This is a genomic window from Brevibacterium pigmentatum (assembly GCF_011617465.1).
Taxonomy (GTDB): Bacteria; Actinomycetota; Actinomycetes; order Actinomycetales; family Brevibacteriaceae; genus Brevibacterium; species Brevibacterium pigmentatum.
Window position 1 is genome coordinate 516,654 of sequence record NZ_CP050153.1, and the last position, 115,343, is coordinate 631,996.

The 115,343-nt window shown below is 63.1% G+C and carries 101 protein-coding genes and 7 pseudogenes (2 of these 108 cut by a window edge); 65 read left to right on the forward strand and 43 right to left on the reverse strand.

Translation table 11 applies throughout. From position 1 onward, the window contains the following. From GUY30_RS02240 to GUY30_RS02270, 8 genes and pseudogenes are all read left to right on the forward strand, one after another. Positions 1-1,122, forward strand: partial view of a stealth family protein gene (locus GUY30_RS02240; RefSeq protein WP_167193749.1) — the 3' portion only. Its footprint begins 516 nt before the window's first position; the window shows 1,122 of its 1,638 coding nt (coding positions 517-1,638); its start codon lies beyond the left edge, outside the window; it ends in the stop codon at positions 1,120-1,122. Beyond that, a complete protein-coding gene (locus GUY30_RS02245) occupies positions 1,122-3,725 on the forward strand; it encodes a bifunctional glycosyltransferase/CDP-glycerol:glycerophosphate glycerophosphotransferase (RefSeq protein WP_167193751.1) in 2,604 nt (867 codons plus the stop codon). The genes GUY30_RS02240 and GUY30_RS02245 overlap by 1 nt, the downstream gene beginning before the upstream one ends. A gap of 306 nt (positions 3,726-4,031) precedes the next feature. Beyond that, positions 4,032-5,702 (forward strand): APC family permease, encoded by a 1,671-nt coding sequence (locus GUY30_RS02250; protein WP_208091468.1) that lies wholly within the window; start codon positions 4,032-4,034, stop codon positions 5,700-5,702. 556 nt (positions 5,703-6,258) lie between these two features. Beyond that, on the forward strand, positions 6,259-7,011 hold the full coding sequence (locus tag GUY30_RS02255) for an OBAP family protein (RefSeq protein ID WP_167193753.1): 753 nt from the start codon (positions 6,259-6,261) through the stop codon (positions 7,009-7,011). A 283-nt stretch (positions 7,012-7,294) separates the two neighbouring features. Next, positions 7,295-8,305: a glycosyltransferase gene (locus tag GUY30_RS02260; protein ID WP_228281624.1), complete on the forward strand. Its 1,011-nt coding sequence runs from the start codon at positions 7,295-7,297 to the stop codon at positions 8,303-8,305. Positions 8,306-9,030: 725 nt separating this feature from the next. Further along, positions 9,031-9,438 (forward strand): glycosyltransferase family protein, encoded by a 408-nt coding sequence (locus tag GUY30_RS02265; protein ID WP_167193757.1) that lies wholly within the window; start codon positions 9,031-9,033, stop codon positions 9,436-9,438. Positions 9,439-9,926: 488 nt separating this feature from the next. Further along, positions 9,927-10,082 (forward strand): annotated as a pseudogene (locus tag GUY30_RS18145) (glycosyltransferase family 2 protein); the annotation flags it as partial. 60 nt (positions 10,083-10,142) lie between these two features. Then, positions 10,143-11,363, forward strand: a complete 1,221-nt coding sequence (locus tag GUY30_RS02270; protein ID WP_228281626.1) for a glycosyltransferase — start codon at positions 10,143-10,145, stop codon at positions 11,361-11,363. A gap of 161 nt (positions 11,364-11,524) precedes the next feature. On the opposite strand, the gene GUY30_RS02275 is transcribed toward GUY30_RS02270, so the two are convergent. From GUY30_RS02275 to GUY30_RS02290, 4 genes are all read right to left on the reverse strand, one after another. Then, the gene (locus GUY30_RS02275; protein WP_167193759.1) at positions 11,525-12,709 is read right to left on the reverse strand and encodes a M20 metallopeptidase family protein; all 1,185 of its coding nucleotides are present in this window, start codon (positions 12,707-12,709) and stop codon (positions 11,525-11,527) included. A gap of 105 nt (positions 12,710-12,814) precedes the next feature. Continuing rightward, positions 12,815-13,054, reverse strand: a complete 240-nt coding sequence (locus GUY30_RS18020; RefSeq protein ID WP_167192997.1) for a hypothetical protein — start codon at positions 13,052-13,054, stop codon at positions 12,815-12,817. Then, a complete protein-coding gene (locus GUY30_RS02285; protein WP_167193761.1) occupies positions 12,987-14,252 on the reverse strand; it encodes a YfcC family protein in 1,266 nt (421 codons plus the stop codon). Before GUY30_RS02285 ends, GUY30_RS18020 begins: the two co-directional genes overlap by 68 nt. A 206-nt stretch (positions 14,253-14,458) precedes the next feature. Continuing rightward, complete coding sequence (locus tag GUY30_RS02290) at positions 14,459-14,848, reverse strand: AMP-binding enzyme (protein WP_228281628.1); 390 nt, start codon at positions 14,846-14,848, stop codon at positions 14,459-14,461. 756 nt (positions 14,849-15,604) lie between these two features. Here GUY30_RS02290 and GUY30_RS02295 point away from each other — a divergent pair. Continuing rightward, entirely contained in the window at positions 15,605-22,132 is a 6,528-nt protein-coding gene (locus GUY30_RS02295) for a CLIPPER-2 domain-containing protein (RefSeq protein WP_167193763.1), read from the forward strand. A 78-nt stretch (positions 22,133-22,210) separates the two neighbouring features. Here GUY30_RS02295 and GUY30_RS02300 read toward each other — a convergent pair whose 3' ends face one another. The 8 genes and pseudogenes from GUY30_RS02300 to GUY30_RS02335 form a co-directional block, all read right to left on the reverse strand. Further along, positions 22,211-24,331, reverse strand: a complete 2,121-nt coding sequence (locus GUY30_RS02300; protein ID WP_167193765.1) for an acetoacetate--CoA ligase — start codon at positions 24,329-24,331, stop codon at positions 22,211-22,213. A 269-nt stretch (positions 24,332-24,600) separates the two neighbouring features. After that, positions 24,601-25,071 carry a hypothetical protein gene (locus tag GUY30_RS02305; protein ID WP_167193767.1) on the reverse strand — a complete coding sequence of 157 codons (471 nt, stop codon included), beginning with the start codon at positions 25,069-25,071 and terminating at the stop codon, positions 24,601-24,603. Between the two features lie 84 nt (positions 25,072-25,155). Then, positions 25,156-26,457, reverse strand: coding sequence for an ISL3 family transposase (locus GUY30_RS02310; protein WP_167200637.1), 1,302 nt, complete (start codon positions 26,455-26,457; stop codon positions 25,156-25,158). 134 nt (positions 26,458-26,591) lie between these two features. Beyond that, positions 26,592-26,816: a hypothetical protein gene (locus tag GUY30_RS02315; protein WP_167193769.1), complete on the reverse strand. Its 225-nt coding sequence runs from the start codon at positions 26,814-26,816 to the stop codon at positions 26,592-26,594. A gap of 699 nt (positions 26,817-27,515) precedes the next feature. Then, the gene (locus GUY30_RS02320; RefSeq protein WP_167193771.1) at positions 27,516-28,100 is read right to left on the reverse strand and encodes a YceI family protein; all 585 of its coding nucleotides are present in this window, start codon (positions 28,098-28,100) and stop codon (positions 27,516-27,518) included. Positions 28,101-28,338: 238 nt separating this feature from the next. After that, entirely contained in the window at positions 28,339-29,097 is a 759-nt protein-coding gene (locus GUY30_RS02325; RefSeq protein ID WP_167193773.1) for a BPL-N domain-containing protein, read from the reverse strand. A 64-nt stretch (positions 29,098-29,161) separates the two neighbouring features. Beyond that, on the reverse strand, positions 29,162-30,457 hold the full coding sequence (locus tag GUY30_RS02330) for an NAD(P)/FAD-dependent oxidoreductase (protein WP_208091470.1): 1,296 nt from the start codon (positions 30,455-30,457) through the stop codon (positions 29,162-29,164). Between the two features lie 131 nt (positions 30,458-30,588). Then, positions 30,589-30,834, reverse strand: a pseudogene (locus tag GUY30_RS02335) (universal stress protein); the annotation flags it as partial. 1,271 nt (positions 30,835-32,105) lie between these two features. On the opposite strand from GUY30_RS02335, the gene GUY30_RS02340 reads away from it, so the two are divergent. The 6 genes from GUY30_RS02340 (at position 32,106) to GUY30_RS02365 (ending at position 35,844) form a co-directional block, all read left to right on the forward strand. Then, positions 32,106-32,525 carry a phage holin family protein gene (locus tag GUY30_RS02340; protein ID WP_167193779.1) on the forward strand — a complete coding sequence of 140 codons (420 nt, stop codon included), beginning with the start codon at positions 32,106-32,108 and terminating at the stop codon, positions 32,523-32,525. Continuing rightward, complete coding sequence (locus GUY30_RS02345) at positions 32,509-32,949, forward strand: DUF3618 domain-containing protein (protein ID WP_167193781.1); 441 nt, start codon at positions 32,509-32,511, stop codon at positions 32,947-32,949. Before GUY30_RS02340 ends, GUY30_RS02345 begins: the two co-directional genes overlap by 17 nt. Before the next feature lie 68 nt (positions 32,950-33,017). Beyond that, entirely contained in the window at positions 33,018-34,112 is a 1,095-nt protein-coding gene (locus tag GUY30_RS02350; protein ID WP_167193783.1) for a YihY/virulence factor BrkB family protein, read from the forward strand. 31 nt (positions 34,113-34,143) lie between these two features. Next, complete coding sequence (locus GUY30_RS02355; protein ID WP_167193785.1) at positions 34,144-34,446, forward strand: DUF4235 domain-containing protein; 303 nt, start codon at positions 34,144-34,146, stop codon at positions 34,444-34,446. A 449-nt stretch (positions 34,447-34,895) separates the two neighbouring features. After that, a complete protein-coding gene (locus tag GUY30_RS02360; RefSeq protein ID WP_167193787.1) occupies positions 34,896-35,423 on the forward strand; it encodes a Dps family protein in 528 nt (175 codons plus the stop codon). A gap of 205 nt (positions 35,424-35,628) precedes the next feature. Next, positions 35,629-35,844 (forward strand): hypothetical protein, encoded by a 216-nt coding sequence (locus GUY30_RS02365; RefSeq protein WP_167193789.1) that lies wholly within the window; start codon positions 35,629-35,631, stop codon positions 35,842-35,844. Positions 35,845-36,044: 200 nt separating this feature from the next. Here the strand turns inward: GUY30_RS02365 and GUY30_RS02370 are convergent, their stop codons facing one another. Further along, positions 36,045-36,356 carry a YflT domain-containing protein gene (locus tag GUY30_RS02370; protein WP_167193791.1) on the reverse strand — a complete coding sequence of 104 codons (312 nt, stop codon included), beginning with the start codon at positions 36,354-36,356 and terminating at the stop codon, positions 36,045-36,047. Positions 36,357-36,598: 242 nt separating this feature from the next. Here GUY30_RS02370 and GUY30_RS02375 point away from each other — a divergent pair, with 242 nt between their 5' ends. The 6 genes from GUY30_RS02375 to GUY30_RS02400 all read left to right on the forward strand — a co-directional run bounded on the left by GUY30_RS02375 (position 36,599) and on the right by GUY30_RS02400 (position 41,599). Next, positions 36,599-37,261, forward strand: coding sequence for a TetR/AcrR family transcriptional regulator (locus tag GUY30_RS02375; RefSeq protein WP_167193793.1), 663 nt, complete (start codon positions 36,599-36,601; stop codon positions 37,259-37,261). Between the two features lie 40 nt (positions 37,262-37,301). Then, complete coding sequence (locus tag GUY30_RS02380; RefSeq protein WP_167193795.1) at positions 37,302-38,390, forward strand: hypothetical protein; 1,089 nt, start codon at positions 37,302-37,304, stop codon at positions 38,388-38,390. A gap of 42 nt (positions 38,391-38,432) precedes the next feature. Beyond that, positions 38,433-39,488, forward strand: coding sequence for an acyl-CoA dehydrogenase middle domain-containing protein (locus tag GUY30_RS02385; RefSeq protein ID WP_167193797.1), 1,056 nt, complete (start codon positions 38,433-38,435; stop codon positions 39,486-39,488). Between the two features lie 30 nt (positions 39,489-39,518). Next, positions 39,519-39,746 carry a PIG-L deacetylase family protein gene (locus GUY30_RS18150; RefSeq protein ID WP_167193799.1) on the forward strand — a complete coding sequence of 76 codons (228 nt, stop codon included), beginning with the start codon at positions 39,519-39,521 and terminating at the stop codon, positions 39,744-39,746. A gap of 66 nt (positions 39,747-39,812) precedes the next feature. Beyond that, positions 39,813-40,886, forward strand: coding sequence for a class I SAM-dependent methyltransferase (locus tag GUY30_RS02395; RefSeq protein WP_167193801.1), 1,074 nt, complete (start codon positions 39,813-39,815; stop codon positions 40,884-40,886). Further along, positions 40,883-41,599, forward strand: a complete 717-nt coding sequence (locus GUY30_RS02400) for a glycosyltransferase family 2 protein (protein ID WP_139470076.1) — start codon at positions 40,883-40,885, stop codon at positions 41,597-41,599. Before GUY30_RS02395 ends, GUY30_RS02400 begins: the two co-directional genes overlap by 4 nt. 137 nt (positions 41,600-41,736) lie before the next feature. On the opposite strand, the gene GUY30_RS02405 is transcribed toward GUY30_RS02400, so the two are convergent. Beyond that, positions 41,737-41,880, reverse strand: coding sequence for a GPGG-motif small membrane protein (locus GUY30_RS02405; RefSeq protein WP_167193803.1), 144 nt, complete (start codon positions 41,878-41,880; stop codon positions 41,737-41,739). Positions 41,881-42,173: 293 nt separating this feature from the next. Beyond that, a complete protein-coding gene (locus GUY30_RS02410) occupies positions 42,174-43,382 on the reverse strand; it encodes a YbfB/YjiJ family MFS transporter (protein WP_167193805.1) in 1,209 nt (402 codons plus the stop codon). A gap of 162 nt (positions 43,383-43,544) precedes the next feature. On the opposite strand from GUY30_RS02410, the gene GUY30_RS02415 reads away from it, so the two are divergent. Next, on the forward strand, positions 43,545-45,173 hold the full coding sequence (locus tag GUY30_RS02415) for a hypothetical protein (RefSeq protein WP_228281630.1): 1,629 nt from the start codon (positions 43,545-43,547) through the stop codon (positions 45,171-45,173). 33 nt (positions 45,174-45,206) lie between these two features. On the opposite strand, the pseudogene GUY30_RS18155 reads toward GUY30_RS02415, so the two are convergent. Further along, positions 45,207-45,527, reverse strand: a pseudogene (locus tag GUY30_RS18155) (hypothetical protein); the annotation flags it as partial. Between the two features lie 8 nt (positions 45,528-45,535). After that, a complete protein-coding gene (locus tag GUY30_RS02420; RefSeq protein WP_167193808.1) occupies positions 45,536-47,083 on the reverse strand; it encodes an AMP-binding protein in 1,548 nt (515 codons plus the stop codon). 147 nt (positions 47,084-47,230) lie between these two features. Here GUY30_RS02420 and GUY30_RS02425 point away from each other — a divergent pair, with 147 nt between their 5' ends. Continuing rightward, entirely contained in the window at positions 47,231-48,037 is an 807-nt protein-coding gene (locus tag GUY30_RS02425; protein WP_167193809.1) for an SDR family oxidoreductase, read from the forward strand. Positions 48,038-48,060: 23 nt separating this feature from the next. Here GUY30_RS02425 and GUY30_RS17855 read toward each other — a convergent pair whose 3' ends face one another. From GUY30_RS17855 to GUY30_RS02435, 3 genes and pseudogenes are all read right to left on the reverse strand, one after another. Next, entirely contained in the window at positions 48,061-48,600 is a 540-nt protein-coding gene (locus GUY30_RS17855; RefSeq protein WP_266096038.1) for an MFS transporter, read from the reverse strand. A gap of 145 nt (positions 48,601-48,745) precedes the next feature. Beyond that, positions 48,746-49,447: pseudogene (locus GUY30_RS17860) on the reverse strand (MFS transporter); the annotation flags it as partial. A 53-nt stretch (positions 49,448-49,500) separates the two neighbouring features. Then, positions 49,501-50,460 (reverse strand): phosphotriesterase family protein, encoded by a 960-nt coding sequence (locus GUY30_RS02435; RefSeq protein ID WP_167193811.1) that lies wholly within the window; start codon positions 50,458-50,460, stop codon positions 49,501-49,503. 178 nt (positions 50,461-50,638) lie between these two features. Here GUY30_RS02435 and GUY30_RS02440 point away from each other — a divergent pair, with 178 nt between their 5' ends. The 9 genes from GUY30_RS02440 (at position 50,639) to GUY30_RS02480 (ending at position 58,452) form a co-directional block, all read left to right on the forward strand. Then, a complete protein-coding gene (locus tag GUY30_RS02440; RefSeq protein ID WP_062239237.1) occupies positions 50,639-51,118 on the forward strand; it encodes a MaoC family dehydratase in 480 nt (159 codons plus the stop codon). A gap of 14 nt (positions 51,119-51,132) precedes the next feature. Then, complete coding sequence (locus GUY30_RS02445) at positions 51,133-51,915, forward strand: SDR family oxidoreductase (protein ID WP_167193813.1); 783 nt, start codon at positions 51,133-51,135, stop codon at positions 51,913-51,915. Between the two features lie 131 nt (positions 51,916-52,046). Continuing rightward, positions 52,047-53,054, forward strand: coding sequence for an NADPH:quinone oxidoreductase family protein (locus GUY30_RS02450; protein WP_167193815.1), 1,008 nt, complete (start codon positions 52,047-52,049; stop codon positions 53,052-53,054). Positions 53,055-53,090: 36 nt separating this feature from the next. Continuing rightward, entirely contained in the window at positions 53,091-54,314 is a 1,224-nt protein-coding gene (locus GUY30_RS02455) for an acyl-CoA dehydrogenase family protein (protein WP_167193817.1), read from the forward strand. Next, complete coding sequence (locus GUY30_RS02460) at positions 54,311-55,339, forward strand: phosphotransferase family protein (protein ID WP_167193819.1); 1,029 nt, start codon at positions 54,311-54,313, stop codon at positions 55,337-55,339. The genes GUY30_RS02455 and GUY30_RS02460 overlap by 4 nt, the downstream gene beginning before the upstream one ends. A 55-nt stretch (positions 55,340-55,394) precedes the next feature. After that, positions 55,395-56,075 carry a TetR/AcrR family transcriptional regulator gene (locus GUY30_RS02465; RefSeq protein ID WP_167193821.1) on the forward strand — a complete coding sequence of 227 codons (681 nt, stop codon included), beginning with the start codon at positions 55,395-55,397 and terminating at the stop codon, positions 56,073-56,075. A gap of 92 nt (positions 56,076-56,167) precedes the next feature. Next, entirely contained in the window at positions 56,168-57,127 is a 960-nt protein-coding gene (locus GUY30_RS02470) for an alpha/beta fold hydrolase (RefSeq protein WP_167193823.1), read from the forward strand. A 153-nt stretch (positions 57,128-57,280) separates the two neighbouring features. Further along, on the forward strand, positions 57,281-57,805 hold the full coding sequence (locus GUY30_RS02475; protein WP_167193825.1) for a hypothetical protein: 525 nt from the start codon (positions 57,281-57,283) through the stop codon (positions 57,803-57,805). A gap of 14 nt (positions 57,806-57,819) precedes the next feature. Further along, entirely contained in the window at positions 57,820-58,452 is a 633-nt protein-coding gene (locus GUY30_RS02480) for an RES family NAD+ phosphorylase (RefSeq protein WP_167193828.1), read from the forward strand. Positions 58,453-58,628: 176 nt separating this feature from the next. Here the strand turns inward: GUY30_RS02480 and GUY30_RS02485 are convergent, their stop codons facing one another. The 4 genes from GUY30_RS02485 to GUY30_RS02500 all read right to left on the reverse strand — a co-directional run bounded on the left by GUY30_RS02485 (position 58,629) and on the right by GUY30_RS02500 (position 62,328). Next, positions 58,629-59,942, reverse strand: a complete 1,314-nt coding sequence (locus tag GUY30_RS02485) for a cation:dicarboxylate symporter family transporter (RefSeq protein ID WP_228281856.1) — start codon at positions 59,940-59,942, stop codon at positions 58,629-58,631. Between the two features lie 312 nt (positions 59,943-60,254). Further along, positions 60,255-60,560, reverse strand: coding sequence for a hypothetical protein (locus GUY30_RS02490; RefSeq protein WP_101546193.1), 306 nt, complete (start codon positions 60,558-60,560; stop codon positions 60,255-60,257). A 38-nt stretch (positions 60,561-60,598) separates the two neighbouring features. Further along, the gene (locus GUY30_RS02495; RefSeq protein WP_228281632.1) at positions 60,599-61,990 is read right to left on the reverse strand and encodes an alpha,alpha-trehalose-phosphate synthase (UDP-forming); all 1,392 of its coding nucleotides are present in this window, start codon (positions 61,988-61,990) and stop codon (positions 60,599-60,601) included. Positions 61,991-62,112: 122 nt separating this feature from the next. After that, positions 62,113-62,328 (reverse strand): CsbD family protein, encoded by a 216-nt coding sequence (locus GUY30_RS02500; RefSeq protein WP_139469860.1) that lies wholly within the window; start codon positions 62,326-62,328, stop codon positions 62,113-62,115. A gap of 273 nt (positions 62,329-62,601) precedes the next feature. Here GUY30_RS02500 and GUY30_RS02505 point away from each other — a divergent pair, with 273 nt between their 5' ends. The 4 genes from GUY30_RS02505 to GUY30_RS02520 all read left to right on the forward strand — a co-directional run bounded on the left by GUY30_RS02505 (position 62,602) and on the right by GUY30_RS02520 (position 66,266). Beyond that, a complete protein-coding gene (locus GUY30_RS02505) occupies positions 62,602-63,258 on the forward strand; it encodes a TetR/AcrR family transcriptional regulator (protein WP_167193831.1) in 657 nt (218 codons plus the stop codon). A 101-nt stretch (positions 63,259-63,359) separates the two neighbouring features. Beyond that, complete coding sequence (locus tag GUY30_RS02510) at positions 63,360-63,788, forward strand: hypothetical protein (RefSeq protein ID WP_101546189.1); 429 nt, start codon at positions 63,360-63,362, stop codon at positions 63,786-63,788. Next, positions 63,788-65,575, forward strand: coding sequence for a sensor histidine kinase (locus GUY30_RS02515; protein WP_167193833.1), 1,788 nt, complete (start codon positions 63,788-63,790; stop codon positions 65,573-65,575). The genes GUY30_RS02510 and GUY30_RS02515 overlap by 1 nt, the downstream gene beginning before the upstream one ends. Further along, positions 65,565-66,266, forward strand: coding sequence for a response regulator (locus GUY30_RS02520; RefSeq protein WP_167193835.1), 702 nt, complete (start codon positions 65,565-65,567; stop codon positions 66,264-66,266). The genes GUY30_RS02515 and GUY30_RS02520 overlap by 11 nt, the downstream gene beginning before the upstream one ends. Positions 66,267-66,413: 147 nt before the next feature. Here the strand turns inward: GUY30_RS02520 and GUY30_RS17865 are convergent, their stop codons facing one another. Continuing rightward, positions 66,414-67,358 carry an Ltp family lipoprotein gene (locus tag GUY30_RS17865; RefSeq protein WP_167193837.1) on the reverse strand — a complete coding sequence of 315 codons (945 nt, stop codon included), beginning with the start codon at positions 67,356-67,358 and terminating at the stop codon, positions 66,414-66,416. 380 nt (positions 67,359-67,738) lie between these two features. On the opposite strand from GUY30_RS17865, the gene GUY30_RS02530 reads away from it, so the two are divergent. Then, positions 67,739-69,949: a helix-turn-helix transcriptional regulator gene (locus GUY30_RS02530; RefSeq protein WP_167193839.1), complete on the forward strand. Its 2,211-nt coding sequence runs from the start codon at positions 67,739-67,741 to the stop codon at positions 69,947-69,949. Positions 69,950-70,059: 110 nt separating this feature from the next. On the opposite strand, the gene GUY30_RS02535 is transcribed toward GUY30_RS02530, so the two are convergent. After that, entirely contained in the window at positions 70,060-70,338 is a 279-nt protein-coding gene (locus tag GUY30_RS02535) for a helix-turn-helix transcriptional regulator (RefSeq protein WP_208091473.1), read from the reverse strand. A gap of 100 nt (positions 70,339-70,438) precedes the next feature. Here GUY30_RS02535 and GUY30_RS17870 point away from each other — a divergent pair, with 100 nt between their 5' ends. Continuing rightward, on the forward strand, positions 70,439-70,621 hold the full coding sequence (locus GUY30_RS17870) for a DUF2000 family protein (RefSeq protein WP_228281637.1): 183 nt from the start codon (positions 70,439-70,441) through the stop codon (positions 70,619-70,621). 54 nt (positions 70,622-70,675) lie between these two features. On the opposite strand, the gene GUY30_RS02545 is transcribed toward GUY30_RS17870, so the two are convergent. Next, the gene (locus tag GUY30_RS02545) at positions 70,676-71,026 is read right to left on the reverse strand and encodes an ArsR/SmtB family transcription factor (RefSeq protein ID WP_228281638.1); all 351 of its coding nucleotides are present in this window, start codon (positions 71,024-71,026) and stop codon (positions 70,676-70,678) included. Positions 71,027-71,146: 120 nt separating this feature from the next. Here GUY30_RS02545 and arsB point away from each other — a divergent pair, with 120 nt between their 5' ends. From arsB to GUY30_RS02560, 3 genes and pseudogenes are all read left to right on the forward strand, one after another. Next, entirely contained in the window at positions 71,147-72,244 is a 1,098-nt protein-coding gene (arsB, locus tag GUY30_RS02550) for an ACR3 family arsenite efflux transporter (RefSeq protein WP_167193844.1), read from the forward strand. Then, positions 72,241-72,648: pseudogene (locus GUY30_RS02555) on the forward strand (arsenate reductase ArsC); the annotation flags it as partial. The gene arsB and the pseudogene GUY30_RS02555, both read left to right, overlap by 4 nt. An 85-nt stretch (positions 72,649-72,733) precedes the next feature. Beyond that, positions 72,734-74,131, forward strand: coding sequence for an FAD-dependent oxidoreductase (locus GUY30_RS02560; RefSeq protein WP_167193848.1), 1,398 nt, complete (start codon positions 72,734-72,736; stop codon positions 74,129-74,131). 25 nt (positions 74,132-74,156) lie between these two features. On the opposite strand, the gene GUY30_RS02565 is transcribed toward GUY30_RS02560, so the two are convergent. The 3 genes and pseudogenes from GUY30_RS02565 to GUY30_RS18025 form a co-directional block, all read right to left on the reverse strand. Continuing rightward, entirely contained in the window at positions 74,157-74,810 is a 654-nt protein-coding gene (locus GUY30_RS02565; protein ID WP_167193850.1) for a histidine phosphatase family protein, read from the reverse strand. Between the two features lie 64 nt (positions 74,811-74,874). Continuing rightward, on the reverse strand, positions 74,875-75,498 hold the full coding sequence (locus GUY30_RS02570) for a LysR family substrate-binding domain-containing protein (RefSeq protein ID WP_266096062.1): 624 nt from the start codon (positions 75,496-75,498) through the stop codon (positions 74,875-74,877). A gap of 150 nt (positions 75,499-75,648) precedes the next feature. Further along, positions 75,649-75,774 (reverse strand): annotated as a pseudogene (locus GUY30_RS18025) (LysR family transcriptional regulator); the annotation flags it as partial. 163 nt (positions 75,775-75,937) lie between these two features. On the opposite strand from GUY30_RS18025, the gene GUY30_RS02575 reads away from it, so the two are divergent. The 3 genes from GUY30_RS02575 (at position 75,938) to GUY30_RS02585 (ending at position 79,172) form a co-directional block, all read left to right on the forward strand. Then, positions 75,938-76,852 carry a CoA transferase subunit A gene (locus GUY30_RS02575; protein ID WP_167193854.1) on the forward strand — a complete coding sequence of 305 codons (915 nt, stop codon included), beginning with the start codon at positions 75,938-75,940 and terminating at the stop codon, positions 76,850-76,852. Beyond that, the gene (locus GUY30_RS02580) at positions 76,849-77,682 is read left to right on the forward strand and encodes a CoA-transferase subunit beta (protein ID WP_208091474.1); all 834 of its coding nucleotides are present in this window, start codon (positions 76,849-76,851) and stop codon (positions 77,680-77,682) included. The genes GUY30_RS02575 and GUY30_RS02580 overlap by 4 nt, the downstream gene beginning before the upstream one ends. A 116-nt stretch (positions 77,683-77,798) precedes the next feature. Beyond that, entirely contained in the window at positions 77,799-79,172 is a 1,374-nt protein-coding gene (locus GUY30_RS02585) for an MFS transporter (RefSeq protein ID WP_228281639.1), read from the forward strand. Positions 79,173-79,242: 70 nt separating this feature from the next. Here the strand turns inward: GUY30_RS02585 and GUY30_RS02590 are convergent, their stop codons facing one another. After that, positions 79,243-81,717 (reverse strand): HNH endonuclease signature motif containing protein, encoded by a 2,475-nt coding sequence (locus tag GUY30_RS02590; RefSeq protein WP_167193856.1) that lies wholly within the window; start codon positions 81,715-81,717, stop codon positions 79,243-79,245. Positions 81,718-82,738: 1,021 nt separating this feature from the next. Between GUY30_RS02590 and GUY30_RS02595 the strand changes: the two genes are divergently transcribed. After that, positions 82,739-83,944 carry an NAD(P)-dependent malic enzyme gene (locus GUY30_RS02595; protein WP_167193858.1) on the forward strand — a complete coding sequence of 402 codons (1,206 nt, stop codon included), beginning with the start codon at positions 82,739-82,741 and terminating at the stop codon, positions 83,942-83,944. 252 nt (positions 83,945-84,196) lie between these two features. Here the strand turns inward: GUY30_RS02595 and GUY30_RS02600 are convergent, their stop codons facing one another. The 3 genes from GUY30_RS02600 to GUY30_RS02610 all read right to left on the reverse strand — a co-directional run bounded on the left by GUY30_RS02600 (position 84,197) and on the right by GUY30_RS02610 (position 86,784). Continuing rightward, positions 84,197-84,619 (reverse strand): organic hydroperoxide resistance protein, encoded by a 423-nt coding sequence (locus tag GUY30_RS02600; RefSeq protein WP_039209212.1) that lies wholly within the window; start codon positions 84,617-84,619, stop codon positions 84,197-84,199. A 117-nt stretch (positions 84,620-84,736) separates the two neighbouring features. Then, positions 84,737-85,216, reverse strand: a complete 480-nt coding sequence (locus GUY30_RS18090) for a MarR family winged helix-turn-helix transcriptional regulator (protein WP_039209214.1) — start codon at positions 85,214-85,216, stop codon at positions 84,737-84,739. Positions 85,217-85,542: 326 nt separating this feature from the next. Further along, a complete protein-coding gene (locus GUY30_RS02610; protein WP_228281640.1) occupies positions 85,543-86,784 on the reverse strand; it encodes an SPFH domain-containing protein in 1,242 nt (413 codons plus the stop codon). Positions 86,785-86,973: 189 nt separating this feature from the next. Between GUY30_RS02610 and GUY30_RS02615 the strand changes: the two genes are divergently transcribed. Together GUY30_RS02615 and nagB are read left to right on the forward strand one after the other, a co-directional pair. Further along, positions 86,974-87,672, forward strand: coding sequence for a FadR/GntR family transcriptional regulator (locus GUY30_RS02615; protein ID WP_167193860.1), 699 nt, complete (start codon positions 86,974-86,976; stop codon positions 87,670-87,672). A 25-nt stretch (positions 87,673-87,697) separates the two neighbouring features. Further along, complete coding sequence (gene nagB / locus GUY30_RS02620) at positions 87,698-88,480, forward strand: glucosamine-6-phosphate deaminase (RefSeq protein ID WP_167193862.1); 783 nt, start codon at positions 87,698-87,700, stop codon at positions 88,478-88,480. 221 nt (positions 88,481-88,701) lie between these two features. Here nagB and GUY30_RS02625 read toward each other — a convergent pair whose 3' ends face one another. Further along, the gene (locus GUY30_RS02625) at positions 88,702-89,340 is read right to left on the reverse strand and encodes a TetR/AcrR family transcriptional regulator (protein ID WP_228281643.1); all 639 of its coding nucleotides are present in this window, start codon (positions 89,338-89,340) and stop codon (positions 88,702-88,704) included. 190 nt (positions 89,341-89,530) lie between these two features. On the opposite strand from GUY30_RS02625, the gene GUY30_RS02630 reads away from it, so the two are divergent. The 6 genes from GUY30_RS02630 to GUY30_RS02655 all read left to right on the forward strand — a co-directional run bounded on the left by GUY30_RS02630 (position 89,531) and on the right by GUY30_RS02655 (position 95,872). Beyond that, entirely contained in the window at positions 89,531-90,403 is an 873-nt protein-coding gene (locus tag GUY30_RS02630) for a CoA transferase (protein WP_167193864.1), read from the forward strand. A gap of 156 nt (positions 90,404-90,559) precedes the next feature. Next, the gene (locus tag GUY30_RS02635; protein WP_167193866.1) at positions 90,560-91,714 is read left to right on the forward strand and encodes an acyl-CoA dehydrogenase family protein; all 1,155 of its coding nucleotides are present in this window, start codon (positions 90,560-90,562) and stop codon (positions 91,712-91,714) included. A gap of 117 nt (positions 91,715-91,831) precedes the next feature. Beyond that, a complete protein-coding gene (locus GUY30_RS02640; RefSeq protein WP_167193868.1) occupies positions 91,832-92,911 on the forward strand; it encodes a glycosyltransferase family 2 protein in 1,080 nt (359 codons plus the stop codon). After that, positions 92,908-93,825 carry a hypothetical protein gene (locus tag GUY30_RS02645; protein ID WP_228281644.1) on the forward strand — a complete coding sequence of 306 codons (918 nt, stop codon included), beginning with the start codon at positions 92,908-92,910 and terminating at the stop codon, positions 93,823-93,825. Before GUY30_RS02640 ends, GUY30_RS02645 begins: the two co-directional genes overlap by 4 nt. A 12-nt stretch (positions 93,826-93,837) precedes the next feature. Beyond that, positions 93,838-94,299, forward strand: a complete 462-nt coding sequence (locus GUY30_RS02650) for a DUF3151 domain-containing protein (protein WP_167193870.1) — start codon at positions 93,838-93,840, stop codon at positions 94,297-94,299. A gap of 103 nt (positions 94,300-94,402) precedes the next feature. Then, a complete protein-coding gene (locus tag GUY30_RS02655; RefSeq protein WP_167193872.1) occupies positions 94,403-95,872 on the forward strand; it encodes an MFS transporter in 1,470 nt (489 codons plus the stop codon). A 72-nt stretch (positions 95,873-95,944) separates the two neighbouring features. On the opposite strand, the gene GUY30_RS02660 is transcribed toward GUY30_RS02655, so the two are convergent. Further along, positions 95,945-96,289 (reverse strand): ArsR/SmtB family transcription factor, encoded by a 345-nt coding sequence (locus tag GUY30_RS02660; RefSeq protein ID WP_167193874.1) that lies wholly within the window; start codon positions 96,287-96,289, stop codon positions 95,945-95,947. 199 nt (positions 96,290-96,488) lie between these two features. Here GUY30_RS02660 and GUY30_RS02665 point away from each other — a divergent pair, with 199 nt between their 5' ends. Next, entirely contained in the window at positions 96,489-97,565 is a 1,077-nt protein-coding gene (locus tag GUY30_RS02665) for an NADH:flavin oxidoreductase/NADH oxidase (protein ID WP_167193876.1), read from the forward strand. Positions 97,566-97,754: 189 nt separating this feature from the next. Here GUY30_RS02665 and crcB read toward each other — a convergent pair whose 3' ends face one another. The 5 genes from crcB to GUY30_RS02690 all read right to left on the reverse strand — a co-directional run bounded on the left by crcB (position 97,755) and on the right by GUY30_RS02690 (position 100,542). Continuing rightward, positions 97,755-98,132, reverse strand: coding sequence for a fluoride efflux transporter CrcB (gene crcB, locus GUY30_RS02670; protein WP_167193877.1), 378 nt, complete (start codon positions 98,130-98,132; stop codon positions 97,755-97,757). Next, a complete protein-coding gene (locus GUY30_RS02675; protein WP_167193880.1) occupies positions 98,129-98,563 on the reverse strand; it encodes a fluoride efflux transporter FluC in 435 nt (144 codons plus the stop codon). Before GUY30_RS02675 ends, crcB begins: the two co-directional genes overlap by 4 nt. Then, complete coding sequence (locus GUY30_RS02680; protein ID WP_167193882.1) at positions 98,560-99,153, reverse strand: universal stress protein; 594 nt, start codon at positions 99,151-99,153, stop codon at positions 98,560-98,562. Before GUY30_RS02680 ends, GUY30_RS02675 begins: the two co-directional genes overlap by 4 nt. Positions 99,154-99,387: 234 nt before the next feature. Continuing rightward, positions 99,388-99,717: a nuclear transport factor 2 family protein gene (locus GUY30_RS02685; RefSeq protein WP_167193884.1), complete on the reverse strand. Its 330-nt coding sequence runs from the start codon at positions 99,715-99,717 to the stop codon at positions 99,388-99,390. Positions 99,718-99,786: 69 nt separating this feature from the next. Next, positions 99,787-100,542: an SDR family oxidoreductase gene (locus tag GUY30_RS02690; protein ID WP_167193886.1), complete on the reverse strand. Its 756-nt coding sequence runs from the start codon at positions 100,540-100,542 to the stop codon at positions 99,787-99,789. Between the two features lie 63 nt (positions 100,543-100,605). Between GUY30_RS02690 and GUY30_RS02695 the strand changes: the two genes are divergently transcribed. Next, the gene (locus GUY30_RS02695) at positions 100,606-101,292 is read left to right on the forward strand and encodes a TetR/AcrR family transcriptional regulator (RefSeq protein WP_167193888.1); all 687 of its coding nucleotides are present in this window, start codon (positions 100,606-100,608) and stop codon (positions 101,290-101,292) included. A 126-nt stretch (positions 101,293-101,418) separates the two neighbouring features. Here GUY30_RS02695 and GUY30_RS02700 read toward each other — a convergent pair whose 3' ends face one another. Further along, entirely contained in the window at positions 101,419-102,699 is a 1,281-nt protein-coding gene (locus tag GUY30_RS02700) for an aminotransferase-like domain-containing protein (RefSeq protein WP_228281647.1), read from the reverse strand. A 204-nt stretch (positions 102,700-102,903) separates the two neighbouring features. On the opposite strand from GUY30_RS02700, the gene GUY30_RS02705 reads away from it, so the two are divergent. The 9 genes and pseudogenes from GUY30_RS02705 to GUY30_RS02745 all read left to right on the forward strand — a co-directional run bounded on the left by GUY30_RS02705 (position 102,904) and on the right by GUY30_RS02745 (position 114,539). Beyond that, the gene (locus tag GUY30_RS02705) at positions 102,904-103,455 is read left to right on the forward strand and encodes a DinB family protein (RefSeq protein ID WP_167193890.1); all 552 of its coding nucleotides are present in this window, start codon (positions 102,904-102,906) and stop codon (positions 103,453-103,455) included. Between the two features lie 172 nt (positions 103,456-103,627). Beyond that, positions 103,628-105,244 carry a sensor histidine kinase gene (locus GUY30_RS02710; protein WP_167193892.1) on the forward strand — a complete coding sequence of 539 codons (1,617 nt, stop codon included), beginning with the start codon at positions 103,628-103,630 and terminating at the stop codon, positions 105,242-105,244. Then, positions 105,241-106,167 carry a response regulator transcription factor gene (locus tag GUY30_RS02715; protein ID WP_167193893.1) on the forward strand — a complete coding sequence of 309 codons (927 nt, stop codon included), beginning with the start codon at positions 105,241-105,243 and terminating at the stop codon, positions 106,165-106,167. Before GUY30_RS02710 ends, GUY30_RS02715 begins: the two co-directional genes overlap by 4 nt. A gap of 183 nt (positions 106,168-106,350) precedes the next feature. After that, positions 106,351-107,277, forward strand: coding sequence for an ABC transporter ATP-binding protein (locus tag GUY30_RS02720; protein WP_167193895.1), 927 nt, complete (start codon positions 106,351-106,353; stop codon positions 107,275-107,277). Further along, complete coding sequence (locus GUY30_RS02725) at positions 107,274-109,811, forward strand: ABC transporter permease (protein WP_167193898.1); 2,538 nt, start codon at positions 107,274-107,276, stop codon at positions 109,809-109,811. The genes GUY30_RS02720 and GUY30_RS02725 overlap by 4 nt, the downstream gene beginning before the upstream one ends. 161 nt (positions 109,812-109,972) lie before the next feature. Continuing rightward, positions 109,973-111,260 (forward strand): annotated as a pseudogene (locus tag GUY30_RS02730) (adenylosuccinate synthase). A gap of 182 nt (positions 111,261-111,442) precedes the next feature. Further along, entirely contained in the window at positions 111,443-112,480 is a 1,038-nt protein-coding gene (locus GUY30_RS02735; protein WP_167193900.1) for a Bug family tripartite tricarboxylate transporter substrate binding protein, read from the forward strand. Positions 112,481-112,557: 77 nt separating this feature from the next. Continuing rightward, positions 112,558-113,031: a tripartite tricarboxylate transporter TctB family protein gene (locus GUY30_RS02740; protein WP_167193902.1), complete on the forward strand. Its 474-nt coding sequence runs from the start codon at positions 112,558-112,560 to the stop codon at positions 113,029-113,031. Beyond that, complete coding sequence (locus GUY30_RS02745) at positions 113,028-114,539, forward strand: tripartite tricarboxylate transporter permease (protein WP_167193904.1); 1,512 nt, start codon at positions 113,028-113,030, stop codon at positions 114,537-114,539. The genes GUY30_RS02740 and GUY30_RS02745 overlap by 4 nt, the downstream gene beginning before the upstream one ends. Before the next feature lie 20 nt (positions 114,540-114,559). On the opposite strand, the gene GUY30_RS02750 is transcribed toward GUY30_RS02745, so the two are convergent. Beyond that, positions 114,560-114,838 (reverse strand): hypothetical protein, encoded by a 279-nt coding sequence (locus tag GUY30_RS02750; protein ID WP_167193906.1) that lies wholly within the window; start codon positions 114,836-114,838, stop codon positions 114,560-114,562. A 169-nt stretch (positions 114,839-115,007) separates the two neighbouring features. On the opposite strand from GUY30_RS02750, the gene GUY30_RS02755 reads away from it, so the two are divergent. Then, positions 115,008-115,343, forward strand: partial view of an urea carboxylase-associated family protein gene (locus tag GUY30_RS02755; protein WP_167193908.1) — the 5' end (the start) only. 504 nt of this gene lie beyond the right edge of the window; only the first 336 of its 840 coding nucleotides appear in the window; the start codon lies at positions 115,008-115,010; its stop codon lies beyond the right edge, outside the window.

Here is a 115,343-nt window from a genome sequence, read left to right on the forward strand (position 1 = left end):
GCAGGAGTCGAACGTGTCGATGGGGAAACACATACTGCCGGGACTCTGCACCGCCGCATCGCTCAGCGTGGTGCTCCCGTTGAGTACCTGACTCCCAGGATCTGGCGACAGACGATCGCTGCCGGTGGTCAGTTGAAACTGCCGCACCCGCATCTCTACGACGTCGTCGATCCTGTCGACATCGTCTACACCTGGGTTGATGGTGACGATCCAGACTGGCGTCAGCGCAAACATGCCGCCGAAACGGGGCTCGAGCAGGGCGCCGTCAATAAGACCGCAACGATTCCGTCGCGATTCACCAGCAGGGACGAGCTCAAATATTCATTGCGCTCGGTCGAGGCCTATGCCAGCTGGGTCAACCACATCTATCTCGTCACCGACGGGCAAGTCCCCAGTTGGTTGGATACTGATCATCCGAAGATCACCGTCGTCGACCACCGCGACATCTTTGCGGACGGTGACGCTCTCCCGGTGTTCAATTCGCATGCGATCGAGTCGCAGCTGCACCACATTCCAGGACTCAGTGAGAAGTATGTCTACCTCAATGACGACATCTTCTTCCTTCGACCGACCGATCCCTCGCTCTTCTTCACTGGCAATGGACTCTCACGATTCTTTCCGTCGAAAGCTCCGCTCGACATCGATCCTCCGTCTGCCCGAGATCTGCCGGTTCTGTCTGCGGCGAAGCGCAATCGTGCGTTCTTGCAGAACAACTTCGCGAGAACAGTGACGAATAAGTTCAAGCACACTCCGCACCCACAGCTACGCTCAGTGCTCACTGAGATGGAAAACGAACACTCCGACGAGTTCGCGGCAGTGGCTCGATCGACTTTCCGTCATCCAGATGATCTGTCGATCCCCTCAGCGCTTTACCACTTCTATGCCTACGCCATCGGTCGAGCTACCCCCGGCAGCATTCGGTACGCCTACATGGACATCGCCCGAGAAGACGCCGAGCTGTACTTCCTGCGTCTGGCGCGGCGTCGTGATTTGGACGTGCTGTGTCTCAACGACACGAACACTTCGGACGTCGATCAGGACAAGCTCGACCGCATGATGAAGGACTTCCTCGAAGACCAGCTGCCGATCCCCAGTACCTTTGAAAAGAGCGCCCACGACTGATGGCCGATAAGAAATATGCAGTGGTCTCCGCTGTCTACAACGTCTCGCGCTATCTCGATGACTTTCTTGCCTCTCTCGACCGGCAGACCATTGACCACTCCCTCGTGGAGATCATCCTCGTCGATGACGGTTCGACGGATGACTCACTTAATCGCCTGAACGAGTGGGCTGCCGCAACCGACTTCTCAGTGACTGTTCTGACGAAGGCCAACGGCGGGCAGTCATCGGCGCGAAACTTCGGGCTCGATGCCGTCACTGCCGAGTGGGTGACATTCACTGATCCTGATGACACCCTGGCCGACGACTACTTCGAAGCCGTCGAGTCTGCGTTGGAATCGCAACGTGGCGCTGAGATGGTGATCTGCCACTTGGTCGATCACTTCGAAGAGACCGGCGAGATCAAAGACTCACACCCGCTTCGCCATCGATTCCGCGGAGGAGATCAGCTGGTCGACATCGACCGGTTCCCCGAATACGTGCATCTGCATGCCTCCTCCGCATTCTTTCGAGTGGCAAAGATCAACAACCTCGAGCTTCGATACGACGAAAGAATCCGCCCGACGTTTGAAGACGGCCACTTCGTTCAGAGGTACCTCCTGGCTCTGCCAAAGCGACTCGTCTCTGTTGTCGACTCCGCCAAATATTTCTATCGCCGACGAGCAGATAGGTCTTCGACACTGCAAACCAGTGGGACCGATCCGAAGAAGTACACCACGGTCCTCGAACTCGGATGCCTTCAGCTTCTCGAACAGGCGGCCCCCGAAGTCCCACTGTGGCTGCAGTACGTCATCATTTATGAACTGACCTGGACTCTGCGGACTGAAGAGGCCACCTTTTCACAGGCTTCCGGTCTTGATACTGCCGCTGCGGCCCGGTTCCACGAAGTCGTGGCATTGATCCGTAAGCACCTATCAGCCGAAGCGATCGAGTCGTTTTCACTGATCAACCGATCGTCGACGCAGATCGAAGCACTTGCCCACGGGTATGAAGCCGAAGACTGGCGGTGGCAATCGGTTGTCATAGGTCGATTCGACGAAGTCCGTCGACTCGTCGAATTGAGGTACCGATTCAAAGGACGAGCACCGCACGAGGAGATTCGGTTCAGAGGAAAACGGATTCAACCGTTCGCAGCCAAGACCCGTGATTTTACGTACTTGCGACGGGCTTTGCTTCATGAGCGAATCATTTGGGTTCCGGTCGATGGCACTGTAACGATCAATCTTGACGGGGTTGCCACGCCGTTGACGTTTGAACATCCGAAGCGGAACCAGTACTCCATCCGACCTTCAAAAGTTCAGGAGCGACGAGGTGCGAAAAGGAAGCCGAACACGGAGACGAAGCTTCGGAAACGCCGTACTAGCCTGACAATGGAAGACCGCTTCGTGCTGTCACTTGCCCGATCAGCACCAGTCCAAAAACTCTTCGCTGGTGCCTGGGTGCTGATGGATCGCAATCTCAATGCTAACGATAACGCTGAGCACCTCTTTCGATATTTGCGTAGGCGGCGACGTGAGATCAACGCGTGGTTTGTTGTCGAGCGGAAGTCGCCTGATTGGGATCGTTTGCGTGCAGAAGGTTTCAAGAGGCTGATCCCTTATGGTTCTGTTTTGTGGAAGGCGCTCTGCCTCAACGCCAGCTTTATCGTCTCCTCTCATGCTGACGCTTATGTCTACTCACCTTTCGTCTTTCCTAATGGTGAGAAGCCGAATTGGAGATTTGTATTCCTCCAACACGGCGTAACCCAGAACAATCTCTCTGGCTGGTTGAACGGCAAGAACATCGCTGGAATCGTGGCGTCGACGGCAGAAGAGTACGCCTCGATAGTTGGAGATCATTCACCGTATAAGTTCAGTGCTAAAGAAGTTGCACTGACAGGAATGCCACGTCACGACATACTAGTTAAGAAATCGGCAGAGCGGAACCCTGAACATCGGCAAATCATTGCGATCATGCCGACTTGGCGAGAATTCTTAGCCGGTGCCAGAGCCGGCCGAGGACATCAACGCGACCTCAATCCGGAATTCTTCTCATCTGAGTTCCTGAATCGGTGGATGGGCATTCTCAACTCGGCCGAACTCAAGAAGATGTCGCAGGATCATGGTTGCACGATCCTATTCATGCCGCACCCGAATCTTGAAGGATACCTGCCGGAACTGACGCTTCCCTCTTACGTGGAAGTTGCTTCCTACTCGGATGTGAACGTTCAAGACGTCATCGCTCAATCGGCAGTCGTGGTCACCGACTATTCTTCAATTGCCTTCGATGCGGCCATTGTCCGTCGCCCCGTTGTGTACTACCAGTTCGACCGAGAGCTGGTCTTCGGTGGTGGGCATCCGACAAAGCCCGGATATTACTCGTATGACCAAGCCGGGTTTGGTCCTGTCGCACTTGAGCACGAACAAGTAATAGAAGCAATTGGTGCGACCCTGCAGATCGGTAAAGATCCGGGGCCCGAGTACCTACGTCGGATCGAGCGGACCTTCGTCACACCGGGCCGCGCGTGCAGCCGAGTTACAGAGATGATCGAGGAACTCGATCGCCCCGTAAACATCGGCGACCACCGGCCCACGCCGGAGGCACCGCAGATTCAGTACACCAACTAAATTGCTTGCCGAAACGACCAGCAAATGAGGCTCTGGCGGCCGCGAGGGACTGGAGCGGGACCATCTTCTTCGGCGAAGCGGCTCGACACGACCGGTGTCGGCCCGACCCTTCCAACCCGCACCACCCCAAACCTCACATAGTGACCCTCAACGTTCCGCCATTCGACCGCGGACACCCAAAAGGCGTGTTCGGGGTCCTTTGAGTCTGTGACCTCGCCGTATAACCCAGCTATGTAATTGACATCACGTTTCGACGGGAGAAAACTGGCGGCGGAAACTCAGCCGTCACTACCTAGGGAGGCCCTGGTGCCCTCACGCAATTCCCTGTCAGCGGGCTCGCATACGAGCGTGACTGTCGTCCATGACAAAGGACTCAAACGCGATATCGGCAAGACCGGCCTGCTCTTCACCGGAGTCGGGTCGATCATCGGCTCCGGTTGGCTTTTCGGCGCCTTCGATGCCGCGAGCATGGCCGGACCGGCCGCGATCCTGTCGTGGGCCCTGGGCGCGGTCCTCATCATCTTCGTGGCACTCAACTATTCCGAACTCGGTGTCATGTTTCCCGTCGCCGGCGGTGTCGTGCGCTACCCGCACTATGCCTTCGGTTCGTTCGCCAGCTACACCAGCGGGTGGATCACGTGGCTGTCGGCGGCGGGAACCGTGGGCATCGAGGTGCTCGCGGCCGTCCAGTACGCCTCGAGCTATATGCCGTGGCTGATGGAGTCGAAAGAGGGGGTGCTCGTCCTCACGGTGCCGGGCATCTTCGTGAGCATCGCAATGGTCGCGGTCTTCTGCGTCATCAACATGTTCGGCGTGAAGTTCTTCGCTCAGTTCAACAACGTGCTCGTGTGGTGGAAGCTGATCGTCATCGTCCTCGTGTTCATCGGACTGGCGCTGCTGGCGTTCAACCCCGGTCACTTCCACATGCCCGAGTTCGGCGGTTTCGCCCCCAACGGCATCGCCCCGATCTTCGCGGCCCTGCCCGCGGCGGGCATCGTGTTCTCCTACCTCGGATTCCGTCAGGGAGTGGAGTTCGCCGGTGAGACGAAGAACCCGCAGAGGAACGTACCCTTCGCCGTCATCGGTTCGATCGTGCTCACCGGCATCATCTACATCCTCCTGCAGGTCGCCTTCATCGGCGCCATCCCCACCGAACTGCTCAAGGACGGTTGGGGCGGACTATCGTTCTCGAACTCGGCGGGACCGTGGGCCGAGATCGCGATCATGCTCGGTGCGATGTGGCTGGCGATTATCCTTTACATCGATGCTGTCGTCTCCCCGGCCGACACCGGTCTGATCTTCACCGCGCTGACCCCGCGTCTGTCGTATTCGCAGGCCCGTGTGGGCAATGCGCCGAGTGCCATGACGAAACTGAGCAAGAAGGGCATCCCGTGGTTCGGTCTGCTCATCACGTTCATCGTCGCGTGCTTCCTGTTCTTCCCGTTCCCGTCGTGGGCGAAGATGGTCGGCTTCATCACCTCCGGCACCGTCATCTCCTTCGGCTCCGGTCCGATCGCGGTCGCGGCACTGCGTCGTCAGCTGCCCGACCAGGAGCGTCCATTCCGCCTGCCCGGTGGAGACGTGCTCCCGTTCCTCGGGTTCCTCGCCGCGAACCTCATCGTGTTCTGGACGGGGTGGGACACGAACTGGAAGCTGTTCCTGGCGATGGCGCTCGGCTACGTGGTCCTCGGCCTGCACTATGCGTTCAGCGACCGCAGCAAGATCCCGCCGCTGCAGTTCAAGTCCGGCTGGTGGATGATCCTGTGGCTCGGCGGTCTGGCCGTGCTCAGCCTGCTGAGCAACTACGGTGAGGGCGCCATGGGCGTGCTCACGTTCGGCTGGGGCGAGCTGGTGTGCACCATCTTCACCGTCATCGTCTTCTACGTCGGCATCAAAACCCGCCTGAGCTCGGCGGAGGTCGTCGCCAACGTCGAGAACACCAAGGAGACCGCGGCCGAACACATCGACGGGGAGTGACCGTCGTCCGAGCCACACGGGCCGCAGCGTCGGATCTCACTGACGCTGCGGCCAATGTCCCCTGGTTTCCCCGTGACGGCCCCGACACGTTTCGTGCCTGCGAACCCGGTCCGATACCGAGATTTCGGACAGCGGAGCATTGGTGGTGTTCTCTGCGCTGCCAAAGGTAGTGAAGCGCGTGGTGACGCGAAATCTGTCTGAGTCTTCTGGGGTGATTGACGGTGCTCGGCCGGGAGACCAAGATGAAATCAATTCGCCGCTCGGTGGCTTTTGCCAGTTGAGACCGGATTGGCTCTAATTCGGGGCATGATTCGAGGAGGTCGATGATGGGAAAGATAAAGAAGCAGTTCCGGACACCGTGGAGCATCCTGACGATCGGAACACGTGGGAAGACAAGGAAAAGACGGAAGCCGGGGAAGCTGTCACTGACCAGGCGGAGGACGAGCAGTTCGAAGAGTGTTCCACGACGGGGTCGTTTGACGAACTGGCTCCCGCGATAGTCCGCAGCTGTTCTGCAGGGGGTTCAATCGTGTCATCATCCGCTTTACGATGAATTATGGAACTGACACATCTGAAAATCTCCACTACCGGACTGACTCTCGGCATCGGCGGCGTCGCAGCGGCTCTTGCCGGGCGCAGAGCCGTCAGCAATCTCAAGACCATCAAGGGCCATCCTTGGAAGCACCGCGTGTTGGACCTGGGCTCCGCGTTCCTCCAGCGAAAATATCCGCTGGAGGCGATGAGCACTTACCTCGACGGCCTGCACATCTATGCCGACGACACCGGACGCCAAGTCCATGCCGCTCACTTCTGCATCCACTTGGAACACGACCTGCACCAGTGCGTCATCTTCGATCGAAACGCCTATGACGCCCGCCTGATCGGCATCGAGTACATCATCAGCGAAGACCGGTTCCGCTCCCTGCCCGAAGAGGAGAAGAAGCTCTGGCACAGCCATCATTATGAGATCAAGTCCGGAATCCTCACCGCGCCTGGCGTTCCGGAGATCGCCGAACACGCCTACTTCGAGGACCTGGTGAAGACCTACGGCAAGACGTTCCACACCTGGCAGTACGACGTTCACGACTTCCCCTACGGTGCGCCCCAGCTGATGATGGGCTTCACCGAGGATGGGCAAGTCCGCGAAGAGCTGGTCCGAGAGCGCGACCGCGAAGTCGGGGTCTCGACGCAGCGCAACCGCGAACGCCGCGAAGACATCCCGATGCCGGAGGTGGCCCCGGTCGCGAACTCGTGGGAGACCGGGACCACGGTACAGCCGACCCTGCAGGAAACACCCGTCAAACGGTAGAAAGCCAAACGGCAGAACCACCGAAAACATGTGAGTCATTCGGAGCCAGCCCAACCTGTTACAGTGATTACGATGTAAACACTTTGGTCGTGGAAGCCTGGAACCAACGCGCCGGGACTCGAACGCCGTCTATGTTCCATTGCGAAGAGGTCCATCAGGCATCGTCGTTTAAGCCGCCAATGATTGGTGAACGCTGATCCGGGTCGAGCGGAGGCACAGAGTTTTGCGAATCTGTCTGATAGCGTCCAGCCGTTTTCCCATCAACCAGCCCTTCGCGGGTGGTTTGGAGTCCTTTACGCACGCTGTAGTGAAGGAACTTGTCTCTCGCGGGCACTCGGTCACGCTGTTCGCCGCTCCCGGCAGCGATCCTGACCTCGATGTCGAGATGATCGTTCCCGAGGTCTTGCGTCTCTCCGAAGCGGCCCGGCTCGACGTGTCGGCGATGCCTACGGAATGGATGAGGCAGCATCACGCCTACTTGGACCTGATGCTCGGGCTGGCCGGGCAGACAGAGTTCGATGTCATCCATAACAATTCACTTCACCATCTGCCATTGGCCCTCTCGCCATTGGTGCGCACCCCGATCGTGACGACCCTGCACACGCCGCCCACGCCTTGGTTGGAATCGGCCGTGGTCTTCCGCGCGCCGACGACTTTCTTCGCTGCCGTGTCGAGCGCGACAGCCCGGGCTTGGTCGCACGCAGTGGAGAGTACTGTGATCTCGAATGGAGTCGATACGAATCTGTGGGATGCGGGTCCTGGTGGGCCGGCCTGCGTCTGGACTGGGCGCATGGTCCCGGAGAAGGCTCCCCATGTGGCAATCGACGCCGCCCGCGCTGCGGGATTCCAGATCGCTTTGGCAGGTCCGGTCATGGACGAGAAGTACTTCGCTGCTGAAGTGGCCCCGCGGCTGGGAGACGATGCCCGTTACTGCGGGCATTTGGATCAGCAGCGGCTGCGCAGCCTGGTGGGATCGTCGGCCGTGGCTGTCGTGAGCTCTCAATGGGAGGAGCCTTACGGTTTGGTGGCAGCAGAAGCCTTGGCCTGTGGGACACCTGTGGCGGCTTTTCCGAGGGGCGGGCTGGTTGAGGTCGTTCGTGGCGATGTCGGAGCCTTGGCGGACCAGCTCACCGTCGAGGCCTTGGCCCGAGCGATCTGCAGTGCTGCCGGACGGAGCCGTATGGCGGCCCGTAAGTATGCGGTCGAACACCATTCTCTGGACAGCACCGTCAGCGGATACGAAGCATTGTATCGTCATGCAGTCCGTGCTGCGGCAGGAAGCTTCGCGGAATGAACGTCGATCAGGGCCCCGTCCATCCGGTGATCGGTTGGTACATCCACCATCAAGGTTCGGGACACTTGCACCGCTCCATGTCGATGGCGCGTGCGCTGGCTCGTGCCGGATGGCACGTCACCGGACTCTCCTCCTTGTCTCGGCCCGCGCAGTGGCCGGGTGAATGGGTGAGATTGGAACGTGACGACAGCAGCTCTGAATTCTGCGAAGCGCCTACGTCGGCAGAAACGGCAGCCGAGGCCTCAGACGGATGCCGGCTGGATCGAGATGACGTCACGGCCGGTGGCAGCCTCCATTACGTCCCGGTTGGGCACTCCGGATTGAGACGGCGCTCGGCTCAGATCTCTGGATGGATCGATTCCGCTAAGCCCCGGCTGATGGTCGTGGATGTCTCGGTGGAAGTCGCGATTCTCGCTCGATTGCACGGGATACCTGTGCTGACGGCTGTTTTGCCGGGAAGCCGCGGCGATTACGCTCATCAGCTCGGCTTTCGCCTCAGTTCAGCGATTCTCGGATTCTGGCCGGAGTCTGCGGCAGGGATCGTCTCCGGGATCCCAGAAGACAGCGAGCACAAGTTCCATGCCCTCGGCGGATTGTCCCGATTCCCCACACTCGAGGTGTCGTCAGACGCGCGTGGGGATAAGCGGGGGCCAGCGGATGATGCCTTTTCCATCGTTGTGCTCAATGGTGCAGGTGGAGGTGCACTGAGTGATGACCTCCCACATGTGCTCACGCAAGAATTCCCTACAGCTGAAGTCACGGTCCTGGGCGGCTCGAACGGCATGTGGGTGGAGGACCCGTGGCCGATCGTGCGTGACGCCGCGGTCGTAGTCACAGCGGCAGGTCAGAACTCGATTGCGGAAGTCGCCGCCAGCCGTACCCCGGCAGTTGTCATCGCCCACCCCCGTCCCTATGACGAGCAGAACTGGATGCTCGAAGTCCTCGTCCGCGGTCCGTGGCCGGTCATTGCAGGTCCAGACGACAGCAACGCCGCGGACTGGGCTCAGGCGATCGCCGAGGCGCTGAGACTCGATGGGAGCCGTTGGTCTACCTGGTGCGACGGCAAGACTCTCGAACGCTTCAGCAACCTCGTGCTCAGATACGCCGCCGACGTCTGTAAGGGAGAACGATGAGCATTTCTGTGACCGGCCCCCCGGGCACCTTTGTCATCACTACAGTCCATGGTCGCCATGATCACCTGCGTCGACAGCGGGAATGCCTGGCCTTCAGCACCGTGCAACCGACAGACCATATCGTCGTTGCGATGAACGATGAAGACGTCAGGGGACGTGCCGGGTCCCCCACCGTTCCTGTGTCGATCGTTTCGATCCACAGGCCCGGACCTGGCCTACCTCTTGCCGCGGCTCGAAACCTCGGTGTGGCTCATACCGCTGGACACCCGGACGATCTTCTGATTTTTCTCGATGTGGATTGTCTTCCGACGCCCGATCTGATCGCGGCCTATCAGAGTGCCGCACTGGCCCACCCAGAGGACCTGCTCTGTGGACCCGTCAGCTATCTGCCTGATGTCGAACTCGATCCGATCTCGCCGGACTGTGTCGAACGTCTGGCACTTCTGAGCGAACCGCACCCCGCTCGGCCCGCCCCCGCTTCCGGGGAGATGATCACCGCGGGTGATCACGACCTGTTCTGGTCACTGTCGTTCGCCGTCCGCCGCGGGGTGTGGGACCAGATCGGAGGCTTCGACGAGAACTTCGAAGGCTATGGAGGGGAGGACACCGACTTTGCGTGGCAGGCCCGCAGCACCGGGACAGGGCTGACCTGGGTGGGCAGCGCTTCCGCTTTCCACCAGTACCATCCGGTGTCCTCACCCCCGGTGGAGCATCTTGACGACATCCTGAGCAATGGTCGACTGTTCGCGAAGAAGTGGGGCCAGTGGCCGATGCAAGGGTGGCTGGATCGCTTCGAGACGCTCGGCCTCGTGCGGCGGGGATCAGCGGGATACGAGCAGGTGCCCCTTACAGTGGCATCAGTCCCAGGATCGCACGTCTACGTCCGGCACCTTTCCTCTCCGGACGAGGACGCGCCTGCGATCATCCGTCTGCCCGACCCTCCGCCGACCCGCGCTGACGCCCCTACGGGTGCGCCGTGGTGGCCGCCGGCCATGCTCGATCCCGATTGGATCCGCAACTGCGAGGCGGATGTGTTCCACATCCACTTCGGCTTCGACGCCCACTCCCCGGCTCAGCTGCACGCCGTCATCGACGCGCTGGAGGCACGCGAGATCCCACTCGTATACACGGTCCACGACCTGCAGAACCCTCACCACGAGGACGCGGCGCTGCATTCTTCCCAGCTCGACGTGCTGATTCCCCGAGCAACTGAGGTCATCACGTTGACCCGAAAGGCGGCAGAGGAGATACGGCAGCGATGGAACATCGACGCGCATGTTATTGCACACCCACATGTGGCTGAGTTGGAGACGATCTCTGAACTCGGAAGCTCCTCCTTGCCGCGTCAGGAAGAGTTCCGTCTCGGAATCCACCTCAAGAGTTTGCGGGCGAATATGGTGGGAATACCACTTCTGCAGGCCGCTGCTGCCGCTGTCGCGAAGATTCCCGGCGGCATTTTGCAGGTCAATCTTCATCACGACGTGTTCGATGAAGACGGCCCACGTCACGACCCGGAACTCGTTCGCTACCTGCTCACCAGCGATGTCGAGCTGCACGTGCACGACTATTTCTCCGACCGTGAGCTCTTCGAATACCTCGCCGGACTTGACGTTTCCCTGCTTCCATACCGTTTCGGGACTCATTCGGGTTGGATGGAGGCCTGCCACGATTTCGGCACACGGGTCATTGCTCCGAACGTCGGCTGTTATGTCAGTCAAGGTGCTGATGCGAGCTATTCCTGGACCCGTGAAAACGGGGTGTGGACCCCGGATGCAGACTCGTTGCACTCTGCAGTGCTGAGCGTATCTTCTGGTCAGAGAGAGCAGGTCGAAGAACTCGTCAACCGCCGCCGAAGCGAACGGAAGGAGATCGCCGCGGCGCACGCAGCGATCTACCGCAGCGCCCTGGCGAAAACGCGGTCCTGACGGCGAGAGCGGAGCACTGGCTGCACCCGGTGCCCGCATGGGCCGAGTTCGGCAGGTGGGAGAGCCGACCGAGGCTCCGGACGAAGCCGTGACGAAGCGCAATCACCGGGGCGCTTCAGGCGCCGGCGGCCCGGATCGAGCAGCTGTGCGGCTGTTGTCGATCACCTCGCCAATCGAGCAAAAGCGAGGTGGGCGAGCGCTGCGGCGAAGTCTCCGAGCCATTTGTCATCGAATTTCACGCGTGGCGAATGGTTGTCCTCGGGCTCTGGGTCGACACCGTCGGGAGTCGTGGCGAGGTAGACGTACGCGCCGGGCACCTCATTGATGACGAAGGAGAAGTCCTCCGAACCCATCTCCGGATTCGGCATCTCCTCGTAGCGATCCGTGCCATAGACCGAAGTGAGCTGCTGCGCGGTCCAGGCGGCTTCCTCGGTGTCGTTGGTAGTGACAGGGAATCCGGGCTCGAAGGTGATCTCGGCACGACACCCATGGGCTGAGGCGATGCCGTCGGCGATCCTGGTGACCTCGGTCCGCAGCTGCTCGACCCGCTCCGGAGACAGGTAGCGGATGCAGGCTCCCAGGCTCGCGGTGTCGGGGATGACATTGTTGGCATCCGATCCACGCAGCTGTGTGACGGGCATGACGACTGGGTCGAAGACATCGAATCGACGTGACGTCATGGTGTTGAGAGCCACCGCCAGTTCGGTGAGGGGGGCTACCGGGTCGCGGGCGAACTGGGGCTGGGAGCTGTGTCCGCCTGCGCCGCGCATGGTGATCTCCAAACTGATGAATCCGGCCATGAGCGGGCCCGGGCGGGTGGTGAAGACCCCGCCCGTGCCGGGCTTGACGTGAATGGCATAGGCGGCGACGCGACGCTCTCCGGCCGCTTCGAGCATGCCTTCGTCAATCATGTTCTTCGCTCCGCCATCGCCTTCTTCGTTGGGCTGGAACATGAAGATCACAGAACCGGGCAGCTCATCGCGATGGGCTGCGAGGAGCCGGGCGGCACCGATGAGGCCACTGGTGTGCAGGTCGTGGCCGCAGGCATGCATGGCCCCGTTCGTCGACGCGAAGGGGTAATCGGTTTCCTCGTTGACCGGCAGGGCATCCATGTCGCCGCGCAGCAGCACCGTCGGCCCTAGCTTCCCTCCGCGCAGCACGGCCACGACCGAGCTCTGCGCCACGCCCTTGGTGATCTCCAGGTCGAGGCCGTCGATGGCGTCGAGGACGGCCTGCTGGGTCCGCGGAAGGTCGGTGCCCACCTCGGGATTGGCGTGGAGATCTCTGCGGATGGTCTGCAGTTCGGAGAGGATCTCGGCGGCGTCGGCAGGGAAGTCGGGAATCATCGGGCATACTCGCTTTCTTCGTGTGTTTGGCATCGTAGGTCGTCGAAGTTCAGGAGACGAAGGGTTTTCGGGTTCCTCCTGCTGCAGTGAGCATCCGCTGTTCGTTCAGGCTGTCCAGATGAACACATGAACGATGAAGACGTAGACCGCGCCCAGAACGTAGAAGATGATCATCAGCGGCCAGAGGAAGCGGACCCATTTGAACCAGGAGACACCGGCAATAGCAAGACCGGCCATCATCGCGCCGCTCGTCGGGGTGAAACCGTTGGAGATGCCGTCACCGAACTGATAGGCCAGCACCGCGGTCTGTCGACTCACATCGACGAGGTCGGCCAGCGGAGCCATGATCGGCATGGTCAGTGCGGCTTGGCCGCTGCCCGAGGTGACGATGTAGTTGATGGCGGGCGCTCTGTGCGCCCACCATGCCGACTGCCGCCCAGTTGCTCGAGAGCTGCCCGACCGCCGTGGACAGCCCATAGATGATCGTGTCGATGACGTGGGCATCTTCGAGCAGAATGATTCCGCTGTAGGCCAGGCCCACCGACAACGCAGCAACGAGCAGATCCTGGCAGCCGTTGGTGAAAGAATCGGCGATGTCGTTGTAGTTCATCTTCGCGATGGTGGCGACGACCAGTACCATGATGACGAACAGCGCCGACATCTCCGTGATGAACCAGTCAAAGGCGACGATCCCGATCGGGACGGCGACGATTGTGGCGACGAACACCCAGAGGACGGCGACGTCCCGCTTCCTCAGCGGATCGTCCGTCGAGGTGGACGAGCCATAAGCTTCGTCGTCGGGCCCGATGCCGATGAGGCTCCGACTGGGGTCCTTGAGGATCTTGGCTCCATACCGCATGAAGTAGATGGCTGCGGCGAGGTAGAGGATGACGAAGAGTCCGATGCGGACGGCCATCCCGGAGAAGATCGGCACACCTGCGATCTGTTGGGCGATTCCGATATTGAAAGGGTTGGTGAAGGAGCCGGCCCATCCGACCGCGGTTCCGACCAGAGGAAGGGCTGCGATGAGGATGCGGTCGAACCCGAGTTTCAACAGGATCGGCAGGATGATGAGGAGGTAGGGAATGGCCTCTTCGCTCATGCCGAACGTCGCTCCCGACAGGGAGAAGAAACCCAGCAGAATCGGGACGATCCAGAGTTCCTTGCCGGCGCACTTGGTGAGGACCCCCTGCAGCAGTCGATCGATTGCGCCGGTCGCGTTGAGTACACCGAGCGCTCCTCCGATGATGAGGAGGAAGAAGATGATGTCGGCGCCCTCGGTCATCCCCGACAGAATCGACGTGAACAGATCGAAGGGATTCGCCGGAGCTGAGTCCACTGCATGGTATGTGCCGCTGATGACCAGGTCTCGGCCCGAATCATCGACTCGGGTGTCGTACTGCCCTGAGGGGATGAAGTAGGTCGCGATTCCCAGAACAACGATGATTCCCAAGAGGATGACGAAGGTGTGTGGAACCCTTTTCGCAGCGGGTGTCTTCGCTGGCTTCGCTGGCTTCGCAGCGGGTTCGGCTTTCGAATTCACTTTGCGCCTAAGTCTCCTTCGGCGTCTGGATCGTAACGTCACAACTACATCGTCCGGGAGCGAATCACTGTGTGTACGTCTCTGCCGCGTTGGCCCAGACATCCCCGATGCTGTGGCGAGTGTGCGCCTCGTCACAATGCTGGCAGGCCAGCTGTCCATTCGCTACAGGACTGCGAAGATAGTGTCCGAAGTATCGGACACCCTCCTCATGCAGGCTTACGGGGGCCCTCCCCAAACCGAGCAAAGTACGCCAACGCCTCGAACGAATCCACAGCATCCGGATTCGCGACCTTGGCCAGATCGTGCCCCTGGATCAGCCTCTTCACCGGTACTTCGAGCTTCTTTCCAGTCTTGGTGTGCGGAATGGCCGGGACCGCGATGATGTCATCGGGCACATGCCTAGGCGAGGCCTTGGACCGCAGCTCCTCAGCAATTCGTGACCGCAACCCGGAATCCAACGAAACCCCCGACGCCAGAACGACGAACAGCGGCATCCAGTACCCGCCGTCGGGCTGCTCGGCACCGATGACCAAGGATTCGGCCACCTCGGGGATGCCGTCGACGATGTCGTAGATATCGGCGCTGCCGAGGCGCACTCTCTGCCGGTTGAGGGTGACCGATCAGTTCCACGGATCGTCATACGTAGCCAGGCTTTGGCTGGTGCGCTTGTTGGCGAAGTCGATGAAGTCAGCAATCTGCGGTCGCGGGGTCTAGTCGGGGTCGGGAAGCCAGATCGGTTCAGTGGTCAATTCTTCTCCTCAGCACGGCTGAGGGCGGTCCTCAACGAGGTGCCGGCAGGGGAGACGAAGAACATTCCTTCTGAAGTCAGGACAGCAGCCTCGACGCTCGGTTGAGGTGACGCCTTCGATCCAACCGCAGTTCAGCAAACCGCTGATAAGCTGCCCCGAAGTGATTCCGCAAAGCTTGGCAGAAGTTGAATGCGAACTGCTAGGAGCTATTGAGCAATATGTGTACTTTATGGCAAGATGTGCTTTGGATAGAAGCGTCTCGAGATGAGAAACACTTCGTCGCCGCCATAGACGGGGCCCTCAAAGACGGGGGCAGTGTCGATGGACGACTACCCCCTCGATCGGAACGCTTGAACTGCAGTGCAAAGGTCGTATATGTCATTCCCCTCATCCCTTGCTAGGAAGTTCCGCACCCCGTTCTCAGGGCACATGCTGGGTTCACTCAACCGTCTCGGTAGTCGGACACGTGCACTCATCGCGAGCGTTCTGACTCTTCTGCTCATCGCTGTGGTTCTCCCGGTCAACTCGGAACCCGCGCAGGCAGCTCCCGCTGAGGCTTCCCCGCAGGCCCTGCAGTGTGGGCCCATCTATACGATGCAGGGTTTGACGAATACGTCGCAGAATCTGTGGCAAATCGACCCCGCTTCGGGTGGACAGACGAGTCGCGGGACCTTCGGGGTTCCCAGCAATTTCGAGCAGATCAATGCGATGGGGATGAGTGCGGACGGCAGCTCGCTCTACGGCATCTACACACAGAGCGACAATCGAGAGATCTTCCGTTATGACACGAACACGAACTCCTCACAGAGATTGACCCGCGGCCCCGCAAACTCTCCTATCACCCACGGCGCCGTGGACCCCAGCAGCGGCATCTACTACTACGGAGGGTTCTCGAGCTCCACTTCGAGCGTCCTCAACGTCTACGGGTTCAACCCCTCGACAGGCCAGTCTCTTGGACTGGTCGCCCAAGGTACAGTGCCCGCCGATGGTGCAAACGGCGACTTCGCCTTCTCCAGCGCTGGTGAGCTCTACTACATCGGGGCAAATGGGAACTCCTCGTCGACACTCGGGGTCGTCAACCAGGAGCTGCCGACGACCGCCCAGAGCAAGCCGAAAGTCATCGGAGGTACGAAGCTTACGAGCATCGCGTCGAAGCAACCGATCAACGGCATCGCCTTCGGCGGTGACGGGCTGCTCTATATGAGCAGCGGAACCACGCTCTACAGTGCCGACCCGACCAGCGGCAAGGTCCTGGGTACGAACTCCTTCGGGCAGACCGGCACCACCGATATGGCCTCGTGCGCGACTCCCAGCACGCTCCAGGTGCAGAAAGACTTCAGCAACGGCCGTTTCGCCCCCGAGGATCAGGCGACGCTGGATATCTCCGGCAACGGACTCGAGCCCGGTGCTCCCGGTAACACCGGCGTGACACAGGGCAATTCGAGCGGAGTCCAGAATCAGCAGCCCTCAGAGTACGCCGGTTCGATCATCGGACGACCTGGGCAGACCTTCCAGTTCTCCGAATCCGGGGCCGGCGCCAGCCAGAAGAACTACAAATCGACCTACAAGTGTGTGAACCAGCGCAACAAGCAGGAGCTGACAGGCGGCAACGGCACGAAGGGCAGCGTCACGATTCCCCGCGCCGGAGCCGACATCGTCTGCACTTTCGCCAACGAAGCTCAGCGACCCGGTCTGTCCTTGCAGAAGAACGCCCAGCTCAACGATTCGAACGGCAACGGCGTGGCTGACGCCGGCGATACGATCGACTACACCTTTACGGTGACCAACACCGGGCAGACGATCCTGGACAATGTCGCAATCGACGATGGATTCGATTTTGATGGCAAGGGAATCAGCCCGAGCTCGGTCGATGGACTGAAACCGGAGGATTCCCGAAAGTTCACCGCCAATTACACGGTGACGCAGAAAGACGTCGACCGCGGCAAAGACATCACGAACACCGCCACCGCACGGGGCGAATCACCGACGGGGCAGACTACCACCTCAGCAGAATCGAAGACCAACACACCGGTCGCCACCCGGGCCCCCGGGCTCTCGCTTCAGAAGACCAGTGAACTCGACGATGCCAACGGCAACAATGTCGCCGATGTCGGGGAGACGATCCGTTACTCGTTCACAGTGCAGAACACCGGCAACACCACGCTCACCGATGTGGCCATCAACGATCCGCTTCTCGACAGCACTGACCCTGAGAAATCGTCAAGCCTGGCTCCGGGAGCGGAAACGACCTTCTCCGGCAGCCACAAAGTCACCCAAGGCGACATTGACGCCAACGGGACCAACGGTGACGGAGTGATCCGCAACACCGCGACTGCCAGCGGTCTTACACCCGGTCAGGATGATCCCGTCAAATCCGATCCGTCCTCGACAAACACTCCGTTGCCTGCTCAGAACAGCAGCATCGCGCTCAAGAAGACGAGCGAGCTGGACGATTCGAACAGCAACAATGTCGCCGATGTCGACGAAACGATCGCCTACAGATTCACAGTCACGAACACCGGCAACACCACTCTGAAAGATGTCGACATCGCCGACGACTTCGATTTCGACGGGGCTGGGATCGACCCGGCCTCGATCGACAGCCTCGCCCCCGGCAACGACGCAAGCTTCACCGCGAAGTACACAGTCGGACAGTCCGATGTCGACGCAGGCGGGGTCATCGACAACACAGCCACCGCATCGGCGACCAGCCCCGGAGGAGATGCAATCGAGTCGGGCCAGTCCAGCACCGAGACGCCGGTCGCGGAACCGACCTCAGCGATGTCACTGAAGAAGGACGGAAAGCTTAGCCGAGACAGCAATGACAACGGTCTGGCCGATGTCGGGGACACTTTCGAATACACGTTCACGGTCACCAACCACGGAAACACGACCCTGGCAGACATCACGATCGACGACGACAGGATCGACTCCACCGATCCTTCACAGATCAGCTCTCTAGCGCCCGGTAAGTCTGCTGAGTTCACGGCGAAGTACACCGTGACGCAGGCCGACATCGATACCGGAGGGGACATCGTCAACACGGCGACAGCCTCGGGGCGCGCACCGAATGGCAACGATGTTCGAACCGGTGAGTCGACGGACAACTTCCCGACAGCGGGACGGGAGAACTCGGTCTCGCTGCAGAAGGACGGAGTCCTCGACGACACCAACGACAACGGCACCGCCGACGCAGGTGAGACGATCGACTACACCTTCACGGTGAAGAACAACGGCAACACCACGCTGACCGATGTCACCGTCAACGATGACACGATAGATGCCAACACCCTGAGTCCGAAGTCGGCAGCGTCGCTTGCACCAGGAGAGGAAGCGACATTCACTGGCAGCCGACAGGTCACGCAGGCAGACGTCAATGCCGGCGAAGACATCGTCAACACGGCGACTGCTACAGCTGCTGCGCTGGGCACGAACACTCCGATCACGTCGACCGAAGCAGTCGACAAGGTGCCGACCACAGCGCAGACCAACGGTTTGGCCCTGCAGAAGACGAGCGCTCTCGACGACGACAAGAGTGCCGCTGAAGTCGGCGACGTCATCAACTTCACGTTCACCGTGACCAACACCGGGAACACCACCGTCGAGGATGTGAGCGTCGCCGATGAGTTCGATTTCGACTCCGGAATCGACCCCGGCTCGATCGAGAGTCTGGCGCCAGGCGAGCAGAAGACCCTCAACGCCGACTACACGGTGACCCAGTCGGACATCGACGCCGGTAAGGACATCAGTAACACTGCGTCGGCGAACGGCACCGCACCGAACGGTGCACCCGTCGAATCCAACGAATCCACCGCGAATACGCCGGTGAAGCCGCGAGCCAATGGTGTGGCGATCAGCAAGACTGCCGAACTCGAAGACACCAACGACAACGGCGTCGCAGATCAGGGCGAAACCATCGCGTACACATTCGTGGTCACCAACACCGGAAATACCACACTCACCGACGTCACCATCGACGATGATCTGATCGACGCTGACACACTCAAACCCAAGACAGCAGATTCGCTGGCACCAGGAGAACAAGCGACTTTCACCGCATCGTTCAAGGTGACTCAGAAGGCCATCGATAACGTACGCGACGATGGTGATCAGGGAATCGTCAACATCGCCGCCGCAGAAGCTGCGTCGCCCGGTGGGGACTCGATCACGAGCGCCGAGGATACGGCGAACGTGCCCCTGGCTCCGCAGGCCTCGGGGCTGCATCTGAAGAAGAGCGGCGAACTGCAGGGAGACGGAACAGCGGCGACGGTCGGTGACACCATCGACTACACCTTTGTCGTCACCAACACCGGAAACACCACACTGACCCACCTCGGCATTGATGACGATCGACTCGACGAAGTTGAGCTCAGCGATCCCGACTCTCTACCGAATGGTCTCGCCCCGGGCGAATCGGCGACGTTCAGCGGCAGCTACACAGTGACGCAGGCCGACATCGACGCCACCGAGTCGACCGACCTCATCAACACCGCCACCGCCCGCGGAACGACGCCCGGGGACAATGAGATCGCATCCGGTCCCTCCTCGGCGAACGTGCCCAAGGCACCTCGTTCCCCGCAATTGAAGCTGGAGAAGACCGGTGAGATACAGGGAGCGGACATCGCGGACGTCGGCGACGAGATCAAGTACACGTTCAAGGTGACCAACACCGGCAACACCTCTATCAGCGACGTGAGCATCGAAGATGCGAATGTCGATAAGGTCGAACCCGCCAACGTCGGCACAGTGGCACCAGGGGACTCGGCCACCTTCACTGCCACCTACACAGTGACGCAGGCCGACGTCGACGCAGGAGGCGTCGAGAACACGGCGACGGCGAAGGGGTCAACCCCTGATGACTCCGCAGTCGAAGCAGTGGACACCGACAGTCAGCCAGTTGTAGGGCCCGTACCTGCGATGACATTGGAGAAATCGGACGAGCTGCAGGACGAGAACGACAATAACGCCGCCGATGCCGGTGAAACGATCCAGTACACGTTCACGGTTGAGAACACAGGCAACGTGACGTTGCGCCGCGTCACCATCGACGATGTCAAGGTCGACGACGGCACATTGAGGCCGAAGTCAGTCAGCAAACTCGCTCCAGGCGATAAGGCGACCTTCACCGCCAGCTATACGGTCACTCAGGCAGATGTCGACGACGGCGGTCCGATCGTCAACACTGCGACGGCTCAGACACGGTCCGAAGGCGATCAGACTCCTGTCCGCTCCAACGAGGACAGCACGAAGACGCCTGTGGCAGAACATGATTCTGCCTTGTCTCTCAAGAAGTCCAATGAGCTGAAAGATGAGAACGACAACGGTGCCGCCGACGTCGGTGAGACCATCGAATACTCGTTCAAGGTGACGAATTCAGGAAACACCACTCTGAGCGACGTGACCGTCAATGATGAGCACATCGACGATGGGTCGCTGAGCCCGAAGTCCGTCGCCTCCCTGGCGCCGGACGAATCGGCGACCTTCACCGCCACTCACACGGTTACACAGGCCGACGTGGATGGTGGCAAGGCAGTGAGGAACACCGCCACCGCCGAAGGTACGGCTCCGGGCGACGACGACAAGGTTCGCTCCGCCGAAGCCAGCACTGAGACACCTGTCGCCGACACCGATGCTGCGTTGTCGATCGAAAAGACTGCGGATAAGGACACGCTTGTCGCCGGTGACTCCATTGAGTACTCGTTCAAAATCACGAACACGGGCAATGTGACTCTGTCCGATGTGGGCGTCGACGAGGGCGAATTCTCGGGTACGGGCGAACTTTCGCCAGTGAACTGCTCCGACGACTCAGCGAAGCTGGCCCCCGGCGATTCGGTGACCTGTACTGCCGCCTATGAGGTGACGCAGGCCGACGTTAATCGCGGTTCGCTCGACAACTCCGCAGCAGCGACGGGCAAGGCACCGAACGGTGACGATGTGGCCTCTGAGCCTTCGGACTGGAGCATCACGGGTGAGTCGGTTCCGGGTCTCTCGGTCGAGAAGACCGCCGACACGAACACGTTCGAGGACGGCGAATCGATCACGTACTCCTTCAAGGTGACGAACACAGGCAATGTGACTCTGTCGGATGTGGGCATCGACGAAGCCGAGTTCACCGGCTCCGGCGACCTGTCCGAGATCAGCTGTGCAAAGGAGGCAGCGTCATTGGCGCCGGGAGACTCGGTGAAGTGTACAGCTGCTTACAAGGCCACTCAGGCCGACGTCGACCGTGGTTCGATCGAGAACTCCGCGACGGCGAAGGCCACGACACCGAACGGTGATGATGTGGACTCTGACCCCTCCGAGGTGAGAATTCCAGCAGCCGAGGCCGGCCCGGCAGTGTCGATCGAAAAGACGGCGGATAAGGACTTTTACAAAGCTGGTGATTCGATCGAGTACTCGTTCAAAGTCACCAATAACGGGAATGTGTCCTTGTCCGATGTGGGCGTTGATGAAAGTGAGTTCACGGGTTCGGGCGAACTGTCCGACGTCAGTTGCCCCGACGATGCCGCAAAGCTGGCTCCCGGTGAGTCGATGACTTGCACGGCCACCTACGACGTGGTCCAGTCGGACGTGGACCGTGGTTCGCTCGAGAACTCGGCGACGGCCACAGGCCAGGCACCGAACGGTGACGACGTCGTCTCGGACCCGTCTGAGGTGAACCTATCTGCCTCGGATGAGGATTCGGACAGCTCTTCCGACGCGGATGTCAAGGGTGATTCCGACAGCTCGTCGGACGCGGACGCCAAGGATGATTCGGATAGTGCGACGGGTGCAGGTGCCGGAGATGATTCAGACAGTTCGTCGGAGTCGGATTCGTCTGCGGACAGTGACGGCGGCAAGGGGTCGGTTGCCAGTGCGGATGCGGAGGCGTCTGATAAGGCTGATGCTGGTCCCTCGGCTGACGCCGGTGGCTCTGACGACGCAACGAGTGGAAGTTCCTCGACAGAAGCGGACACTTCGTCGGAAGCGGCTTCGTCGACCGACGCGGATTCGTCCGGCAGCAGCGACGGCGGAGGAGACCTCCCCAGAACCGGTGCAGCGGGAATCTTCGGAATCAGCGCGATTGCTCTGCTCTTGTTGGCGATCGGAATGGTGATCGTGCCGTCGGTACGACGGAGAAAGTCGAGCTGATCTGGGGAGTCACGGCTCAGAGACAGAGTGCCTGCGCCTGTTGCGGCCGATTTCTCGGCCCGAAAGCACGGCTCTTGACTACAGCGGGTCGGCTCGTTTCGACTGCCGCGAGTCGCGCCTCAATGGACCTGCACTGTGGGCACTGGGCCTGTTGTCACCATGGACATGGGCACTGGCGATCATCGGCCTTGGCCGCTCAGCCAGCGACCTTTCACTGCGCCCCGTCGGCCCCCCCCCAAACCGAGCAAAGTACGCCAACGCCTCGAACGAATCCACAGCATCCGGATTCGCGACCTTGGCCAGATCGTGCCCCTGGAGCAGCCTCTTCACCGGCACCTCGAGCTTCTTGCCCGTTTTCGTGTGCGGGATCGCAGGCACCGCAATGACGTCATCGGGCACGTGCCGCGGTGACGCTTTGGACCGCAGCTCTCCAGCGATCCGCGACCGCAACCCAGAATCCAACGAAACCCCCTCAGCCAACACGACGAACAGCGGCATCCAGTACCCGCCGTCGGGCTGTTCAGCTCCGATGACGAGGGATTCGGCTACCTCGGGGATGCCGTCGACGACGTCGTAGATGTCGGCGCTGCCCAAGCGCACGCCCTGCCGGTTGAGGGTGGCGTCCGAGCGGCCGGAGATGATGACGCTGCCGTGGTCGGTGATGGTGATCCAGTCGCCGTGGCGCCAGACTCCGGGGAACATCGAGAAGTATGTGTCGCGGTAGCGCTCACCGTCCGGGTCGTTCCAGAACTTCACCGGCATCGACGGCATCGGTGCGGTGATGACCATCTCCCCGACCTCGTCGATCAACGGCCGACCGTTATCGTCCCAGGACTCCAACGCCACACCGAGGACCGGCCGTGAGAGTTCCCCGGCCCAGACTGGGCAGTTGGGTGCGGATCCGGCGAAGCCGCTGACGACGTCCGTGCCGCCGCTCGTCGAGGCCAGCTGCACGCGTTCGACGACGGCATCGCGCACCCAGGGGAAGCAGTGGGCGGGCACGGGGGCGCCGGTGGCGCCGATCGTGCGCAGTGCGGAGAGGTCGAAGTCCGTGCCGGGTTCAAGCCCGGCCTTCATCCCGGCCAGGAAGATCCCAGGACTGACCCCGAGCACATTCGCCTTCGTGTCCGCGGCGATCTCCCACAGCCGGCCCGGCCCCGGATAGAGGGGACTGCCGTCGAAGCACACCGTGGTCGCACCGCCCACCAGCGCCGAGGCGACGAGGTTCCACATCATCCAGTTCGTATTCGTGTACCAGAAGAACCGGTCGCCCGGCCGGATGTCGAGGTGGAGACCCAGTAGGCGCAGGTGATCGATGACGACCCCGCCGTGGCTGTGTACGATCCCCTTGGGTATCCCCGTCGTGCCCGAGGAGTACAACACCCACAGCGGGGTATCGAAATCGACGCGCGCAAACTCGGGTTCGGTATCTCCGGAAGCGATATCGTCCCAGGCGGTGAGGTTCATGACCCGACCGTGTTCGTCGAGGAATTCCTCGTCGAGGTTGCCCACCCCGACCACGGCGCGCAGGCTCGGCATCCGGTGGGCCAAATCCGCGACTTGGTCGCGGCGGTCGAAGGCCTGACCGTTCCACAGGTAGCCGTCGGCGGCGAAGAGCACTTTCGGTTCGAGCTGGCCGAGTTTCGTCGCCGCACCTTCGGCGGCGTAGTCCTGGGCGCAGGCGGACCAGATGGCGCCGACCGAGGCGGTGGCGAGGAAGGCGATGAGGGTGTGGTGGGTGTTCGGCAGGTAGCCGACGACGCGGTCGGCTTCGCCGACTCCTTGCTCGCGCAGCCAGGCGGCAACGGATCCGACTTGGCAGCGCAGCTCGCACCAAGTGGTTTCGGTGCGCTCGCCGGATTCTTTGATGGTGATGATGGCCGGTTCGTCGGCGAGATTGTCATTGAGGCCGGCCCGCAGGGCGTGTTCGGCGTAGTTGAGGCGGGTGCCGGGAAACCAGGTGGCACCTGGCATGGATCGGTCGGTGAGCACTTCGGTATAAGGCTCGTCGCCGATGACGTCGAAGAAGTCCCAGACCGCACCCCAGAATCCGTCGAGGTCGTCCACCGACCATTTCCACAGATCGTCATATGTAGCCAGGCTTAGGCCGGTGCGTTGGTTGGCGAAGTCGGTGAAGTCGGCGATCTGCGGTCGCGGGGTCTGGTCGGGGTCGGGAAGCCAGATCGGTTCAGTGGTCAATTCTTCTCCTCAGTACATCGGTGTACAGCAGTGGACGAGGTCTTCACTAGCCCGAATGAGGAGAACTCGTTCTGCAGTGGAGACTCTCAGCCCACCTTACGCCGCCACTACTGCAGCCCGGATCTGCCGCCCGAAATGCGACTGCGCCGCTGGGGACCCTCAGCGGCGCAAGGCAGGGCGGTTGAGTCACAAAACATTTGAATCTTGGTTGGTGTGGTCCCTAGCGCCCCCTTGGTTTTAGCAAGTTTACGGCGGCAATTTTCGGCCGGTTACCGTATATCGTGTCCTCTTGGTGATTGAATACCTACTGGTCCTGCAACAATTTCCGCTAAGTCCTTCATTGCTCGTTTTTGGCGGAATTTCGCAGCCTCTTCAGGATCAAACAGATCTGGAACCATGAACTCGATGACGACGATAACAGAAATTGAATCCCTTGAAACTCCGCTGGCATTATCCATGCGCTCTGCAGCAATAGACCTCGAGAACATAGTCATCCTTTTCGCTACTTCGCGGGGTATTTCGTAGGAGGCTTCCTGAATTCCTATCCACTCTTCGCGATCTACAGGCAGATCGACTGCGACACCGACCCCATTGTCGGATGCCCAGGAGCGACCGATGAGGCCTTGCTCTTTAGGGAAGGCCTTGCGTCCTAGAGCCCGATACGGTTCTGCTTCTGCGCAGCGGCAAATAAGTTCGAAACTGTCAGCCTCAGAGTTTCTGAGTCCACCTTTCGCCGCCACTACTGTAGCCCGGATCTGCCGCCCGAAACGCGACTGCGCCGCTGAGAAATCTCAGCGGCGCAGTCGAAATATGGCTCTTCGCAGTTAGGGGTGTAATCGGGGTCTGAATCCTCCGGCCTCGAGCAGGCTCCGGGCGATGTAGTGGGTCAGGTTCCGGAACCCCAGCGCTGAACCACGCAAGTGTTCCAACCGGCCGTTCAATGCCTCCGTCGGACCGTTCGACGTCCCCGGCCGATCGAAATAGGCCAACACATCCACGGCCCGCTTCTTCAACGTCCGCCCCAGCCGGCGCAGCTCAACAAGACCAGAAGGCACCCCGGACGAGATCGATTCGATGATCGACTGCAACGACTTCTTCCCCGCGGTTCGGTCCAGGTTGCGGTAGGCGGTGATGATGTCCTGGAACACGCTCCAGGTCACCTCGACATCAGCATGTTTGTCATCCGCGAAGAGCGCGACGATCCGTTGCTGCTGCCGCTCGGTGAGTAACTGACACCCGGTGTGCAGAGTCCGCCGGGCCTGATACAACGGGTCGCCCTTCTTCCCGCGGTGTCCGGTCGTTTCCTGCTGAACACGCCTGCGGAGCTCGTCCAGACTGTCACCGGCGGGCTTGACGACGTGGAACGGGTCCATCACTTCCACCGCGGCCGGCAGCTCTTCGACAGCAGCGGTCTTGAACCCGGTGAACCCATCCATCGCCACAACCTCGATACCGTCGCAGAAGTCCTTCGACTGCCTGGCCAGCCAGGATTTGAACACCGCCTTCGACCGTCCCTCGACCACGTCCAGCAATCTCGCCGGGCCTGTCTTATCGCGGATCGGGGCGAGGTCGATGATCACGGTGACGTACTTGTCGCCACCTCGGGTGTGCCGCCATACATGCTCATCGACGCCGATGACGCACACGTTGGCGAACCGGGAAGGATCGTCGATGAAGACCCGTTGCCCTTCGGCAAGGATCGCGTCGTTAGCGGTGTGCCAGGAAACGGCGAGCTTAGCCGCGATGACGGAGATCGTAGCGTGATCGACAACGAGTGCTTTCAACGCCCAGGCGAGCCCGGTTCGGGAGATCTTCGCCCTGGCTGGGGCGGCTTGATCGGTGTCATGGCGCCACACGCGCCCACAGATTTCGCATTTGTAGCGTCGAAGTCGGATGAGCAGGGTGGTGGGGCGGTGCCCGAAGGGTTCGTGAGCCAACTTCCGGGTCACGGTGTCCCGCGGCCTGCCGTATCCGCCGCATCGGTGGCACCAGTTATCGTCGGTCGTTGGGGTGCATAGGAGAACTGTTTCTGAATCGGTGACGTGTTGGCCCGTGCAGTGCAGGCCGAGTGTGTCGAGGTGGCAGAACGTGGTGAGGTCAGGGGTGGAGAACGTAAAGTGGGGCACGTCGAGGTCTTTCGGGTGGTTTGTGTAGGAACTTCCATCTTCGAAAGGCCTCGACCTATTCCTGTGTAGCGACGCGCACCGGTTCTGCAGCCTCAACTGCGAAGAGCCCCTTTATTCCGAAGAGCCACTTGGAGTCAGGTATCGCGCAGGTAACCGGTATCGGGGTCGATCTCGGTGAGGAAGTCGCGGACTGACTCTCGATGCTCCTCGTCGGCGCGATCGGCGGCCGGGTGGCTGGCGCTCGAGAAGCCGTACCCGGAGTTGGGTCCGCTGACCCACTCGTAGTTGTAGATGCCTCTGCCACGACGCGTGACGATGAACATCTCTCCGTCCACCATGATCTTCTGCTTCCCGCTCATTCCTCCATAGTTGCACGCGCATGGGCTCTGTCGAGTACCGGGTTCGGTACAGAGATGGTTCTCCTGCGCAGGGTCGTACCCCCAGGTCTGCTGCATGATCCGGTGACATCCGATCCTGCAGTCGCACTCCCGGCTACACCCTCAACTGCGAAGAGCCCGAAATATGGGTCAATGCAGACTCAGCCCCAGGCACCTCGGGTGTCGTGGACGATCTTCTGCGCGAGCAGCGAGGCATCCCGATGGCGGATACCACCTTCGTCAGCTTGGCCATGGCAGTCCCACTTTCTCTGTCCGGTCACACGGTGATGACCCCAGTAATAACCGCGGGTGGGATCGGCTCGTGCACCGATCCTACCCGCGGTGAGGACTGCTGTGTGTTGCTGGCTCGGCCTTCTGAGCTCAGCGGAGGCCGAAGAGCTTTCCGAGGCCGCTTCCGGACGACTGAGAGTCCGACTGTTTGACCTCAGGTGCCTTCTCAGTTGGAGTTTCGGCTGGCTTGACCGGCGGCGGGGGAGGGAACTCCGTGTTGGCTCGCTCTGCCTTCGGGGCGGGAGCGGGGGTGTCGTCGGCTTCCGGGGTCGGGGTCACCGATTCGGGAGCAGCGGTTGCGGGTGCGGCAGCCTGCGGGACTGCGGTGTCGGCCTTGGGAACCGGGTCCGCTTCGGTGGCGGGTTCCGGTGCCTCGGTGGAGGCCTCATTCTAACCTGTGGTCTCCGACGAATCGGCGGGGGCATCCTCGGCGACGTTCTTGATGAGGGAGAGCTCGAACTCGAGCGTGATCTTGTCGCTGACGAGCACGCCACCGGAATCGAGCTTCGTATTCCAGGTCACGCCCCAGTCCTTACGGTCGATGCGGCGCGAGCCCTCGAGGCCGGCGCGCAGGTTGCCGAAGGGATCGGACTCGACACCGATGAGCTCGAGCGGGATGGACACGGTCTTCGTCATGTCACGGATCGTCAGCTCACCGGTGACGATATAGGAGCCTTCGTCTACCTCGTCGATGGCGGAGGAGACGAAGCGGATCTCCGGGTAGGCGTCGACGTCAAAGAAGTCAGCCGAGCGCAGGTGCTCGTCGCGGCCTTCGCTGCGGGTGTCGACGCTCGCGGTCTCGATGATGACGGTGGCGGTCGAATCCGAGAGATCCTCGGCGATGTCGGCCGAACCGGAGACATCATTGAACGCTCCGCGCACACGCGAGACCATGGCGTGGCGTGTGGAGAACCCCAGTCGAGAATGTGAGGGATCGATGTCCCAATGACCTATGATCCCAGGATTTTCTGTCATGGGGGCAACTCCTTCGGTTCCTCCGCGCTCCTGTAGGGGAGGCTGTCGTAGTCGGTGTGCCAATTCGCAGATCGAGCGATCATTGAAAAAGCAATCGCCTACGTAGTCTTACACGGGCGGTCGGGTGCGTGCCACCTCGGTGCGGGCCGGTGAGGCGATGGCGGCGCTGACGTCGACCGCCGATCGTCCGATTCAGAGATCACCCGGCGCAGACTCGATTTTCGCCCTCGTGTCGAAGTCAATCCAACAGTGCTGCGACGAAGGGGACGGCGTAATTCCAGTCGTCTCCGTCCGGATCGGCAATTCCCGCCTCGTCAAGCCAGGTCTGGTCAGCCTCGGGGTGCGGGCCGACCAGACCTGCCATACCGTCACCGTGGTCGTAGCGTGCTGCGGCGATGTCGCCGTTGCTATAGCGCGCGAACACGTCGGCGCGATCCTCGGGTGGAGGAAGGACTGCGCCCTCTTGGAAGAATGTCTGGCGATGATCACCCCTCCAGGCGACGTCGACCACGGTCTCTCTGCTGTCGGTGACTGGGAATTCGGGACGGCCGACCTCACCGTCGAGGTCCGATTCGACGAGGCCGAAGGCGACCGGCCCCGCCAGGTAGGCGCCCATACACAGACCGAGGTAACGACCGCCGTCTGCAACATACTGTTCAAGGCCGCCGACGAATCGAGGGGGCAGCGCTTCGGCGGCAGCGTCGATGTCATCCCCGCCACCGGGTTGGACGTAGAGGTCCACGTCTGCAAGGGAATCGGCCTGCAGCGGCAGACGTTCACCGCGACCGATGAAGACCACCTCGGCGTCGGTGAACGAGGCTCTCAGCCGTTGTGCGACCGTCTCGGGGCATCCGTCGCACGCGGCCTCACCGCGGTACACGGCCACTAGCGGTGAACCCGGACTTGAAGTGTCTGCGGCGGCGCAGCCCACTGAGGCGGCCGCGGTGAAGAGACCGACCAAGAGAGCTGCAACGGCTCGTCGGATGGGGGCGGTCATGATGCTCGGCCCGGGGCATACCCGGACTCCTCGGACACAGATGGGGGAGTTCCGCAGGTTGCGATCATCGTTTCGCACTAGGTTCGTTGTCGGAACGGCGGGAGGCAGATGAGAGTATTCCGGCGATTCCCTGCCCGGCTCGATCACCGGAGACCAAAGCTCCTTGGATCGAGCCGGTGTCACGGTGGTCGCCGCAGACGAATATTCTCTCGGAGATCCGCTGCACCGATCGGTCGATCAGAGGGGGAGCCGAGGCCGGCAGTGCATGCGGAAGCCGATGATTGATCAGAACCTGCCACCGGCGCGTCGACGTGGCGTAGATGCGTTCGAGATGCTTCCGAATCTCCCGTTCGTCGGCCAGACCGTCGGGCCGATCGAGCAGCGTCGTTGCCTCGATGAGCGCCGATCCCGCAGGCGCGTAGCTCGGTGCTGCATTTGAGACCACTGCAGTGTGCCAAACGGGCCCATCTGGGCCTCCCTGGGGAGCCGAGGCATCCAGTACCAACAGCGGATCCTCGAGAGGAGGTTCCGGAGCTTGGAACCACCAGGTCGTCAGACCGCGTGTAGGAGGAGTCTTCTCGCCGGTCAGCTCCTCGAGATCCTCAGCACCGACTGCGGTGACAGCGACACGCGCCCGTATCCGTCCCCGGTCGGTGTCGACTTCCACACCATTGCCGGTCTCGCGAAGGTCTCGCACGGCGGTGTTCACGCGCACCGGCGATTCGAGAGAAGCCGCCATCTGCTCGGGCAGAGCCGCCATGCCTTTACTGGGCAGACCGGGGATCGCGCGCACGAACGATCTCATCAGCAGGCGGGCATAGTTCGCCGAGCTTGCGCCAGAACTGTCGGCCAGCACACCGGCCAGGAACGTGTCGATGACGTCTCGGCGCAATGCTCCCGTGACTCCCACAGCATCCAAAGAGTCTGCCAGAGTTGAGTCCCGCGTCGCCCGCGAGGCTGACGATGGCCGCAGCAGAGTCGGACCGAGCCACCTCAGAAGTCCGCGGATCTCCTTCGGTTTGATCAGTCCAGAGCTCAACACCGATGACTCGCCGCCAGGCCGACTCAAGGATGCGCGCAGCGTGGTCAGACGCTGTCCCTTGCGGACCATCACTCCTGCGCCGAAGGTCTGCAGGTCCAGTGAGGCGACGTCGATGAAGGCGCGCACTGCGGGGTACGCAGGATTGAGCAGCTGAAACCCGCGGTCACAGAGGAAGCCGTCGATTCGATCGGTGCGCACGCGACCGCCCACCCCATCACGCGATTCGCAGATCTGGACAGTCAAGCCGTTGCGCTGCAACCGTCTGGCACACTGCAGGCCTGCGAGACCTGCTCCCACGACTACAACGTCGGCGTCCACGATTCTCCTCTTTTCGGTTCGACACCAGCATACGCGTCGCGCCACCGTGGAACATTGAGTCATCGGAATGCTGTGGTCTTCGAGACCGAGAACGCCAGCTCAGGTCATAGCGGGCGTGCCGAAGTCGCTGCTCATTGTGCGCGGACGGTCAAGACTGGTGGATGAGCGTGAGCGATGCACTCGAGGCTGACGGAACCGAGGATGAGGCTGGCGAACTCGCCGTGGCCGCGGGTTCCCAGGACCAACAGTTGGGCGTTCTCGTTGGCTGTGATGAGCTCGGTGGCGGGACGGCCATGTGTTAACCGTCGGCGAGCCGGCACGGGACAGCCGTTGTCGAAGGCTTTCATGATCGCGTCTGCCTGCAGTTCTTTGGCCTTGTCCTCGAAGGCGGCCGCGTCGGAGCCTCAGTGCTGAGGGCTGCGGGCTCACCCCAAGCCGCGTCTGCCGTTTCGAGGTCCGATGGCGGCAGAGCTTCGTTTCAGTGTTTGCGAGGAATTCACAGCTGGGATACCCGGTCGAGTAGATGGGTCTATCGCGTTCTCATCATCGCTGACAGACTTGGTCCAAGAGTCCAACCATCATCCGCCGGTTGTGGGCGCGATCTGATCGCAGAAAGCGGGACGGCACCAGTTCAGCGACGGCTGCCTTCTCTTGACACCGCGCCGCCAAGGACGTCTCTGGGGAAATCTAGGTCGGCCACATACTCCGCTCTACGGCGTGTGCTGCGCGGGTGGCTGAGCTGAAAACTTGAAACACGGAGGCCGGAGCGATTCGCGTTCCAACGACCGCAGTGTCCGCTGCGCCTTGACACGATCAGATTTTTCTATGTCTGTGGCCACCTATACCTATGAGGCTCTGCCAGCAGCCGAGAAGAAGGTACTGCCTAAAGAGCAGATAAGGGCCGAGTACCGGACTACGCGTGGGCATTGGGAGGAAAGTGGCCCAGCCATGACGCGCACTGACGACATTGCCATCCGCGCCCCAAACGTGTTTATACTGTAATCTACACCACATTGAAATGGGTGATTACCCACGACGATGACTTCGCACAAAGGTGAGGGGATCGATTTTCATGAAGAAGAAGCTAATCCTAGCGACTGGCATCGGGGTCGGGTTCGTGCTCGGTTCTCGAGCGGGCCGAAAACAGTACAACGCCCTCGTTGCCAGGACCCGCGAGATGTGGAACAGTCCTCAGCTCCAGCGGTTCATCGGTGCTGTGACTGGCTCGGTCAAAGACCATGCACCTGACATCGCCGGACAGGCGGGCGCGAAAGCGAAGCAGTTCGGAGCCGGAGCCGCGGATGAGGCTCGTTCGCGTGGACAAGCCGGTTTAGCCGATACTCTCGACAAGGCCGGCGACTTCGCGCAAGGCGCAGCCAAGTCCGTGGGGGAGGCCGCGTCAAATGCTGCCGCTCGACATAGCAGCGATTCCAGTGGGAGCTCACCCACTGACACCAGCGCGGCGACCTCGCCTGAGGCTGCGCCGACACAGGCACCTCGCCACGAGTCGGACGCCTAGCAGACTTCGACAACGATCAGCCTCCGCAACTCTTCGTATTGAACGGCCTCTGGGTCAGCGTGTGTGTCGATTCTCTTATCTCAGAAACAGAGGGCCCAGTCCGCCCTCGCTTTCGAAAGCAGGTGCCTGATGTCTGACTATGTCCCTAGTTCAACGAGCGCCGTCTCGACTGGTGAGCTCGTCTCGCAATTGTCAGAGCAGGCTACACGCCTGGTCCGTGATGAAATTCAGCTCGCGCAGATCGAGATGAGCGCGAAAGCCAAACAGGCCGGCGTTGGTGCGGGCCTGCTCGGTGCGGGCGGCATTATCGCCCTATTTGGTCTCGGTGCGGGAATCGCGACCGGCATCATCGCCCTCGCTCTCGTCGTGCCGGCATGGTTAGCGGGTCTGATTGTCACCGTTTTTCTGCTCGCTGTCGCAGGGATTGCCGTACTGGTCGGGAAGACTAGAGTCACTGCGACTACGCCCGTGCCCGAGCGCGCAATCGAGGGTGCGAAGCGCTCTGTGGACACAGTGAAGAAGGGAGCCCGTGATGGCGGACACCATTGATGCGGGTCCCGCCTGGTCGTCGGATAGACCGGGTCCGGACGCCTCCCAAGCCGAGGTCGAGGCTGACATTGCCCGTACCCGTGAGCAGCTTGGCCAGACACTGGCCCAGCTCGTCGAGAAATTCGACGTCAGAGCCGGGGCCGAGCGCACGATCGAGGAGATCAAAGACAACGCGACCCATACTCTCGACGAGGCGGGTCACAAGGTGACTGAGAAGCTCTCAGCAGCCACCGGTGCAGTGAAGTCTGTGTTCTCCTACGACGATGAGACCACCTCCGCGGCTGCCGGAGCCGGACCGGACACAACGGCAGAGACCCATCTGGCATTGAGGTCTCGACCTGACTGGGCCAGTCTTGCGCCGTTGATGATCGCCTCGGGCCTGGCCCTGACTGCTGTCATTGTTGCGGTGGGGTGGCGGCGATGACCGGCAGAAGACGGTCAGCATCCGGGCCTCCGATACGCTCTGACCGGCAATCGAGCCGCGATGAGCGTGTGGATGCTGATGATACTGGTCCGGTATCCTATGACGAGGCGAAGGATTCGAGGCACGGTGTCGCAGCTGAGCATCCGACCAAACCTGATACTCCACAGAAGCTGACCGGACCGACGTGGAAGTACGTGGCGGGCAAGACACTGCGGGAATTCCTCGGCGATGACTGCCTGCAGTTAGCTGCTGGTCTGACCTACTATCTGGTTCTCGCATTGTTTCCGGCTCTTCTGGCGATTCTGTCGATCCTGGGTCTGGTGGGCCAAAGTCAGCAGACGGTTGAGACGGTCACCGGCATCATCACCGATCTTGGCGGAACATCCATCGCGGATACGCTGAGGCCGACTCTGATGCAGTTGGCACAGAACTCGTCGGCGGGATGGGCATTCGTCATTGGTCTTCTCGTGGCTCTGTGGTCGGCATCTGGATATGTAGTTGCCTTCGGCAAGGCGATGAATCGCATCTATGAGAAAGGTGAAGGTCGCCCGATCTGGAAGCTTCGCCCTCTCATGCTTCTTGTCACCCTCGTGGCTGTGATTCTGGTTGTCGTCGCAGCGTTGATCCTCGTGGTCTCGGGGCCGGTGGCACAGGCGGTTGGTGGTGCGATCGGGTTCGGCTCGGGTGCTCTGCTGGTGTGGCAGATCGCGAAATGGCCCGTTCTGCTCATCATCGTGATCGCTTTGGTCGCTTTGCTCTATCATGCGACACCGAATGTTCGACAGCCGAAGGTCAAGTGGATCAGTCTCGGATCGGTCTTCGCGATTGTCGTGTGGGTGCTGGCCTCGGCGGCTTTTGCGTTCTACATCGCGAACTTTTCGAATTACGCGAAGACGTATGGGGCCCTGGCAGGGGTCATCATCTTCTTGCTCTGGCTGTGGATCACGAACATTGCCTTGCTGCTGGGGGCTGAGCTCAATGCTGAAAGCGAACGCGGGCGTCAGCTTCAGGGCGGTATACGGGCCGAAGAGGATATTCAACTGCCTCCGCGTGAGACGACGATACTGGATAAGGCAGAGCGGAAGAACGCCAAAGATGCTCGGAGAGCACGGGCCCTGAGGAAAACCCGAGGCGAAAGCGCCCAGCCGACTCGCAACGACTAACAGGAAATGATGACTCGTAGGAGAGTGAGACATGGTCAAGACCGATGACACAACCGGCAATACCGCGGCTAAACTGTTGTATCGTCCGTTCGGGCTGATCGGAAGCGTCGCTGGTGGTGCCGTGGCGGGGGTGGTGTTCAAACAGATCTGGAAGCGTGCCACTCCTGGTGACAACGCCGATGCTCCCGGTGCCTTGGAGTCTGAGCACAGGCTACGTGAGATCTTGGTGGCAGCCGCTTTGCAGGGTGCGCTCTTCGCTCTGGTGAAAGCATTGGTCGATCGGGGCATGGCAAACGTGTTCACAAAGTTCATCGGCGAATGGCCGGGTGACTGAGTACTTCACACACGGTCCTGAAGTTTCTGACACGACCGCGTCCAATGTGGGTGCCAGTGTAAGAATGAACGACGCAGCCTTCGACGGCAATGGTGAAACCGTGGAAGTCATTGACGACGAGCCGGTTTCGAGCGATTCGACGCATTGGCTGAGTTGCGAGACCGTGGTTACGCAAAGGCGAATGAGTTCGAGAGCATTCTTGCCAGGATTCCCGATGTGTAGGCATGCGATGCCGTTCCAGCGACCTGGAATATCGGCCAGATGGCCCGCTTAGAATGTGAACGTCGATATGTTGTTCACCAGGGAGTCTGCGTTGTTGATCAGTGCGCCTGCCTCGATGATCGACGCGACGATTCTTTGTCGTTTCCAAGACGGGGTAATACGAACAGACTTCACGCCTCAGAAAAATGAGCCACGTGACTGACCGTGAGAATCAGGAAGGAACAGATATGACTGAGACAGTGAAAGTTCCGCAGCCGGCTGGGAGCGAGACGACACGGACTGAGAACGCGGAGCGCGGTTTCGCAGCGTCGCCGGCGTTGGCGAAGAACATGCAGACAGTTCTCGTTGACTTCATCGCCCTCCAGCTCGTCGGCAAACAGGCGCACTGGAATGTTGTGGGCCCGAACTTCCGGGACCTTCATCTCAACCTCGACGAGGTAGTCGATATCGCCCGAGAGGGTGCCGACACAATCGCCGAGCGTATGCGCGCACTCCACGCCACCGCTGATGGACGTCCCGCTGTGGTCGCTGAGCAGACTGCATTGCCGGAGTTCCCGGCAGGTGAAGTGCTGACCGGCGACGTGGTTGACCTCGCTGTCCGAGCGGTCGAGACTACCGTGGCCACGATGCGGCAAGTGCATGATGAAGTTGATGAGGCGGATGCGACCACCGCCGACATCTTCCATGACTTCATCGCGCGTCTCGAGCAGCAGGCCTGGTTCCTCAGCGCCGAGAATCGACGTCCCGAGAACTGACAGGTAGGGCCTGAGGTCCGCTCTTCAGGCTGACTATGCGCCGCTGGCGAGTCGATCGTCGACTCACCAGCGGCGCACTCACGTTCCTCCCCGAAAGACAATAACCAGATCCTGCCGTGACCGGCTGCTGAGCGGTCTCATACATTGCCTTTCTCCACGCGATCATTGACAGGCGCCGCCCGGCGCCGAGAAAGTTCTAAGGCAAATGAAGCCGACGCCTGTCTTCACCGCAGAACGCTCGGTGAGCTGGTTCAGCAGCAACGCGATGATCGCGCTGACGAGTACGGGCTTTGGTCGCCCGAGCATTCAAAGCTGTGCTGCGCTTCAGCTGGTCTCGGCTGAGGCGTGCCCCGGTTGGCGTATCTCGGTGAAGCTCGTCGTTGATGAGCCGGCATCCTCCGGGCGCTTGTCCATCGCATGATTGAGGTCACGCAGAAACCGAGTGACGACACCTCGCTCGTGGGGAGTCATCGCATCAGTGACGTCCAGCATTCGGGCGTGCATGTCTACGAGTCTCCGCCGTACATCACGACTCGCCAAGTCGGTGGGTTCCACGGCGATTGAGCGCCTGTCGTCAGGGTGAGGGAGATCCTGTCTGAGAAGTGTTCGGCTGCCTGTGCGTCAGCTGTTGATGAGCAGCAGGATCTTGCCGTGGTCGAGCTTCTCTTCGAGGTCGTCGGACTCGTTCGACGTGAAGCCGAACTCCTCGAAGATCGCGCGCAGCTCGTCGCCCTTCTTGTCATACCGCGTGCCTACGAGATTGCTGAGATCGTCGGGTTCGTTGACATTGACACTGCCTGCGACGCGGTCGGTGCGGTCATCGTCATGGGAGAGGACGAAGAGGTCGTCCTTGGCGATGCCCGCTGCCGCCTGGCGTTTCACTTCATCCATCAGTTCGGTATCGTCCTGGAACTCTTTGACTGCGGGTTTCATGTCGACTCCTTTCATGTTTACTACGTAATCATGCTAACAGATGCCACGCCCCTGAGTGAGGAGCCGAAGCCGAATTTTCAAGGGGGTTCTCCTGGTGGCGGTGTCGATGTAGCCTAGAGGGCGCAACCCAAAAATGTTTACACACTAATCGTGTCAGGAAATTGAGAGGATGTGTTCGCCTGTGTGACACGCAAGATGAGCGAGCAGGTTCAACCTTCGTCAATCCGGGCAGGGAGGATCCCATGGCCCAGAACCGTCTGACCAGAAACGACCTCGTGGCAGCGGCGATCACCTTCGTCGACGTACACGGACTCGATGCGCTGACAATGCGACGCCTCGGGCAGTCCCTCGGGGTCGAAGCCATGGCCTTGTATAGGCATGTCTCCGGACGCGAAGACCTTCTCGAAGCGATGGTCGAAGGTCTCATCGACAGTCTGTTCGATAACCGGCTGATGAGGCAGACGCCGTCATCGTGGGAGAACTATCTCCAACGGGTGGCCAACACGACGAAAGAACTGGCGCTCGATCATCCCGGGATCTTTCCCCTGATCGCTACTCAACCGTCCCAAGCCCCGTGGCTGCGTCCTCCATTGCGCAGCCTGCGCTGGGTCGAAGAGTTCCTCTCCACACTGCAGCAATTCGAGTTCTCCGATGCGGCCGCGGTCGGTGCCTACAAATCGTTCACCAGCTTCCTCATCGGGGATCTGCTCCTGCAAGTCCATTCCACGAATTTCGCCATCACTGACGAAGACGATCACGAGAGGTCCGATGACGACTCCGACTTATCGGAGTATCCCACCGTGAACGAGCTGAGTGACCTGCTCAGCGAAGATCATCGCCAACGCCAGTTCGACGATGCCCTCGACGAACTCATCGAACGCATCCGCCTCTCACCAACCAATTAGCCATACCCTCAGACAGCTCACTGAGCTGAGAAGGACCAACATGCTCGACACCTCTTCAGAGGCCCTCCAGGTCCTTCTCGTGGCCGACCCGGGCCTGCCCAGCCGCCGAGCGGCCGCTATTCATCAACGACTCGAAAGGCTTCTGCAAGACGCGTATGGGGTCACAACGACCTTGTACACGGCGACTGACACCATCCGCTTGACACCGGAAAGCGAACTCGACCTCAGCGCTGTCGAGGACCTTCGGGCCGACTACTCGGACGTCAACATCGTTCTGATCCTCACCGAGATCCCGCGCCATACTCAGGGCGACCCGCTGATCGCCGAGGTCCATTCCGACAGCAACTTAGCGATCGTGTCCTGTCCCACTCTGGGCGCATGGTCGACCAAGCGCCGCATCATCAAAGTGCTGATGAGTTCGGTCAACAAGTTGGTGCCGTGGGATCCCGAAGAGGCGACCCGACGATTCCTGCTGCGTTGGTCGAACTGGTCGAGGAACGAAGACACGCAGCACCAATCGCTGCACGCCCACACCTTCACTGGAGGCCCACGTCTGGTGCTGGGAATGACGATGGCCAACGACCCGTGGCGCACCGTCCCGAAGCTCTCCGGAGCTCTCGCGGCGGCGTCGGCCACAGGAGCTTTCGGCATCTTCTACAGCTCGATCTGGCAGATGTCGACCTATCTGTCCACCGCGCGGCTGCTGTCGATCGGCGCAACAGCCATTCTGGTCATGGTCTCCTGGCTGATCGTCAACCACAAACTCTGGGACGAACCACGCAGCGATAGCCTGGCCACGGTGGTGATGTACTACAACCTCTCCACCGTCCTGACACTGCTGATCACGGTGTTCGCCCTCTACGCTGGACTGGTGGGCCTCATTCTGCTGGGTGGACTCATCGTCATCGATCCCGAGTTCATGACGGCCCAGATCCGGCAGGAGGCGACGGTGGCGAACTATCTCGATATTGCCTGGTTGAGTGCAGCGATGGGCGTCGTCGCCGGCGGTATCGGTGCGAGCTTCGACTCAGACCTAGATGTGAAGCGACTGACTCACGGACAGCGGATGCGCCAACGGGTCTACACCGACAATGACCTGGACACCGATGATGTCAGCCAGACCGCCTGATGGCTGATAAGGACCTGCCCGACGATTTCAGAAAGACACGACATGAACACACAGCATCGGTTAGACGTCACTGGGATGATTTCGGCGCCTCTGGGCTCCTGGCGCGACGAACCTGCCTGCCACGACGAGCTCAGGAAGCTGGTCACCAGCAATGCGCAGACCGCTGACAAGGTTCGCGCCTTGAGTCGATTTCTCGAACTCACCGGGACCTCGTCTCAGATGCGGCAGTGGGAGTCGCTGCTCGAGGTGGCGGCCGTCGATGTCGCTGTCGCTCGGATGCTCGAACCCCATGTGGATGCGCTGGGCATCCTTGCAGAAGCCGGACACGACGCACCTGATGGCTCGACCTGGGGCGTCTACGCCGCCGAGTCTCCAGCTCACGTCCTCACCGTGTGTGCAGATGGCGAACAGGCCGTGATCGTTGGGGAAAAAGCCTGGTGTTCCTTGGCGGGCGAACTCTCGCACGCGATCGTCATCGCCGGCAGCGACAGAGGATCGTACGCCTGTGCCGTGGACCTCAGGGACCCCCGAGTGCAGGTCCAGCCGACTGCGTGGCCGAGCGTGGGGCTGGAGGAGATCCCGAGCGGAAGTGTCGCGTTCACGAAAACGCCCGTCACCGTCCTCGGTCCGCCGAACTGGTACCTGGATCGACCTGCGTTCGCGTGGGGAGGCATCCGGGTGGCAGCATGTTGGTTCGGCGCAGCCGTGGGACTGGCAAGGAACGCCGTGCGACGGCACAGCAAGCGCTCCAACCCATCCTCAGTCGGTCAGATGCTCATCGGTCAGCTCGAGGCTGAGATCTTCTCGATTCGCAGCGTCCTCGCGCAGGCAGCGGCCGCAGCCGACGGGTGTGACGAGTATTCCCGCGCACGTGCCTGGACTCTGGCCCTGACGGTGCGCAATATCATCTGCTCAGGAGTTCGCAGGATCCAGCACCTGAGTCGCGAAATCGCGGGACCGGCAGCGCTGACAGGTGACGCTCGCTTCGCCAAAGCCGACGCTGATCTCACCGTCTACATCAGTCAGCACCACGGTCCCCGCGATGAAGCCGCTCTGGGCACGGAACTTCGCACGAGGGACGACCATGATGGGTTTTGACCATCGAGACCCCGGCACGCGCGAGAGCTCTTGGCGGGAAGCCGGCGTCCAGGGGCTTCCCGCGCTCCGGGTCGAGGCCATGCCCGCTGGGCCACGTTCATCATCCTTGCCGCACATCCGGACGATGAAGCCCTTGGAGCGCCTGGCCTGCTGGCTCGCCTGCGTCGGTCCGCTCACCGAGTCGTCGTGCAGCTCTTCACCGCAGGGGAACAATCCCATCCGGGTTCTCCCACCCACTCGACGAAGGAACTCAGATAGATTCGTCTGCGCGAGTTCAATGCGGCACTGGACCTGTTCGACCATGGTTGTCTGTCTCGCCGCTTCGTGGGGTTGCCTGATGGGCAGCTGAGCGCATTCAACCAGAGGATCGTCTACGAGATCGGGGCCGAAGTGGACCAGCACCAGGGACCCGTGGTGCTCGTCTCACCTTACAGTCGGGACGGACATAGTAATCATGAGGCGATCGGTGCAGCGGCCCTGCAGTTGGGGCGTGAGCATCACACGATGGTGCTCGAGTACCCGATCTGGTACTGGCATTGGGCAGTCCCTGCCGATGAGGCTTGGCGCAGTTGGTCGTTTCTGTCCGATCCGGCGAACTTCGACAGACAGGCAGTGTTCGACGGGTATCCGTCGCAGGTGTCAGCGCTATCCGATCAGCCCGGAGACGACGCAATCCTCAGCCCCGCTCATCTCGAACACTTCCGTCGTGGTGGAGACATCTTCGCGGTCTCGGACTTCCGCGACGGTGCGGCTCCGGTGCCCGGTGGCGACGGCTCAGCGAAGCTCCACGACGCCAGTGCGGCTTCTGCGGTCTTCGACGTAGTCCACGTCCGACGGTGCGACCCCTGGCAGGTGTGGAGTTCCGAATATGAGATCGCCAAACGCAGGAATCTCCTCACCCATCTGCCTGCGGTTCCGTACGCTCATATCCTTGAGATCGGCTGCTCGGTAGGCGCTTTGACTCATGATCTCGCCGGTATCGGCGCGCAGGTGACGGCAGTCGATGCCAGTGAGGAGGCGTTGCGAATCGCCAGACGGCGAGGGACGATCCCGTCGGCGGAAATCCACTTCGTTCACGCCACCGTCCCCTTCGAATGGCCTCAGGGCACTTTCGACTGCGTCGTGCTGTCGGAGACCGGCTTCTACCTCAGTCGTTCTCAGCTTCTCGAAACCTTGGAGAAGATCGATGGCTCGACAACGGTTCGTTTCATCCTGGTGCTCTGCCACTGGAGGGGCGAGATCGACGATTGGCCGCTGGATGCCGATGAAGTCCATCGCATCTGCTTGGGCGCCTGGCCTCATCATCGCGTTGAACACCGGTATCAAGGGGGCTACCGTCTTGACATCATCACGGTCGACAAGGGCTCCCGCCCAGCCGCGTCGGAGGGGCACGCATGATCAGGCGTTTAGGTGTCATCATTCCGGCCCACAATGAAGAGGACGACATCCTCGGGTGTCTCGAGTCGTTGCAGCGATCACACTCATACGCTGTCGAGAGAGGCATCAACTGTCGGTTTCGAGTCGTTGTCGTGGCAGATGCCTGCACCGATGCCACGGCGAGCATCGTCGAGGACTTTGCCGCCAGGCATCGCAACGTATTCGTCCTCGCGACCTCTTTTCAGTCCGTCGGTCGAGCCCGCGACTTTGGATGGAGGCACTTCATGCGAACCGAGGAATCCACAACAGGGGAAGACTCCGACTCGGCGTGGGTGTGGGTCGCATTCACAGACGCCGACAGCAGAGTGCCCGAACATTGGATCACCACCCATCTCGAACTCGCCGCGAGAGGCGTCGATTGCCTGGTGGGCACTGTGGCCCCACGCCCTGAGACAGCAACGGCCGACCTGGTCGCAACTTGGCATGCCAACCACGAACTGCTCGAGAATCACCCGTACATATTCGGAGCGAACATGGGGCTGCGCGCCAGCGCGCTCGAAGCCATAGGAGGCGTGCCTCCGCTGGAATGTGGTGAGGACGAAGCAATCGTCGATGCGGTGCTGCGGGAGGGCGGCCGCATTCGCAGAACCGATGACTGCAGAGTGCTCACGTCTGCTCGTCTGTCCGGTCGCGTGCGCGGGGGCTTCAGCAGCTACTTGCGTCAACTGACGTGAAGCGACGGTGCTTTCCTGCCGAAGCGGAGTCGGAGCCTGTCCTACTGAGCGGTGCACCGAAAGGTGTCGCCGTCGTTCCCGGCTTCACGCGAGGCCTCCCTGCCGGGAATGACACCTCACGTGAAGGCGGGAGAAGATCAGGCGAAGATGCTCACCCCTCCTGGGCCGACGAGACAGCCGACGACGATGAGGACGACGCCCCACAGAATCTGTTTGCGCAGAATTGCGAAGATGCCCGAGATGACGAGCAGCGCTGCGAGGATCCACAGAACAATAGCCATAATTTAACTTCCTTATCGGTTTCACTGTGAGTGCGGCATCACCGGATCGAGAGCCGGTGAGGAATCTGATCGACGCCGAGGCTGCGCGCAGCCGACGTTGGAGAGTTGTCTCTTTCTTGGTCTGCCAGCGGATGCGATTCCAGATGCTGCTTCATCCGCGGAGTCTGCCGACCATAAACAACACTCGCCGAGAAGATTACAGTGTAAACACCGCGAGCGATACCTCCCCCTCTGACACAAGGATCATCGGCAGGACCACGGCGGTGTGCGAGAGCCGACCCGATCGCCCGGCGTCAGCGGTCGACGTTGCCGGTGAGGACGCCGACCAAGGTCAGCGCCATGGCGATTGCCAAAGCGATCGCCGAGGCGATGAAGGCGGCGGCGATGTGTTCGCTCAGGGCCGCGGCGACGACGGCCGGGCCGACGATCTGACCGATGCTGTACCAGGACGTCAGCTTCGCCGAGGCGTTCGCGACGCCCAGCTGCGTGCCGACGCCGATCGTCATCATGACCACGCCGATGAAGGTGAAGCCGAAGAGGGCAGCGGCGATGATGAGGACGATCGGTGAGGATCCGAAGACTGCGAGCAGGGCACCGAAGACCTGGAGGCAATAGCAGACGGTCAGTGCCTTGACCGTGCCGATGCGGGCGGCGACTGCTGACCAGGTCAGGGGAGACGCCGCTGTTGCGATCCCGGCGATGAGCCACGTCGAGGCAGCCGCGGTGGCGCCGAAGACGGGGCCGGCCAGGACGACGAGGTAGGTGCCGATGATGATGTAGCCGCCGCCCTGGAAGAAATAGCCGGTGGAGAGGATCGCCATGGCTCGGCGGCGGTTGGCGTCGAAGGGGGTGGCCGCCTCGGCGGGATCGTCGGTGGCGGTTTCGGTCGGGTCGTCGGGTGTGGTCGGGTCGGTCGCCTCGGTGGGGGTGGTGTTCTGTGGGATCCGGGCGGGGATCGGCCAGGTCCAGGCGATGCTGGAGAAGATCGCGGATACGGCCGCGCAGATGAGCCACAGTTGGCGCCAGTCGGCGACGCTGCCGGCGGCGAGCACGATGGCTCCGGAGACGAGGATGCCGAAGCCGACCCCGCCGTAGGAGATGCCGCCGTCGCGGGGCCGGCGGGAGTTCGCGGGGATCCGTTGGGTCACGCACACGAAGATCAGCCCCGAGGCGATGCCGGCGATAGTGCGGATGCCGCCCTGCCAGATGAGGTTCGAGGTCAGGGCGACCGCGGCCAGACCCACGGTGGAGACGATGAGGCTGAGGCGGTAGACGAAGCGGTTGGGTTCGACCCAACCTTGGGCGATGACGAGGGTGCCGATGAAGTAGCCGACGTAGTTCAGCGTCGCGATCCATGCGCCGGGAGCCGAACTCCAGTGGAGGGCTGCGACCATGAGCGGCAGGGCCGGGGTATAGAAGAACCGGCCCATGCCCATCGCCACCGAAAGGCCGAGCGCCCCGCGAACGGGGGTGAAGGAGGGCCTGGCGATGCTATCGGGCATGGCGATTCCTCTCCTCGGGTGGGCTCAGGTGGCGTGATCTCCAGCACTACGATGCCATGGGCGTGGGGCGGGCGCCTCGGCGGGTGGGGATTCGGACGGGAGGCCTCTTGAAAGGCACTGTGGAAGTTGTCGATTCTGCGGGGACAGGGCAGAGTTGTCGGAGTGAACCTCAGTAGGAGTATCCAGGGCAGCGTGGTGGCGCTCGCCCTCGTGCTGTCGGGATGTTCGTGGTTCGATTCGGACGACTCCACGCCGTCCGCAGAACAGACCCCGGATCCGAGCCCCACGCCGACCGAATTCGAGCAGGCGAATGTTGACAGCGCCTCCGGTGATGCCGCATCGATCACCACGACCGCTGAGCAGACGGGACCGAGCTTCAGGTCCGACAACATCGGAGTCTCCTTCGAAGCCACCGACCTTGCTGACCCCCGGCTCGACCCGGCGAAGTCCAACCTCGACGAGCAGCTGAAAGCGCTCGGGTCTCCGGCACTGCGGTTCGCCGGCAATGCCCTCGACCGGAGGACGTTCTGGACGTCGACGGGGGAGGCGCCGAAGCACGGCGAGAAGACCACGATCACTCCTGATGACCTCAAGAGGCTGAAGAAGCTCGTCGACGCCACCGGGTCGACGGTCACCCTCGGCGTGCCCCTCGGCACTTACGATCCGGAGCGGGGAGCCGACATGGCCGCGCACGCGGTCGACATCCTCGGCGATTCGCTCATCGGGCTGGGGATCGGGAACGAGCCCAATGGCTATACAGTCGACGATGTTCCCGACGGTGCCGTCCGGGAGGATGGCTGGAACGAAGACAAGTACGTGGCTCAGCTCGAGGCGTATGCCAAGGCGATCCATGCGAAACGGCCCGAGGCGCCGATCATCGGTCCCGATGTCTACGACGGGGCGTGGATGACGGCCTTCTTGGACTCTGATGTCAAGAACAAGACCGCGCTCGCGCAGCATTGGTATCAGCTCTACGACTGTGATTCGTCGAAGGTGCCGGGTCGCGGTCCGCAGGCGCCGAACCTCATCGTCCCGCTGGCGAAAGAGGCGGCGAAGAAGAACCTCGGCATCGGGAAGTCAAAGGCCGATGCGGCTGGTGTGCCGCTGTGGCTCGAGGAGACCGGGCCGACGAGCTGCCCGGGGACGAATGACACGTCGCTGACGAACGCCTCGGCGCTGTGGGCGGCTGATTACACGCTGTATGCGGCCACGCTCGGCGTCGAGCGGATGGCCATGCATTCGATGCTCGGGGCGTGCAATGGGGGAGCGCCGATGTCGCTCATCTGTGATCCGGCCGAACTCGGGGACCGGTCGAATGCGTTTCAAGTTCGTCCGAATATGTTGGGGCTGCGGCTGTTGGTGCCGAGTGTCGGTGGGCATTTCACCAAGACTTCGGTGTCTGGTGGTGGGAATATGAGCGCCTACACCGTGGTGAAGAGCGACGGGCGCACCTTGGTCACGACGGTGATCAATGCGAACGATGCGGCCAAGGTGGGTGGGAATCCGGTGACGCTGGCGATGCCGTCGGGGTTCAATGTGTCGTCGGCGTCGCAGGTGTACGGGGCGTCGAACGATGTGAAGAGTGCGACTCAGGTGGTGCCGGCGAATCCGTTGCCGGCTGATGTGCCGTTCAGTGGGGATGGGGCGGCGGGGGCATCGGCGAGCGCGTCGGCTGGGGCGGGTGCCACCAGCTCGTCGGCTACTCCGAACGGCGGGATGGGCGACGACGGAAAGCTGCGGATCGACCTGGCTGGGAGCTCCGTGACGGTGTTCGTGATGCGCAAGGGGTGAGAAGCCGCGCTGCTCTGATGGCGGCATATCGGGCTATAGGGGAAGTTGCTGTGCTTCGTCCATCGGCCTTGCCGGCGTTCGAATGCGAACCGTTCCGCCCGCAACCGCCTCACCCGCTCCACAACGTCCGGGGCGTGCCCGTATACGGCATTCGTATTCACCAGTCCCGCGAGTGCAATAGCGGATTTCCCGAACGGCCCGGCCAGCTGATCGACGGTCAGGCCGGCCATTGGAGTCTCCGAAATCGATCTCGTTCGTCCACTTGCCGATGAGCAGGGTGGCCACGGCGTTGCCGGTGAAGTTCGTCAGCGCACGGCACTCGGACATGAACTTGTCGATGCCGACGATGATGCCCGCCTGTCTCAGCGTGCCTCGGTGCTCGGGGTGAACATGCGCACGATCTCGCGTTTGAGGATCTTGCCGCTGGGTCCTTTGGGAAGTTCGTCGAGGAACTCGATGATCCGCGGGATCTTATAGGCGGCGAGATTCTCCCGACAGAACCGCTCGACCTCATCGGCGCCGAGGTCGGAACCTGGAGTGCGGGCGATGACAGCGGTGACCTGCTGACCATACTTCTCATCCGGAGTGCCCACGACGCTGACCTGATCGACCTCGGGGATCTCATAGACGACCTCCTCGACCTCGCGCGGGTAGACGTTGTATCCGCCGTGGATGATGAGGTCCTTGATGCGGTCGACGATGAAGAGATACCCGTCCTCATCCACCCGGCCGAGGTCGCCCGTGCGGAACCAGCCCTCGGCATCGAGGACCTCGGCGGTGGCCTCGGGTTTCTTCCAATAGCCGGCCATGACCGCGGGCCCACGCAGCAGCACCTCACCCACCTCATCGGCAGGCAGCTCATCGCCGCTGGTGGGGTCGACGGTCTTGACCTCGAACCCGGGCACCGCCGGACCGACGCTCGTGGGCTTCCTTGTACCATGCAGCGGATTGAACGTACCCAGCCCGGACGTCTCCGTGAGCCCGTAGCCCTCCGCCAGCGGTGCCGTGAAGCGATCTTCGACCCGCCGGACCACCTCGGCGGCGATCGAGGCGCCTCCCGAGCTGATGATGCGCAGGTCCGGTGCGTCGCCCTCGGGGGCCTTCGCCAGCACCGACATCCACATCGTCGGTACGCCGGAGACGATGGTCGTCTCATCCTCGGCAAGTGAACCGATGAACGCCTGCGGATCCCAACGAGGGAAGAGCGTCACCGGAGCACCGGCACTCATCGCCGGCAGCGTCACGGCCGCCAGGCCGAACACATGGAAGAGCGGCAGGCCGGTCGCGGATCGGTCCGACGGGTTGGCCTCGATCATCTCCCGGACGATGTCGGTCGCCGAAATGAAATTGCCCAAGGTCAGCATCGTCCCCTTCGGCTTGCCCGTCGTGCCCGAGGTGTAGAGGAGTGCGGCGATATCGTCCCAGGCGAAATCGGCACGGTCGACGGTGACATCGGACTCGGCACCCACCTCGGCGCGCGGGCCCTCATTGCCGACGATGGCCAGGGTGCGGAAGTCGACATCATGCTGTGCAGCGGCAGTCTTCCCTGCCTCGGCTGAAACCGGATGAGCCACGAGCACGCGGGCCTCGGAATCAGTGAGGATGTAATCGAGCTCCCGAACCGTCGAGAGCGGATTGACCGCGACGACCACCAGCCCAGCAGCGTGCGCACCGAAGAACTCGATGAGGAACTCCGGGCAGGTGGGCGCGATGAGCACGATCCGATCGCCCGGGCGGATATCCGCAGTCAGGTACCGGTCACGCGCGGCACCGATCTCGCCGAGGAGGCGCACCTTCGACAGCGTCACCCGATCCGGTCCCGGCGGCGTGGCCGCAGCGACGGACTCCGGGTCCTTCTCCGCCCACGGGGTGAGCAGGTCAATGATCGATGTGCGCGACTTCGTGGTCATGAAACTCCTTTGGATCACGACGTGGACGGGCCCGCGCGGGGCTCGACAGCAATATGTGGATGCTGAAATACTTGAAACTGAGTACAGGTTCAACTATAGGTCGGCCGCGTTTCGGACACAACGGGTGCGCCGGAGAGGAAGAGGACTATGGAGATCGAGGGACGCACTGCCGTCGTCACCGGGGCCGCATCAGGAATCGGGGCGGCACTGGCCAGGGCACTGCATGAGCGTGGAGCCCGGGTGCTGCTTGCCGACCTCGCCGAGGCGGTCACGGACACTGCGGCGCAACTGGGTCAGCCGCACTGGATCGGGGACGCCTCCACGGCGGCCGGGGTCGACGATCTGCTGGCCGCTGCGAGCCGGGAACTCGGCGACATCGATCTCTACTTCGCCAATGCCGGGATTGCCGGAGCCCCAGGAATCGGCGGCGAACACGACTGGGACCGCATCCTCGACGTCAACCTGCGGGCGCACATCCGCGCCGCCGAACGGCTCGTACCCCGGTGGCAGACCCGCGGGGAAGGATATTTCGTGGCCACCGCCTCGGCGGCGGGGCTGCTCACACAGATCGGCCAGGCCGGCTACTCGGTGACCAAGCACGCCGCGCTCGCCTTCGCCGAATGGCTGTCGGTGACCTACGGCGACGAGGGAGTGGGCGTATCCGTGCTCGCCCCGATGGGAGTGAACACCAAGATCCTATGGGGAGAAGACCCCAGTTCCTTGACCGCAGAGGAACTCGCCGCCCAACGTGCCGTATCCGAGGCCGGCACCGTTCTCGAGCCGGCGGACGTCGCCAAGGCTGTCATGGCCGCCGTCGAAGCCGAGACCTTCCTCATTCTGCCCCATCCTGAGGTCCTCGATATGCACCGAATGAAGGGCTCGGACTACGATCGGTGGATCCGCGGGATGCGCCGCTACCAGGCAAAGCTGCGTGGCAGCGGCGCTGCGAGCTGAGCTGACTACGCGGGCTGGGCCGACTATGCAGGATGGACCTCGACGGCCTCCGCGCGAAGATGCTCACCTGGTACTGCCGTCGGAGACTGCCTGACGGACTTCGGGTTCGTCTCCTTCAGTGCCAGCGTTGACACGACGGTGATCAGGGCCATCGCACACACGAACAGCGTGATCCCCAGCGTTGATCCGTCCATCTTCGCGATCAGCCACGTCATGACGATGGGCGTCGAGCCCGACACGACGATCGCGCTGAGCTGATATGCCAGAGAGACCGCGGAGAAGCGGATCTGCGGGGCGAACAATTCGCCGAAGTACGCGGCGATCGGGGCGTAGATGAGTGACTGGAACACGCTGGCCACGCTGATCGAGACCGCGAAGAGGACGATGTCCGTCGTATTGATCAGGGCGAAATAGGGGAACGCCCACGCCAGCAGGCCGACGCCACCGATGATGATGACCGGACGGCGACCGATCAGGTCGGCGAGCCTGCCGCCGATCAGAATGGTGGCGATGCCGAACACGCAGGAAAGCATGGCGGCGATGAGCATCTGCCCGTAGTCCATACCCAGGTAGCTCGTGCCGTAGGACAGGGCTCCGGCGATCGTGATGTAGAAGACGCAGTTCGTTTCCCGACAGTGTGCCCGCGGCCAGCAGTATCGTCTTCCAGTGCGATCTGATGGCCTGCCACAGCGGTGCCTGCACGACCTTCGGCTTGGCCGCAGACACCTCGTTCTCGAGCTGTCTGAACTCGGGGGAGTCCTCGACTCTGAGCTGGATGTACATGACGATCGGCACCAGCAGCGCCGTGGCCCAGAACGGGATCCGCCAGCCCCACGATACGAAGGCCGCCTCATCGACCGCGGACGAGACGATGACGAAGGCCAGATTGCCGAGCAGGGCTCCTGTGGGAACGCCGACCTGCATGAACGAGCCCGAGAATGCTCGGTGCTTGGGCCCGGCGGACTCGCTGAGCAGCAACGCCAGCCCGCCCCACTGGGCGCCGCAGGCGATGCCCTGGATGAATCGGCACGTGACGAGCAGGACCGGGGCCATGAGGCCGATGCTCCCGGCCGAGGGCAGGCAGCCGATGAGGAAGGTGAAGACAGCCATGCCCAGCAGGGCGATGACCACCATGGGTTTGCGGCCGATCTTGTCTCCGAAGTTGCCGGCGACGAGCCCGCCGACCGGCCGCGCGATGAAACCGGTGGCGAAGGTCGAGAACGCCAGGAGCGTGCCGGTGACTCCGCTCGTATCAGGGAAGAATACCTGGGGGAAGACCAGTGCGGCCGCTGTGCCGTAGAGGAAGAAGTCGTACCATTCGATCGAGGAGCCGACGAGGCCGGCAGTTCTCAATCCAGCGTGTTTGTCCGGTTTCACCTGCGGATTGATGGTTTGTGCGTCGACTGACATGGGATTCCCTTCATCGTCGAAAATGGTCCCTCAGTGCATATGGTCGATGGGTATTACTCGAAGTAACGGCGCGGGTTCTTCACCAGCATCGTGTCGATATCGCCCTCGGACACGCCCTTGTCCAGCAGCATCGGAATGACGTCGTCGCTGATGTGGCGGAAGTGCCAGTTTGGTTGGATCTGCGCCTTCTCTTCCTGAGTGAAGTAGTCGATGTAGCACGCTGCATCGTGGGCTAAGGTGATGCGGTCGGCATAGCCGCGACGGACGAGTTCGACGATGGTGTCTACGCGCGGTTCGGTCGGCAGATAGGCGTCGATGCCAAACCGGTCCATGCCCAGGAACGATCCGTTCTCGGCGATCTGGGACAGGTAGTCGAGGTCTGTCGAGTCGCCCGAGTGGCCGATGATGACCTTCCCCAGATCCGCGCCCTCTTCCTTGAGCACTCGCTGCGTGACCAGGCCGGAGCCTGTGCGTGGATTGGTGTGGACGGTGATGGGGGCGCCGGTCTGAGCGCTCGCCTGACCGACCGCCCGCATCGTGCGCTCGACGCCCTCGGTGAGCCCGGGGGATTCGATGGCGCATTTGAGGAAGGCGGCCTTGACCCCGGTGTCGGCGATGCCCTCCTCGAGGTCGCGGACGAACAGTTTCACGAGCGGTTCCGGTTCGTCGACGAGGAGACCCGGGCCGCGATGCTCGAACTGGTGGGGGAGGTCGGTGAATGTGTAGAGGCCGGTGGCTGCGACGATGTTGAGCTCGGTCTGCTCGGCCACTCTCTGGACCCGGGGGATGTAGCGACCGAGACCCACGACCGTCGGGTCGAAGATCGTATCGATCCCCGCGGCTTTGAGGTCATTGAGCTTGGCGACGGCATCGGCGATCTTCTCCTCGTCGTCCCAGGCCGTGTCATAGTTCTGCCGCATCTCCTCGCTGAGGACGAAGATGTGCTCGTGGACAAGGGTTCGGCCGAGTTCGCTGCTGTCGATGGTGCCGGTGACGGTCTGGACTTCTGCCATGGGTGCCGCTCCTTTGCGTAGACGTCCCTGCCGTGAGGCTTGTTTCTGTTCCGCCTTGAAGTGACCCAGCACACACGGCTAGTCTCAGAATAGTGAATCTGAACTCAATTTCAAATACGATGATGATTCGGGTTTCACGGACCGCGCGTGACCCGTCGCACCCACCGAAAGGCAGACAATGACGACTCCCATCAGGCCCACGACCATCGCCGACCTTGAATCGCTCGTCGGTGAGGAACTCGGTCCGACCAGCTGGCACACGCTGATCCAGGACGACATCAACTCATTCGCCGACCTGACGAACGACCACCAGTGGATCCACGTCGATGAGGAACGTGCTGCCGCTGGTCCCTTCGGCGGCACGATCGGTCATGGACTGTTCACCCTGTCGCTGGGGCCGGGGTTCATGGAGGAGCTCATGGCGTTCGACGGATTCGCGCACAGTCTCAACTACGGCTACGGCAAGGTGCGATTCCCGCAGCCTCGACCAGTGGGTTCAAAGGTGCGCATGCGGGCGACGGTCTCAGCTGTCGATGCACGCGGCACCGGGTCCGCACAGGTGACCACCACTCAGATCTTCGAAGCCGAGGGGATCGAGAAGCCGATCTGCGTCGCCGAATCGATCGGCTACTTCACCGAACACGACGCAGACATCTGAACAAGGGAGTTTCCATGGACATGTCGACACTGTTTGCACTGAAGGGGCGCAGCGCGCTGATCACCGGCGGCTCGCGCGGGATCGGCAGGATGATCGCCGAGGGGTTCATGCAGTCGGGCGTGCGCGTCTATATCACCGCCCGTAAGGCCGAGGCCTGTGACGCGACCGCGGCCGAGCTGTCCGAACAGGGAACCTGTGTGTCCCTGCCCGGTGACATCTCGACGAAGGAGGGGCTCGCCTCGGTGGTGGCTCGACTCCGGGAGCACGAGACGAATCTGGACATTCTCGTCAACAACGCCGGTGCCGCCTGGGGAGCGCCGTTCGACGAGTTCCCGGAGGACGGGTGGGACAAGGTCATGGACCTCAACCTCAAGGCGATGTTCTTCCTCACGCAGGCACTCGCGCCGGACCTGCGGGCCGCCGCGGCCGCGGGCGACCACCTCGCCAAGGTCATCAACGTCGCCTCGATCGACGGCATCCGACCCAATCCGCTGGAGACCTACAGCTATCACGCGTCCAAGGCCGGGGTGATCCACCTGACCAAACGCCTGGCCACCCGCCTGGCTCCAGACGGAGTGATCGTCAGCGGCATCGCCCCCGGAGCCTTCGGGACGAAGATGAACAAGGACGCCCGCGACCACGGCAACGAGGTGAAGACGAAGATCCCGGCAGGACGAATCGGCACCAGTGAGGACATGGCCGGAGTCGCGGCCTACCTCGCTTCCCGGGCCGGCGACTACGTCGTAGGAGAGACGATCGCCGTCGACGGCGGTGTCGTCGCCTCCTCCCGCCTCTGAGCGCCCCGCCGCTCAGACACGCTCCCGCTCATCCGCACGGAGCCCATCACGTTGATGGGCGAGCACATTCCATACGTGCGCGAACTCGTCACAAACGTTCGCGAACCCCGACGAAAGGACACCCGACCATCATGAGAGCAATGCAGCTGAGTGCCACCAACGGCCCCGGCTCCCTCGAACTGCGCGACATCGAGACGCCCTCGCCGGGACCCGGCGAGGTCCTCATCGACGTCGCCTATGCCGGCGTGACCTTCCCCGAGCTTCTGCAATCCCGCGGTCAATACCAGATGCGACCGGAGCTGCCCTACACCGTGGGCTCGGAAGTCTCCGGCTTCGTGCGTGAGCTGGGCGAAGGCGTCACCGGTCTCAGCGTCGGCGACCGCGTCGTCGGGGTGGCGAACACGGGGGCCTACGCGGAGTCCATCGTCGTCCCGGCCGCCAGCGTCCTCCCGCTTCCGGAGTCCGTATCGCTGACCGCAGGAGCAGGAATGCCGATGAACCTCCTGACCGCGGACTTCGCGCTGCGCGTGCGCGGGAGACTCGAACCGGGTCAGACGGTCCTCGTCCACGGCGCCGCAGGCGGACTCGGCAGCGCCCTCGTCCAGGTCGCCCGCGCCTACGGCGGAGAAGTCGTGGGCGTGGTCTCGACCGAGGAGAAGGCGGATACGGTGCGCAGCCTCGGCGCTTCTCATGTGGTCTTGGCCGAACGGTTCAAAGACACGGTCAAGGACCTGCTCCCTGGCGGTGTCGACCTCGTCGCCGACTCGGTCGGCGGTGATCGGTTCACCGATTCCCTGCGCACACTGAAGACCTTCGGCACTCTTCTGGTCCTCGGATTCACCGCAGGATCCATCCCCGAAGTCAAGGTCAACCGTCTGCTGTTGAACAACATCTCCGTGGCCGGAGTGGGGTGGGGCGCGGCACTGGCCGGACGACCGGAGATGGTCGCCACCCAGTGGGACACGCTGTGGCCGCATCTGAGTTCAGGGGCACTCGATCCCGTCATTCACAGCGTGCTCCCGTTGGAAAGGGCGCAGGAGGCCCTCGAGCTCATCGACTCCCGATCCGTGCGCGGCAAGGTCGTCCTCGAAGTCAGAGGAGAGACCGGCGGCGCCGGTGCCCATGATCAACAGACCTGACACCGCATACACCCCCTCACCGAGAAAGCAGGAACTATGGACTTCGCACCAGATGAGACGACCCGCGACTACCAATCCAGACTCAACGCCTTCATGGACGACTTCGTTTACCCCGCGGAACCGGTCTACCACCGGCAACGGGCCGAGGCTGGGGACCCGAACTTCCACCCGCCCGTCATTGAAGACCTCAAGCGTGAGGCTCGATCCCAAGGACTGTGGAATCTGTTCCTGCCGTACGACGAATGGGGAGCAGGACTGACGAACCTTCAGTACGCCCATCTTGCCGAAATCACAGGACGCAGTGCGGAGATCGCCCCCGAGGCCATCAACTGCAACGCACCCGATACCGGGAATATAGAGGTCCTTGCGCTCTTCGGGACCGACGAGCACAAGGAGAAGTGGCTCAAACCGCTGCTCGACGGTGAGATCGCCTCGGCGTTCTGCATGACCGAACCGGCGGTGGCGAGCTCCGATGCGACGAACATCGAGATGAGCATCGCCTCGGACGGAGACGACTATGTGCTCAACGGGCGGAAATGGTTCGCCTCGAACGCTCTGCACGCCAACTGTCAGGTCTTCATCGTCATGGGCAAGACCGACCCGAACGCCGAGGCCCACCGACAGCAGTCGATGCTCGTCGTCCCCAAAGACACTCCCGGCATCACCGTGGTCCGGGGACTGCCGGTGTTCGGCTACCTCGACCGGGAAGGCCACGCAGAGATCATCTTCGACGATGTGCGAGTGCCGAAGACCGCGCTGCTGTCCGGTGAGGGCGATGGCTTCGCCATCAGCCAGGCACGGCTGGGACCGGGCCGCATCCACCACTGCATGCGCTCGATCGGGATGGCCGAACGGGCCCTCGACCTGCTCATCGATCGTGCCCAGGAACGAGTCACCTTCGGTCAGCCGCTGGCAGATCGGGCGAACATCCAGGATTGGATCGCCGAGGCACGCGTCGAGATCGAAGCCACCCGCCTCCTCGTGCTCAAGGCTGCGTGGATGATGGACACCGTCGGCAACAAGGAAGCGGCCACGGAGATCGCGGCCATCAAGGTCAAGGCCCCGAACATGGCGCTGACGATCATCGACCGGGCGATCCAGGTCCACGGCGGCGGCGGAGTCACCGACGATTTTCCGTTGGCCAGCTTCTACGCCCATCAGCGCACACTGCGATTGGCCGATGGTCCCGACGAGGTGCACAAACGGTCGATCGCGCGGCGTGAACTGCGACGGAGGAAGAACGCACGGGAGTCCCGATGAGCGTCGAACTCGACCTGCCGAGCCTGGCGAGATGGATACGGGACGCTGGCGAGCCGGTGACCGGTTCGCTCCGCGGAGCCCGTGTGGGGCAGGGGCAGTCGAACCTCACCTACCGCATCGACGACGAGGCGGGGCGGTCGTGGATCGCCCGTCGTCCCCCGCTGGGGCACCTCCTCGCGTCGGCCCATGACGTGGCCCGGGAGCATCGGATCATCTCCGCACTCCAAGCAACCGGAGTGCCGGTTCCAGCCACCCTCGGTGTCTGTGAGGATTCCGCAGTCGCCGATGTCCCCGTGGTCATCATGGAACACGTCGAGGGAACCGTCATCGACGACGAGAAGGCCGCCCGAAATCTCGGCCCCGAGGCGCGCAGACGTCTCGGCCTCGAACTCGCTCGGACCCTGGCGAAGATCCACGCCGTCGACATCGACGCTGTCGGCTTGGGCGACCTGGCGTCTCGGAAGCCCTATGCGCCGAGGCAGCTGAAGAGGTGGAGCCGCCAACTCGAGGAGAGCCGGACCCAAGACCGCCCCGATCTCGACGCTCTCACGACGGTGCTGACCGAGCACCTGCCCGAGCCTGGCGAGATCACTCTGGTCCATGGTGACTTCCACATCCGTAACGTCATCATCGACAGCGCCACCGGTGACATCCGAGCAGTGCTCGATTGGGAACTGGCGACACTGGGTGACCCGCTGGCCGATGTGGGCAGCTCCTTGGCGTATTGGACGCAGGCCGGCGAGACGCCCGATGAACCCCTAGCCCCCACGGCGGTGGACGGATTCCCGACCCGGGCCGAGATCGCTGCCGAATACCTGGCGGCATCGGGCCGCAGCGGGCGAACACTCGGTTTCTGGCACACACTGGGGCTGTGGAAGATCGCGATCATCGCCGAGGGCATCCGTCGTCGGGTGTCGGAGAACCCTGAGAATGCTGCAGCCCATGGCGTGCCCACAGCGCGTGACATCCAGGAACTCATCGATCAGGGATGGGCCGTTGCGCGGGAGAGCGGGCTGGCATCATGAGGCCCTCACCTCGCTCGCACCGAAGAGATGGATTGTAGGATTGGCTGTCATGTCGATGACCGAAGATTCAGCTGAGGATCTGCCCACGCTCGTGGATGGCGCACTTCTGCGTGATATGCCGACGACCACCCGAGGAATCCGCACCCGAGCGGCCCTGGTCGCCGCCGCTCGAGTCGTGTTCGAACGTGATGGTTTCATCGATTCTCGGCTGACCGACATCACCAAAGAGGCCAAGTGCTCCACGGGCACGTTCTACACCTACTTCGACAGCAAGGAGCAGGCTTTCGCCGCTGTGCTCAATGAGGCTCAGGAGGACATGCTCCACCCGGGCCCGCCGCACAGCAGCGACGAAGAGCGCACCGTCGTCGAGCAGCTCCAAGCTGGACATCGTGCCTACGTCGAGTCGTATAAGCGCAATGCGAAGCTGATGTTGCTGCTCGAACAAGTTGCCGCGATCGACGCGAACTTCCGTCGACTGCGTCTCGACCGGGCGAGGGCCTTCGCTGAACGCAATTGTCGGTGGATCCAAAAGCTCCAGGACGAAGGCTATGTGGACCCGAGCCTCGACCCCCTCATGTCCGCTCGGGCGCTTTCGGCCATGGTCGGTCGGATGGCGTACTTCAAATATGCGGTCGAGGAACCGGGTTGGGGCAGTGACGAACTGATCGTGGAGACTGCGACGAAACTGTGGATCAACGCGCTGGGCATCCCCACCGACGGTTCACGTCGCAAATAGCAGTCTCCGGGCCGCCGGGGGCTCAGCATTGACCTGTGTCCAATGACCGGGACCGAAAATCAATGGATCTCAATCAACGAGGAGGCTGACCCATGAGAGCATCAACGACTTCCCAGCCCTTTAGCGGTGCCCCGTTCGACAACGCCTCGGTGGCCGCGCGCTTGGCAGAGCTGCCGGCGACCGCCGACGCCGGGGCGCTGACGGTGTCCACTGACCAAGGGGAGTTCGCCGCTTTCCGGGCGACGCCGGCGCACCCGGAACCCGACCTCGGTGAGGCGATCCTTCTGCACGGGTGGCCGGAATACGCTTCCTGCTGGGAGAGGACTGCTGGCCTGCTCCTCGCACAGGGGATGGGGGTGTTCGCCTATGACCAACGAGGATATTCGCCAGGAGTGCGCCCCGAATCGGTGGGGGAGTACGCAATTGCGCGCCTGGTCGCCGACCTTGACGACGTCTCCCGCGCGGCGGGGCTCGAACGATTCCACCTCGTCGGTCATGATTGGGGCGGGCTGGTCGCTTGGCCCTTTGCCGCGAACCACCCGCAGCGCCTGCACACCTGCACCATCGTGTCGACTCCACATCCCAGAGCACTGGGCAAACAGCTGAAGACGGACGACGAACAGTACGAACGCATGGGCTATATGCGGTCGATCCAAGACCACCCGGAGGGAGTGGCCCGAACATTGCTGCGCAATGACGGGAAGAAGCTGATCGACCTCTACGGCGGTGCCGTCCCCGGTGATCTCGCGGCCTCCTATGTTGCGCGATTCAGTGAGCCAGGGGCTTTTCTGTCCGTGCTCAAGTACTACCAGGCGATGGATGGCCGCGATCGGACGCCGAGCACTCCAATCACGGTGCCCACGAGTCTTGTATGGGGCAGCGAGGACATCGCCTTCTCCCGAAAGACTGCAGAGCTCAGCGCTCGCTACGTCGAAGGGCCTTATCGTTTTGTCCCTCTCGAGGGCGCGTCTCACTGGCTCCCCGAATCACACCCGAACGACATCGCTTCCACGGTCATCAATCAGGCGCGGGAACACGCGGCGAATCAGTAGCGTGCAGAGGCACGCTTCCTTTGGCCTTCTCCCGCTCTCTCGAATATGACGATGTTCGCCTCATGGCGGTGAAAGTTGACATGGTTGACAGCATGACCGCGTGGAGTCAGAATAGTTGACACAGTTGACATCACTTCAGGTGGAGGTCCGATCGTGAATTCACCGACTGCTGAGCAGCAACGGCGCGATGCGAATGAGCGCGCGATTCTTGAAGCCGTCCGGCGCGAGCTCGCCGAAGTTCCGGCGGCTGACCTAGAGAACGTCAAAGATGCCGAAGCACTCGGCTCCAAAATGGTCGCCATGGTTCCGCGGAGCGCGGGAGGCCAGCTAGGCAGAATCATCGGCCCTGTGTACTCCACGAAGGCTTTGATGACGATGTGGAAGATCACTCGCCAAGGTGTGAGTAAGAGGGTCAGGGAAGGACGCCTTTTTGTGCTGACTGTTCAAGGTCGCACATTGTTTCCCGCGTTTCAGTTCGATGGCAAGCGGGTTCGTGAAGACGTACTGCACCTCGTCGGCATTCTGCATGCTTCAGCGGATCCGTTCACTATCGCACAGTGGCTTCGCACTCCACTGGTCGAAGCCGGGGACCGAACTCCGCTTGAGCTGCTTGATGCTGGAGAGAAAGCCCTGGCGGAGAATCTCGCCAAGCGCAACGTGTCTCGTTGGTCTGCGTGAGTCGACGCCGAATCATGAACAGAGAAACTGTTGCACAGAGTCTTCCGCATCCCGATCGTGATCTGAGCACGTTCCCCACGCGGCCTGTCGATGCGGGTACGCGCTGGAGAAGGGGGCACCGTCACGAGCACGAACCGTGGTTCTTCTCGTCGGATGGAAAGGGTCGGTTCAACCTCTCCGAACCGTTCGGAACTTGCTATTTGGCTAGCAGCGACGACGTGGCCGCCCGTGAAAGCATCGGTCCCGATATAACTCGGTCTGGGGTCGTCACCACGACGTTCCTCGAAGGCAGAGTCGTATCGAGCCTGACTCTCGCAGAGCCGGTGAAGGCAGCGCATGTATCGAGCAACGGCGCCTTCCCATTTGGGGTCACGTCCGAGCTGTGCTCAATGGAGAAATACCAGATTCCTCGGCAGTGGGCTCATAGTCTGCACGAGTCCGGATTCGACGGCATTTGGTACCACCCGCGATTCTCTCCAGGAGCAGATTCACGCGCCATCGCGGTCTTCGGTCCGACAGGTGCGGCGACGGGAGAAGTCCACGAGCAGAAGACTCTTCGTGAAGTCGTTGAGGATATGGCGATCGTCGTTGTCGATCCCGACAGTCTGGACGAGTTCGAGATACTCGAAGAAGCGCCCGGAGGATAGGGCCAAGAATTCCCGACGAGGTGTCTCGGCAATGATCGCCACCGGCAGTCAGCTGTCGGATTGCGCTTTCGGGATCACCCGCCTCGGCGAGGGGAGACGAAACCACACGGGTGCCGGCATCCTCACGAGGAGGACGACGGCACCCGTGGTGGTGTGACTTGGGATGGCTCGGAAGGTCAGCTCACGACGCCGGCCTTCGCCTGGCTATCGGCGGCCACGGTGGTCTGGGGTTCGGGCAGGGCCGCGTCCGCCTCGGGGGCATTCGTCGGCGTTCCGTGAACGTCGGGTTCGAGCGAGAGCTCATCGAAGGGGTTGTCACCCGACAGGGTGGCGCGGGCGACGTCGAGGTCGATCTCGTTCGTCCACTTGCCGATGAGCAGGGTGGCTACGGCATTGCCGGTGAAGTTGGTCAGCGCACGGCACTCGGACATGAACTTGTCGATGCCGACGATGACGCCCATGCCGTCGAGCAGCTCGGGACGGTGCGACTGCAGGCCGGCGGCCAGGGTGGCCAGGCCCGCACCGGTGACTCCGGCAGCGCCCTTCGAAGCGATGATCATGAACACCAGCAGCGAGATCTGCTCGGGGATCGACATCGGCATGCCCATGGCCGAGGACACGAACAGCGAGGCCATAGTCAGGTAGATGGCGGTGCCGTCGAGGTTGAACGAGTAGCCGGTGGGCACGGTGATGCCGACGACCGGCTTCGAGACACCGGCGTGCTCCATCTTCGCGATCAGGCGCGGCAGGGCCGACTCGGACGACGAGGTGGAGAAGATGAGCAGGAACTCACGGGCCAGGTACTTCAGCAGCAGGAAGATGTTCAGACCGGTGACGATCTTGAGCAGACCGCCGAGGACGATGACGATGAACAGCGCGCAGGTGAGGTAGAAGGCGCCCATGAGGGTCGCCATCGCTCCGATCGCGGCCCAGCCGGTCTTGCCGACGACCGCAGCGATCGCACCGAAGGCGCCGATGGGAGCGGCCCACATGATCATCATCATGAGCTTGAAGACGACGGCCTGGATGTGCTTGATTCCGGTGAGAACCGGCTCGCCGGCCTTGCCCATCGACTGCAGGGCGAATCCGACGAGGAGAGCGAGCACGAGGGTCGGCAGAACCGGGATGTCACCGGGGATGAGGCTCATGAGGAAGGCGACCATTCCGCCTTCTTCGCCACCGGCGGCCTCTTCATAGGGCTGGAGGTGGAGTCCGTCGCCGGGGTGGATGAAGTTGCCGACGACGAGGCCGATGACCAGGGCGAACGTCGCCATGATGAGGAAGTAGATGAGCGCGAGCCCGCCGACCTTGCCGACGGTGGCTGCCTTCGCCACGGAGCCGACGCCGAGGACGATGGTGCAGAAGATGACCGGGGCGATGATCATCTTGATGAGTGCGACGAATGCCTTGCCCAGGGGTTCGAGTGCGATTCCCGCCTCCGGGGCGATGAGCCCGATGGCGGCACCGGCGAACACGGCCACGATGACCATGATGTAGAGCCAGTGAGTGCGATCCTTCTTGCGCTGCCGGGCGCCCTGATCGGTTGCCGTTGCGGTGGCGCTGCCCGTGTACGCGGACCCGCCTTCTTGCTGTGGCGACGTTGCCATGTTTCCTCCAAATGATGTCTGCGACCTCACCCGTCGGTGGGCGGGGATCGCACGCGACGCCTGGCCGCGGTGGTGATGTACCCGACAACTGTGCCAGTCGATGTGACGGGTGTCTCGGTTGCGTTCATAGTGTTCACAGGAGGAGTGAGGCGCGCCGAGGCAGGAGTATGGCCAGGGAGGACGGGCCGGCGAGGGTCAGGCCTGCGGCTCCTCCGCGTGCTGGTGATCGGCATCGGCTCGCGGTGCCCGCTGCTCGAGGGCCTTGAGGCCGATGGGGCAGGTGATGGTGAGCTTGAGGCGACGACTCTTCGCGTCTTCGACGGCGCGCCGCATGAGCTCTCGGCGGTGCTGATCCGCCTGCATAGGCTCGATAGCTTCGCAGTAGATGAACATGACCTCATTGGCATCAGGCTCGAGTTTGTAATGGAGCGCGGCCACGAGTCTGCCGGGAAGGTAGAGGTCGTACTTCGAGGATTCCTGGTTGTTGAGCATCGTGTACATAGTGGTCTCCTGGGGTGGGTCGGTCAGAATGGTCGGTGTCACCAGTCGCTGGGCGACAGGGCCGCCGCAGATGCTGGGTCTCGCAGGTCATGGAGGAAAGCTTGCGCCCAGCGGCGGACGTCGAAGGCGGCGACAGTGTCGGCCATCGCATCCATGCGCCTCCGGGCCTCGTCTTCGCTGAGCGTGGCCGCGTGATGGATGGCCGCCTTCAGGCCGGCCCGGTCATGGGGATTGACGATGATGGCTTGGTCGAGTTCTTCGGCGGCTCCTGCGAATTCGGAGAGGACGAGTGCACCGCCCCTGCCTCGGCGGGCAGTAACGAATTCCTTGGCCACGAGGTTCATCCCGTCCCGCAGGGAGGTGACGAGCAGGATGTCGGCGGCCAGGTACAGGGCGACGGCTTCCTCTGTCGAATGTGAGTGGTAGGAGTAGTGGATGACATCGCCGCCGAGAGTGGAGAGCCTCCCATTGATGCGCCCGACCGCATGTTCGACCTCGTCGCGCAGGTCTTGGTAGGCGCGCACGCCTTCGCGAGAGGGGACTGCGATCTGCGCGAGACGGGTTCCCTGCGCATCGAGCAGTCCGTCGTCGATCAGCTCCTCGAAAGCCCACAGCCGGTGCAGGATTCCCTTCGAATAGTCGAGGCGATCCACCCCGATCATGAGGGTGGCGGGATCGCCCAGGTCACGGCGAAAGCATCGGGCCGTCTCCTGTACGCCGGGGGATTCGGCCGCGGCCCGGATCTCATCGACGTCGATCGAGATCGGGTACGAGCCGACTCGGCCGCGAAGTTCCTCGGGATCCATGCCCAGCAGCTTCTGCATAGCCTGGCGGGCCTTAGCGGCATCGGCCTCCCCCTGGAGACCGATGACATCGGCCCCGAGCAGGCCGCGGAGGATTTCGTCACGCCAGGGCAGCTGGGCCACCTGCTCGACGGGAGGGAACGGAATATGGCAGAAGTATCCGATCCGGATGTCCGGTCGTTGAGCGCGGATCATCGCCGGTACGAGCTGGAGGTGGTAATCGTGTACCCAGACTGTCGCCCCAGTCTCGGCGGCCTCGACCGCGGCCTGTGCGAATCGGGCGTTGACTTCCCGATAGGCCCGCCACCATGAGCGGTGGTACTGCGGTGCGACGATGAGGTCGTGGTGCAGCGGCCATAGAGTAGCGTTGCAGAATCCCTCATAGTACTGCTGATGTTCGTCATGGCTGAGCGAGACGGGGACGAGGCTCATCCCGTCGAAGTCGAAGGGCTCGAGGCTGTCGTCATGTGTGTTCGCCCAGCCGACCCAGGCTCCGGCTTGCTCGCGCACCACGGGAGCCACCGCTGAGACCAGCCCGCCGGGCGAGGTTTCCCACGCCCCGTCGATGCGGTCGACGGGGAGGCGATTAGCCACCACGACGAAAGCATGGCGGTCAGTTCCCATCATCTTCCCTTCTTCTCGTGCCGCCGGGACGGATCGTACCGTCACGACGATTTCTGGGGCATGAGATCTGAAAGCATGGCCGAAGGGCGGAGGCGGACAGTGCCTCCGCCCTCCAGCCGCGTCCCTCAGTCCTCCGGTGAGTCCTTGAGTGAGTCCTTGACGCCCTTCAGCGAGTCCTTGGTGTCGTCGCCGACCTGCTTGATCTTGCCCTTGGCCGCGTCCGTCCTGCCTTCGACTTCGAGGCCTTTGTCGTCGGTGACCTTGCCTGCAGCGGTCTTCGCTTTGCCCTTGAGCTCTTCAGCCTTGTCAGAGACCTTGTCGGTCTTGTCGTGAGAATCCATGATTCGTCCTTTCGTAGAGATCGGTGTGGACGTACTGCTCTGTCGAGCGCTATTCATGTTTACGGTGTAATCAACCTAGCAGACCGCGTTTTCGCTGCGCAATAGATCTGGCGAGTCGGGTGGTCGATGGAGGGTGATAGCTTAGTCATCCATGAGGAGTTTACAGTGTAATCGGGGTATCAGGGGATCTCTCGACGCGTCGGATCAAGCGGGTAGACTGACGGTGAAATCCGCCCGGTCTGAGACATCTCGGACGAGGAAAGGGAGGCGCGCGTGGTTCAGCAGCGACTTGATCGTGCACAGGTCGTCGAGTCGGCGATCGCCTTCGTCGATGCCTGCGGTCTCAGCGAGCTCACGATGCGTCGCCTCGGAACGGCCTTGGACGTAGAGGCGATGGCACTGTATCGGCATGTTTCGGGGCGGGGGGACCTCCTCGAGGCCATGGTCGACGAGCTCATCGACGGCCTCTTCGACGACGATCTCATGACAGAGGACTCCCATTCGTGGGAGGAGTATCTGCAGCGTGTCGCCAATGCCACGCGGAATCTGGCCCTCAAGCATCCGCGGATCTTCCCTCTCATCGCCACCCAGCCACCTCAGGCGCCCTGGCTCCGTCCGCCGCTGCGAAGCGTGCGCTGGGTCGAGGACTTCCTGTCCTCGCTGCAGCGCTTCGGATTTGCCGACGCCGAGGCGGTGGCGGCATACAAGGCCTTCACGAGCTTCCTCGTCGGCGCGCTTCTGCTCCAAGCGGCCTCCCTGATCCCGGAGGTCCTCGGGGATGAGGAAGAGTCCTCCGCCGGCGACGACCTCAGCGAGTACCCCACGGTGACCCGATTGCAGGACCTGCTCATGGAAGACCACGCCCAGCGCGAGTTCGACGACGCCCTCGACGATCTCATCGAGCGGATCCGCACCAGCACGCAGGGCTGAGAATCTCGGCAGATGGCTCCGAGAGCCCTTGAGCTGTGGCGTGCCTGCGCCCTCACGGATAGTCTTGGCTCAGTGACGATCCGATTACAAAGGAGCAGGATATGAAACTCAGCACCGCACTTCTGCGCGCAGTTCCCGGCGCATTCATCCTCAATTCGGGCATCGGCAAGCTCGGTCTCGACGAGGAATCCGCGGCCGGACTCCAGCAGATGGCCGCCAACGGTGTGCCGATGGTCGAGAACATGACCCCCGCCCAGTTCGGGAAGTTCCTGTCCTACGGTGAGATCGCCGTCGGCTCCGCCCTGCTGCTGCCGTTCGTGCCTACCCGCATCGCCGGTGCCGCGCTGACGACCTTCGCCGCCGGCCTCGTCGCGAACTACTTCTCCATCGATTCGATGACCAAGGACGACGGCATCCGCCCGTCCGAGGACGGCACCGCAGTGGCCAAGGACACTTGGCTGGCCGCAATCGGCTTGGCCCTCCTCATCTCCGGCGGCAGCAAGAAGAAAAAGAAGAGCGTTAAGAAGTAATGGCGTCCCTCCCGGCCCCTCCATGGCGGGGCCGGGAGCGATTCCGGGCTCGCCGAGGCGGCACCCTGGCGAGGCGACTCTTCCTCGTCCAACTCGTCCTCATCGTCCTCGTCTGCACCGCGCTGTCTGTGACGAGCTACGTGACGACGCTCAACAACATCCGGCACGCCACCGGGGAGCGGGTCCTGTCCATCGCCGAGACGCTCGCCCACGATCCCTATGTCACCGAGTCTGTGACCGGGGACGATCCCTCCGCCCGACTGCAGCCCTACGCGCTGACCGTCATCGATTTCGCCGAGGTGGACTTCGTGACGATCATGGACCGCGACGGCACGCGCTACACCCACCCCGACCCCGAACAGCTGGGCAAGAAGTACATCGGCAGCACCGCGAAAGCCCGCGCCGGACAGACCGAGACCGAGGAATACGTAGGCACGCTCGGGCCGTCGGTGCGCGCGATCGTGCCGATCAAGGACGCCGCCGGCGAGGTCACCGCCATGGTCGCCGTCGGCGTGACCCTGGAAACGCTGTCCGTGGCGCAGGCGGCCTCCCTGCCACAGATCATCCTCGTCGGCCTCGCCGCGCTCGCCCTCGGCGGACTCGGCTCCTGGCTGCTCGCCCGCTACCTGCGCCGAGTCACCCTCGGCTACGGTCCCGAGGAGCTCCGTCGGCTGTTCGCGTTCTACGATTCGGCCCTGCATTCCCTGCGCGAGGGCCTCATCCTCGCCGACGATTCCGGTCGGCTCGTCCTCTACAACGACGAGGCCGCGTCCCTGCTCGGCCTGCCCACAGTGGAGGAATCGACGCCGATCTCCCTCGCCGAGGTGGCCCTGCCCGAATCTGTCCGTGACCTCCTTTCGACCGGTCGGGTCGCCGTCGACGAAATCCACTTCACCGCGGATCGTGTCCTCGTCATCAGCCAGAAGCAGGCGAGCCAACCGCGCGGTCGCGGAGCCGACAGTGGCCGTTTGAGTCGCTGGGCTGGTGCGCGCCAACCGGGTGGCCGCGGAATCGGAGGAACGGTCGCGACCCTGCGTGATCGCACTGACATCCAGGAGCTCACCGGTGAGCTGGCGACGATGACGACGCTGTCCGAAGCTTTGCGTGCTCAGACCCACGAACATGCCAACCGGCTGCACACGGTCTCCACGCTCATCGAGCTCGGTCGGGTGCAGGAGGCGTTGGACTTCGCGGTCAAAGATGAGCAGGAGTCGCAGCGGCTGACGGATTCCTTCGTCGCTTCCCTCGACGAACCATTCATCACCGCGCTCATGATCGGCAAGGCCGCTCAGGCCAATGAACGCGGCATCGAACTCACCGTCACAGCCACCGGCGAACTTCCGCCCGAACGACTCGACGCCCGCGACCTCGTCACCGTCGCCGGCAACCTTCTCGACAATGCCTTCGACGCCGTCGTTGACGCGGACGAGAAGCACGTATGGGCGGACTTCGTCGCCGCCGACGGGGAGCTCATCATCACCATCGCCGACTCCGGCGCCGGGGTTGCGGGCGAAGACATCGACGCGCTCTTCCACCTCGGCACCTCGGCGAAACCCGAGCCCGGGGGAGTGGGACGACACGGATTCGGACTCGTCTTGGTCCGGCAGGCGGTGAGCCGCCTCGGCGGGCATATCGATGTCGATTCCGATGGCGGCGCGATCTTCACGGTCACGCTCCCGCTGGGGGACACGACTGCTGTAGGCGACTACGATTCTGCGCAGGACCCCACCACGGATGATGCGGATCTGAGTCAGCAACAGGCGGAAGGAGACCCACGTGAGCAATGATGCCGCGCTGCGGGTGCTCATCGTCGAAGACGATCCGATGACCGCGCAGGCGCACGCGGACTTCGTGGCCCGAGTGCCCGGCTTCGAAGTCGTCGGGACCTGCCTGGGCGGGCACGAGGCGATCGAACGCTTCGACGAACTCGCCGCGGCCGGGACGTCAGTCGATATCGTCCTCCTCGACATGAATCTCACGGATTCGCACGGTCTCGAAGTGGCAGGGCGCCTGAATTCGCGTGGTCAGGACGTCGACATCATCGCGATCACCGCGGTGCGGCACCTGCAGGTGATCCGGTCGGCGATCTCGTCGGGCATCACGCAGTACCTCATCAAGCCCTTCACCTTCGCGTCGTTCCGGGAGAAGCTGGAGAACCAGCGGGAGTTCCGGCGCGGACTCACCGGATCCGGGTCGTTGGCGACTCAGGCCTCGGTGGACAATGCGCTCTCAGCCCTGCGGTCGGTGTCGTCGACGACCCTGCCGAAGGGGCTGATCGCCGAGACCTTGGACGCGGTGTCCGCGTTCGTCCGGGACTCTCCAGTTCCGGTCTCCGCCACCGAGGTGGGGCGTCGGCTTGAACTGTCTCGCGTGACCGTCCGCCGGTATCTCGAGCATCTCGTCGCAACGAAACAGGCGATCAAGCAGCCCCTACACGGGACACCGGGGAGGCCGGAGTACGAGTATCGGTGGGTGTGAGCCGGCGGGTCGTTTAGGTCGTCGGCCGTTGAGCTGGTGGGCCGTTGGGATGCAGAAGGCGGGCGAAGGAATCTCTTCCTTCGCCCGCCTTCGAGCTTGTCAGGTCAATGGTTCTATCTGCCTGATCAGCGTGACTGATCTGTTCCGTCAGTTGTTGAGGTTCTCGATCGCGTAGTCGGCCTCGGACTGAGTGAACTGTTCACCGTATTCGCTGGTGAGCTGATCGTGGATCGCATTCGGCGACATCGCCATGTCGTCCTGGTAGATCCGTGCCTTCTCCAGGGCGTTCTGGTTCCAGTCGGCCTGGACGTTGTCGATGGCGTACTGGGCGGCGTCGGCGGAGAAGTCCTCACCGTATTCGCTCGTCAGCTGGTCGTAGATGCCCTGCTTGCTCATGTGCATCATGTCCGAGTAGGTCTCAGCCTTTGTCAGGGCTGAGTTGTACTCGGCGGGAACGCTCGAGTCGTCCTCTTCTTCCGCCGGTGCAGCGGGCTCCTCGACGACGGGTTCTTCCTCGACAGGCTCCTGAGGCGCGGGTTCTTCCGCCGGCTCTTCGGCCGGTTCCTCAGCAGGTTCCTCCTCGACGGCAGGTTCTGCGTCGACGGGTTCTTCGACTGCTTCGGCTGCGGGAGCTTCCTCGGCAGGAGCTTCCTCTTCGGAGACGATCGGCGCGTTATCGTCGGTGGCATTCGATGCCGAGCCTGCAGAGACTCCGCCGAAGATGAGGCCGAGGACGAAGAAGATGCCGGTGACGATCCAGGCGACCTTCTTGTGCTGGTCATATCCCTGGAGGCGCAGCCCCTGCTTGTCCTTCTGTCCGCCGGCCAGCGTAATGATGAGGTCGACGAGGGCCCAGATGCCGAAACCGCCGAAGGTGATGAGCTTGAGGACACCGGTACCGATCTTGCCCAGGTAGAAGCGGTCGACGCCGAGTCCGCCGAGCAGCCACGACAGCAGCCACGTAGCAAGGAACGATTTCTGCCCGACGAGGGGCTGGAACTGCCCGAATGAGGGCTGGTTCCGGTCGTATGCGGGCTGAGCGGGGATCCACTGGTTCGAGTTGTCGACCGGTACTGGGGGCTGCTGTGTCATTATCACTTCCGGATGTTCAGAGAGGAGGTAGTTGCACTTTCAACTATAAGTTAAAAGTTCAACTAAGTACACCAGGTGTTGTCTCGATTGGATAACAAATCCTCTTGTCGGAGTTCTTGGCCAGAGTGGGGAAGCTCACCCAGCTGCGCCAGGCGGGTTCCGAGGCTCCGAGGAAAGAATCAGGTTTGGGGTCGCAGATGACTCAGGGTTCTCTGTCATAATCATGAATGCACCCCTCAAGACCTTGCGGCTTCCCCAGCTGCACCTCGGCGTGAGCCGAGTCGAGACGAAAGTTCCCCTCCGTGTCACCTCAACAGATCAAACGGGCCGAAAATGCGAACCGACCGTCGGACTGCGACGGGCCCACATCGGTCTTTGACGTGCAATTCGGACCGAGAGCCGCCTCGGCGAAGGACTTCGCATCTGCACTCGAACTGAGCAGTGCGCTCTCCGCAGCCGAACTGGAGCGGATCTTCCGCGCCAGCGGCGGCCGTACCCGCATCGCCGACTCCCTGATTCAGGCCCGAGTCGAAGCGGGATTGCCCGCGGGCGATACCGACCCCGACCGGACTGTCGCGATGCTGTCGACGGAACTGAGCCCTGCGATCAGCGACGCCTCCCGCGAATCGGCCGCACTCTATCTGCTCGCCCTCTTCTCGTGGACGCCGAAGATCACCTCGTCCATGGTCGACCTTGTCTATGCCGCCTTCGACGCAGCGAAGGTCACGAACGACGCCACACCCGATGGTCTCACCCCGCTGCTGACCTCGGCGGGCCTGCTCGCCGTTGCTCCCGGCGACTCCGAGGTCTTCACCGTTCCCACTTTCATCCGCATCCTGATGCGGCGCATCTCCGCAGTCGACAACGGCCCAGCGAAGCGAACTCCACGCGAAGCCCTCAGCACGGCTATCGCCGACGCCGTCGGCCGCCAACGCATGGACAGCCGTGAAGGACTGCCGGGGCTGCTCGACCTTGTCTTGGAGATCAGGGATTGGAAGGTGCTGGAGCGCGGGTGGGCGCGACGGTCGGTCAATGTCTTCGTAGATGTTCCGGAATCGATTGAGGCTTTTCTCAACGTTCCAGAGGCTGTGGTCGCGAAGAATCCGATCCTCACCCTGGCCCGCAGTGCTGCACGGCGGATCGATTCGACCCGGCGGATGCTCGGGACCGATGACCTCGGAAAGTTGCTGACCGCCACCGACTTCGACAGCATCGTGGTGCCGGAGCTGCACGGCCGACTGGCCGACCCGAGCCTTCCGCTCTCCGGCGACGAGATGGCCGTGCTGACCATGTTGGAAGCGCGCCATCACCGTCTGAACCAGAACTTCGATGCGGCGCTGGGCGTCATCGAGATGGGGCGGGAGCGGATGCTCAGCCTCGGTGCCGGAGAGCCGGGGCCCACGCTGATGCTGCAGGCCGAACTCAATCTTGAGCGTGGGTGGTGCCTCATTGCGGTCGGTCGCTTCACCGAGGCGGCTTCCGTGTTGCAGAACGTCGTGCACTTCGCGGGAATCTATACTCCGAACTCGTCGCATCCTCTGCTGGCGGGATTGGTCGAAACCGCTCTGGCCGGGCTGGGCCAGGGTCACGGGTCAGATATGGATCGTTGTCTGAAGGAGGCGCGTGAGGCCGCCGCACGATTCGGGATGGAGACGCTGCCCGACGAGCGAACGGCACTGAGTGTTGAGCTGTTCCGCAGCCTCGACCGACTCGATCTCGACGCGGCTGAGGGCATCCTCGCTGAGCTGGATCAAGCGAAGACTACTCAGCGCCTGGGGCCGATTCCGGACTGTGCCAAGGCTCTGTACTACGTGTACCGCGGGCGGGCGTCGATCGCGGCGAAGTTGGTGACGGAGAGCCCGACGGTGCAGATCCTGCCCACGGCGGACGACGCGAGCGCTCGATTCTCCGGATTCGTCAATATCGTCGGTTTCGTACTTGCTGCGGCGGGAGAGACCAAGACGCTGCAGGATATGAGCGACCGAATGAGTTCGAGCAGCCCTGGTGACTCGATCATCAAGGCTCGACAGGCCCTCGTCTTCGGGCAGCATGATCGGCTGTGGGCTGCGACCGGGCAGGCACTCGGCAGTGATCAGGGGCCCCGGCACAAGAGCTGTGCCATGGCCCTGCGTGCTGACATGCTCCACCACGAGGGGCGTGCCGACGAAGCGCTGGAGACGTTCGTGCAGATGCTCGACTACTGTGCGATCACGGCGTCGGTGCTGGCGGTCGCGCAGCTGTCGAAGTCAGCTCGAGAGTCGCTCATCCCGGCTTCGGCCGAATTCTCCGAGTGGGAAGCCGTGGCTCGGTCGTTCAATTCGACGGAGATCACGGCGTCCGTGCTGCAGACGCGTCTGCTCGAGCTGCCGGAGACCGCGCCGGTGGCTCCGGACTTCCAGACCGACCTCACACCGGCCGAACAGTCGCTGCTGTTCGCCATCGACTCATCGAAGTCGATCGCGCAGATCGCCCGCGAGTTCGGCGTGGTGTCGGGAACGCTGAAGAACCGACTGTCCGCGCTCTACCGCAAGCTCGGTGTGAGCAGTCGCGCCGAAGCCGTCGTCTACGCCCATCGCAACCAGCAGGGGTGACGGGTGGCGGCCTGCCGTCGCCGGAGCTGACGACGCGCCCTGCCAGATCGGCAGGCGTTCAGCCGAGGTGGACGTGGCCGACCTGAATCGCAATCGCCATTTGGCCCGGTCTATGCCGCGAAGACTCCCGGGGTCGTGCCCAGGGTCGACCGGAAATGTCTCGTGAGATGGGCCTGATCGTGGAAGCCTGACTCCGCGGCCGCCTCGGCGGGGGTGTGTCCGGCCAGAAGAAGTCGGCGGGCGCGATCGACCCGTCGGCCGACTACATACCGGTGGGGCGCGATCCCGAACGTCGTGGTGAACACCCGCACCAGGTGGCTGCGGTGGGCGCCGAGCTCGGCAGCCGCCTCGGCGACGGTGAAGGACTCGACCAGTCGATCATCGAGCATCTCCCGCAGACGTCGGGCAAGCGGCGCATCGGACGCGGTCTCGGTGGCGGGGATCAGCCGGGAGTTCGCGATCTCACGCAGGGCCAGGACGCCGCATTCGGTGGGACGCGATATCGCGACTGCGATCTACACGGAAGAACTGTTCTCCACCGGACACGATGCCGCCAACCGCGCTGCCGTCGCAGGTGTCCCGGCCGAGGAGCTCAACCTCGTCGGGGTGGCTCTGCACGGTCCGAAGAACGGAGTCGATCGGGTGGTGAAACGTGCGCGGATGCACGCGTGAGGTGTGTGTGAGGCTGCGCCAGTGAGAGTATGAGGCGGCTCTGCCCCTTGAGCCTCAGTTCGGGGCGAGGAACTCGGAGATCCGATTCAGCGCAGAAGCTTCGAGCGAGTAGTACGACCAGACGCCGCGCTTCTCCCGACGGAGGACCCCGGCGTCGACGAGGATCTTCAAGTGGTGGGAGACGGTCGGCTGTCCGAGTCCGACGGGTTCGGTGAGATCGCAGACGCACGCTTCCTGCTGTTCGTGCCCGGCGATGAGGGAGACCAGACGCAACCGGGTCGGGTCGGCCACTGACTTGAGAATGCGCGCGAAGTCCTGAGCGTCATCGAGGCTCAACGGCGAGACGGTCAGTGCCGGGCAGCAGACGTCCGCCTCGGTCGGAGAGAGTGCGGGTTGTGTGGTCACTCTTCCATTATGCTCATACATTGACATTTGTCGATGCCTTGTGGTCCTATCGTATCGAAGAACTTCAATGCGTCGGCACAAGAGTGCGGCGCAGAACCGACCAGGACCTCAAGGAAGACCATGCACTCCACGGCTACTGCCCACATCGATTCGCCGGTGGCAGCGAAGATGTCGACGCTGGACCGACTCCTGCCGCTGTGGATCATCGGCGCCATGGCGCTGGGTCTGCTGTTGGGCAGGGTCGTGCCCGGCATGGCAGAGGCCTTGGACTCGGTCAAGGTCGCCGACGTATCCCTGCCGATCGCCATCGGCCTGCTGGTGATGATGTTCCCGGTGCTCGCGAAGGTCCGATACAACGAGACCGGACGCGTGCTCGCCGACAAGAAGCTCATGATCACCTCTTTGGTCATCAACTGGTTGGCAGCTCCCGCGTTCATGTTCGCCCTGGCGTGGCTGTTCCTTCCCGACCTGCCCGAATACCGCACCGGACTCATCATCGTCGGTCTGGCCAGGTGCATCGCCATGGTCCTCATCTGGAACGACCTGGCGTGCGGGGACCGCGAGGCCGCCGTCGTGCTCGTCGCAATCAACTCGGTGTTCCAGGTGATCGCCTTCGGCCTCCTCGGCTGGTTCTACCTGCAGTGGCTGCCGGACCTTCTGGGCCTGCCGACGACCAGCAGCGAATTCTCCTTCTGGGCGATCACCCTCAGCGTTCTCGTCTTCCTCGGCATCCCGCTGCTCGCCGGCTTCCTCACCCGCACCGTGGGGGAGAAGACGAAAGGACGCGAGTGGTACGAAGACCGGTTCCTCCCCAAGATCGGGCCGTGGGCGCTGTACGGACTGCTCTTCACCATCGTCCTGCTCTTCGCCTTCCAGGGTGACGAGATCACCTCTCACCCGGGCAATGTCGCCCGCATCGCCCTGCCGCTGCTCGTCTACTTCGTCGTCGTCTTCGCGTTCGGGATGATCATCGGCAAAGCGCTGAGGCTGGGATACGAGAAGACGACGACCCTGGCGTTCACAGCCGCCGGCAACAACTTCGAACTCGCCATCGCGGTGGCGATCGGAACCTACGGCGTCGCCTCCGGACAGGCTCTGGCCGGAGTCGTCGGTCCGCTCATCGAAGTGCCCATCCTCGTCGCCCTCGTCTACGTCGCGCTGTGGGCACGACCACGATTCTTCCCATCCGCCTCCGACCAAGGAGTGAACCGAGTATGAGTCCGACACCAATCGACAAGCCGAGCGTCCTCTTCGTCTGCGTACACAACGCAGGCAGGTCCCAGATGGCCGCCGGATTCCTCCGCGAGCTGGGCGGGGAGCAGATCGAAGTCCGATCCGCGGGCAGCGCACCGGCCGAAACGCTCAATCCGAATGCCGTCGATGCCATGCGAGAGCTCGACATCGACATCACCCGAAACAGTCCCACGCTGCTCGACGCCGACACGGTGCGCACCTCCGACGTCGTGATCACCATGGGCTGCGGCGACACCTGCCCGATCTTTCCCGGCAAACGGTACGAAGACTGGGAGTTGGATGACCCCGCAGGGCAGAACCTCGAATCGGTGCGCAGGATTCGTGATGACATCCGGGCTCGCGTCGAAGCGCTGATCGCCGACCTCGTTCCCGACACCGAGGCGCTGCCCGGCACATCGACCACGGCATCACCTCAACCCACAGAATCACCTCAACCCACCGAGGAGGCCCGCCATGAATGACAATGCGCTCGCCGATCTGCCGGTCGTCGTGATCGGATCCGGACCGGTCGGCCTCGCGGCCGCCGCCCACCTCGTCACCCGCGGAATCCGCCCGCTCGTTCTCGAGGCGGGACCCTCCCCGGCCGCGGCAGTCGCCGAATGGGGCCACATCGGTCTGTTCTCTCCGTGGAAGTACAACATCGACGAGGCGGCGCGAGGTCTGCTTTCGCCCACCGGCTGGCAGGAGCCCGACGGAGACCACCTGCCCACGGGCGCCGAGCTCATCCGGGACTACCTCAACCCCCTTTCGGAAACAGCTGAACTCCGTGACGCTATCCTCACCGGCACCCGAGTTGTGGCAGTGAGCCGAGTCGGCAAGGACCGCACCGGAACCTCGCAGCGTGGATCGACCCCGTTCCTCGTCCGCACTCAGAGCTCCGACGGGACATCGGTCGATGTCCATGCCAAGGCTGTTATCGACGCCTCAGGAACCTGGGAGACCCCGAACCCGCTGGGGCAGTCCGGGCTCCACGGTCCGGGTGAGGTCGAAGCCCGCCGCAGCGGATTCGTCACCTCGCCTCTGCCTGATGTGGTCGGCAGTGATCGTGAGCAGTTCGCCGGGCGGCGGACTCTCGTCGTCGGAGGAGGGCATTCGGCGGCGAACACGCTCTTGGCTCTGGCCGAACTGCGGGAGGAATCCCCGGACACGCGAATCGGCTGGGTGCTCAGGCGCGTGGACCCGGCATCCGTCTACGGCGGAGAGGACAAGGACGGTCTGCCCGCACGCGGTGCACTCGGGGCTCGGCTCCGCCACCTCGTCGAGACCGGTGTCATCGATGTGCATGCCTCGACGACGATCACGGGTTTCGGTACCGACAGTGGTGACGCAATCGCTGCCGAAACCGACGGCGAAACGGTGATACTCCACGCCGATCGGGTCGTGCCTGCCACCGGCTTCCGCCCCGATCTCGGATTCCTGCGTGAGATCCGACTCGACCTCGACCCGATCGTCGAAGCTCCGCAGCAGTTAGGGCCGCTCATCGACCCCGAGCATCACAGCTGCGGGACGGTCGCACCACATGGTGCCAGGATGCTGGCGCATCCGGAGCCGGACTTCTACATCGTGGGAATGAAGTCCTACGGGCGCGCGCCGACGTTCCTCATGTACACCGGCTACGAGCAGGTCCGATCTGTCGTCGCGGCACTCGCCGGGGACCAGGAGGCTGCCGACCGCGTCGAACTCGTCCTGCCCGAGACCGGTGTGTGCTCAGCCGACGTCGGAACGTCATGCGATGTGCCGGCCGGTGTGGCAGACGAAGCGGCCGGATGCTGCGGGCCTGCGGAACCGGTACTGATCGGAATTCCCACCGGGGTCGAACACGGTCGGTCAGAAGAGGCCGCGGCCGACTGAATCGCCGGTTCGGATCCCTATCGCCTCAGCGGTAGGTGGCGTTCTTCGGGTCCTGGTGGCCGTGGTCGTTGAACGAGATGAGGCTGGTGCCGGACTGGCCGGTGATGATCTTCGTGATGCCGGTGTTGATTGTCACCCGGTTGAACGCCATCCACTGGTCGAAGTCGCCGCCGATCAGACGGGCCGCGGTCCACGCAATCGCGCCGGCGCTCGAGACGACGATCGTCGACTGCCCCGACCCCATGGCGGCGACGGCATCATCCAGGGCGCGTTCGACGCGTGAAGTGAACTGCTTGTAGGTCTCCCGGTAGTCCTCGTCGTGTTCGCCCGAGGCCCAACGGGCGGCACCGCGTTCGAGTTCGCCCTGGAAGATCTTCGAATCGTGCTTGGCACGAGGATCGACATCGTCGAGTACACCGGTGAGCTCCCACGCGGCGTACTCGTTCCACCCGGAGTCGACATGGGCATCCATGCTCAGGCCCATGCCTTCGAGGAGGCCTTCGGCCGTCTGGCGCTGCCGCAGCATCTCACCATGGACGATCCTGTCCGGCTCGATGCCCTGTGCGGCGAGGAAGCGTCCGGTGATGCGGCTCTGCTCCTTGCCGAGATCAGACAGCCGATCATAGTCATCGGTGCCGAACGACGCCTGTCCATGTCGGACCAGATACAGCACGCTCATGAATCACCACATCCTCGTCGTGAAGCTCGAAAGACAGTTCGAGCGATCGATTATCGATGTGAGTCTACGGGACAGGGGTGGGGCACAGCTGGTGGGCAAGACGAAGCACCTCGGCTAGGGCGGGACTGACGTCGTTTCTGCGCCATGCCATGAGAAGTGGGAACGGCCCTTTCGGATCCTTTAGGGGGACGAAAGCGATGTTGGGGAAGGAGGCATTCTGCGGCACCGACGACACGGTGACCGAGCATCCGATTTCCGCGCCGACGAGCGAGAGAATCGTCCATGTATCCGGAGCGACCTGAATCACGGTGGGATTAAATCCTGCGGCCTGAGACAGCGCGTAGAGCCGTTCAATCGTCGTCGAGCCCGGGTTCGGCGGCAATGTGATGAAGTCCTCTCCCTCGAGTTCGCTCATCGATACCGACTCTCTGTCTGCCAGCGCGTGCTCTCGGTGCATGGCCACGACGAGCGACTCCTGGGCGACGATCCTCGTCTCGATGGACTGTGGGACGAAAGGCCAGATTCCGAACGCGAGGTCCATCGAACCATCAGCGACGCTGTCAATGGCGGGCAGCGCGAAGGATGCGCTTTGCAGGCTCAGATGGATTCCGGGATGAGCGCTGCGGACTAGTTTCAGCAGCCGCCCTATTAGTTTGTGGGTAGCGATACCGGTGAAGCCCAGGCGCAAGTGTCCTACTTCTCCTTTCCCGGCCGCCTGTACTGCGGAGTCGGCGAGGCGATGGCTCATGAGGATGTCGCGGGCAGGTTCGATGAGCGCTTGACCTGCCGGAGTCAGGCGCACCGACCTGGTGCTTCGTTCGAACAGCTGAGCCGACAATTCGACCTCCAGACTGCGGATGAGTCGGCTGAGGGGCGGCTGGGTTATGTGAAGTCGTTCGGCAGCCCGGCCGAAGTGAAGTTCCTCAGCGAGGACGAGGAACGCTCGGAAGTGCTTAGTGTCCATACCGGTGTGCCAATCGTCAGTGCGTCCTCCTCGTTCAATGAGGACCGGGAGTTATTCGTGCAGTTGGTGCATTAATCACCTCCAGTATAAGTATTGGACGGGTATCAATGACTTTGAAAGGATGACTGAGGTCACAGCCATTCGAAGTTCGAGGAGGAACGCGATGGACAAGACGATGAGTCTTCCCCGCGCGATCAGTACCTATCTGCGCGATGGAGACACTGTTGCGCTGGAAGGGTTCGGTCATATCGTGCCGGTCGCCGCCGCGCACGAGATCATCCGACAAGGATTCACAGATCTTGTGCTCGCCCGTATGTCGTGCGATGTCATCGTCGACCAGTTGCTCGGAGCGAACTGCCTGCAGGGCCTCATCTCCTCATTCATCGCCAACAGTTCGGCAGGTTCCCTTCATGAACTGCGGCGGCGCATCGAGAAGTCGGACCCGAAACCGCTGTGGTTCGAAGAATACAGCCACGGCGGAATGGTTGCTCGCTATCAGGCCGGTGCCGCGAAGCTTCCGTTCCAGCCGATCGCGTCTTACCGGGGCAGCGACCTGGCGGCGAAGAATCCCCGGATCAGATCCGTGCCCGATCCATACGGCGGGTCCGGCATCCACGTCGTCCCCGCCCTCAACCCCGACCTCACGATCATCCACGCCCAACGCGCGGACATGCACGGAAACGTTCAGGCCTGGGGGATGCTCGGGATCCAAACTGAAGCTGCATTCGCCGGTCGTCGTCTTATCGTCACTGTCGAGGAAATCGTCGACGAGGCCGTCGTCCGCGCCGACCCGAACCGTACGATCGTTCCCGCGCACGTCGTCGACGCCGTCGTCGCCGTTCCCCGTGGCTCGCATCCTCACTCCGTCCAGGGCTATTACGACCGCGACGACGAGTTCTCGAGACAATGGTCAGTGCTCGCCCGCGACGCGGCAGCGGTTCAGGACTGGCTCGAGATCAATATTCGCGGCACGAGCGACCACGATGAGTTCCTTGCCACTCTCGGGTCGGACCACTTCGAGCGGTTGGTCATCCACGACGCCTATTCGACACCTGTGAATTACGGAGGCAGAGCATGACATTGAGTGCTCACGACACCACTGAGACTCAGACCCGCAACCAGATCTGCGAGATTACCGGCAGTGAAGTCACCAGTAGCGAACTTCTCGCGGTCCATTCGGCCCGGGCGCTGGCCGGCCGCAACGTAGTCTTCGCCGGACATGGCCTGCCCACGTTGGCTGTCTCCCTGGCCCAGCAAACTGTGTCGCCGGACGTCGAGATCGTCTACGAGTCGGGAGTTACTGGCGCCAAGCCGCCAGCTATGCCTCGAAGCATCTCGGATTCGATTCTGGTCCCGGGCGCCGCCTCGGTGATGCCGATGACGCACTTGTTCAACTATATTCTGCAGGGCCAGCGCATCGATGTCGCATTTCTTGGTGCCGCGCAGGTCGACAAGTACGGGAACCTCAACTCCACCCTCATCGGCGAGGACTGGGAGCACCCCGACAGTCGACTTCCGGGTTCGGGTGGGGCCATTGAAGCGATGGCAGGTGCAGCCGAAATCTTCCTTGTCATGCGCCGACACACCCCGCGCACCTTCGTCGAATCATTGGACTTCGTCACATCTCCGGGACCGAAGAAGGCTGCCGAGGCGGAAACCGGGTCAATGCCGGCAGGCGCAGGAGTGACTCACGTGATCACCGACTTGGGAATCATGACACGCTTCGATCAGGACGAAGAGCTCACTTTGACTGCCGTTCATCCAGGTGTCGACCCCGCCGAGGCGGTGCGACAGACCGGGTGGGACCTGCAGGTCTCGCCCGACCTCGAGACGACTCAGTCGCCGACTCAAAGTGAGTTGACACTGCTGCGAGAGTCGCTCGATCCCACCCGCATCTACTTGCGCTGAACAGATGTTCTCACACGTCCACAAAGTCCGTGCACAGTGGCAGGCACCAGCGGACAGCTGAAGCTCTCATACCGAGCACGCGAGACTACAAATCGAAGAAAGTTGAAATCATGTCAATGAAGACAAATACCCAGGTTGCATCACCGCCTGATCCGACCGTGACTCGTCCTGAGCTGCGCCGTGCCGCATGGTCCTCATGGCTCGGCAGTTCGCTCGAATACATGGACTTCACTCTTTACACGCTTGCCTCCGCCTTGGTCTTCGGGCCGCTGTTCTTCCCCAATGAGACTCCTGCAGTGGCGCTGATCTCCAGCCTCGGTGTCTATGGATCCGGGTTTGTTGTGCGACCTATCGGCGGTTACGTCTTCGGCCGAGTCGGTGACAAGCACGGACGTCGGATCGTTCTTATCGTCACGCTGTCGATGATGGGCATCGCGACCATGGGCATCGGGCTTCTTCCGACTTATGCACAGATCGGTATCTGGGCGCCGGCACTGCTAGTCCTTCTCCGACTCGTGCAAGGGTTCGGGGCCGGAGCCGAACTGGCCGGGGCCTCGGTGCTATTGGTTGAATCGTCGCCCGTGCGTCGCCGTGGGCTCTTCGGAGCGATCGTTGCGATGGGGACAAACAGCGGAATATTCCTGGCCACAGTGCTATGGACTCTACTCACACTTTTGCCCGATGACGCCTTCCTCAGCTGGGGCTGGCGGGTTCCGTTCCTGCTCAGCATCGTCACCACTTTCGTGGCACTGGCGATTCGCACGAAGGTCAAGGAATCTCCGGTGTTTGAGGAAGCCAAGGAACGCCGCGCGGAGGCCACTGCGAACCAGGTGGAGCAGCCGAGCATTCTTGTCGAGGCACGGCAGTCGGCAAAGTCGTTTCTGCTCGCCCTGGGCATCCGCATGGGCGAGAATTCTGCTGTCTACCTGGTCAAAGGCTTCATGGTCGGATGGGTTGTGACTACGACCGGTCTGGATTCCGCGGTGGTTACGACAGGCATCATGATCGGAACCGTCATCGGTTTCGCAACCGTGCCGTATTTCGGCAAGCTCAGCGACAAGTTGGGCCGACGGCCGGTGTTCCTGGGCTTCACTCTCTTCCAGATCCTCTTCGCGATTCCGGCTATGTTGCTCATCGAGACCGGCAATCCGATCGTCATTGCCGCGGTATTCGCTATCTTCGTGGGCGGCCCCCTGCCGAACCTCTATGGCGTTGAGTCGAGCTGGTTGGTTGAACTGTTTGGATCGAAACACCGGTATACGTTCATGACTACGATCAAGGAAGTTGGGTCGGTAGTTTCCGGCGGCTTGGCGCCGGTGATTGCGGCTGCGCTCGTAGCTGTGATCACAGACTCGTGGTGGCCCGTCGCGATCGTTCTCATCCTCTTTGCTGGCTGCGGCTTGCTCGGCGCACTTTTCGCGCCAGAGACCCGTGGTCGTGACCTCACAACTGAAGTCGACGCAGTGGACGAAAGCCGCGCTCTGCAGTAGAGGAGGGGCGGCAGACGTACCGGCACTCGCCGCCGCTGTCTAAGCTGGGAGCAGGCCCCTTGCCGCGTAATCAGAACGGCGGGGGATCGACCTCGAGGTCGTGGTCCCAATTCACCTTCTCGGGTACGTACCGGGAATCCCAGGGATCGTTGACTCCTGAGCTGTCCTGGGAGTACCTCGGGGCAGCATCGGCGAGCGCCTCGGCGATGGCGGCCCGCTCCCGAGCGACGACGTCGGCGTCTCGGGCCGCGGCTGCCTTCTTCTCGCGCAGCTTCTCTTTCCGAAGGCGTGCGCGCTCCATATTGATCTTGGCTATCTGAGCGCGGTAGCCCGCATACCAGTTTCCAGTCAGCTGCTTTCTGGTTGCAGTGTCGCTTCCTGCGGGAAGACTAAGCTGGTGGGCAGACTTCTCCCAATTGAGGCAGCGTTCCAGCCGCAGCCGACGAGTTTCAGCCTGCTGCTTCTCGAAAGCTTCCGCCAGACGGCGCTCACGTGCCTCGCGCTCCTCTCGGCAGCGCTTCTCTTCATCGCGCTGGCGGATCGTCGATTCACCAGGCATGAGTTCGAGCACCGTTGGTGCAGTAGGCACCATTGACCAGGGCAGCTTCCACCGTTTGAGACCCAGTCGTCCCAAGGCATCGAATTCGAGCGCTTGCGCAACGTTGATCGGCTGCCCGGGCGCAGACACAGTGGTCGAGATCCCGTGTTTGAACTCGTAGTCGAGCTCACCGGATTTGGGCATAGTGACCCGAAGACGGCCGGCGGTCTTCAACGAATGATGCTTCTTGCACAGCGGATGCAGGTTTCCGAACCGAGTGAGACCGCCCTTGAGCGGATCCAGATGGAAGAACGGAACGACATGGTCGATCTCTGACTTCTCAGCCCGACGCGAGCAGCCGGGAACGGTGCACACCGTCCACTGCTCGATCAAGGTCTTCCGGAGATCTCTGGGGACCTGGTAAGTCGTCGCCTTAGCGTCGAGGGGAGTGCCGGTAGCGGGATCGGTGAGGATCCGCTGGATGCTCTTCGAACGGCCCGCGATGTTGCGGGCCACCTCGGCGGGTACCGGGGAACCGTCGGCAAAGGTGCCGGGCAGATCCGAGTCTCCGGTGAGCGAGAGGAACGGAACGGTCACCACGGTGGCGGCCTGATGCGACAGCCACTGGCTGCTGGTGGGCATGCGCAGCTTGACGAAATACTCAACGGGTCCGGCAGTATCCTCATCCTCGCCGTCGCAGCGGAATGCGGACCCGGTGGACTCATCGGAACCGACAGAAGCAGCAGGTCCAGCCGACCCGACTTGCGAGGAATTGCTGTCAGATGACTCCGTGCTGTCAGCGGATCCCGAAGCGACGTCCTTGGCGAAACCAGCGACGGCGTCATCGCAGTCCATGTCCGGAATGAGTTCGCCGTCGGAGTCGAGCAGCGACGCTTCTTTGGCAGTTTGGATTCCCGTGATCGGGTCGACCGAGATGACCTTGACCTTGAGTTCTGGCACAGGTCGGGTGAAGAGGTCGTACTCGAGCTGCGAGATAGACCGGTCATCGCTGATCTCAACCCCCACGGGCAGATTGAACGCCGACTTGTTGTTGCCGTGCACGGCAAGCGCGATGCCTTGAATGCGGTTGTAGCAGGCGAAGATCTCAGCCGAAGGGCCGCTGAGGGTCAGGCAAGCCGAGCCGTCCTTAAAACCCTCGACGTCGACGCGACGACGTTTGGTGGCGAGCTCGGTGTTGTCGACCCGTGGAACGAGCAGGGCGATCATCTTCGCCAGGTCCCGGCGCAAGGTCTCGCAGGTGATGTCGGCGCGCCTGGCAGCCAGGAAGATATCGAGTTTCGGGAGGTAGTCAAACGCGACATCGGCACATTGGCGGGAGACCACGTCGACATGAGCCTGGGTGAACTCGCCTGCGCGAACTCGATCGGCAAAGCGGGGGAGACCATAGAAGATCGTCATTGCGCCGGTCAGCTGACGGTAGGTGCGAGCAGTGTTGGTTCCCAAAATCGTCGAGATCTCGACGAGATCCTCAGCATCGACATAGTCATGGACCCACTTCGAAAAGCAGACGCCTTCATCGAGCTCGGGGAATTCGGGCAGTTCCTTCGAAACGGACTCGGCCGCCTTTTTCAACTGCTGGCGGGCGAAGCCGGCGTCATAGGGCACTACTGATGTGGAGGTGGGGGACGATGCGTCCTTGGGCCAGGTCTCGGGTGCCGACTCAGATGGTTCAGCCGACTCCTCGCTGTCGCGTCCGGCGCTCTGTTCGGACTCTCTGGCGCGACGGTCGAAGGATTCTGCGATCGTTTCGCAGCGGAAGGGTTCGGAGCCCTCGGGAACGGGGAAATCGAAGCCGATGAAAACCTGCTCGAGGACGACTGAAGAGACTGACTCGAGAAGCGAGAAATGGGCGCGGTCGGACGCGACGGCGTTCTCGGCGAAGCGAGACATGCTCGATTCGAAGCGGATGGCGAATCGGGGCGACGGCTGTGTCACGCCCGGTTCTTCGGTCTGATCGGGGGTCGAACGGTTGGTGGTGCCCTTCATTGCTCTTTCACCTGCCGCGGACTTCGCTGTCGGGGAAGTGGTGCTGATTTGAAAAGCTGTTAACGCTATATTAGATGACCAGGATGACATATACAATAGAAACACAAGAGAAGATTCGAATATGTTTCGAGTTCTCATGTTAGGTTCTTCGGTTATCTGATCATCATTGCACTCGACACTGACATAAGAGCGATAGGCAATGTCTGAGCAGGTCAGACGCGGTATCGGTGTGAATGAGCCTTCTCGAGGCAGGTCTGTCTCAGTTGGCGGGGCAGGCGGTGCGGCGAGAGCAGGTGGAGCGAGGAGGTGAGGCGGCGAAGAAGATGCCTGCAGCGCTATCGCCGTGATCGGAGACCTGGACCATCCCGGCCCGTCGAGAGCGGCCCAGCAGTATCACCACCCCACAGCATCACCCCACAGCATCACCCCACGGTGCACCTCAAGGTGCACCCTACGGTGGTCCAAAGGTCTGGAGAACATGCCACCTGAAGGTGGGGCCGCCTCGGCGAGGGTTGGATTTTCGGGTGAAACGGGTCACAGCTTCGGTTATGATGTTCGAGTTGCCGGATGCGACCCATGAGGTCGGTACTCGCCACATGCGAGCCGTATCCGCACTGCGCGAAACCGCGTCGCCCTTCACCTAGGGCACGTCGCGGGTCGCGTCGACGTCACCGCACCATCCTTCACTGGTGACCAGTTCTTCGCCCAGACCATCGCCTGCGCTCACGGTCGACCGTGTCCGCGCCGGCCGACGGCCAGACGATCACTGCCGGCTGCGCCGATGATCCGATAACCGAACAGAATGCTCACCGAACACGGTGAGCACCGATCATTGAGTTCACGGAACTTAAAAGCTCACGGAACTTAAAAGCTCACGGACTTCACGAGTTCGACGAACTCAAGAGGCCCCAAAGACCTACGAGTCCCCGAAGACTCACGAGTCCCCGGACCTCTCGAGTCCCAGTACTCACGAGCACCTCACGCTCACGGACCGCCGCCGCATCAACCATGAGGATCAACCATGACGACCACCGCTCACAACTCCGCCGCTTCCGACCAGGGCTCCAAGGGCCCGATCACCGACGCCGAGATCTTCGAGGCGCACGAAGGCGGCAAGCTCTCCGCCGAGCTCACCTCACCGCTCCAGACCCAGCGCGACCTGTCGATCGCGTACACCCCGGGCGTGGCCAAGGTCTGCACCGCGATCAAGGACGAACCGCAGCTGGCGCGCACGCACACGTGGACCGGCCGACTCGTCGCGGTCATCTCTGACGGATCGGCTGTGCTCGGCCTCGGTGACATCGGTCCGGCCGCCTCGCTGCCGGTGATGGAGGGCAAGTGCGCTCTGTTCAAGTCCTTCTCCGGGCTGAATGCGATTCCGATCGTGCTCGATACCAATGACACGGACGAGATCGTCGAAACGATCGTCCGGATGGCTCCGACCTTCGGCGCAATCAACCTCGAGGACATCTCCGCCCCACGCTGCTTCGAGATCGAGGACCGGGTCAAGGAAGCCCTCGACATCCCCGTCATGCACGATGATCAGCACGGCACCGCCGTCGTCGTCCTCGCCGCTCTGACGAACGCTCTGCGCGTGGTGAAGAAGTCCTTCGAGTCCGTCCGCGTGGTCGTCTCCGGCGCCGGTGCAGCCGGTGTGGCCGTGGTGAAGATCCTCGCCGACGCGGGTGTGAAGGACATCGTCGTCCTCGATTCCAAGGGAGTCGTCGAGTCCGGCCGCTCCGACCTGTCCGAGACCAAGCAGTTCCTCGCCGAGTCGACGAATCCGCGCGGAATCTCCGGTGGGATCGGCGAAGCCCTCGACGGTGCCGATGCCTTCATCGGCGTCTCCGGCGGCACCATCGACGAGGCGCACCTGGAGAACATGGCCGACGACGCGATCATCTTCGCCCTGTCTAACCCCAACCCCGAGGTGGCCCCCGACGTCGCGTCCAAGTACGCCACCGTGGTGGCCACCGGACGCAGCGACTTCCCGAACCAGATCAACAACGTCCTCGCATTCCCCGGAATCTTCCGCGGCGCGCTCGACGCCGATGCCAATGAGATCACCGACGATATGAAGCTCGTCGCCGCACGTGCGATCGCCGATCTCGTCGGCGATGACCTCGAGCCCGGCTACATCGTGCCCGGTGCGCTCGATTCCCGAGTCGCTCCGGCCGTCGCCGAGGCGGTCGAGAAGTCCGCGCTGGAAGCCATGGCCGAGCGCTGAGGTCATAACGTCGCGCTGAGGTTCGCATGCGCCCGCTGGTATCCGCTGATGTCAGCTGAGATTTGGGTGAGGCAAGGTCTGCGGGCCGGCTGCTGAATCCGAACGGCGCTGAGGGGCGGGTGAAGAGAGATCTTCACTCGCCCCTCAGCTGTTGTTGCGGCCGGAGGTTCTGGCCCGCGCCGGCGCGCGGGAGCCGGTCAGCCGCCGGAGGGCTGCCGCCGACTCCCGGCAGCCGCGTTGCCGCGTTGCCGCTCAGTCGTCGGTGACGGTGATGGTGACGTCGATGTTGCCGCGGGTGGCGTTGGAGTACGGGCACACCTTGTGGGCCTTGTCGGCCAGCGCCTGGGCCTCGGCCTTGTCGAGGTGCGGGAGTGTGACCTCGAGTTCGACGGCGAGCTGGAACCCGCCCTCATTGTCCTTGCCGATGCTCACACGTGAGCCGACCGTGGAATCGTCGACGTTCGCCTTGGCCTGACCGGCCACGAGGCGCAGCGCTGAGTGATAGCAGGCCGCGTAGCCGACGGCGAAGAGCTGTTCGGGATTCGTGCCGTTGCCGCTGCCGCCCATCTCGGTCGGAGTCGCGAGATCGACATCGACCTTTCCGTCGCTCGTGCGTCCGTGGCCGTCGCGGCCTTCGCCTGTGGCCAGCGCTTCTGCTGTGTAGAGAGCCTTCATGATGTTTCCTTCCGTTGGTGGTGCATTGTCGGATCAGTGGGATCGGCGGTGATCAGTGGGGTCAGCGGTGCAGTACGGGTTCAGTGGCGCACTGGAATGCAGAGGCGCGGTGTGAGTTCAATGGTGCGGCAGGGGGTCGGGGGACTCGACGGGCGCCGGTTCCGCGCGCAGGTTCCTCGTCAGCGTGCGCAGGGTCTTCAGCAGCTCGGGCATCGACGCGGGGTCGAGATTCGTGCGCTCACCGATCCGGGCGGGGACGCATTCGGCGCGTGCTTTGGCCGCCGCGCCCTCGGCGGTGGCGCGGACGAGAACTCTGCGCGAATCCTCGGCGGAACGATGGCGGGTGACGAAGCCGAGCGATTCGAGTCGTGACAGCAGAGGGGAGAGTGTGCCCGAGTCGAGCTGCAGACGCTCGCCGAGGCGCTTGACCGTCACACCATCGTCGTCGGAACCCTCTTCCCACAGCACGAGCATCACCAGATACTGCGGATAGGTGATGCCGAGTTCGGCAAGCAGATCTTTGTACGACGCGGTCATCGCTCGTGACGCCGAATAGAGAGCGAAGCAGAGCTGCCGGTCGAGATCGAGCGCGTTCATGTGAAAATGATTGCACACAATTCAATTGTGCACAACCAATAGTTCCGGGAGGCGGCGAGTTCCCAGGAGTCAGTCAGTTCGCGGGCGGCGTCGAAATCCCAGGAGGCGGCGAGTTTCTAGGAAGAAAAGTTCCCAGGTGGCGGCGAGTTCCTATGGGGAGGACCCCGCCGGTGGTGGAGTTCCCAAGTGGATTTCCGGGGGTGCGCATACGGATGTGGGGCGGGTGAAGATCTCTCTTCACCCGCCCCACGGCGGTGTGCGCTGAGCGGTGTCTGCCAGCTCAACTCTGCTGGCCGGTTCAGCTCTGCCGGCTCAGCGTTGCCGGCTCAGCGCTGGTTGCCGCCTCGGCGGTTGCGCCACTGCTCGGCGGCGGCGCGAACGGCCGACTGCGCCGCGGAGCGCGGATCCGTGTGGCCCTGCTGACCGTGCTGACCTTGGCCCGGCCCCGGCTGGCCCTGCCCCGGTTGACCCTGTCCGCCCGCTCCCTGTCCGGAGCCGCCCTGGCCCTGCCCGCCGGCATACTGCCCGGACCGATCTGCCGGGGGAGTCGTCGGCTGCGGCGGGACGTTCGTACGGTCGGCGCCGCTGCCGGAGCTGCGCCTGGAATCATCGCCCGCATCGTCGCGGCCCTGCGGAGCGGGCAGATGCGAGCCTTCGTCGGCGGCATTGGCGGCGAACAGGGCATTGCGGATCTCCTGGCCCATCTCGCCCAGGCCGCCCGGGTTCGACGGCATGAACAGCACGTTCGACCGGCCCTCCTGCGCGACGTTCTGCATCGTGTCGAAGTACTGGGTCATCATCAGCAGCTGCTCGGCAGTCTTGTGGATGCCCACCTCCTGCAACAGTGCGTACTGTTCGGCGATGCCGTTGGCGATTGCCTTCCGCTGAGCGGCCACGCCTTCACCGTGCAGGCGCATCGCCTCCGATTCGGCCTGTGCCTGAGTCACGCGCTTGATCTTGTCGGCCTCGGCCAGCGACTGCGCGGCGACCTTGTCACGCTGCGCGGCGTTGATCGAGTTCATCGAATCCCGCACGCGCGGATCAGGGGTGATGTCCGTGACCAGAGTGCTCACGATCTTGAAGCCGTAGCGCTTCATCGACTCCGACAGTCGGCGCTCGACGTTTTCGGCGATGTCATCCTTCGACTCGAACGCGGTGTCGAGCGTGAGTCCCGACAGCGCCGAACGGACGGTGTCGAAGACATAGGAGCGAATCTGCTCCTCCGAATTCGCCAGACGGTAATAGGCATCGGCGACGTTGTCCTCTTCGACGACGTACTGGACCGCGACGGGAACGGTGACGAAGACATTGTCCTTCGTCTTCGACTCGATGTTTACCTCGAGCTGCTGGACGCGCAGCGAGATCGGCCTGCTCGTCGTCTCGATGAACGGCACCTTCGTGTTCAGCCCCGGCCGCGCGACCTTCTTGTACTTGCCGAATCGTTCGACGATGACGTTCTCCTGCGTCTTCACCGTGAAGAACACGCTCGTGCGCAGCTTCCCGAACAGCAGGACGGCGACGACGAGGATGATGATGACAACGGCGATGGTGACCGCCACTCCACTCATGACTCCTCCAATGGGTCGTGGTTGTCGGCCGTGCGACGACCGCTGACTCCTATCACTCTAGTAGTCATCGAGCGCCGCGTATATGACAAGGACGCTGGCTCTCGTCTCGAGGAGGGAACTCATCACCGGTACATCTGACGTCAGACGTATACTGGAGGCTCAGCGTGGAACGACCAGCAGAAGGTGATCATGGCGGAGACGACAGAGACCGGACGGAAAGTGACGACGTCCGACAGGATCAAGGGTCTCATCCTCTCCGACGGTCTGCGTCCCGGGGACCTGCTGCCGACCGAAGGCGAACTGTGCACCCGCCTCGGCGTCTCGCGGTCGAACGTCAGGGAAGCCATCCGCAAACTCTCGACCCTCGACATCGTCGACGTCCGCCACGGCCACGGCACCTACGTCGGCGAGATGACGCTCGATGCCCTCGTCGAAGCCCTCGTCTTCCGCGGCGTGCTCAGCCCCGGCGACGACCTCGGCGCCCTCCGCGATGTCGTCGAGGTGCGTAAGGCCCTCGACCACGGAATGTCCGAGCAGATCGTCGACGCACTGCGCGGAACCTCGAACCCCGACCTGCACTCCCTAGTCGATAAGATGACCGCGCTCGCCGCCGCCGGCAAGACCTTCCCGCGGCAGGACCGCGCCTTCCACACCGGCCTGCTCGCGAAACTCGGAAACTCGCTCGTCGGTCAACTCGTCGCAGCGTTCTGGGACGTGCACACGGCCGTGCTGCCCAAACTCAATGTGGCCGTGGCCTCCGACCTGGAGCAGACCGCGCAGGCCCATGGGCTCATGCTCGAAGCGGCGGAATCCGGCGATGCCGAGGCTTTCCGCGCCGCGATCACTGCCCACTATGAGCCGATCATGCGCGCCCTTGAACAGAAATGATTGACTGAACGACGAAGGAGACCACATGGAAGTCGTCATCGCCGACGAATACACGCTGGCGGAGCTCGCCGCCGATGCGATCGAGCGGCTGCTGCGCACCGAAGCCGCACCGGTCATCGGGCTGGCGACCGGTTCGAGCCCGCTGCGCATCTACGATGAGCTGACCACCCGCCACACGAACGAAGGACTGTCCTTCGCGCACGCGCAGGCGTTCATGCTCGACGAGTACGTCGGCATCGCCGAGGATCATCCGCAGCGCTATCGCAACGTCATCGACACCGAGATCGCCACCCGCGTCGATTTCGCCGAGGGCGCCGTCCACGGTCCCGAGGGATCCGCCGATGACCTGGCGGCCGCCTCGGCGGACTATGAACGGAAGATCGCCGAGGCGGGCGGGATCGACCTGCAGATCCTCGGGATCGGCAGCGACGGTCACATCGCGTTCAACGAACCCGGATCATCCCTGGCCTCGCGGACACGGGTGAAATCCCTGACGCACCAGACGCGGCTCGACAATGCGCGGTTCTTCGACGGCGACGTCGAGCAGGTGCCGAAGCTGTGCCTCACGCAGGGGATGGGCACGATCATGGAGGCCAAGCACCTCGTGCTCGTCGCGACCGGAGGCAACAAGGCCGAGGCCGTGCACCAGATGATCGAGGGGCCGATCTCGGCGATGTGGCCGGCGACTGTGCTGCAGATGCATCAGCACGTCACGGTGCTGCTCGATGATGCGTCGGCGTCGAGGCTGCAGCTCGGCGACTACTACCGCCACGCGTACGAGAACAAGCCGGAGTGGCAGAACCTCTGAGGGCCTCGCCTGCAGGGAGCTCGCAGCCTTCGACTGTCTCGGCCAGGCTCGTTCCGTCGGGTCGTTCACGCCGTGGGCGACGATGTGGGATCCGGCCAGAGCTGCCGCGAAGGCGTGCTGGAAGGTCGGAGTGTCCCGGAGCGTCCATGCTCCCTCCTTACCACCCGGAGGGCAGACGGCGTGATATTTGCGCAGGCGAGGGAGGGTGCAGTTGAGCTGGATCAATTCTGCGGTGTGCGCACGGTGATCGTCAGCTCCGGCTTCGCCGCCGGGCGTTCATCAGCGGAAAACGAGTCGACGACCTGATCGACGAGCGGCTGGAGGAACAGCTTGCCCAGCTGCCGGATCATGACTGTGACGACCTGATCGACGCGACTCCTGTCCGTCGAGGCGACGCCTCCCGAGCGCATGGAATCCACGCTCTGCAGTGAGAGCCTGGCCAGGCGTGTGATGAGAGTGCGACCGGCAGAGCCTTCGAGGAGTTCGCGGCGCAGGTAGCCGACTATGAGCGGGTTCGCCTTGAGCATCTGAGCCACCGCGGCATCGCGCCCGGCGGTATCCGCGACGGAGTCCGGAGCTGCGGCATCGGCTTCGGTGATCGCTGCGGCGAACTGGTCGACGATCCAACTCTCGACAGCCGCCCGCAGTCCGTCCTTCGAGCCGAAGTGGTGTGAGATCAGGCCGATGGCCACTCCCGCTTCGGAGGCGATCGCGCGCAGGGGAGTGCCGGCGAATCCGGTCGTGGCGAACTGATGGAGACCGGCATTGCGAATCCGGGCACGGCTCGTGAGATCTATCGCCGAGGACTCGCCGGCGTCGGCGTTCCTGCTCTTGCGCTCCGCATTCATCGGCACATCCATGTCCTCACTTCTGTCGTCCGGGGCCATTCTCTCAGACCGATGCTGTTGCCCTTTCTCCTGCCGATGCTCGTGCTCGTGTCGGTGTTCGTACCTGGAAACCGGAAACTTCTCGTCATGGTATTGAACGTTCTTTCAATATCCTATACATTCATTCAGGAAAGTTGATTCGACTCGACCGGGGGATCCGCGAATGACCGCTTCTCAACCGCTCAGCGGAGTCACGGTGATCTCTCTTGCCGTCAATCTGCCGGGACCGCTGGCGGCAGCGCGCCTGCATGCTCTCGGTGCCCGGGTCATCAAGGTCGAACCGCCCATCGGCGATCCCCTCAACCTGATGTTTCCCGCCTACTACCAGGAGCTCACCGACGGCCAGGAGATCCGCACCATCGACCTCAAAGATGATGAGGGAATCGAACAGCTCCGGACGCTCTTGGCCGGGGCCGACCTGCTGCTCACCTCGATGCGTCCCCGCGCAGCCGCCGCTCTCGGCCTGCCGGAACTCGTCGACGAACACGGGCTGGTCCACGTCGAGATCGTCGGCTTTGCCGGCGACCGCGCCGACGTCCCCGGCCACGACCTCACCTATCAGGCAGCGCACTCCACCCTCCTCCCCGGAACTATGCCCACAGTGCCCGTCGCCGATGTCCTCGGCGGCGAGCACGCGGCACTCCAGGCTCTGGCAGGGCTGCACGAACTTGAGACCCGACGCACTGCTGCCCAGGGTGCCGGTGATCAGGACGCGAACGGTCAGCACGGCGGCGGAATCGTCAGTCGCGTCGTCCTCGACGAGGCGGCCGAATGGGCGGCGGGACCGGCACGGCACAAAATGAGCACACCGGGAGGTCCCCTCGGCGGGGGAACGCCTTTCTATCGGACCTACTCGACGGCTGACGGTCATATTGCCGTCGCCTGCCTCGAGCCTCATTTCGCGAAGGCGCTGGCCTCCCTCGTCGGGTCCGAACACGAGGAACTCGAGAAGGCCTTCGCCGCCGAGCCGACGGCGTACTGGATCGACTTCGCAGCCGCGCATGATCTGCCCGTTGAGCGAGTCGCTCTCGGCTGATCAACGCGCACACGAATACCCCCACATGATCACCCAGAGCGCATCTCCGCACCAGCACCCCGCATCCCCCTCATCAGCACCTCCCACCACTGACCTCTCTGGGGTCGGCACGGCCCTTCGGAACCAACACGACGAGCAGATTCAGGAGACATCACAATGATTCTCGACGGATACCGCGGCGCCTGGGAGACCCAGGAGACGGATGACCTGCGCGATCTGGCACGCGGATTCTTCGCCAAGGAGATCGTGCCGCACGAATCCCGCTTCGCCGAGCAGAAACAGGTCGATCGTGACACGTGGACCCGGGCCGGCGACGCCGGTCTGCTGTGCATCTCGATCCCCGAAGAGTACGGCGGCGGTGGCGGCACCTTCGCCCACGAGGCGGTGCTCCTGCAGGAACAGGGGTTCGTGGGCGACACCGCCTGGGGCAACAGCGTCCACTCGACGATCAACGCCCACTACATCAACGCCTTCGGCACCGAAGAGCAGAAGCGCAGGTGGCTGCCCCGCATGGCCACCGGTGAGCTCGTGTCGGCGATCGCCATGACCGAACCGGGCACCGGATCGGACCTGCAGAACATCACGACCCGGGCGGTGCGTGACGGCGACGAATATGTCATCAACGGCGCCAAGACGTTCATCACCAACGGGTCCCATGCCGACCTCGTCATCATCGTGGCCCGCACCAGCGACGAGCCCGGCGCGAAGGGTGTCTCGCTCATCGTGGCCGAGGTGAATGATCTGTCGGGGTTCTCGCGCGGACGTGTGCTGGAGAAGGTCGGACTGCACGGGCAGGACACGAGGGAGCTGTTCTTCGAGGACATGCGCGTCCCGGCCGAGAACGTCCTCGGCGGAGCCGAAGGCCGCGGATTCATCCAGCTCATGCAGCAGCTGCCTCAGGAACGACTGGCGATCGCCGTCGGCGGTGCCGCGACCGCGGAATTCGCCGTCCGCGCGACCATCGCCTACGCGAAGGAGCGGGAGGCTTTCGGTCGGCCCATCCTCGGTTTCCAGAACACGAAATTCGTCCTCGCCGAATGTGCCACCGAGGCGTTGTCCGTCCGCACCTTCATCGACCACCTCACCAGCGAACACATCGAGGGAACGCTGACGACCGAACAGGCGTCGGCCGGGAAGTACTGGGCCACGGATGCTCAGAACCGGATCGTCGATCGCTGCCTGCAGGTTTTCGGCGGCTACGGATACATGGTCGAATACCCGATTGCTCGCCTCTACGCCGATGCCCGGGTGCAGAAGATCTATGGCGGCACGAACGAGATCATGAAGGAGCTCATCGCTCGGGGCCTGTGAAGCCGGGCCCCGGCGCCGACGAGGCCTCTGGTGCCGACGGGGCGTCCGGCGCGTGCCGGGCTCCATCTGTATGCCCCCTCAAGACCGGGAGCGCGCAGGTATGGGAAGATTGAGGGCGTGTCGAAAGTACTTGAGATCCTGACCCCGGAGGGCCTTCCGCCGCTTAACGAGAAGCCCGGTGTCTCCTTCATCATGCCGGTCCTCAACGAGGCCGAACACATCGAGCAGGCGATCACCACGATCCTTGCCCAGGAGTACGACGGGGACAAAGAGATCGTCCTCGCTCTCGGCCCCTCGACCGACGATACGAACGCCATCATCGAATCGATGGCAGCCCGCGATTCGCGGATCCAGACGGTCGACAACCCGCAGGCCGCGACCCCGATCGGCCTCAACCTCGCCATCGCGGCGACCCACCACCCGGTGATCATCCGCGTCGACGCGCACTCCGGGCTCGGCGCCGACTACACTCGGCAGGCCATCGACACCCTGCGTGAGACGAAGGCCGCGAACTGCGGCGGACTCATGCTCGCCCGTGGCAAGACTTCCTTCCAGAAGGCCGTGGCGCGCGCCTATATGTCGCCCGTCGGCCTCGGCGGTCCCGCCTACCACTCCGGTGATGAGGCGCAGGAAGCCGAATCGGCGTACCTCGGCGTGTACCGACGGGAAGTGTTCGACCACCTCGGCGGGTTCGACGAAGGCATCAAACGCGGTCAGGACTGGGAGCTCAACCTGCGCATCCGCTCCGCCGGCGGCCGCATCTGGTTCAACCCCGACATGGAAGTCACCTACTGGCCGCGCGGCACCTGGTCGAAGATCGCGCAGCAGTTCTGGGCCACCGGAATCTGGCGCGCCGAACTCATCCGCCGCTACGGTTCGCAGAACTCGCTGCGCTACTTCGCCCCGCCGCTGCTCGTGCTCGGCATGAGCGCGGCCGTGATAGAGACATTCCTCCAGCTGTCCGGGTCGACGAAGAAGTGGCCGAAGTTCCTTCGCCGCTTCACCTCGCTGATCCACGTGCCCAGCTTCGGCTACATCGCCGGAATCCTGGCGACCGCCTCGGCGGCGAAGGACTGCGGACGACGGGAGCGGTTCTGGTTCGGCATCGTCCTGCCGACCATGCACTTGTGCTGGGGTGCCGGGTTCCTCCGGGGACTCGTCACCGGAGCCGGAACGACGGAAGACAGCAGCCGATGAGCAAGAAGAAGCCGAACCAGGGCCACAAGGACCGCTACGGCCGCGGCACCAATGATCCGCTGCCCACGCCTGATCCCGAATCGGCCGAACGCATTCCCGTGCCCGACCGCCCGGCGCCGAAGAAATTCAATGCACCTCTGTGGGCCGGCGCCATCGTCGTCCTCCTCGTCGGCGGCGTGCTCGCGATGAACATCTTCGGGTCGAAGGACCAGCTCACCGTCGATTCGCTCAACCCGCCAGCCGTGGGCGCCCTCGACGGCGGATCCTCGGTGTACCCGGCGAACTCGAAGCTCGCCTTCACCGAGAACGTGAAGTTCGGCTACCTGCCCGCGCCCACTCTGTCGGCGTTGGGCGACGGCACGATCGTCGCCGCGAACCCGGAGACCGCGGCCGAGGACATGGGGCTGAAGAAGTCCCTCGACGAGCTCGACTCCGCGGAATTCCTCGACCAGACCATCAAACCGGCCCGCAAGGACACGAGCCCCAGTGAGCCCATGACCTGGGATCAGATCGTCGACGAGTTCGGCGGGGACACAGTATTCCTGCCCGCCATCGACTCCGCCGAGGTGGCGAAGTCGGCACTGCAGACCATCACCGAGGCGGGGCTCCAGGACTCGACGCTCGTGCGCACCGATGACGCCGAGGTGGCCCGCGCCGCCGCCGATGCCGGCGTTGGCGCCATGTTCACCGGAGACGTGACAGCTACCGGGAACGAGTCGCTGTCCAGCGACGGGTACACGGCCCTGGCCGTCGAGGCCGATGCCGCCGAGAAGTGGACCGGAGTCGACCTCGACGTGTGGGCCACCGGAGTCAAGGACAAGAAGCAGCTCGAGAAGCTCGCCGACGCCGGGGTCACCGGAGCACTGAGTGAGAACCCGTACAAGATCCTGCCGTCCGAAGTGAAGACCGACTAAGAAGGAGACGCAATGACTCAGCCCATCGGCAACCCATCGCATATCGGGAATCTGGATGCCAGCCAGCTCGGCCCGCAGCCGACCTACCTGCCCGATGATCACCCCGACGTCGACGCTCGCAAGCGCATCGACGCAGGTGAAGAGCCCATCGACGTCGCCGCGGCACTGCCGGCTTCCTCCCTGGCCTGGGCAGAACTCGCGGATGAAGCGCACAAGGAGGGCCGCCTCGTCGACGCCTATGCCTACGCCCGCGTCGGCTACCACCGCGGACTCGACGCCCTGCGTGCCGCCGGATGGCGCGGCGCCGGACCGATCCCGTACTCGCACGAAGTCAACCGCGGATTCCTCCGCGCGCTTCACGCCCTCGGCCGTGCCGCCGGCGCGATCGGTGAAGGCGAGGAAGCCGCCCGCATCGAAGAGTTCCTGCACTCGTCAGATCCGACGGCAGTGGAGGCCATCGGCCGCGGGGAGTAGACCCGCCGCAGCTTTTTCGGACACATCGGCCTCCGTAGTGCGGGAGCAAACGCACCTCGGAGGCCGATTGTGCTTGTCGGCAGGGCGGCGTAGAACTATATGAATGGGTAATGTTTCCGAGACGGTCATGACGGCAGAGCAGCGCAAGATCCTGGCGGTGATGCTCGTCCCGATGTTCATGTCGCTGCTGAGCGTCTCGATCGTCAATGTCATCCTCCCCGACATGCAGCGCTCGATCGGCGCCTCGAATTCGGCGATCCAGTGGGTACTCTCGGGCTATACGCTCGCGTTCGGCGTGCTCCTCGTCGCAGCCGGCCGAGCCGGTGACCTCTTCGGCCGTGGTCGGCTCTTCGTCATCGGCGTCAGTGTCTTCGCCCTCGGCTCCCTCATCTCGGGACTGTCCCCGGACCCGCTCGTGCTCAACATAGCACGTGTCGTCATGGGTCTCGGCTCCGGACTGCTCAGCCCCCAGGGCGTGGGGATGCTCCAGCAGTACTTCCACGGCCAGGTGCGTGGTCGCGCCTTCGGGATGTTCGGCACGATCGTCGGGGTCTCCGTGGGCATAGGCCCCGTGCTCGGCGGCGGGCTCATCGCTGTTCTCGGCGACGAGTGGGGCTGGCGTTCGGCGTTCCTCATCAACGTGCCGATCGCCTTGGCCGCAATCATCCTCGGCCGGTTCTGGCTCCCGCAGAGCGCCTGGGTCGGCATCGGCACCGCGTCCGATTCGCACGGCCGACGCCGGGCCGACTTCGATCCGGTCGGGCTCATTCTGCTCGGTGTGGGCACGTTGTTGGTCATGCTGCCCTTCCTCGAGCGCAGCGCAGGTGCTTGGATCTATGCCCTCGTCCCCGTCGGCGTCGCCGTCGTCTGGGTGTGGGTGCGATGGGAGAACCGCTACTCTCGCCGAGGCGGATCGCCGATGGTCGACATGGAGCTGTTCCGGACGCGGAGCTTCGCCTACGGGGCATCGCTGACGTCCATGTATTTCGTCGGAATGCCCGGCATCTGGGTCATCGTGGCGCTCTACCTGCAGAACGGTCTCGGCTTCCCCGCCCTCCATGCAGGCCTCGTCGGTCTGCCCTCGGCGCTGCTCTCGGCCATCGCAGCACAGGCGGCAGGCCGTGTCGTGCTCACCTTCGGCAGGAAGATGGTCGTCCTCGGGGTCGCAATCGGTCTGACCGGGGTCGTCGCCTCGTCGCTGCTCGTACTGGCCCATGAGGCCTGGGGGATCAGCATCTGGTGGCTGCTCCTCACACTCGGGGTCACGGGCCTCGGGCAGGGCATGGCGATCAGCCCTAATCAGACCCTCACTCTGGCCGAGGTGCCAGTCGAATATGCGGGCAGCTCCGGCGGCGTGATGCAGACCGGGCAGCGGGTGGGCACGGCCATCGGCATCGCGATCGTCACCGCCGTGTTCTTCGTCGTCCAACCGATGGCCGGCTACGGCGCCGCCATCGTGGCGGGCTTCGGGTTCATTGCGCTCGTCATCGCCTTCGCCGGAATCATCGGACTGGTCGATCTTGCCCGCGGTCGGGCCAAGTCCCGGCAGGAGGGGCAGACGGTCAGGAGCTGAGCCCGGTCTTGCGCAGGGGAGTGCCTCGCCCGACCGTTTCGGTCACGTCTGGGCGGAGGCGACTCGGCCGGGTCAGTCGCGAGATTCGGGGGCGGTCGCCTCGGCGCGTTCGATGTTCTGGGCGGCGAACACGGCGTCGAGGAGGCCGGGGAAGCGGGCATCGAGATCGTCCTTGCGCAGGGTATTCATGATCTTCGTGCCCTCATATTCCTGTCGGATCACGCCGGCTTCGCGCAGAGTGCGGAAGTGGTAGGTCGCCGTGGACTTCGACACCGGCAACTCAAAGGTCGCGCACGCATGATCGCCGAATGCGTCGTTGAGCTTGCAGGCGACGGTGCGGCGGACCGGGTCGGCGAGGGCGGCCAGGACGGTGTCGAGTCTCATCTCGTCCCTGCTGGGGTGGTCGAGTGTGCGCATCTGGATCCTCCCATCTCGCTATCGCGTCGATCAGCGTCGGTGGATGTCATCTGAACAGCCACCGATCACAGGTAGCGCCGCATCCCTCCATTGTACGAAATATTTGGTAGTACGAAATTCATCGTAGTAGAGTGCGAACCCGAAGTACGAAGAATCTCATACTTCTGGACGATCATTCTCGACGAGATCACGAGGTCTTATGTCTCATCTGCTGTTCGAACCGCTCACCCTGCGCGGACTCACGTTCCGCAACCGCATCTGGGTTCCGCCCATGTGCCAGTACTCCGTTGAGAATCTCGACGGCGTTCCCGCACCGTGGCACACCGTCCACTACGGCGCCATGGCCAGGGGAGGTGCGGGAGCCGTCATCGTCGAAGCCACCGGCGTCACTCCGGAGGGGCGGATCTCGGCGAAGGACCTGGGGCTGTGGAACGACGCGCAGCGCGACGCCTTCGCCCACATCGTCGACTTCCTTCACTCGCAGGGTGCGGCCGCCGGCATCCAGCTCGGCCACGCGGGCCGCAAGGCCTCGACATATCCCGAGTGGGGGACCGACGGCGATGGCAGCGTCCCGGTCGAGCAGGGCGGTTGGCAGACCGTGGCTCTGTCCGCGTTGGCCTTCGAGGGCCTTGCCGAACCCCGGGCTCTGACTGAGACGGAGATCGCCGAGGTGGTCGCGGCCTTCCGGTCCTCGGCCCGCCGGGCGATCGAGGCCGGGTTCGACTTCGTCGAGATCCATGGTGCACACGGGTACCTCCTCCATGAGTTCCTGTCGCCCCTGAGCAATACGCGCACCGACTCCTACGGCGGAACTTTGGAGAACCGGGCCCGACTGCTGCTCGAGATCGTCGATGCCACCCGCGCCGAGGTGGGCGAGGACGTTCCCGTGTTCGTGCGCCTCTCCGCGACGGACTGGACCGACGGTGGGCTCACACTCGACGACACCGTCCACGTCGCCGGATGGCTCAAGGAACACGGCGTCGACCTCATCGACGTCTCCTCCGGCGGCAATGTGATGGCGTCGATTCCCGTCGGTCCCGGCTACCAGACGACCCTGGCCGCCGGCGTGCGGCAGGGATCGGGGCTGCCGACCGCGGCCGTCGGCCTCATCAGCGAACCGTTCCAGGGCGAGCACATTCTGGCCACCGGCCAGGCCGATGCGATCCTCGTGGGCCGTGAGCATCTGCGCGACCCGAACTTCGCGCTGCGCGCCAGCGACGCACTGCGCTTCGACATCGACTACCGCCCGGCTCAGTACCACCGCGCCTATAGGTGAGCTGAGCTCAATTCGCTGGAGCGGCTCGGCGCTCATTCGCTGACGGCCCAGTTGAAGTCGCACAGCACATGTTCAAATGTGTGCTGTGCGACTTCAACTGGGCCGTTGGCGTCTGTCATCTGCGCGGACAGCGCCTCGCCGAGGGTGAGCGTGTGGAGATGTGGCCGAGTCCAGAACGGTCGGTCGCAGCTAAGCCAGGCCGCCGAGCCACATTCCGATCGTCGCGGTCGCCGTGGCGAAGACGAGGGTGCCAAGCCCGTTGACCAGGCAGGCGACCCAGCGACGTTCTCGGAGAAGCCGAATAGTCTCGAAGCTCGCCGTCGAAAACGTCGTATAGCCGCCGAGGAATCCCGTGCCGAGCACCAGGTGCCAGGCTTCCGGAAGCAGATTCGCCCCGGCCAGCCCGGTCAGCAGTCCGAGTACGAGCGACCCCGAGACGTTGATGATGATCGTTCCCCACGGGAGGGCGGCGCTCATGCCGGACTTGATGAGTCCATCGATCAGCATTCGTGATGAGGCGCCGAGTCCGCCGGCGGCGGCAAGGGCGACGAAGACCAGCGGCGTCATCGGGCACCTCCTCGGCGGAGGGCACCGGCGGCTGCGATGCCGGCGAAGGTGGCGAGACCGCCGATGAGCACCGTGCCCACCGCGTAGGCAAGGCCGATGCCGGGGTTGCTCGCACCGCCTGGATCCGCGCCGAGGAGACCAGCGGTATCCGCGGCCAGCGCGCTGTACGTGGTGAACCCGCCCATGAAACCGGTGCCGACCAGGATCCGTGTTCGGCGACGCCACCCTTCATCGGGACCGCTGCGCGCCAGGGAATCCAGCAGCAGGCCGAGCAGGAACGCCCCGAGGATGTTGACCGTGAGGATTGCCCACGGCACATCGCCGAGGGGCGGCAGACTCAGACTGATCGCCTCGCGTGCCGCGGTTCCGAGTGCGCCGCCGATGAACGCGAGCCCCAGATAGGACAGGCGCAGGTGGACCGGCCGGGTCACTGCTCGCCCTCGCCGGCTTGAGTCTCGGCAGCGGGGGAAGCGCCAGGGGTCGGCGACGTCGCAGGGGCTTCGGGGTTGCTCGTGTCGTCGGTGCCTGTCGCCAGCGGAACGACGACGAGGGGGCGATGCTGGCGCCTCGACAGTTGGATCGCGACCGAGCCATTGAAGAACTCATGCAGAGAGCCGCGGACACCTGCGCGACGGACGCCGAGGATGATCATGCGGGCATCGAGCGCCTCGGCGAGCCGGTCGAGTTCCTGTGCCGGTGACCCGGCCAGTGCGCGAGTCGACCAGGCGACATTCGTGCCTTCCAGGGCGGCAGCGATGCGGTGCTGGAGTTCGGGGTCGAACTCGGTGGCCGCCTCGTCGGTGGTGTTCGGATCGATGGGCATCGAGAGCACGGAGCCGTCGGGACGAGTCTCAACGGTGTAGCGGGAGTCGTCGACGTGGGCGCAGACGAGCTCGGCGTCGAAGTGGGCGGCGTAGTCCGCGGCGGCGGCGATCACCTCGGCGGGCTGATCGGGGACGACGCCGAGGATGATGCGGGCGCGCGGCGGCCCGTCGTATATCGGATCGGGGCTGGCGGTCATGGTCTCTCCTACCTTTCGGGCATGCTGAAGCCGGTCGAGGTAGGGACTGTTGTCGAAGACGAACACCGAGGTTCCGCTTCCGAGGTTGGGTACGGCGAGCCCCACCGCCGTGCCGCGCAGTCGCGACACCGATATTGTGCCACAGGACCATAGCGAAAGGGCCGTCGGATGGTCGGCATCCGAAGATGGCCGGCATCCGACGGCCCCCGCTGGGGTATCAGCGCTCGCCGAGCCTCAGCCTTCGCGGATCGTCATCCGGCTCAGTTTGGCGCCGTCGATAATGAAGGCGAATGATGATCGACCGTTGGCATGCGTCGAACGCCAATCGCCGACGACGATGACGTCGTTTCCGTCGACGGTGACCTCCTCAGGCGTGAGGATGCCGGTTGCGCCGATGAACTCCTTGTCGCTCCACGCTTTGATGGCCTCTCGGCCCTGGAACTCGCGGCCCCAGTCATCCACGACTCCGTCAGAGGTGAATGCGTCGAGGAAACCCTGGTCATCGTGAGCGTTGACGGTGTCGATGAAGCCGGCGACGGGTTCGGGAATCTGCAGATCTGACATGTGTGCTCCTGTGGTTTTGAGAGGTGGTTGTTGGGTGGGTGCTCAGGGGACGGAAGTGTCGGGTCTGCCTCAGCGAGTGGTGTAGCCGCCGTTGGCGAAGATCGTCTGGCCGGTGATCCAGCTGCCTTCCGTGGCGAGGAATCGCACGATCGGTGCGATGTCCTCGATCCGGGTCAGACGGTTGCCCATGCCCTGCGATTTGTGGAACTCCACTCGTTCCGGAGTCTCCTGACCGTAGAAGAACGGAGTGTCCATGGGCCCGGGTGCGATGGCGGTGACGGAGATGCCGCGGTCGGCATATTCCTTCGCTGCGGCTCGGGTGAAGTGCTCGACCGGACTCTTGCCGCCGGCATAGGTCGAATAGCCGTCGGTGAACGCGGCGAGCAGGGCAGTGACGATGGTGACGATCTTCCCATTGTCGGCAAGGTGTCTGCCTGCTTCCTTGATGAAGAAGTAAGCGGCCTTCGCGTTGATGTCGAACATCGCGTCGTACTCGTCCTCGGTGGTCTCCGCAATGGGCTTGCGCAGAACCTTGCCAGTCGTGTTCACCCCGATATCGATGGGCCCCAGCGCAGAGACGGCATCGTCGAAGAGCCTCTCGACGTTGGCGGGCTTGGTGAGATCTCCGGTGAGCAGAACGCCCTTCGATCCGCTGGCCTCGACGGCCGCGAGTGTCTCTTCGGCCTCCGGGCGCGTTGATTCCGAGTTGTAGTGGACGGCGATATCGGCTCCGGCCGCGGCGGTCTGTCGAGCAATGAGTCCGCCGAGGTTCTTCCCGCCTCCTGCGATGAGGATGGTCTTGCCTTGCAGAGTCTGTTCGGTCATGGTCTCAACCTCCGTATCGTTGTTACATCGGACTATATCGACGGTACACTATAATATAGCGATATGACAGAAGTTGAGGGAACGGATACACGGACCCGTCTGCTCGAAGCGGCCGCCGACCTCATTGCCGCGGCGCCCGGAGAGGACTTCTCTCTGCGCGCGGTCTGCGACGCGGCGGGGGTCAAGATGCCCACTCTGTACCATTTCTTCGGCAATAAGCAGGGGCTGATCGAGGCCGTCGTCGAGCGTGGCTTCGACATGTATCTGTCGGCCAAATCCTCGACCGAATCCAGTGGCGACCCGATTCAGGATCTGCGTCTGGGCTGGGATGCTCACGTCGCCTTCGGACTGGAGAATCCGGGTTTCTACACCCTCATGTACGGCAAGGTCAGACCCGGCTATTCACCCGAGGCACAGTCGAAGCCGAGCGAGATTCTGCGCGGTCTGACGCTCAAAGCGGAACAGGACGGACGGCTCGTCGTCGGCCACGAGCAGGCGGCAGCTCATGTGCTCGCCACGAATATCGGCGTCACCCTGCGGCTGATCATTCAAGGCAGGAACGATCCCGAACTTTCAGCAGGCGTCCGCGAAGGCGTCCTCGCCGCCATCACCGGAACCGGACAGAGCGAACCGGGCGACGGTCGTCTGGGTCATGCTGTCATCGAACGTGCTGCGGCGAATCCGGACATCCTGGGCGAAACGGAGACTCAGCTCCTCATCCAATGGATCGGCCGCCTCGGCGAGGTCTGAAAACGGTCGCCGAACGGGCGGCCGCGCCCGCCTGTTCGGCCGAGGCGGGGCCGTCGGTGCGGGAGCGCTCGGACGTCGTGGTCGAGCGAGGTCGGGGCCGCCTCGGCGAAGGTGTCGTCCTGGTGATCAGCGCTCTGCGCGGTAGCGGTCGACGGCAAGGCGGAGGCGCTGCAGGCCATCGTCGATGCGGTCTGGAGCCGCCGAGGCGAAGCACAGGCGCAGCGCGTTCGAGAAGTTCCCGGCCGGCGAGAACGCGGGACCGGGGATGTAGGCCACACCTTCCTCGAGTGCGGTGGTCATGAGGTCTTCGGTGTTGATGGATTCGTCCTCGAAGGTCACCCACAGGAAGAATCCGCCGTCGGGATCGGTGGCTCGGATCTCTCCGGGGAAGAGCCTCTCCAGTCCTTCTGACATCGCAATCTTCCGCTCGCGGTAGGCCGTGCGCAGGACCTCGACATGGGAGTCGGCGCCGGCTTCGGCCAGCCACTGGGCGATGAGGTGCTGGTTGGGGACGGGGGCGCAGGAGTCCATCGTCTGTTTGGCATTGACGGCGAGCTCACGGACCTCAGGATCGACGTCGATCCAACCGACCCGCAGCCCCGGGGCGACGAATTTCGAGAACGTGCGTACCCCGAAGATGAGGGGATCGTTCGGGCTGAGGTCGCTCAGCGCCGGCAGTGATTCACCTTCGAAGCGCAGCATTCCGTACGGATTGTCCTCGATGATGACCGACCGGTGGCGGTGAGCGAATTCGAGGAGGCGCTCGCGACGCGGCAGCGACATGGTCACGCCTGCCGGGTTCTGAAAGGTCGGGACGGTGTAGATGACCTTCGGGGCGCGCCCGGTGCGCTGCGTGTGCTCCTCGAGGACGTCGATCTGCATGCCCTCTTCGTCGACGGGGATCTCGAGGATCTCCGCCTCATAGCTCATGGCCGTTGCCGAACCGTTCGTATAGGTCGGCGACTCACAGGCGACGAGGTCGCCGGGGGTGACGAAGAGTTTGAACCCGAGATCGAGCCCCTGCATGCCGCCGGAGGTGATGAGGAGACGGTCGAGGTTCCCCTGCTGTTCGAGCGGGATCTGTCCGGTGGCGGCGAGGTAGTCGTGGAGGGCTTCGATGAGGATGGGCTCGCCCTTCGTCTCCCCGTAGGTGAAGTTCTCCGGGGAGAAGACTTGCGCGGCGATGCGGGCGAAGTCAGCGGCGGGGAGCATGTCCGGTGCCGGTGCCCCCATGCCGAACTTGACGATGTCATGGTGATACTGGGCGAGCACCGTCGTGGAGGCATCGATGACGGAGCCGACGAGCTGATCGCGGCGGCGGGCGTAGGGCAGCGCGGGGGACTGCGATTGGTTCTCGGGCTGGTTCTGCGAGGCACTCGTGGCCGGATGCATTGACGTGGTGGACATGAGCGACCTCCTCTGAGCGGTGATGCCCTGAAGTCGACGGCTCCGGCGACAATGCCAAGGCTCCTGCCCGAACGACGGTGTACGTGGGTCACTTCAGCATAGGGGTGGGGGACGTGGCGAACAAGGATGCTGAACGCCTGCGATTTCGGGCGAGTCGTCGATCGGATCGGTCCTCCCACGCCGAGGCGGCTCTACAGTGGGGACATGACAGGTGCAGACGCCGACGGCGGCAGTAGGGCTATCAGACCCACCGATGTGCGCGAGTCCGACCTCGGCCTGCAGTTCACAGCGTTCATCGACGAACACCGACAGCACCTGCTCGGGAGTCTCGACGACCTGAGCGAAGACGAGGCGAGGCGGTCCCTGGTACCGAGCAGAACCCGCCTGCTGTCTCTGCTCAAACATGCGGTGTTCGTCGAAACCGTCTGGTTCGGTGAGGCGGTCACCGGTCGGAGCCGGGTCGACTACGGGCTGCCGCACGACTCCAAGGACTCTTTCCTCCTCGACTCCTCTGACACGATCGCCTCGGTGACCGCTGACTACCGGGCTGCGGTCGAACGTTCGCACGCGGCGATCGCGGGAATGGGTCTCGACACCGTGCTCACCGGTCATCGGGCCGGACCGATGCCGCTGCGGTGGGTGCTCCTCCACGTCCTGCGGGAGCTCGCCCACCATTGCGGGCACGCGGACATCCTGCGCGAGCAGATCCTCGCCGAACGGGGGAGACGCGGCGGCTGGTCCGGTGTCGCGCGCTAGGGAAGGGCCGCCTCGGTAAGTCGGGGGGGGTGCGTGATGGCGGGGCCGCCTCGGCGATCTGACGCTCCCGAGTGAGTACGGTCCCGCGGGCGAGCCCCGCGACCGGCATCGTCTGCGCGGATCAGCCCTGAGTATGATGTGAGCCCGGCGGCGCAGAACTACCATGGCCGACATGAGCAATCGATCGATCCGGACCGAGGGCCACCGCCCGGAGCCGCAGCAGCGCACCCCCGACCGCGTCGACCGCATCCGTCGCACCCTCACTGCTCATCCTTGGATCGTCGACTCGCTGCTCTGGGCTCTGCCGATCACCTATCTGACCGTCGTCTTCACCTCCTCCCAGGCCGAGCGGAGCGAGATCGCCCTGGTGCCCGTGGCAGTGCAGGTCGGCATCGTTCTGCTCCAGACGCTGCCGCTGGGACTGCGGCGCACTGCCCCGCTGCTGAGCTCCTCGCTCATCGCCGTCGGCTGCCTGCTGACCGTGCTCACGATGATGGGACCGACCTTCGGCATCGTCGCCGTTCCGATCACCGTGTATTCGACGACGGCGTGGGGGACACGCAACCACGGTCGCATCGTGCTCGTCCTGGGTCTCCTCGGCGCGCTCTTCCTGGGCGGGTGGCTCTACCTCGTGTCCCTGCAGGCGACGATCGGGGTGAACCCGCGACCCTTGGCATTCGGTGAGTACGTTCTGCTGGTCGTCGTCGTGGCACTGTGTGCGTCGATCGTGCTCATCGCCTGGCTGTTGGGCGGAGTCGGATTCCGTCGCCGCCGCGAGATCGAGGGTATTCGGGAGCGCAACCGCCTGTTGGAACGCGAACGCGAATCCGAGACACGGCTGGCCGCCGATGCCGAACGCATGCGCATCGCTCGCGAAATGCATGATGTCATCGCCCATTCCCTGTCCGTCGTCATCGCTCAGGCCGACGGAGGACGCTATGCGGCGAAGACCGATCCGGCCGTCGCGGTCGGAGCCCTCGAAACCATCGCACAGACCGGACGGGAAGCCTTGGCACAGACGCGGTCGCTGCTCGGCTTCCTCCGCGCCGAGGAGGACGACGAGCGCTCTTCGTCGCCGCTGCCCGGCGTCGCCGACATCGGCTCCCTCATCGCCGATGTGCGATCGGCGGGGCTTCCGGTCTCGGTGACCGAACTGGATGAGGTCGACCGCGGCCGCTTGGCCGAAGGAGCGTCGCTCGCCGTCTACCGCATCGTTCAGGAAGCGCTGACGAATGTGCTCAAACATGCTGGGGACGGTGCCCGGGCACATGTCGAGCTGCTGGCCGAGGACGCAGAGCTCGTCGCCCGGATCAGCGACAACGGAACCGGAAACGAGGCAGGCCGCATGAACGGAGAGACGGACAGCCACGGAGCCGACGACCCGGCACGGAATGCGACCCACGGCCGTGGCTACGGCATCGTCGGCATGCAGGAACGCGCTGCGCTCTACGGCGGCACGCTCATGGCCCGGCCGATCCGGTCGACCGGAGTGAAGGACCGGTCCGAAGGGCACACCGACGCGAAGCCCGGGTTCTCCTCCGGCGCGGTCATGGGTAGCGCTTTCGGAACGACGACGGGATTCCTCGTCGAGGCCAGGTTGCCGCTGTCCGCTCCCGTGCCCAGTCCCGAACCCGAAGCCGATCCCAGCCTCACTCCGGGCGCCGGCCCCCATGATTCGTCCGACCATGGGGAGAATGGGTCTGCAGGAACCGGGCAGACAGCCGTAGCAGGGCAGACCGCCGAGGCGGGAGAGAATCATACCGCCGAAGTCGAGGAGAGCAGCCGATGAGCGTCGATGGCGAGGCGACCGTGCACGGTCGAACCGATGCTCGGGAGAGCGGGCCGCTTCGCGTCGTCCTCGTCGATGACCAGGCCCTCGTGAGGGCGGGCTTCGCCATGGTCATCGACTCCCAGCCGGACCTCACCGTCGTCGGACAGGCCGGCGACGGTGCGGCAGGTCTCGACATCGTCAGGCAGGACGAACCCGATGTCGTGCTCATGGACGTTCGGATGCCGCGTATCGACGGTATCGAAGCGACCCAGCGGATCCTTGCTCTCGCCGACGAGGGGACGATCCGTCCCCCGAAGATCATCGTGCTGACCACCTTCGACGATGACGATTACGCCCTGCGCGCGCTGCGGGCCGGTGCGTCAGGCTTTCTGCTCAAAGACACCCTGCCCGAGGTGCTCCTCGAGTCGATCCGCACCGTCGTCGACGGCGGTGCCGTCATCGCTCCCACCACCACCAGGCGACTGCTCGAGACACGACTCCTGCCCCACCTCGGCGCCGGAGACCTTCCCCATTCGAATCCGCAATCGGCGGCCTCGGGAACCGATGCGACATCGGCCGAGGGCGTTGTGCCCGCCCCACTCGGGGACGGTGAGCCTGCATCATCCGAGGTCGGCACTTCTGCGTCGAGCAGTCGGGGGTCGCTGAACACCGCTGGCGCGGATGAGTCCGGGCGGGCCGGTGCGAGCCGTCTCGAGGCGGCCGATAGGCGTCGGTTGGAGTCACTGACCCAGCGCGAGACCGAGGTCCTCATCCTCATCGCCACCGGGCTGAGCAACACCGAGATCGGCGAGCGGCTCTTTCTCGCCCAACCGACCGTGAAGACCCACGTCGGTCGGATCCTCATGAAGCTCGGGGCCCGTGACCGTGTGCAGGCCGTCGTGTTCGCCTACGAAGCCGGCCTCGTCGGTCCCGGTCACTGAGCCGGAAGCATCTCGCACGCGCCCGGGGCCGACCGCTCGAGACCGGTTCATCGTCGGCGGGCAAGGTCGCTCTAGGGAATCCGAGATCATCCTCAGGTATGACGGACGGGCCGCGGCCGCCTCGGCGCAAGACCATCCTCAGGTCCGATGTGGGCGGGTGGGCCCGGCGACGAAGCTGGAGGTATGAACACATCAGCGACATACACCGATGCCCATCCGTCCCAGACTCCGCCTCCGAACCGAGCACAGGACCCGACCCCTGGTCAGGGTTCGAATCCCGCACCGAGGCTGGCCATCCAAGCCATCGGACTGCGCAAGACCTACGGTAGAGGGGACGCGCAGGTCAGGCCGCTCGACGACCTCAGCCTCGACATCGAAGCCGAACGCTTCACCGCCATCATGGGACCGTCCGGCTCGGGCAAATCGACGCTGCTCAACATGCTCGCCGGCCTCGACACCCCGGACTCGGGAGAGGTCTTCATCGGGCGCACGGCGATCTCACGGCTGAACGACCGCAAGCTCACGGCGCTGCGCCGCGACCGCATCGGCTTCGTCTTCCAGTCCTTCAACCTCGTGCCCGCGATGAGTGCCGAAGAGAACATCCTGCTGCCCTCCCAGCTGTCGGGGCAGAAGACCGACCGCCGCATCTTCGACCGCATGGTCGACCTGCTCGGTCTGCGCGAGCGCCTGGGGCACCGGCCGCACGAGCTCTCCGGCGGACAGCAGCAGAGAGTCGCCGTCGCTCGCGCACTCGTCGCCCAGCCCGACGTGCTCGTCGCCGACGAGCCCACCGGCAACCTCGACTCGAACTCCGGTGAAGAGGTCCTGAACATCCTGCGCGCCTCGGTCGATGAACTCGGTCAGACCGTCGTCATGGTCACCCACGATCCGCGGGCTGCGGCTCGCGCCGACCGTGTCGTCCTGCTCGCCGACGGACGACTGGCCGGTGAGCTCGCCCAACCGGACCCGGAATCCGTGGCCACCGCCCTGATGAATGTCACGGCAGCCTCGGCAGCTTCGGGAGCCGCACCCGCTGGCCAGTCGGCCGGGTCTCCAGCTGGCCACGGGGCTGCAGCCGCAACCGCGCCGACGGACGGAGGTGCCCGATGATCCGCATCGCCTGGTCCAACCTCCGCAGCGCCTCCGGGCGTCTGAGTGCGGCGATGATCGCGATCGCCGTCTCAGTGGCCTTCATCGTCGCGGCCCTCCTGTTCTCCCAGGCCTTCGGCGACACCCTGCGCAACCAGGTCCAAGCCGAATGGGCCGGTGCCGACGTCGCGGTCACCGCGGACGAACCCGACGATCCGGCCGCTGCAGCCGATGAGGTCTCACCGCTCACCGATTCCATGCGTCAGACGGTGGCCGACGTCGAAGGGGTCGAGTCCGCCCAGCTCACCCAGTCCGCGTTCGTCGCCGTCGAGGCCGGGTCCACCTCGGTGACGGGGACGGCCACGAACCTCCCACAGGGACAGGTCGACACCGTGGACGGCTCCGTCCCGGACTCGGATGACGAACTCATGCTCCGCGAAGCCGATGCGAAGACCCTTGGGGCCGGCGTCGGTGACACCATCACCCTCGGCGAATTCGACGGGCCGGGGCATTCCGCCGCCGACGGCCCGAGCTACACCGTCTCGGGCATCATGCCCGGCTCCTCCTCGGCGGGGATGAATCTCTACCTCACCGACGACGGGCTGGCCTCGGCTCCGGGTGAGCTCATGGCCGACTCCATCCGAGTCGTCGCCGACGACGGAGGCGATCGCGCAGGGCTCGCCGAGGCGGTCGAATCCGCTCTCGCCGATGCCGGTGCCGGAAAGGGCGTCTCAGTTCGGACCGTCGACCAGGTCGTCGAGGAGCAGATCGAGTCGCTGTCGAACACCTCGGACATGCTCTCGACTGTCGGCATCGCCTTCGGCCTGCTGGCCGCGGGGGTCGCGGCACTCGTCATCTCGAACACGTTCAACGTCCTCGTCGCCTCCCGCACAAGAGTCCTCGCGCTCTTCCGCGCAATCGGAGCCTCACGCAGCCAGGTGCGCGGGGCCGCGGTGGTGGAGAGCCTCAGCCTCGGGGTCGTCGGCTCCGTGCTCGGCGTCGGCCTCGGTCTCCTCATCGGATGGGGGCTCTCAACCGTGGTCCGTGCGTTCTGGATGCCGGAATTCGCTCAGATGTCACCGTCCGTCTCGGCGTTCGTCGTCGGGCCCGTCGTCGGCATCCTCGTCACCCTCGGTGCAGGGTTGATCCCCGCGATCCGGGCCTCCCGGGTGTCCCCGATCGAGGCACTCCGACCGGTCGATGTGCCTGCGGCTGCCCCGCGCATCCGGTGGGTGCGACTGAGCCTGTCGCTTGTGCTCGGCATCGGCGGAATCGCGCTGTGCCTGCTCGGGACCACGAGCCAGTCCGTGCTGTTCGGCATCGTCGGCTGCTTCGCGCTCTTCGTCGCTCTCCTCGTCGGTGCGAAGGTCTTCGTGCCGCCATTGGTGGCGCTGTTCGCCGCCGCAGTCGGCCTCCTCACCCGGCGCTCGCCGGCGGTGAAGCTGGCCGGACGGTCGGCGAGCACAGCGGGAGGACGCACCGCCTCGACGACGGGTGCCCTGCTCATCGGAATCACCCTCGTCACGGCCGTGGTCGTCGGTTCCTCGAGCCTGCAGCGAACCCTCGAACTCGCCACTGCCGAGGACACCCCGGTCGACCTCGTGGTCTCCACGGCAGGGCAGGACGGTGCCGACGATGAGAAGATCGCCTCCGTGCTCGATGATTCGCCGATCGTCGAGGAACGCGAGAACGTTCCGGCGCCCACCGCCTCGGTGAGCGTCGACGGGACCGGCGAGTCCGGTGATGTGGCGATCACCAGCGCCGAGGCAGCCGCCGACTCCCCGGTCCTGCGCAGCGACGGCTACGACGTCGATGAGGGCACGATCCTCCTCGACCCGATAACGGTGGGACTCGACGAGGAGGATTCTGATGTCGACGGCCAGAGCGCGACCGTCCGCCTCGGCGATGAGAATCTCGATCTGACGATCGAGACCTCCTACGCCGTCCCCGCGGGGACGGCCCTGGTCAGCGGTGCCGACGCGAAGACCCTCGAGGGGTCCGGCGGCAGTGCGGCCGAACAGACGTGGGCGAAGATCGCCGATGATGCATCGAGCTCGCAGATCGAGGCCCTGACCTCCGAACTCGACGCCGTCGGTGCCTCAGCCGATGCGACTGCGGCACAATATCGGGCAGATTTCGCCTCGATATTCCAAGTCGCTCTGAGCGTGGTGCTCGGACTGCTGGCGGCCGCGGTGGTCATCGCCGTGATCGGAGTGAGCAACACACTCACGCTCTCGGTCATCGAACGACGCCGAGAGGGTGCCCTGCTGCGGGCGCTGGGATTCACCCGAGCTGCGATGTCGCGGATGATCACGATCGAATCGCTGCTCATGACGGTCATCGCACTCATCGTCGGAGCCGGGGTCGGGACGTTCTTCGGCTGGGTCGGAACGGCATCGATCATGCCTGCCTCGACGAATCCGGTGCTGTCCGTGCCGTGGGCGCAGATCGGACTGATCGGCGTCGCCGCAGTGCTCGCCGCCGTTCTCGCCTCGGCGATACCGGCGAGGTCGATGTCGCGGATCGCCCCGGCCAAGGGGATGAGCATGGAGTGAGGCCGGGGGCGGGTCTCGGTGCGGCCGCGGGTGGGAGCTTCGGGTCTCCTGCCCGCGGCCGCCTCGGTGAGGGAATGCTCCCGATGGCGGCTGCGTCAGTGTGACCCAGTAGACTTAGCGAGTAATGACATCCCCTTTTCACTTCGAGGTGAAGCACTCTCATGCCAGCAATCGTTGTCGTCGGCGCTCAGTGGGGCGACGAAGGTAAAGGTAAGACCACCGACATCCTCGGCACCAGCGTCGACTACGTGGTCAAGCCCAATGGGTGGGAACAACGCCGGCCACACGGTTGTCGTCGGAGGAGAGAAATACGAACTCAAGCTCTTGCCGGCGGGCATCCTCTCACCTAACGTCACCCCGGTCATCGGCAACGGCGTCGTCGTCAACCTCGAGGCGCTCTTCGAGGAGATCGACGCCCTCGAATCCCGCGGCGCTGACACGTCGAAGCTGCGGATCTCCGCGAACGCCCACCTCGTGGCTCCCTACCACCAGACCCTGGACAAGGTGACCGAGCGATTCCTCGGCAAGCGGGCCATCGGCACCACCGGCCGCGGCATCGGACCGGCCTACATGGACAAGATCGGGCGCTTGGGCATCCGAGTCCAGGACGTCTTCGACGAGTCCATCCTGCGTCAGAAGATCGAAGGATCGCTGCGGCAGAAGAACGAACTGCTCGTCAAGGTCTACAACCGTCGGGCCGTGTCGGTCGAGGAGATCGTCGAATACTTCGAACCCTTCATCGAGCGACTGCGCCCCTATGTCGCCGAGACCGAGCTCATGCTCAACGAGGCGCTCGACCGCGGTGAGGTCGTCGTCATGGAGGGTGGTCAGGCGACCATGCTCGACGTCGACCACGGCACGTACCCGTTCGTCACCTCGTCGAACCCGACCGCCGGCGGATCCTGTGTGGGCACCGGCATCGGCCCGACCCGAATCAACCGCGTCGTCGGCATCGTCAAGGCGTACACGACCCGTGTGGGCGCCGGACCGTTCCCGACCGAGCTCTTCGATGAGATGGGCGAATACCTGCAGAAGGCCGGTGGAGAATTCGGTGTCAACACCGGACGTCCTCGCCGCTGCGGCTGGTACGACGCGGTCATCGCCCGCTACGCCGCGCGCACCAACGGCTTCACCGACTATGTGCTGACCAAGCTCGACGTGCTCACCGGCATCGACCGAATCCCCGTGTGCGTGGCCTACGAAGTCGATGGCGAGCGTCATGACGAGATGCCGGTGTCGCAGACCGAGTTCCACCATGCGAAGCCGATCTTCGAGTACTTCGACGGCTGGACCGAGGACATCACGAAGGCTCGGACCTTCGACGATCTGCCGGAGAACGCGCAGAAGTACGTGCTCGCACTCGAGGAGCTCTCGGGTTGCCGGATGTCGGTCATCGGCGTCGGCCCCGATCGCGAACAGTCGATCGTGCGTCACGACCTCCTGGACTGAGCGGGTTCCCGGGAGCGTCCCGGATCGAATCAACGGCCGAAGGGCGGAACCGACAGTGCGTCGGTTCCGCCCTTCGGCGTCTGCCCGCTCAGTGGGAACGCCGGGCAAAGCACTCAGGCTGCTTGTCTCATTCTCGCAGGATTCGTTGAGGGCTGAAGTCGTTCAGAGGTAACGTGCCGGTCATGCTCCACTTCGGATTCCCAACGGCGAGAAGATCCACAAAGAGACGAACTCTTCTGCGCGCAGCCGCCGCGTCTGCGGGTTTAGCGCTCGCCGCGTCCACGACGGCATGCATGCCTGACATCCACAGAAACGATGGCTTCCCTCCTCCGCGGGTCACGGCAATCGCCGCAGGATCACCTGGCGGCGGCCTCGATCTGACGACCCGCATCACGAACGACGGTTTCGAAGCCGCGGGAATCGACACCTTCATGTCGATCGAGAACATGGGAGGCGGCGGAGGCAACCCAGCTCGTGCGGCCGTTCTTCAACGGGAGAACGACGGAACATCGGTCGTCTTCGAATCCAACCGCATCTTCCTCTCAAATATCACCGGAACGACCGACATGTCCCTGGATGACTTCACGCCGTTGGCTCAGCTGACAACGGACTATGAAGTGTGGATCGTGAACTCCGGGTCGAAGTACGACTCCGCGGAGAAAGTGCTCGACGACCTCAAGGAGGACGCGGGTTCGGTCAACTTCGGAATCGGCACCGTTCCCAGCGACGACCAGCTCAACGTCCTTCGTCCTGCCAGCGAATACGGAGTCGAGGATCTGTCCAAGCTCAATCTCGTCGCGTTCTCCGATGGCGGCGACCTCAACAACGAACTGTTGGGCGGCCGCATCGATGTGGCATCGACGGGGATGTCAGAAGCGATGGAACTCGTCGACAGCGGTGACGTCGAAATCATCGCAGTCTCAGCCCCGGAACCGGTCGATTCGGCACCAGGCGCTCCGACATGGCACGACCTCGGAATGGACATCACGATCAACCACTGGAGGGGAGTCTTCGGTCCAAAGGATATGCCTGAGGAATCGGTCGACTGGTGGCGTGAATCATTGAAGAAAGCCGTGGAGACTGATGAGTTCGAAAAGCAGGCAGAGGCACTTGGGATCAACCCCGAATACGTCGCCGGTGACGAATGGCTCGACACAGTGATTCGCCCCGAACAAGAAGAATCGACCGAAGTGCTGGAGAAAGTGGGGTTGGTGAAATGAGCGCGGAGACAGACTCTGCTGCAACTCGACCGGCCGACGAACGACACCACGAATCTGGAAGTCGGACCACCTCGGCGATGGTTTCGAGCATTGTGCTCGGCTTCCTCGCGATCTTCTACCTCATCAATGCCTTTCTTCTGCCGGATGCAGCCGGAGAAGATGGAATCGGTCCGAAGACGTTCCCCCTGGTCGTTGGAATCGTCCTGTTCGGCACAACCGTTCTCGGCATCATCGCGATACTGCGCGGAAGTGTCGACGTCAGGCCGGTCGAGGGGCAGGAGTTTCTGCGCGTCATCTGGTGTGTCTTCCTCTTCGGACTGTATGCGGCCTCGATCTTCCTCATCGGCTTCGTCGAAGCCTCAGCCATCTTCTCGATGTTGGTCTCAATGACGGTGTTCGGAATTCGCCTCAGCGTGGGACGAGCCGTTGGACTCTTCCTCATCAACATTGTGATTGCGATGGTTCTCTTCCTCGTGTTCGACATCTGGCTCAATGTGCTTCTGCCTGTCGGCTGGCTGGAGTACCTGGTATTCGGAGGTCTGCAGCTGTGAGCACTATCAACGATCTCCTCTCGGCTCTTGGCGGTATCGCGGCATCACCGACTCTGCTGCTGGTCGTCTTGGGCGGAGTCGTCCTCGGAACCATCGCCGGTCTGCTGCCCGGCATCGGTCCGTCGACTGCCATTGCGCTCCTCCTTCCGGTCGCGATCACGGTTCCGGCCGAGATATCGCTTCCACTCATGGTCTCGTTGTATCTCGGTGCAGAATACGGCGGGAGGATCTCAGCGATCCTGCTGAACATCCCAGGTGACCCTGGCGCCATCATGACCACACTCGACGGCCACCCGATGGCATTGAAAGGCAAGGCGGCCACCGCGCTTTCCATCTCTGCTCTCGCATCATTCGTCGGCAGTGTGCTCGCGTTCCTTGGACTGGCTTTCATTGCCGGGCCGATGTCGGAACTCGGACTTGCGTTCGGACCCGGCGCCTATTTCGCGGTCGTCGTCATGGCGCTGGTGCTCAGTGCCACCCTCGTCGGTTCTGCACCGATGCTGGGGCTGACAGCAGTCGCCATCGGAGTGGCTGTTTCGACCGTCGGCATCGAACTTCAGTCCGGGCTTGCTCGCTTCACCTTCGGCAGCTTCACCCTCTTGGAGGGAATCGACTCGATCGTCGCGATCATCGGCGTCTTCGGCGTCGGTGAGATCTTGGCCAGCACCACGATGGGCAAGGACTCCCAGGTGATGTCGAAGTTGTCGGGACGATTTCTTCCGACAAAGTCCGACCTCAAGCAGGGGACCCTCCCCAGCCTGCGAGGATCGGTCATTGGATTCGTCGCCGGAGTGCTCCCAGGCGCAGGAACGACGATCGCCGCCTTCTTCTCCTATGGGCTGGAAAAGCGACTCGCACCGGCGTCGGCAGGCATGGGCAAGGGCGCTGTCCGTGGACTGGTCGCGCCGGAGTCCGCGAACAACGCTGCGGTGTCGGGGTCGATGGTGCCTCTGCTGACTTTGGGTATCCCGGGATCAGGCACGACAGCAGTGCTGCTCGCCTATCTGATGATGTATGGGCTCAACCCCGGGCCCGGTTTCTTCGATGCGAACCCAGAACTCGGGTGGACGATCATCGGGGCACTGCTATTCAGCGCGATCCTCGGCGTCGTCATCAACATCGGCGCGTCCCCGTTGCTCGCGAAGATCCTGGCCATTCCGATGCCGTTCATGGCCCCGGTCATTCTCATCCTCGCACTCATCTCCTGTTACAGCATCCATAATTCGGTGACCGATGTGTACATTGCACTGGCATTCGGCGTACTCGGGTATGTGATGCGGCTGGTCGGAATGGCGCCGGCACTCCTGGTCATCGGTCTCGTGCTGGGCGAGATGCTCGAGCGCAACCTGCAACAGGCTCTGGGACTGACCGGTGGAGACTTCTGGGCGATCATCACTGACCCGCTGGCCATGGTGTTCCTCATCATCGCGGTGTTGGCTCTTGTTTCGGTGCTGCCGTGGAAGCGGATGACCGGGAAGAAGAGTACTGATAAGAAAGTCGATATCTGAAGCGTTTAACCCCAGTGGTTCTACTTCCGCAATCTGCTGATGGACTCGATGGCGCCGTCGTAGGCGGCGGCGATGTCGACGAGGTCGATCCGGTCCGGCAAGTCCCCGGAGGACTGATGGCTGAGGAGGAATTCCACGGTCGCGCGGACCGAGGCTTCGTCATTGCCCAAGACTCCGTCCGAGACCTCTTCGGCATCGTCGAACATCAGAACGATCTCGTCGGTTCCCGTCGCCGTGTGGATTCGGGCCAGGAACTCGCCCGTGTCCTGCATCTCGACGTCGATCTTTTCGCCAGCCATTTCGACCTCCCACTGCTCGGTCCACGCGGTTCGGTTCATCCGACGGCGCGGCCCAATCGACTGCGTCCATTCCTGCTCTTCAGCATAGACCTGACTTGCGACCCCTTGGGCAGATGTGCGGAAGCTGGCATCGTTGCAGGCAACACAGCTACGGAGGAGGATACGTCCAATGACTCAGCGCCGTCTGCAAGAGGCTGCTTACCAGGGCCCCGCGCTCGAGCTCGACAGAGGCTTCTATTCACTGATCGGTGAAGACACCAAATCTCGGGACATCGTCGACGAGTTCACCATTCCCATCCGTTCCGGGCAGGCGTGGGACGTCCCCGCCGGCCATGTCTGCCGCATCTCCACAGTCGACGGTCCGCAGGTCGGCGACCTCAACCTGTGGAATCGCCACGACCCCAGGGAGCGATTCTGGGCGGCGCGGACCCGTCAGCTGCAGGCCGCCCACGTTTCCACCTTCGACCGCCTGTGGTCGACTCTGCCGTTTCTGCGGCCGATGGCC

Excerpts from the sequence above, each read along its gene's own strand:
- GUY30_RS02630 (WP_167193864.1), top strand. The coding sequence starts at position 89,531 with ATGACCGCTTCTCAACCGCTCAGCGGAGTCACGGTGATCTCTCTTGCC.
- GUY30_RS02455 (WP_167193817.1), top strand. The coding sequence starts at position 53,091 with ATGGACTTCGCACCAGATGAGACGACCCGCGACTACCAATCCAGACTC.
- GUY30_RS02590 (WP_167193856.1), bottom strand. The coding sequence starts at position 81,717 with ATGAAGGGCACCACCAACCGTTCGACCCCCGATCAGACCGAAGAACCG.
- GUY30_RS02680 (WP_167193882.1), bottom strand. The coding sequence starts at position 99,153 with ATGACCGCCAGCCCCGATCCGATATACGACGGGCCGCCGCGCGCCCGC.
- GUY30_RS02650 (WP_167193870.1), top strand. The coding sequence starts at position 93,838 with ATGACTCAGCCCATCGGCAACCCATCGCATATCGGGAATCTGGATGCC.
- GUY30_RS02715 (WP_167193893.1), top strand. The coding sequence starts at position 105,241 with ATGAGCGTCGATGGCGAGGCGACCGTGCACGGTCGAACCGATGCTCGG.
- arsB (WP_167193844.1), top strand. The coding sequence starts at position 71,147 with ATGCACTCCACGGCTACTGCCCACATCGATTCGCCGGTGGCAGCGAAG.
- GUY30_RS02435 (WP_167193811.1), bottom strand. The coding sequence starts at position 50,460 with ATGGCAGAAGTCCAGACCGTCACCGGCACCATCGACAGCAGCGAACTC.
- GUY30_RS18090 (WP_039209214.1), bottom strand. The coding sequence starts at position 85,216 with ATGAACGCGCTCGATCTCGACCGGCAGCTCTGCTTCGCTCTCTATTCG.
- GUY30_RS02420 (WP_167193808.1), bottom strand. The coding sequence starts at position 47,083 with ATGACCACGAAGTCGCGCACATCGATCATTGACCTGCTCACCCCGTGG.
- GUY30_RS02445 (WP_167193813.1), top strand. The coding sequence starts at position 51,133 with ATGGACATGTCGACACTGTTTGCACTGAAGGGGCGCAGCGCGCTGATC.
- GUY30_RS02485 (WP_228281856.1), bottom strand. The coding sequence starts at position 59,942 with ATGGTCATCGTGGCCGTGTTCGCCGGTGCCGCCATCGGGCTCATCGCC.
- GUY30_RS02245 (WP_167193751.1), top strand. The coding sequence starts at position 1,122 with ATGGCCGATAAGAAATATGCAGTGGTCTCCGCTGTCTACAACGTCTCG.
- GUY30_RS02725 (WP_167193898.1), top strand. The coding sequence starts at position 107,274 with ATGATCCGCATCGCCTGGTCCAACCTCCGCAGCGCCTCCGGGCGTCTG.
- GUY30_RS02665 (WP_167193876.1), top strand. The coding sequence starts at position 96,489 with ATGTCTCATCTGCTGTTCGAACCGCTCACCCTGCGCGGACTCACGTTC.
- GUY30_RS02410 (WP_167193805.1), bottom strand. The coding sequence starts at position 43,382 with ATGCCCGATAGCATCGCCAGGCCCTCCTTCACCCCCGTTCGCGGGGCG.
- GUY30_RS02495 (WP_228281632.1), bottom strand. The coding sequence starts at position 61,990 with ATGATGGGAACTGACCGCCATGCTTTCGTCGTGGTGGCTAATCGCCTC.
- GUY30_RS02315 (WP_167193769.1), bottom strand. The coding sequence starts at position 26,816 with ATGAGCGGGAAGCAGAAGATCATGGTGGACGGAGAGATGTTCATCGTC.
- GUY30_RS02365 (WP_167193789.1), top strand. The coding sequence starts at position 35,629 with ATGAAGCCGACGCCTGTCTTCACCGCAGAACGCTCGGTGAGCTGGTTC.
- GUY30_RS02340 (WP_167193779.1), top strand. The coding sequence starts at position 32,106 with ATGTCTGACTATGTCCCTAGTTCAACGAGCGCCGTCTCGACTGGTGAG.
- GUY30_RS02500 (WP_139469860.1), bottom strand. The coding sequence starts at position 62,328 with ATGGATTCTCACGACAAGACCGACAAGGTCTCTGACAAGGCTGAAGAG.
- GUY30_RS02510 (WP_101546189.1), top strand. The coding sequence starts at position 63,360 with ATGAAACTCAGCACCGCACTTCTGCGCGCAGTTCCCGGCGCATTCATC.
- GUY30_RS02750 (WP_167193906.1), bottom strand. The coding sequence starts at position 114,838 with ATGGCTGGCGAAAAGATCGACGTCGAGATGCAGGACACGGGCGAGTTC.
- GUY30_RS02535 (WP_208091473.1), bottom strand. The coding sequence starts at position 70,338 with ATGCTCGATGATCGACTGGTCGAGTCCTTCACCGTCGCCGAGGCGGCT.
- GUY30_RS02740 (WP_167193902.1), top strand. The coding sequence starts at position 112,558 with ATGGTTTCGAGCATTGTGCTCGGCTTCCTCGCGATCTTCTACCTCATC.
- crcB (WP_167193877.1), bottom strand. The coding sequence starts at position 98,132 with ATGACGCCGCTGGTCTTCGTCGCCCTTGCCGCCGCCGGCGGACTCGGC.
- GUY30_RS02465 (WP_167193821.1), top strand. The coding sequence starts at position 55,395 with ATGACCGAAGATTCAGCTGAGGATCTGCCCACGCTCGTGGATGGCGCA.
- nagB (WP_167193862.1), top strand. The coding sequence starts at position 87,698 with ATGGAAGTCGTCATCGCCGACGAATACACGCTGGCGGAGCTCGCCGCC.
- GUY30_RS02385 (WP_167193797.1), top strand. The coding sequence starts at position 38,433 with ATGAACACACAGCATCGGTTAGACGTCACTGGGATGATTTCGGCGCCT.
- GUY30_RS02610 (WP_228281640.1), bottom strand. The coding sequence starts at position 86,784 with ATGAGTGGAGTGGCGGTCACCATCGCCGTTGTCATCATCATCCTCGTC.
- GUY30_RS02425 (WP_167193809.1), top strand. The coding sequence starts at position 47,231 with ATGGAGATCGAGGGACGCACTGCCGTCGTCACCGGGGCCGCATCAGGA.
- GUY30_RS02690 (WP_167193886.1), bottom strand. The coding sequence starts at position 100,542 with ATGACCGAACAGACTCTGCAAGGCAAGACCATCCTCATCGCAGGAGGC.
- GUY30_RS02560 (WP_167193848.1), top strand. The coding sequence starts at position 72,734 with ATGAATGACAATGCGCTCGCCGATCTGCCGGTCGTCGTGATCGGATCC.
- GUY30_RS02615 (WP_167193860.1), top strand. The coding sequence starts at position 86,974 with ATGGCGGAGACGACAGAGACCGGACGGAAAGTGACGACGTCCGACAGG.
- GUY30_RS02515 (WP_167193833.1), top strand. The coding sequence starts at position 63,788 with ATGGCGTCCCTCCCGGCCCCTCCATGGCGGGGCCGGGAGCGATTCCGG.
- GUY30_RS02580 (WP_208091474.1), top strand. The coding sequence starts at position 76,849 with ATGACATTGAGTGCTCACGACACCACTGAGACTCAGACCCGCAACCAG.
- GUY30_RS02705 (WP_167193890.1), top strand. The coding sequence starts at position 102,904 with ATGACAGGTGCAGACGCCGACGGCGGCAGTAGGGCTATCAGACCCACC.
- GUY30_RS17865 (WP_167193837.1), bottom strand. The coding sequence starts at position 67,358 with ATGACACAGCAGCCCCCAGTACCGGTCGACAACTCGAACCAGTGGATC.
- GUY30_RS02625 (WP_228281643.1), bottom strand. The coding sequence starts at position 89,340 with ATGGATGTGCCGATGAATGCGGAGCGCAAGAGCAGGAACGCCGACGCC.
- GUY30_RS02450 (WP_167193815.1), top strand. The coding sequence starts at position 52,047 with ATGAGAGCAATGCAGCTGAGTGCCACCAACGGCCCCGGCTCCCTCGAA.
- GUY30_RS02405 (WP_167193803.1), bottom strand. The coding sequence starts at position 41,880 with ATGGCTATTGTTCTGTGGATCCTCGCAGCGCTGCTCGTCATCTCGGGC.
- GUY30_RS02700 (WP_228281647.1), bottom strand. The coding sequence starts at position 102,699 with ATGTCCACCACGTCAATGCATCCGGCCACGAGTGCCTCGCAGAACCAG.
- GUY30_RS02695 (WP_167193888.1), top strand. The coding sequence starts at position 100,606 with ATGACAGAAGTTGAGGGAACGGATACACGGACCCGTCTGCTCGAAGCG.
- GUY30_RS02710 (WP_167193892.1), top strand. The coding sequence starts at position 103,628 with ATGAGCAATCGATCGATCCGGACCGAGGGCCACCGCCCGGAGCCGCAG.
- GUY30_RS02345 (WP_167193781.1), top strand. The coding sequence starts at position 32,509 with ATGGCGGACACCATTGATGCGGGTCCCGCCTGGTCGTCGGATAGACCG.
- GUY30_RS02490 (WP_101546193.1), bottom strand. The coding sequence starts at position 60,560 with ATGTACACGATGCTCAACAACCAGGAATCCTCGAAGTACGACCTCTAC.
- GUY30_RS02325 (WP_167193773.1), bottom strand. The coding sequence starts at position 29,097 with ATGACCGCCCCCATCCGACGAGCCGTTGCAGCTCTCTTGGTCGGTCTC.
- GUY30_RS02370 (WP_167193791.1), bottom strand. The coding sequence starts at position 36,356 with ATGAAACCCGCAGTCAAAGAGTTCCAGGACGATACCGAACTGATGGAT.
- GUY30_RS02720 (WP_167193895.1), top strand. The coding sequence starts at position 106,351 with ATGAACACATCAGCGACATACACCGATGCCCATCCGTCCCAGACTCCG.
- GUY30_RS02320 (WP_167193771.1), bottom strand. The coding sequence starts at position 28,100 with ATGACAGAAAATCCTGGGATCATAGGTCATTGGGACATCGATCCCTCA.
- GUY30_RS02255 (WP_167193753.1), top strand. The coding sequence starts at position 6,259 with ATGGAACTGACACATCTGAAAATCTCCACTACCGGACTGACTCTCGGC.
- GUY30_RS02660 (WP_167193874.1), bottom strand. The coding sequence starts at position 96,289 with ATGCGCACACTCGACCACCCCAGCAGGGACGAGATGAGACTCGACACC.
- GUY30_RS02645 (WP_228281644.1), top strand. The coding sequence starts at position 92,908 with ATGAGCAAGAAGAAGCCGAACCAGGGCCACAAGGACCGCTACGGCCGC.
- GUY30_RS02585 (WP_228281639.1), top strand. The coding sequence starts at position 77,799 with ATGAAGACAAATACCCAGGTTGCATCACCGCCTGATCCGACCGTGACT.
- GUY30_RS02460 (WP_167193819.1), top strand. The coding sequence starts at position 54,311 with ATGAGCGTCGAACTCGACCTGCCGAGCCTGGCGAGATGGATACGGGAC.
- GUY30_RS02575 (WP_167193854.1), top strand. The coding sequence starts at position 75,938 with ATGGACAAGACGATGAGTCTTCCCCGCGCGATCAGTACCTATCTGCGC.
- GUY30_RS02685 (WP_167193884.1), bottom strand. The coding sequence starts at position 99,717 with ATGTCAGATCTGCAGATTCCCGAACCCGTCGCCGGCTTCATCGACACC.
- GUY30_RS02400 (WP_139470076.1), top strand. The coding sequence starts at position 40,883 with ATGATCAGGCGTTTAGGTGTCATCATTCCGGCCCACAATGAAGAGGAC.
- GUY30_RS02655 (WP_167193872.1), top strand. The coding sequence starts at position 94,403 with ATGGGTAATGTTTCCGAGACGGTCATGACGGCAGAGCAGCGCAAGATC.
- GUY30_RS02470 (WP_167193823.1), top strand. The coding sequence starts at position 56,168 with ATGAGAGCATCAACGACTTCCCAGCCCTTTAGCGGTGCCCCGTTCGAC.
- GUY30_RS02380 (WP_167193795.1), top strand. The coding sequence starts at position 37,302 with ATGCTCGACACCTCTTCAGAGGCCCTCCAGGTCCTTCTCGTGGCCGAC.
- GUY30_RS02595 (WP_167193858.1), top strand. The coding sequence starts at position 82,739 with ATGACGACCACCGCTCACAACTCCGCCGCTTCCGACCAGGGCTCCAAG.
- GUY30_RS02480 (WP_167193828.1), top strand. The coding sequence starts at position 57,820 with ATGAACAGAGAAACTGTTGCACAGAGTCTTCCGCATCCCGATCGTGAT.
- GUY30_RS02275 (WP_167193759.1), bottom strand. The coding sequence starts at position 12,709 with ATGATTCCCGACTTCCCTGCCGACGCCGCCGAGATCCTCTCCGAACTG.
- GUY30_RS02440 (WP_062239237.1), top strand. The coding sequence starts at position 50,639 with ATGACGACTCCCATCAGGCCCACGACCATCGCCGACCTTGAATCGCTC.
- GUY30_RS02360 (WP_167193787.1), top strand. The coding sequence starts at position 34,896 with ATGACTGAGACAGTGAAAGTTCCGCAGCCGGCTGGGAGCGAGACGACA.
- GUY30_RS17855 (WP_266096038.1), bottom strand. The coding sequence starts at position 48,600 with ATGGACTACGGGCAGATGCTCATCGCCGCCATGCTTTCCTGCGTGTTC.
- GUY30_RS18020 (WP_167192997.1), bottom strand. The coding sequence starts at position 13,054 with ATGGCTCCGCTGGCCGACCTCGTCGATGTGAGTCGACAGACCGCGGTG.
- GUY30_RS02565 (WP_167193850.1), bottom strand. The coding sequence starts at position 74,810 with ATGAGCGTGCTGTATCTGGTCCGACATGGACAGGCGTCGTTCGGCACC.
- GUY30_RS02355 (WP_167193785.1), top strand. The coding sequence starts at position 34,144 with ATGGTCAAGACCGATGACACAACCGGCAATACCGCGGCTAAACTGTTG.
- GUY30_RS02375 (WP_167193793.1), top strand. The coding sequence starts at position 36,599 with ATGGCCCAGAACCGTCTGACCAGAAACGACCTCGTGGCAGCGGCGATC.
- GUY30_RS02600 (WP_039209212.1), bottom strand. The coding sequence starts at position 84,619 with ATGAAGGCTCTCTACACAGCAGAAGCGCTGGCCACAGGCGAAGGCCGC.
- GUY30_RS02735 (WP_167193900.1), top strand. The coding sequence starts at position 111,443 with ATGCTCCACTTCGGATTCCCAACGGCGAGAAGATCCACAAAGAGACGA.
- GUY30_RS02635 (WP_167193866.1), top strand. The coding sequence starts at position 90,560 with ATGATTCTCGACGGATACCGCGGCGCCTGGGAGACCCAGGAGACGGAT.